Origin of the sequence: Streptomyces sp. NPDC016562, from assembly GCF_043076955.1 — a bacterium.
GTDB lineage: Bacteria > Actinomycetota > Actinomycetes > Streptomycetales > Streptomycetaceae > Streptomyces.
Genome location: NZ_JBIBRZ010000001.1, coordinates 1 through 114,154 on the forward strand (window position 1 = coordinate 1; position 114,154 = coordinate 114,154).

Annotated in this window: 104 protein-coding genes and 1 riboswitch (1 of these 105 cut by a window edge); of the genes, 33 read left to right on the forward strand and 71 right to left on the reverse strand. The window is 72.0% G+C overall.

What is annotated here, in order from left to right; translation table 11 throughout:
• Window positions 1-238, forward strand: a 238-nt coding sequence (locus ACF059_RS00005) for a hypothetical protein (protein ID WP_392049457.1), incomplete at its 5' end; no start/stop codon positions are given.
• A gap of 235 nt (window positions 239-473) precedes the next feature.
• Here ACF059_RS00005 and ACF059_RS00010 read toward each other — a convergent pair.
• The 3 genes from ACF059_RS00010 to thyX form a co-directional block, all read right to left on the reverse strand.
• Window positions 474-2,159 carry a ribonuclease J gene (locus tag ACF059_RS00010; RefSeq protein WP_392049460.1) on the reverse strand — a complete coding sequence of 562 codons (1,686 nt, stop codon included), beginning with the start codon at window positions 2,157-2,159 and terminating at the stop codon, window positions 474-476.
• A gap of 122 nt (window positions 2,160-2,281) precedes the next feature.
• Window positions 2,282-3,181 (reverse strand): 4-hydroxy-tetrahydrodipicolinate synthase, encoded by a 900-nt coding sequence (gene dapA / locus ACF059_RS00015; protein WP_360901820.1) that lies wholly within the window; start codon window positions 3,179-3,181, stop codon window positions 2,282-2,284.
• 201 nt (window positions 3,182-3,382) lie between these two features.
• Window positions 3,383-4,123, reverse strand: a complete 741-nt coding sequence (gene thyX / locus ACF059_RS00020; protein ID WP_361948650.1) for an FAD-dependent thymidylate synthase — start codon at window positions 4,121-4,123, stop codon at window positions 3,383-3,385.
• Between the two features lie 208 nt (window positions 4,124-4,331).
• Here thyX and ACF059_RS00025 point away from each other — a divergent pair, with 208 nt between their 5' ends.
• On the forward strand, window positions 4,332-4,571 hold the full coding sequence (locus tag ACF059_RS00025) for a hypothetical protein (protein WP_361948653.1): 240 nt from the start codon (window positions 4,332-4,334) through the stop codon (window positions 4,569-4,571).
• 48 nt (window positions 4,572-4,619) lie between these two features.
• The gene (locus ACF059_RS00030) at window positions 4,620-5,180 is read left to right on the forward strand and encodes a hypothetical protein (protein WP_392049463.1); all 561 of its coding nucleotides are present in this window, start codon (window positions 4,620-4,622) and stop codon (window positions 5,178-5,180) included.
• 38 nt (window positions 5,181-5,218) lie between these two features.
• Here ACF059_RS00030 and ACF059_RS00035 read toward each other — a convergent pair whose 3' ends face one another.
• The 6 genes from ACF059_RS00035 to eccD all read right to left on the reverse strand — a co-directional run bounded on the left by ACF059_RS00035 (window position 5,219) and on the right by eccD (window position 12,350).
• Complete coding sequence (locus ACF059_RS00035; RefSeq protein WP_366864821.1) at window positions 5,219-5,671, reverse strand: hypothetical protein; 453 nt, start codon at window positions 5,669-5,671, stop codon at window positions 5,219-5,221.
• 16 nt (window positions 5,672-5,687) lie between these two features.
• Window positions 5,688-6,440, reverse strand: a complete 753-nt coding sequence (dapB, locus tag ACF059_RS00040; protein WP_392049467.1) for a 4-hydroxy-tetrahydrodipicolinate reductase — start codon at window positions 6,438-6,440, stop codon at window positions 5,688-5,690.
• 26 nt (window positions 6,441-6,466) lie between these two features.
• Window positions 6,467-7,846: a M16 family metallopeptidase gene (locus tag ACF059_RS00045; protein WP_392049470.1), complete on the reverse strand. Its 1,380-nt coding sequence runs from the start codon at window positions 7,844-7,846 to the stop codon at window positions 6,467-6,469.
• Window positions 7,843-10,065 carry a polyribonucleotide nucleotidyltransferase gene (locus ACF059_RS00050; RefSeq protein WP_189973342.1) on the reverse strand — a complete coding sequence of 741 codons (2,223 nt, stop codon included), beginning with the start codon at window positions 10,063-10,065 and terminating at the stop codon, window positions 7,843-7,845. The genes ACF059_RS00045 and ACF059_RS00050 overlap by 4 nt, the downstream gene beginning before the upstream one ends.
• Window positions 10,066-10,372: 307 nt before the next feature.
• The gene (gene rpsO / locus ACF059_RS00055) at window positions 10,373-10,660 is read right to left on the reverse strand and encodes a 30S ribosomal protein S15 (RefSeq protein ID WP_030011220.1); all 288 of its coding nucleotides are present in this window, start codon (window positions 10,658-10,660) and stop codon (window positions 10,373-10,375) included.
• Between the two features lie 172 nt (window positions 10,661-10,832).
• A complete protein-coding gene (gene eccD / locus ACF059_RS00060) occupies window positions 10,833-12,350 on the reverse strand; it encodes a type VII secretion integral membrane protein EccD (protein WP_392049473.1) in 1,518 nt (505 codons plus the stop codon).
• Between the two features lie 195 nt (window positions 12,351-12,545).
• Between eccD and eccCa the strand changes: the two genes are divergently transcribed.
• Both eccCa and ACF059_RS00070 read left to right on the forward strand, forming a co-directional pair.
• A complete protein-coding gene (eccCa, locus tag ACF059_RS00065; RefSeq protein ID WP_392049476.1) occupies window positions 12,546-16,505 on the forward strand; it encodes a type VII secretion protein EccCa in 3,960 nt (1,319 codons plus the stop codon).
• Window positions 16,506-16,617: 112 nt separating this feature from the next.
• The gene (locus ACF059_RS00070; RefSeq protein WP_030708695.1) at window positions 16,618-16,863 is read left to right on the forward strand and encodes a DUF397 domain-containing protein; all 246 of its coding nucleotides are present in this window, start codon (window positions 16,618-16,620) and stop codon (window positions 16,861-16,863) included.
• A gap of 84 nt (window positions 16,864-16,947) precedes the next feature.
• Here the strand turns inward: ACF059_RS00070 and ACF059_RS00075 are convergent, their stop codons facing one another.
• The 4 genes from ACF059_RS00075 to eccB form a co-directional block, all read right to left on the reverse strand.
• Complete coding sequence (locus ACF059_RS00075; RefSeq protein WP_360901848.1) at window positions 16,948-17,256, reverse strand: WXG100 family type VII secretion target; 309 nt, start codon at window positions 17,254-17,256, stop codon at window positions 16,948-16,950.
• 45 nt (window positions 17,257-17,301) lie between these two features.
• Window positions 17,302-17,643, reverse strand: coding sequence for a WXG100 family type VII secretion target (locus ACF059_RS00080; protein WP_361948676.1), 342 nt, complete (start codon window positions 17,641-17,643; stop codon window positions 17,302-17,304).
• A 213-nt stretch (window positions 17,644-17,856) separates the two neighbouring features.
• Window positions 17,857-19,113: a type VII secretion-associated serine protease mycosin gene (mycP, locus tag ACF059_RS00085; protein WP_392049480.1), complete on the reverse strand. Its 1,257-nt coding sequence runs from the start codon at window positions 19,111-19,113 to the stop codon at window positions 17,857-17,859.
• Window positions 19,114-19,124: 11 nt separating this feature from the next.
• The gene (gene eccB, locus ACF059_RS00090) at window positions 19,125-20,702 is read right to left on the reverse strand and encodes a type VII secretion protein EccB (RefSeq protein WP_392049483.1); all 1,578 of its coding nucleotides are present in this window, start codon (window positions 20,700-20,702) and stop codon (window positions 19,125-19,127) included.
• A gap of 238 nt (window positions 20,703-20,940) precedes the next feature.
• Between eccB and eccE the strand changes: the two genes are divergently transcribed.
• The 3 genes from eccE to ACF059_RS00105 all read left to right on the forward strand — a co-directional run bounded on the left by eccE (window position 20,941) and on the right by ACF059_RS00105 (window position 25,414).
• On the forward strand, window positions 20,941-22,215 hold the full coding sequence (gene eccE / locus ACF059_RS00095; protein WP_392049486.1) for a type VII secretion protein EccE: 1,275 nt from the start codon (window positions 20,941-20,943) through the stop codon (window positions 22,213-22,215).
• A complete protein-coding gene (locus ACF059_RS00100; protein ID WP_392049489.1) occupies window positions 22,212-22,910 on the forward strand; it encodes a hypothetical protein in 699 nt (232 codons plus the stop codon). Before eccE ends, ACF059_RS00100 begins: the two co-directional genes overlap by 4 nt.
• Before the next feature lie 107 nt (window positions 22,911-23,017).
• On the forward strand, window positions 23,018-25,414 hold the full coding sequence (locus ACF059_RS00105) for an SCO5717 family growth-regulating ATPase (protein WP_392049492.1): 2,397 nt from the start codon (window positions 23,018-23,020) through the stop codon (window positions 25,412-25,414).
• A 69-nt stretch (window positions 25,415-25,483) separates the two neighbouring features.
• Here the strand turns inward: ACF059_RS00105 and ACF059_RS00110 are convergent, their stop codons facing one another.
• The 9 genes from ACF059_RS00110 to rimP all read right to left on the reverse strand — a co-directional run bounded on the left by ACF059_RS00110 (window position 25,484) and on the right by rimP (window position 37,386).
• Entirely contained in the window at window positions 25,484-26,440 is a 957-nt protein-coding gene (locus ACF059_RS00110) for a bifunctional riboflavin kinase/FAD synthetase (protein WP_392049495.1), read from the reverse strand.
• 127 nt (window positions 26,441-26,567) lie between these two features.
• A complete protein-coding gene (locus ACF059_RS00115) occupies window positions 26,568-30,020 on the reverse strand; it encodes a serine protease (protein WP_392049498.1) in 3,453 nt (1,150 codons plus the stop codon).
• 274 nt (window positions 30,021-30,294) lie between these two features.
• Complete coding sequence (truB, locus tag ACF059_RS00120) at window positions 30,295-31,203, reverse strand: tRNA pseudouridine(55) synthase TruB (protein WP_392049500.1); 909 nt, start codon at window positions 31,201-31,203, stop codon at window positions 30,295-30,297.
• Window positions 31,200-31,652 (reverse strand): 30S ribosome-binding factor RbfA, encoded by a 453-nt coding sequence (gene rbfA / locus ACF059_RS00125; RefSeq protein WP_030161465.1) that lies wholly within the window; start codon window positions 31,650-31,652, stop codon window positions 31,200-31,202. Before rbfA ends, truB begins: the two co-directional genes overlap by 4 nt.
• Before the next feature lie 28 nt (window positions 31,653-31,680).
• Window positions 31,681-31,974, reverse strand: coding sequence for a DUF503 domain-containing protein (locus tag ACF059_RS00130; RefSeq protein ID WP_030651158.1), 294 nt, complete (start codon window positions 31,972-31,974; stop codon window positions 31,681-31,683).
• A 184-nt stretch (window positions 31,975-32,158) separates the two neighbouring features.
• On the reverse strand, window positions 32,159-35,290 hold the full coding sequence (gene infB / locus ACF059_RS00135) for a translation initiation factor IF-2 (protein WP_361948704.1): 3,132 nt from the start codon (window positions 35,288-35,290) through the stop codon (window positions 32,159-32,161).
• Window positions 35,291-35,441: 151 nt separating this feature from the next.
• Complete coding sequence (locus ACF059_RS00140; RefSeq protein ID WP_366864832.1) at window positions 35,442-35,729, reverse strand: YlxR family protein; 288 nt, start codon at window positions 35,727-35,729, stop codon at window positions 35,442-35,444.
• Between the two features lie 146 nt (window positions 35,730-35,875).
• Complete coding sequence (gene nusA / locus ACF059_RS00145; protein WP_392049505.1) at window positions 35,876-36,886, reverse strand: transcription termination factor NusA; 1,011 nt, start codon at window positions 36,884-36,886, stop codon at window positions 35,876-35,878.
• A 2-nt stretch (window positions 36,887-36,888) separates the two neighbouring features.
• Window positions 36,889-37,386 (reverse strand): ribosome maturation factor RimP, encoded by a 498-nt coding sequence (gene rimP / locus ACF059_RS00150; RefSeq protein ID WP_361948713.1) that lies wholly within the window; start codon window positions 37,384-37,386, stop codon window positions 36,889-36,891.
• Between the two features lie 168 nt (window positions 37,387-37,554).
• Here rimP and ACF059_RS00155 point away from each other — a divergent pair, with 168 nt between their 5' ends.
• From ACF059_RS00155 to ACF059_RS00170, 4 genes are read left to right on the forward strand one after another with little or no spacing between them, the layout of a single operon-like run.
• Window positions 37,555-38,091, forward strand: coding sequence for a hypothetical protein (locus ACF059_RS00155; protein ID WP_392049508.1), 537 nt, complete (start codon window positions 37,555-37,557; stop codon window positions 38,089-38,091).
• Window positions 38,088-38,528: a ferritin-like domain-containing protein gene (locus tag ACF059_RS00160; RefSeq protein WP_392049511.1), complete on the forward strand. Its 441-nt coding sequence runs from the start codon at window positions 38,088-38,090 to the stop codon at window positions 38,526-38,528. The genes ACF059_RS00155 and ACF059_RS00160 overlap by 4 nt, the downstream gene beginning before the upstream one ends.
• A gap of 34 nt (window positions 38,529-38,562) precedes the next feature.
• The gene (locus ACF059_RS00165; RefSeq protein WP_392049514.1) at window positions 38,563-39,465 is read left to right on the forward strand and encodes an aminoglycoside phosphotransferase family protein; all 903 of its coding nucleotides are present in this window, start codon (window positions 38,563-38,565) and stop codon (window positions 39,463-39,465) included.
• Between the two features lie 42 nt (window positions 39,466-39,507).
• Window positions 39,508-40,578: a slipin family protein gene (locus tag ACF059_RS00170; protein ID WP_392049517.1), complete on the forward strand. Its 1,071-nt coding sequence runs from the start codon at window positions 39,508-39,510 to the stop codon at window positions 40,576-40,578.
• 224 nt (window positions 40,579-40,802) lie between these two features.
• On the opposite strand, the gene ACF059_RS00175 is transcribed toward ACF059_RS00170, so the two are convergent.
• The 11 genes from ACF059_RS00175 to ACF059_RS00225 all read right to left on the reverse strand — a co-directional run bounded on the left by ACF059_RS00175 (window position 40,803) and on the right by ACF059_RS00225 (window position 57,217).
• Window positions 40,803-42,500, reverse strand: a complete 1,698-nt coding sequence (locus ACF059_RS00175) for a proline--tRNA ligase (protein WP_392049520.1) — start codon at window positions 42,498-42,500, stop codon at window positions 40,803-40,805.
• Between the two features lie 66 nt (window positions 42,501-42,566).
• Window positions 42,567-43,109: a GNAT family N-acetyltransferase gene (locus ACF059_RS00180; RefSeq protein ID WP_366864840.1), complete on the reverse strand. Its 543-nt coding sequence runs from the start codon at window positions 43,107-43,109 to the stop codon at window positions 42,567-42,569.
• Between the two features lie 60 nt (window positions 43,110-43,169).
• Window positions 43,170-44,015, reverse strand: coding sequence for a GNAT family N-acetyltransferase (locus tag ACF059_RS00185; protein WP_366864841.1), 846 nt, complete (start codon window positions 44,013-44,015; stop codon window positions 43,170-43,172).
• 137 nt (window positions 44,016-44,152) lie between these two features.
• The gene (gene ispG / locus ACF059_RS00190; RefSeq protein WP_360902978.1) at window positions 44,153-45,310 is read right to left on the reverse strand and encodes a flavodoxin-dependent (E)-4-hydroxy-3-methylbut-2-enyl-diphosphate synthase; all 1,158 of its coding nucleotides are present in this window, start codon (window positions 45,308-45,310) and stop codon (window positions 44,153-44,155) included.
• 175 nt (window positions 45,311-45,485) lie between these two features.
• Window positions 45,486-46,787 (reverse strand): M50 family metallopeptidase, encoded by a 1,302-nt coding sequence (locus tag ACF059_RS00195; RefSeq protein WP_392049524.1) that lies wholly within the window; start codon window positions 46,785-46,787, stop codon window positions 45,486-45,488.
• Entirely contained in the window at window positions 46,784-48,037 is a 1,254-nt protein-coding gene (dxr, locus tag ACF059_RS00200) for a 1-deoxy-D-xylulose-5-phosphate reductoisomerase (RefSeq protein WP_392049527.1), read from the reverse strand. The genes ACF059_RS00195 and dxr overlap by 4 nt, the downstream gene beginning before the upstream one ends.
• A 20-nt stretch (window positions 48,038-48,057) precedes the next feature.
• Window positions 48,058-49,374, reverse strand: coding sequence for a hypothetical protein (locus tag ACF059_RS00205; protein ID WP_392049530.1), 1,317 nt, complete (start codon window positions 49,372-49,374; stop codon window positions 48,058-48,060).
• Window positions 49,375-49,479: 105 nt separating this feature from the next.
• On the reverse strand, window positions 49,480-51,423 hold the full coding sequence (locus ACF059_RS00210) for an acyl-CoA dehydrogenase family protein (RefSeq protein WP_392049533.1): 1,944 nt from the start codon (window positions 51,421-51,423) through the stop codon (window positions 49,480-49,482).
• A 151-nt stretch (window positions 51,424-51,574) separates the two neighbouring features.
• Window positions 51,575-53,020, reverse strand: a complete 1,446-nt coding sequence (locus ACF059_RS00215; protein WP_366864846.1) for an aldehyde dehydrogenase family protein — start codon at window positions 53,018-53,020, stop codon at window positions 51,575-51,577.
• Between the two features lie 148 nt (window positions 53,021-53,168).
• Entirely contained in the window at window positions 53,169-54,749 is a 1,581-nt protein-coding gene (locus ACF059_RS00220; protein WP_392049536.1) for a PucR family transcriptional regulator, read from the reverse strand.
• 107 nt (window positions 54,750-54,856) lie between these two features.
• On the reverse strand, window positions 54,857-57,217 hold the full coding sequence (locus ACF059_RS00225) for an ATP/GTP-binding protein (protein WP_392049538.1): 2,361 nt from the start codon (window positions 57,215-57,217) through the stop codon (window positions 54,857-54,859).
• Between the two features lie 238 nt (window positions 57,218-57,455).
• On the opposite strand from ACF059_RS00225, the gene gabT reads away from it, so the two are divergent.
• Both gabT and ACF059_RS00235 read left to right on the forward strand, forming a co-directional pair.
• On the forward strand, window positions 57,456-58,802 hold the full coding sequence (gabT, locus tag ACF059_RS00230; protein WP_392049541.1) for a 4-aminobutyrate--2-oxoglutarate transaminase: 1,347 nt from the start codon (window positions 57,456-57,458) through the stop codon (window positions 58,800-58,802).
• 489 nt (window positions 58,803-59,291) lie between these two features.
• Entirely contained in the window at window positions 59,292-59,774 is a 483-nt protein-coding gene (locus ACF059_RS00235) for a phosphatase PAP2 family protein (RefSeq protein ID WP_392049543.1), read from the forward strand.
• A gap of 62 nt (window positions 59,775-59,836) precedes the next feature.
• On the opposite strand, the gene ACF059_RS00240 is transcribed toward ACF059_RS00235, so the two are convergent.
• From ACF059_RS00240 to ACF059_RS00270, 7 genes are all read right to left on the reverse strand, one after another.
• The gene (locus ACF059_RS00240; RefSeq protein WP_392052941.1) at window positions 59,837-60,316 is read right to left on the reverse strand and encodes a hypothetical protein; all 480 of its coding nucleotides are present in this window, start codon (window positions 60,314-60,316) and stop codon (window positions 59,837-59,839) included.
• A gap of 113 nt (window positions 60,317-60,429) precedes the next feature.
• Window positions 60,430-61,848, reverse strand: coding sequence for an FAD-dependent oxidoreductase (locus ACF059_RS00245; protein ID WP_361942113.1), 1,419 nt, complete (start codon window positions 61,846-61,848; stop codon window positions 60,430-60,432).
• A gap of 40 nt (window positions 61,849-61,888) precedes the next feature.
• On the reverse strand, window positions 61,889-62,695 hold the full coding sequence (locus ACF059_RS00250; RefSeq protein ID WP_366864854.1) for an ABC transporter permease: 807 nt from the start codon (window positions 62,693-62,695) through the stop codon (window positions 61,889-61,891).
• Window positions 62,695-63,624, reverse strand: a complete 930-nt coding sequence (locus tag ACF059_RS00255) for an ABC transporter permease (protein WP_392049546.1) — start codon at window positions 63,622-63,624, stop codon at window positions 62,695-62,697. Before ACF059_RS00255 ends, ACF059_RS00250 begins: the two co-directional genes overlap by 1 nt.
• Window positions 63,621-64,769, reverse strand: coding sequence for an ABC transporter ATP-binding protein (locus ACF059_RS00260; protein ID WP_392049549.1), 1,149 nt, complete (start codon window positions 64,767-64,769; stop codon window positions 63,621-63,623). Before ACF059_RS00260 ends, ACF059_RS00255 begins: the two co-directional genes overlap by 4 nt.
• A gap of 95 nt (window positions 64,770-64,864) precedes the next feature.
• Complete coding sequence (locus ACF059_RS00265) at window positions 64,865-66,115, reverse strand: spermidine/putrescine ABC transporter substrate-binding protein (protein WP_392049551.1); 1,251 nt, start codon at window positions 66,113-66,115, stop codon at window positions 64,865-64,867.
• Between the two features lie 47 nt (window positions 66,116-66,162).
• A complete protein-coding gene (locus ACF059_RS00270; RefSeq protein ID WP_392052944.1) occupies window positions 66,163-67,677 on the reverse strand; it encodes a gamma-aminobutyraldehyde dehydrogenase in 1,515 nt (504 codons plus the stop codon).
• A gap of 194 nt (window positions 67,678-67,871) precedes the next feature.
• On the opposite strand from ACF059_RS00270, the gene ACF059_RS00275 reads away from it, so the two are divergent.
• Window positions 67,872-68,426 (forward strand): NADAR family protein, encoded by a 555-nt coding sequence (locus ACF059_RS00275; RefSeq protein ID WP_392049555.1) that lies wholly within the window; start codon window positions 67,872-67,874, stop codon window positions 68,424-68,426.
• A 23-nt stretch (window positions 68,427-68,449) separates the two neighbouring features.
• On the forward strand, window positions 68,450-68,860 hold the full coding sequence (locus ACF059_RS00280) for an NUDIX hydrolase (protein WP_392049558.1): 411 nt from the start codon (window positions 68,450-68,452) through the stop codon (window positions 68,858-68,860).
• Between the two features lie 45 nt (window positions 68,861-68,905).
• Here the strand turns inward: ACF059_RS00280 and ACF059_RS00285 are convergent, their stop codons facing one another.
• Window positions 68,906-69,613 (reverse strand): DUF4190 domain-containing protein, encoded by a 708-nt coding sequence (locus ACF059_RS00285; RefSeq protein WP_392049560.1) that lies wholly within the window; start codon window positions 69,611-69,613, stop codon window positions 68,906-68,908.
• A 111-nt stretch (window positions 69,614-69,724) separates the two neighbouring features.
• Here ACF059_RS00285 and ACF059_RS00290 point away from each other — a divergent pair, with 111 nt between their 5' ends.
• The 5 genes from ACF059_RS00290 to ACF059_RS00310 all read left to right on the forward strand — a co-directional run bounded on the left by ACF059_RS00290 (window position 69,725) and on the right by ACF059_RS00310 (window position 74,666).
• Window positions 69,725-70,750, forward strand: coding sequence for an adenosine deaminase (locus tag ACF059_RS00290; protein ID WP_366864861.1), 1,026 nt, complete (start codon window positions 69,725-69,727; stop codon window positions 70,748-70,750).
• A 36-nt stretch (window positions 70,751-70,786) separates the two neighbouring features.
• The gene (locus ACF059_RS00295; protein ID WP_392049563.1) at window positions 70,787-71,482 is read left to right on the forward strand and encodes a glycerophosphodiester phosphodiesterase; all 696 of its coding nucleotides are present in this window, start codon (window positions 70,787-70,789) and stop codon (window positions 71,480-71,482) included.
• 86 nt (window positions 71,483-71,568) lie between these two features.
• On the forward strand, window positions 71,569-72,645 hold the full coding sequence (locus ACF059_RS00300) for a sensor histidine kinase (protein ID WP_392052947.1): 1,077 nt from the start codon (window positions 71,569-71,571) through the stop codon (window positions 72,643-72,645).
• Window positions 72,642-73,316: a response regulator gene (locus tag ACF059_RS00305; protein ID WP_392049566.1), complete on the forward strand. Its 675-nt coding sequence runs from the start codon at window positions 72,642-72,644 to the stop codon at window positions 73,314-73,316. Before ACF059_RS00300 ends, ACF059_RS00305 begins: the two co-directional genes overlap by 4 nt.
• Before the next feature lie 147 nt (window positions 73,317-73,463).
• Entirely contained in the window at window positions 73,464-74,666 is a 1,203-nt protein-coding gene (locus ACF059_RS00310) for a serine hydrolase domain-containing protein (protein ID WP_392049569.1), read from the forward strand.
• Between the two features lie 9 nt (window positions 74,667-74,675).
• On the opposite strand, the gene ACF059_RS00315 is transcribed toward ACF059_RS00310, so the two are convergent.
• Window positions 74,676-75,185 carry a hypothetical protein gene (locus tag ACF059_RS00315; RefSeq protein WP_392049572.1) on the reverse strand — a complete coding sequence of 170 codons (510 nt, stop codon included), beginning with the start codon at window positions 75,183-75,185 and terminating at the stop codon, window positions 74,676-74,678.
• A gap of 152 nt (window positions 75,186-75,337) precedes the next feature.
• A complete protein-coding gene (locus ACF059_RS00320; protein WP_360894446.1) occupies window positions 75,338-76,777 on the reverse strand; it encodes a gamma-aminobutyraldehyde dehydrogenase in 1,440 nt (479 codons plus the stop codon).
• 169 nt (window positions 76,778-76,946) lie between these two features.
• Between ACF059_RS00320 and ACF059_RS00325 the strand changes: the two genes are divergently transcribed.
• The 10 genes from ACF059_RS00325 to ACF059_RS00370 all read left to right on the forward strand — a co-directional run bounded on the left by ACF059_RS00325 (window position 76,947) and on the right by ACF059_RS00370 (window position 86,644).
• The gene (locus tag ACF059_RS00325; protein ID WP_007266859.1) at window positions 76,947-77,450 is read left to right on the forward strand and encodes an Lrp/AsnC family transcriptional regulator; all 504 of its coding nucleotides are present in this window, start codon (window positions 76,947-76,949) and stop codon (window positions 77,448-77,450) included.
• Window positions 77,451-77,453: 3 nt separating this feature from the next.
• Entirely contained in the window at window positions 77,454-78,815 is a 1,362-nt protein-coding gene (locus ACF059_RS00330) for an aspartate aminotransferase family protein (RefSeq protein ID WP_360894449.1), read from the forward strand.
• 169 nt (window positions 78,816-78,984) lie between these two features.
• Complete coding sequence (locus tag ACF059_RS00335) at window positions 78,985-79,743, forward strand: ABC transporter ATP-binding protein (protein WP_392049576.1); 759 nt, start codon at window positions 78,985-78,987, stop codon at window positions 79,741-79,743.
• The gene (locus ACF059_RS00340) at window positions 79,725-80,798 is read left to right on the forward strand and encodes a hypothetical protein (RefSeq protein WP_392049579.1); all 1,074 of its coding nucleotides are present in this window, start codon (window positions 79,725-79,727) and stop codon (window positions 80,796-80,798) included. The genes ACF059_RS00335 and ACF059_RS00340 overlap by 19 nt, the downstream gene beginning before the upstream one ends.
• A 25-nt stretch (window positions 80,799-80,823) precedes the next feature.
• Window positions 80,824-81,912, forward strand: coding sequence for an LOG family protein (locus tag ACF059_RS00345; protein WP_392049582.1), 1,089 nt, complete (start codon window positions 80,824-80,826; stop codon window positions 81,910-81,912).
• Window positions 81,913-81,992: 80 nt separating this feature from the next.
• Window positions 81,993-82,898 (forward strand): hypothetical protein, encoded by a 906-nt coding sequence (locus tag ACF059_RS00350; RefSeq protein ID WP_392049585.1) that lies wholly within the window; start codon window positions 81,993-81,995, stop codon window positions 82,896-82,898.
• 93 nt (window positions 82,899-82,991) lie between these two features.
• Window positions 82,992-83,597 carry a hypothetical protein gene (locus ACF059_RS00355; protein WP_392049587.1) on the forward strand — a complete coding sequence of 202 codons (606 nt, stop codon included), beginning with the start codon at window positions 82,992-82,994 and terminating at the stop codon, window positions 83,595-83,597.
• Between the two features lie 162 nt (window positions 83,598-83,759).
• Window positions 83,760-83,999 (forward strand): ferredoxin, encoded by a 240-nt coding sequence (locus tag ACF059_RS00360; RefSeq protein ID WP_392049589.1) that lies wholly within the window; start codon window positions 83,760-83,762, stop codon window positions 83,997-83,999.
• Complete coding sequence (locus ACF059_RS00365) at window positions 83,989-85,383, forward strand: NAD(P)/FAD-dependent oxidoreductase (RefSeq protein WP_392049592.1); 1,395 nt, start codon at window positions 83,989-83,991, stop codon at window positions 85,381-85,383. Before ACF059_RS00360 ends, ACF059_RS00365 begins: the two co-directional genes overlap by 11 nt.
• 13 nt (window positions 85,384-85,396) lie before the next feature.
• Window positions 85,397-86,644 (forward strand): cytochrome P450, encoded by a 1,248-nt coding sequence (locus ACF059_RS00370; protein WP_392049594.1) that lies wholly within the window; start codon window positions 85,397-85,399, stop codon window positions 86,642-86,644.
• On the opposite strand, the gene ACF059_RS00375 is transcribed toward ACF059_RS00370, so the two are convergent.
• From ACF059_RS00375 to rpsB, 9 genes are all read right to left on the reverse strand, one after another.
• Entirely contained in the window at window positions 86,641-87,669 is a 1,029-nt protein-coding gene (locus tag ACF059_RS00375) for an ABC transporter ATP-binding protein (protein ID WP_392049597.1), read from the reverse strand. The two genes, ACF059_RS00370 and ACF059_RS00375, sit on opposite strands and share 4 nt — an antisense overlap.
• On the reverse strand, window positions 87,669-89,285 hold the full coding sequence (locus ACF059_RS00380; protein ID WP_392052950.1) for an ABC transporter permease: 1,617 nt from the start codon (window positions 89,283-89,285) through the stop codon (window positions 87,669-87,671). The genes ACF059_RS00375 and ACF059_RS00380 overlap by 1 nt, the downstream gene beginning before the upstream one ends.
• A 98-nt stretch (window positions 89,286-89,383) precedes the next feature.
• Window positions 89,384-90,511: a thiamine ABC transporter substrate binding subunit gene (locus tag ACF059_RS00385; protein WP_392049600.1), complete on the reverse strand. Its 1,128-nt coding sequence runs from the start codon at window positions 90,509-90,511 to the stop codon at window positions 89,384-89,386.
• A gap of 84 nt (window positions 90,512-90,595) precedes the next feature.
• Window positions 90,596-90,705, reverse strand: a riboswitch (TPP riboswitch).
• Between the two features lie 85 nt (window positions 90,706-90,790).
• Window positions 90,791-91,903 (reverse strand): 23S rRNA (adenine(2503)-C(2))-methyltransferase RlmN, encoded by a 1,113-nt coding sequence (rlmN, locus tag ACF059_RS00390; RefSeq protein WP_366864869.1) that lies wholly within the window; start codon window positions 91,901-91,903, stop codon window positions 90,791-90,793.
• Between the two features lie 85 nt (window positions 91,904-91,988).
• Window positions 91,989-93,065 (reverse strand): phosphatidate cytidylyltransferase, encoded by a 1,077-nt coding sequence (locus ACF059_RS00395; RefSeq protein ID WP_392049603.1) that lies wholly within the window; start codon window positions 93,063-93,065, stop codon window positions 91,989-91,991.
• Window positions 93,065-93,622 (reverse strand): ribosome recycling factor, encoded by a 558-nt coding sequence (gene frr, locus ACF059_RS00400; RefSeq protein ID WP_361942192.1) that lies wholly within the window; start codon window positions 93,620-93,622, stop codon window positions 93,065-93,067. Before frr ends, ACF059_RS00395 begins: the two co-directional genes overlap by 1 nt.
• An 85-nt stretch (window positions 93,623-93,707) precedes the next feature.
• Window positions 93,708-94,487, reverse strand: a complete 780-nt coding sequence (pyrH, locus tag ACF059_RS00405) for a UMP kinase (RefSeq protein WP_360894485.1) — start codon at window positions 94,485-94,487, stop codon at window positions 93,708-93,710.
• A 162-nt stretch (window positions 94,488-94,649) separates the two neighbouring features.
• Window positions 94,650-95,486: a translation elongation factor Ts gene (tsf, locus tag ACF059_RS00410; RefSeq protein ID WP_392049606.1), complete on the reverse strand. Its 837-nt coding sequence runs from the start codon at window positions 95,484-95,486 to the stop codon at window positions 94,650-94,652.
• Window positions 95,487-95,621: 135 nt separating this feature from the next.
• Window positions 95,622-96,506, reverse strand: coding sequence for a 30S ribosomal protein S2 (rpsB, locus tag ACF059_RS00415; protein ID WP_392049608.1), 885 nt, complete (start codon window positions 96,504-96,506; stop codon window positions 95,622-95,624).
• A gap of 249 nt (window positions 96,507-96,755) precedes the next feature.
• On the opposite strand from rpsB, the gene ACF059_RS00420 reads away from it, so the two are divergent.
• The gene (locus ACF059_RS00420; RefSeq protein WP_392049610.1) at window positions 96,756-97,298 is read left to right on the forward strand and encodes a M23 family metallopeptidase; all 543 of its coding nucleotides are present in this window, start codon (window positions 96,756-96,758) and stop codon (window positions 97,296-97,298) included.
• Here ACF059_RS00420 and ACF059_RS00425 read toward each other — a convergent pair.
• The 18 genes from ACF059_RS00425 to proS form a co-directional block, all read right to left on the reverse strand.
• The gene (locus ACF059_RS00425) at window positions 97,252-97,809 is read right to left on the reverse strand and encodes a helix-turn-helix domain-containing protein (protein WP_360894765.1); all 558 of its coding nucleotides are present in this window, start codon (window positions 97,807-97,809) and stop codon (window positions 97,252-97,254) included. The genes ACF059_RS00420 and ACF059_RS00425 overlap by 47 nt on opposite strands.
• Before the next feature lie 52 nt (window positions 97,810-97,861).
• Entirely contained in the window at window positions 97,862-98,698 is an 837-nt protein-coding gene (whiG, locus tag ACF059_RS00430; protein ID WP_361942021.1) for an RNA polymerase sigma factor WhiG, read from the reverse strand.
• Window positions 98,699-98,907: 209 nt separating this feature from the next.
• Window positions 98,908-100,083 carry a DNA-processing protein DprA gene (gene dprA, locus ACF059_RS00435; protein ID WP_392049613.1) on the reverse strand — a complete coding sequence of 392 codons (1,176 nt, stop codon included), beginning with the start codon at window positions 100,081-100,083 and terminating at the stop codon, window positions 98,908-98,910.
• Window positions 100,080-101,714, reverse strand: a complete 1,635-nt coding sequence (locus ACF059_RS00440) for a YifB family Mg chelatase-like AAA ATPase (RefSeq protein WP_392049616.1) — start codon at window positions 101,712-101,714, stop codon at window positions 100,080-100,082. The genes dprA and ACF059_RS00440 overlap by 4 nt, the downstream gene beginning before the upstream one ends.
• Window positions 101,714-102,085: a YraN family protein gene (locus tag ACF059_RS00445; RefSeq protein ID WP_392049619.1), complete on the reverse strand. Its 372-nt coding sequence runs from the start codon at window positions 102,083-102,085 to the stop codon at window positions 101,714-101,716. The genes ACF059_RS00440 and ACF059_RS00445 overlap by 1 nt, the downstream gene beginning before the upstream one ends.
• A 134-nt stretch (window positions 102,086-102,219) precedes the next feature.
• Entirely contained in the window at window positions 102,220-102,528 is a 309-nt protein-coding gene (locus ACF059_RS00450) for a DUF2469 domain-containing protein (RefSeq protein ID WP_005311352.1), read from the reverse strand.
• A gap of 55 nt (window positions 102,529-102,583) precedes the next feature.
• Complete coding sequence (locus tag ACF059_RS00455) at window positions 102,584-103,090, reverse strand: NUDIX hydrolase (RefSeq protein ID WP_392049621.1); 507 nt, start codon at window positions 103,088-103,090, stop codon at window positions 102,584-102,586.
• The gene (gene lepB, locus ACF059_RS00460; RefSeq protein WP_392049624.1) at window positions 103,080-103,862 is read right to left on the reverse strand and encodes a signal peptidase I; all 783 of its coding nucleotides are present in this window, start codon (window positions 103,860-103,862) and stop codon (window positions 103,080-103,082) included. The genes ACF059_RS00455 and lepB (ACF059_RS00460) overlap by 11 nt, the downstream gene beginning before the upstream one ends.
• 43 nt (window positions 103,863-103,905) lie before the next feature.
• Window positions 103,906-104,805 (reverse strand): signal peptidase I, encoded by a 900-nt coding sequence (gene lepB, locus ACF059_RS00465; RefSeq protein ID WP_366864880.1) that lies wholly within the window; start codon window positions 104,803-104,805, stop codon window positions 103,906-103,908.
• A 111-nt stretch (window positions 104,806-104,916) separates the two neighbouring features.
• On the reverse strand, window positions 104,917-105,780 hold the full coding sequence (gene lepB / locus ACF059_RS00470; protein WP_392049627.1) for a signal peptidase I: 864 nt from the start codon (window positions 105,778-105,780) through the stop codon (window positions 104,917-104,919).
• Window positions 105,773-106,531: a signal peptidase I gene (gene lepB / locus ACF059_RS00475; protein ID WP_392049630.1), complete on the reverse strand. Its 759-nt coding sequence runs from the start codon at window positions 106,529-106,531 to the stop codon at window positions 105,773-105,775. Before lepB (ACF059_RS00475) ends, lepB (ACF059_RS00470) begins: the two co-directional genes overlap by 8 nt.
• A gap of 44 nt (window positions 106,532-106,575) precedes the next feature.
• Window positions 106,576-106,926: a 50S ribosomal protein L19 gene (gene rplS / locus ACF059_RS00480; protein WP_030386403.1), complete on the reverse strand. Its 351-nt coding sequence runs from the start codon at window positions 106,924-106,926 to the stop codon at window positions 106,576-106,578.
• 133 nt (window positions 106,927-107,059) lie between these two features.
• Window positions 107,060-107,881: a tRNA (guanosine(37)-N1)-methyltransferase TrmD gene (gene trmD / locus ACF059_RS00485; protein ID WP_360894520.1), complete on the reverse strand. Its 822-nt coding sequence runs from the start codon at window positions 107,879-107,881 to the stop codon at window positions 107,060-107,062.
• Window positions 107,881-108,438: a ribosome maturation factor RimM gene (gene rimM, locus ACF059_RS00490; RefSeq protein WP_392049633.1), complete on the reverse strand. Its 558-nt coding sequence runs from the start codon at window positions 108,436-108,438 to the stop codon at window positions 107,881-107,883. The genes trmD and rimM overlap by 1 nt, the downstream gene beginning before the upstream one ends.
• 93 nt (window positions 108,439-108,531) lie before the next feature.
• The gene (locus ACF059_RS00495; RefSeq protein WP_007266827.1) at window positions 108,532-108,771 is read right to left on the reverse strand and encodes an RNA-binding protein; all 240 of its coding nucleotides are present in this window, start codon (window positions 108,769-108,771) and stop codon (window positions 108,532-108,534) included.
• Window positions 108,772-108,773: 2 nt separating this feature from the next.
• Entirely contained in the window at window positions 108,774-109,211 is a 438-nt protein-coding gene (gene rpsP / locus ACF059_RS00500; protein ID WP_008737511.1) for a 30S ribosomal protein S16, read from the reverse strand.
• Window positions 109,212-109,438: 227 nt separating this feature from the next.
• On the reverse strand, window positions 109,439-110,035 hold the full coding sequence (locus ACF059_RS00505; RefSeq protein WP_361941990.1) for a hypothetical protein: 597 nt from the start codon (window positions 110,033-110,035) through the stop codon (window positions 109,439-109,441).
• 200 nt (window positions 110,036-110,235) lie between these two features.
• Window positions 110,236-111,648, reverse strand: a complete 1,413-nt coding sequence (proS, locus tag ACF059_RS00510; protein WP_360894530.1) for a proline--tRNA ligase — start codon at window positions 111,646-111,648, stop codon at window positions 110,236-110,238.
• 131 nt (window positions 111,649-111,779) lie between these two features.
• On the opposite strand from proS, the gene ACF059_RS00515 reads away from it, so the two are divergent.
• Window positions 111,780-112,514, forward strand: a complete 735-nt coding sequence (locus tag ACF059_RS00515; RefSeq protein ID WP_392049638.1) for a methyltransferase type 11 — start codon at window positions 111,780-111,782, stop codon at window positions 112,512-112,514.
• A 10-nt stretch (window positions 112,515-112,524) separates the two neighbouring features.
• Here the strand turns inward: ACF059_RS00515 and ftsH are convergent, their stop codons facing one another.
• Window positions 112,525-114,154, reverse strand: the 3' portion of a protein-coding gene (gene ftsH, locus ACF059_RS00520) for an ATP-dependent zinc metalloprotease FtsH (RefSeq protein WP_392049641.1). It continues 311 nt past the right edge of the window; 1,630 of the gene's 1,941 nt are visible here — the last part of the coding sequence; its start codon lies beyond the right edge, outside the window; its stop codon occupies window positions 112,525-112,527.

Sequence of the window (114,154 nt, forward strand, 5' to 3'; positions counted from 1 at the left end):
TCATCCACCGAAGTGGACGGGGTATCAACTTCTGGCGTTGATTTTTGGCACGCTGTTGAGTTCTCAAGGAACGGACGCTTCCTTTGTACTCACCCTCTCGGGCTTTCCTCCGGGCTTTCGTTCTGTTCTTGCGTTTCCGACTCTATCAGACTCTTTCGTGTCCGATTTCCTCGGTGCTTTCCAGGTTCCCGCTTTCGCGTTTCCCTTTCCGGCGATTCCGACTCTATCAGATTCTTAATCCGTGTCTTGCGACCGGAGCGGAATTCCGATGGCCTTCGGGGGGCCTTTCCCTTTCGGGTGGATCAGACTTTATCAGGTCTCCCTGAGTGCTTGATTCCCACCCGCCCGCATGACGCGTACGGACACACGTGTGTGCCCGGATGCCCTGCGAGGTGGAGACGTAAACGTACTGGAGCGGGGCCCCCGGACGCAAATCCGGTTGCCCCGCTCCCGTGCGGTCGCTACGGCGAGCGTCAGACCTCGACGACGACCGGGAGGATCATCGGACGGCGGCGGTAGCTGTCCGAGACCCACTTGCCCATCGTGCGGCGGATGAGCTGCTGGATCTGGTGCGGCTCGGCCACGCCGTCGGAGGCGGCGCGGGCGATCGCCTCCTCGATCTTCGCGATGACCGGGCCGAAGGCCGAGTCCTCGATGCCGGAGCCGCGGGCCTGGATGTTCGGGCCGCTGACGACCTTGCCGGTGCTGCTGTCGACCACGACGTAGACCGAGATGATTCCCTCGTCACCGAGGATCTTGCGGTCCTTGAGGTGGACTTCCGTGACGTCGCCGACCGAGAGGCCGTCCACGTACACGTAGCCGGCCTGGACCTTGCCGGAGATCCGCGCCTTGCCGTCGATCAGGTCGACGACCACGCCGTCCTCGGCGATGACGATGCGGTCCTTCGGGACACCCGTCAGGGCTCCGAGCTCGGCGTTGGCGCGCAGGTGGCGCCATTCGCCGTGGACCGGCATCAGGTTCCGCGGCTTGCAGATGTTGTAGAAGTACAGCAGCTCGCCGGCGGAGGCGTGGCCCGAGACGTGCACCTTGGCGTTGCCCTTGTGCACGACGTTGGCGCCCCAGCGGGTCAGGCCGTTGATCACGCGGTAGACCGCGTTCTCGTTGCCCGGGATGAGGGACGACGCCAGGATCACGGTGTCGCCGGGGACGATCCGGATCTGGTGGTCGCGGTTGGCCATGCGGGAGAGGGCCGCCATCGGCTCGCCCTGCGAACCCGTGCAGACCAGGACGACCTCGTGGGCCGGCAGGTCGTCGAGGGTCTTGACGTCCACGACGAGGCCGGCCGGGACCTTCAGGTATCCCAGGTCGCGCGCGATGCCCATGTTGCGGACCATCGAGCGGCCGACGAAGGCGACCCGGCGGCCGTACTCGTGTGCGGCGTCGAGGATCTGCTGGATGCGGTGCACGTGGCTGGCGAAGCTGGCCACGATGATCCGGTTGTGGGCGTTCGCGAAGACCGTGCGCAGGACGTTGGAGATCTCGCGCTCGGGCGGGACGAAGCCCGGGACCTCGGCGTTCGTCGAGTCGGAGAGGAGGAGGTCGATGCCCTCCTCGCTCAGACGCGCGAAGGCGTGCAGGTCGGTGAGGCGCTTGTCCAGCGGGAGCTGGTCCATCTTGAAGTCGCCGGTGGCGACGACCAGACCCGCGGGGGTGCGGATCGCGACCGCCAGGGCGTCCGGGATGGAGTGGTTGACCGCGATGAACTCGCAGTCGAACGGGCCGAGGCTCTCGCGCTCGCCTTCCTTCACCTCAAGGGTGTAAGGGCGGATGCGGTGCTCCTGGAGCTTCGCCTCGATGAGGGCCAGCGTCAGCTTGGAGCCGATCAGCGGGATGTCCGGCTTCTCCCGCAGGAGGTAGGGGACGGCGCCGATGTGGTCCTCGTGGCCGTGGGTCAGGACGATGCCGTCGATGTCGTCGAGGCGGTCCCGGATGGACGTGAAGTCCGGGAGGATCAGGTCGATGCCGGGCTGCTCCTCTTCGGGGAAGAGGACGCCGCAGTCGACGATCAGCAGACGGCCGTCGAACTCGAAGACGGTCATGTTGCGGCCGATCTCGCCGAGGCCACCCAGGGGGGTGACCCTGAGGCCGCCCTTGGGCAGCTTCGGCGGCGGACCGAGTTCCGGATGCGGATGGCTCAAAAGTGTCTCCTCACCACGCACGCCACGTACCCCTGAGGCACGCGGCGCGCATGTCATTCGTGCACTTGCTCTGTCTGTTTCGTATTTTTTTGATCTTGCTTATTCGGTTGTGAAGTCTGTTGTCAGAGCTGTACCCCGCCGGCGGCAAGATCGATCTTGAGCTGGGCCGTCTCTTCGGCGGTCAGCTCGATCATCGGGAGCCGCAGCGGGCCCGCGGGCAGGCCCTGCAGGTTCAGCGCGCCCTTGGTGGTCATGACGCCCTGGGTGCGGAACATGCCGGTGAAGACCGGGAGCAGCTTCTGGTGGATCTCGGCGGCCTTCTGGACGTCCCCGCCCAGGTGGGCCTCCAGCATGGCGCGCAGCTCCGGGGTGACGACGTGGCCGACCACGGAGACGAAGCCGACCGCGCCGACCGACAGGAGCGGGAGGTTCAGCATGTCGTCGCCCGAGTACCAGGCCAGTCCGCTCTTCGCGATGGCCCAGCTGGCGCGCCCGAGGTCGCCCTTGGCGTCCTTGTTGGCCACGATACGGGGGTGCTCGGCCAGCCGGACGAGGGTTTCCGTCTCGATCGGGACACCGCTGCGGCCGGGGATGTCGTAGAGCATGACCGGCAGCCCGGTGGCGTCGGCGATCGCCGTGAAGTGCCGGTAGAGGCCCTCCTGCGGCGGCTTGCTGTAGTACGGGGTCACGGCCAGCAGGCCGTGGGCCCCGGTGCGCTCGGCCTGGCGGGCCAGCTCCAGGGTGTGGCGGGTGTCGTTGGTGCCGATGCCGGCGACCACGTGGGCGCGGTCTCCGACGGCTTCGAGGACGGCTCGTACGAGGTCGTTTTTCTCCGCGTCGGTGGTGGTCGGCGACTCACCGGTGGTGCCGTTGATGATCAGGCCGTCGTTGCCTGCGTCCACCAGGTGGACGGCGAGCTGCTGCGCGCCGTCGAGGTCAAGTGCGCCATCCGCCGTAAACGGCGTGATCATGGCGGTGAGGACCCGCCCGAAGGGGGTCTGCGGAGTCGAGATCGGAGCCATGGGTAACACGCTACTCGCTGCCATGCTCGCGTTGTCCCCTCGGGGGACGTCAACAGGGTGTTGGACGCCGGCACTGCCTGCTCGGGGGTTCAAGCAGTGCCGGGTCCGTTTGATCAGCCTAGATGAACTTTCCGAAACGCCGCAATACGGACACTTGGGACTTAAGGCCGTACATCAGTGCGGCGCGGGCGGACCGGCCCTTTACGGGGCGACGCGGCCGTTGGCGTTGAAGGCCGCGTACGTGAGCGGCATGAGCTGCGCCCAGTGCTGCTCCATCTTCTCGCCGACCATCTCGATCTCCCGCTGCGGGAAGGAGGGGACGGCCGCGAGCTCGTGCTGCGTGCGCAGACCCAGGAAGTGCATGAGCGAGCGCGCGTTGCAGGTGGCGTACATCGAGGAGAAAAGACCGACCGGCAGGACCGAACGGGCGACCTCCCGGGCCACGCCCGCGGCGAGCATCTCCCGGTAGGCCTCGTAGGCCCGCACGTAGGAGTCCTCCATGACGCGGGCGGTCAGCTCCTGCTGCTCCACGGTGCCCTCGACGAAGACGTACTTGCCCGGGCGGCCCTCCTGGACCAGCTTGCGCTCCGCGTCGGGGACGTAGAAGACCGGCTCCAGCTCCCTGTAGCGGCCCGATTCCTCGTTGTACGACCAGCCCACGCGGTGGCGCATGAACTCGCGGAAGACGAAGATCGGGGCGCTGATGAAGAAGGTCATCGAGTTGTGCTCGAAGGGGCTGCCGTGGCGGTCGCGCATCAGGTAGTTGATGAGGCCCTTGGAGCGCTCCGGGTCCTTCTGCAGCTCCTCCAGGGACTGCTCGCCGGCCGTGGAGACGCGGGCGGCCCACAGCACGTCGGAGTCGGCGGCGGAGTGCTTCACCAGCTCCACCGTCACATCACTGCGGAAGCTGGGTTTCAGATCTGAAGCGGCGGTCTCGCTCACCGGGGTCCTTCCAAACGTGCGTTCCTGGGGCGCGCCCACTCTACGACGCCCCCCGGGGGTCCCCGCGCACGCGGACCCTCGCCGCGAGGGCCCGTGGAGCTGACGCACCGCCATGACATGTGCCCCATGTGCCGCGATCGGGCACCGATCGACCGGTTCGTACGTCTGACATGGAGAACGCATCGTCGATCCCGAGGAGGCCGCTCTGATGTTCCGCCGGCGCGAACCCGTCCCGTTCGCCTTCGTCGCCGAGGCCGACCGTTTCCGCAGCAACGTCACTCCACCGCCGCGCGAGAGTCTGGGCAGGACGCAGATGGCCGCCCGTACTCTGGTCGCACTGACCGTGGTCGCGGGGCTCGCCGGCTCACTGCTCTTCGGCATACCCGCGCTGCAGCCGAACAAGGCGCCGGAGAAGTCGCAGCGGTCGGCGGCGTCCGAGGGGCGGTAGCCTCACGGGCACAGCCCAACCGAACGTGCATGTGAGTGAGGTCCAGCCGTGCCCCTGCCCTTCCTGACGGCCGACGGCGTATCCGACGCGGATGACGACAGCGACGAGGTACTGGCCCATCCCGACCACGACCGTTGGCGGCGGCCCTACCGGCCGGGTCCCTGGCGCGTGGCCATCGCCGCGCTGCTGCTCCTGCTGTCCGCCTTCATGCTGCTCGCCACGATGATCGTCGCCTTCGCGGGCGGCTGGCGCGGGGCCGCCGTCTGTCTGGTCGCCGCACTCGCCGTGGTCGGGTCGGCGGTGCAGACCCTGCGGATGGGCGTCTGGGTGAGCCGTACGGGGATGCGCCGCGTGGGCTTCCTGTCGGCCCGCACGGTCGCGTGGAGCGAGATCGCCGAATTCCGCACGGTGCAGCAGCCCGTGCGCTGGCTCGGACTGCCGAGGACCGTGCAGGGGCAGGCGCTGACGGTGTCGGGTCGCGGCGGCACGGAGCTTCCGGTGCTCCTGACCGACCACAACGCCGATTTCCTGCTGCGCGCCGAGGCCTTCGACCGGGCCGCCGACACGCTGGCGGCCTGGGCCGACGCCTACCGGCCCGTACCCGCCTGACCCCGCGCACGCACACGCGCACCGGAAGCCCGTACAGGTCAGACCTGTACGGGCTTTCCGTCGTGCAGGGCGATCGCGCGCTGCATGGCCTTGCGCGCCCGCGGGGTGTCACGGGCGTCGTGGTAGGCGACGGCGAGCCGGAACCAGCTGCGCCAGTCCCCCGGCGCGTCCTCGGTCTCGGCCTTGCGGCGCGCGAAGACCTCGTCGGCCGAATCGCGCAGGATCCGGCCGTACGCGTCCCGCTCCAGCTCGTCGACGGGCAGCCCGCCCTCGGCCTCCAGCTCGGCCGCGAGGTGGTTGGCCCGGTTGACGAACCGGGTGTTCTGCCAGAGGAACCAGACGCCGATGACCGGCAGGATCAGCACGGCCAGCCCGAAGGTGACGGTGAGCCAGGTGCCGTGCTGGATCAGCATCAGCCCCCGGCTGCCGACCAGGACGAAGTAAACGACCAGGACGGCGGCCGTGAGGAAGTACGTGATCTTCGCGCGCATCGTGAAATCAGCCCAGTCAGCCCAGGTCGAGGAAGTGTTCCAGGCCGAAGGTGAGGCCCGGGTTCTGCGTCACGCGGCGCGCGCCGAGCAGGATGCCCGGCATGAAGCTGCTGTGGTGCAGGGAGTCGTGACGGATCGTCAGGGTCTCGCCCTCACTGCCGAGGAGCACCTCCTGGTGGGCCAGCAGGCCCCGCAGGCGGACCGCGTGCACCGGGACGCCGTCGACGTCGGCGCCGCGCGCGCCGTCGAGGGCGGTGGCGGTGGCGTCGGGCTGCGCGCCGAGGCCGGCCTCGGCGCGGGCGGCCGCGATGAGCTGCGCCGTGCGGGTCGCCGTACCGGAGGGCGCGTCGACCTTGTTCGGGTGGTGCAGCTCGACGACCTCGACGGACTCGAAGTAACGGGCGGCCTGCGCGGCGAACTTCATGGTGAGGACGGCGCCGATGGAGAAGTTCGGCGCGATGAGCACACCGGTCGCCGGGGATCCGGCGAGCCAGGTCTCCAGCTGGGCCAGGCGCTCCTCGGTCCAGCCGGTGGTGCCGACCACCGCGTGGATACCGTGCTGGACGAGGAAGTCCAGGTTCTCCATCACCGAGGCCGGGGTCGTCAGCTCGACGGCGACCTGCGCTCCGGCCTCGGCCAGCGTCTCCAGCTTGTCGCCGCGGCCGAGGGCGGCCACCAGCTCCATGTCCTCGGCGGCCTCGACCGCCTTGACGGCCTCGGAGCCGATGCGGCCCTGGGCTCCGAGCACTGCCACGCGCAGCTTGCTCATATTGCTTCCCTTACGTCCGTACGGAACTAGGCGACCGCTTCGTCGAGGCGGGCCGCCTGCTTCTCCTTCAGCGGCCCGATCACGGCGAGCGAGGGCCGCTGGGCCAGTACATCCTGTGCGACCGCGCGGACGTCGTCCGGGGTCACGGCGGCGATCCGGCCCAGCATCTCGTCGACCGACATCTGGTCGCCCCAGCACAGCTCGCTCTTGCCGATGCGGTTCATGATCGCGCCGGTGTCCTCCAGGCCGAGGACGGTGGAGCCGGACAGCTGGCCGATGGCCCGCTTGATCTCCTCGTCGGGCAGTCCCTCGGAGGCGACCTTGTCGAGCTCGTCGCGGCAGATCCGCAGCACGTCGTGGACCTGGTTGGGCCGGCAGCCCGCGTACACGCCGAAGAGCCCGGTGTCGGCGAAGCCCGAGGTGTACGAGTACACGCTGTAGGCGAGGCCGCGCTTCTCCCGGACCTCCTGGAAGAGGCGGGAGGACATGCCACCGCCCAGCGCGGTGTTGAGCACGCCCAGCGCCCAGCGGCGCTCGTCGGTGCGGGCGAGGCCCGGCATGCCGAGGACCACGTGGGCCTGTTCGGTCTTGCGGCTGACGAGGTCGACGCGGCCGGAGGTGCGGATCTTCTTGCTGCCGGTGCGCGGGCCGATCGGCTCGGCGTCGGTGCGGGTCAGCGAGCCGGCCTTCTCGAAGGCGGCGCGGACCTGGCGCACGACCTTGTTGTGGTCGACGTTGCCCGCGGCGGCCACGACGAGGTGCGTCGGGTCGTAGTGCTTCTTGTAGAAGCGGCGGATCCGGTCGGCGCCCAGCGCGTTGATCGTGTCGACGGTGCCGAGGACGGGGCGGCCCAGCGGGGTGTCCCCGTACATGGTCTGCGCGAACAGGTCGTGGACCATGTCGCCCGGGTCGTCCTCGGTCATCGCGATCTCTTCGAGGATGACTCCGCGCTCGGCGTCGACGTCCTCCTCGCGGATCAGCGAGCCGGTGAGCATGTCGCAGACCACGTCGATGGCCAGCGGCAGGTCGGTGTCGAGCACCCGGGCGTAGTAGCAGGTGTACTCCTTCGCCGTGAAGGCGTTCATCTCGCCGCCGACCGCGTCGATCGCGGAGGAGATGTCGAGGGCGCTGCGCTGCTGCGTGCCCTTGAAGAGGAGGTGCTCCAGGTAGTGCGTGGCGCCGTTGAGCGTGGGCGTCTCGTCACGGGAGCCGACGTGGGCCCAGATGCCGAAGGTGGCGGAGCGGACGGAGGGCAGCGTCTCGGTGACGATGCGCAGTCCGCCGGGCAGGACGGTGCGCCGGACGGTGCCGATGCCGTTGCTGCCCTTGAGGAGGGTTTGGGTACGGGCGACGGCCCGCCCCTCCGAAGAGGGGCGGGCCGTCACACGGGAACTACGCGACATCACTTGTCGGAGTCGTCCTTGTCAGCGTCGTCGCCGGCGGCTTCGCCGTCGATCACGGGGATCAGGGAGAGCTTGCCGCGCTGGTCGATCTCGGCGATCTCCACCTGGACCTTGGTGCCGACCGCGAGCACGTCCTCGACGTTCTCCACGCGCTTGCCACCGGCGAGCTTGCGGATCTGCGAGATGTGCAGCAGGCCGTCCTTGCCGGGCATCAGGGAGACGAAGGCACCGAAGGTGGTGGTCTTGACGACCGTACCCAGGTAGCGCTCGCCGACCTCCGGCATGGTCGGGTTGGCGATGGCGTTGATCGTGGCGCGGGCGGCCTCGGCGGCCGGGCCGTCGGAGGCACCGATGTAGATGGTGCCGTCGTCCTCGATCGTGATCTCGGCGCCGGTGTCCTCCTGGATCTGGTTGATCATCTTGCCCTTGGGGCCGATGACCTCACCGATCTTGTCCACCGGGATCTTGACGGTGATGATCCGGGGGGCGAACGGGGACATGGCGTCCGGCGTGTCGATCGCTTCCATCATCACGTCGAGGATGTGGAGGCGGGCGTCGCGGGCCTGCTTGAGGGCGGCGGCCAGCACGGAGGCCGGGATGCCGTCCAGCTTGGTGTCCAGCTGGAGCGCGGTGACGAACTCCTTGGTGCCGGCGACCTTGAAGTCCATGTCGCCGAAGGCGTCCTCCGCACCGAGGATGTCGGTGAGGGCGACGTAGTGCGTCTTGCCGTCGATCTCCTGGGAGATCAGACCCATGGCGATACCGGCGACGGGGGCCTTGAGGGGCACACCGGCGTTCAGCAGCGACATGGTGGAGGCGCAGACCGAGCCCATGGACGTCGAACCGTTGGAGCCGAGGGCCTCGGACACCTGACGGATCGCGTACGGGAACTCCTCGCGGGTCGGGAGGACCGGCACGATCGCGCGCTCGGCGAGCGCGCCGTGGCCGATCTCGCGGCGCTTCGGCGAACCGACGCGGCCGGTCTCACCGACGGAGTACGGCGGGAAGTTGTAGTTGTGCATGTAGCGCTTGCGGGTCACCGGGGAGAGGGTGTCCAGCTGCTGCTCCATGCGGAGCATGTTGAGGGTGGTGACGCCCAGGATCTGGGTCTCGCCACGCTCGAACAGCGCCGAGCCGTGCACGCGCGGGATGGCCTCGACCTCGGCGGCGAGGGTACGGATGTCCGTGAGCCCGCGGCCGTCGATGCGGACCTTGTCCTTGATGACGCGCTCGCGCACCAGGGCCTTGGTCAGGCTGCGGTAGGCGGCGGAGATCTCCTTCTCGCGGCCCTCGAAGGCCGGGAGGAGCTTCTCGGCGGCGATCTCCTTGACGCGGTCCAGCTCGGCCTCGCGGTCCTGCTTGCCCGCGATGGTCAGCGCCTGGGAGAGGTCACCCTTGACGGCGGCCGCGAGGGCCTCGTACACGTCGTCCTGGTAGTCCAGGAAGACCGGGAACTCGCCCTCGGGCTTCGCGGCCTTGGCGGCCAGGTCGGCCTGGGCCTTGCAGAGGACCTTGATGAACGGCTTCGCGGCGTCGAGGCCGGAGGCCACGATCTCCTCGGTCGGCGCCTGGGCGCCGCCCTTGACGAGGGCGATGGTCTTCTCGGTGGCCTCGGCCTCGACCATCATGATCGCGACGTCGCCGTCCTCCAGGACGCGGCCCGCGACGACCATGTCGAAGACGGCGTCCTCGAGCTCGGTGTGCGTCGGGAAGGCGACCCACTGGCCACGGATCAGCGCGACGCGGACGCCGCCGATCGGGCCGGAGAAGGGCAGACCGGCGAGCTGGGTGGACGCGGACGCGGCGTTGATCGCGACGACGTCGTACAGGTGGTCCGGGTTGAGCGCCATGATCGTGGCGACGACCTGGATCTCGTTGCGCAGGCCCTTCTTGAAGGACGGGCGCAGCGGGCGGTCGATCAGGCGGCAGGTGAGGATCGCGTCCTCGGAGGGGCGGCCCTCACGACGGAAGAAGGAGCCGGGGATCTTGCCGGCCGCGTACTGCCGCTCCTCGACGTCCACCGTCAGGGGGAAGAAGTCGAGCTGGTCCTTGGGCTTCTTCGACGCGGTGGTGGCGGACAGCACCATCGTGTCGTCGTCCAGGTAGGCAACGGCGGAGCCGGCGGCCTGGCGGGCCAGACGGCCCGTCTCGAAGCGGATGGTGCGGGTGCCGAAGGAACCGTTGTCAATGACGGCCTCGGCGTAGTGGGTCTCGTTCTCCACTAGCGTTTTCTCCATATTCGTCGTCTCCGTCCGCCGCCCGTGTGGCGGTGGACGGTTGCGGAGAAGCGCTCCTGGCGTGCGGGCCGGTCTTCGATCGAAGCATCCGGTTCGTTGCCCCCGCTTGGGGCATTCCGGGTGCCACTACCGAGGACCGGCGGCGTGGGAGGGCGCTCCTCCTCTTCAGTCGTGCGCGTCTTCCTCAGACGCGCACCTGCGTCCGTTCCAGACTACAAAGGGTCCGGTCCGGTCCGCACGTACAGCAAAGGGAGCGGCCCCCGGATGTGGGAACCGCTCCCTCCACAGCGCTTTACTTGGCGCCGGCCGCACCGCGGCGGATGCCGAGGCGCTCGACCAGCGTACGGAAGCGCTGGATGTCCTTCTTGGCCAGGTACTGCAGCAGGCGGCGACGCTGGCCGACCAGGATCAGCAGACCACGACGGGAGTGGTGGTCGTGCTTGTGCGTCTTGAGGTGCTCGGTCAGGTCCGAGATGCGGCGGGAGAGCATCGCGACCTGGACCTCGGGGGAGCCGGTGTCGCCCTCCTTGGCACCGAACTCGGTGATGATCTGCTTCTTCGTAGCGGCGTCGAGCGGCACGCGTACTCCTCGTTTTAGGTCTTCGTTGCCACCGAGTGCCCCAGGTCTGAGTCTCTGGGGAGCTTCCGTTACTCGGGAGGCGGGGTCCGCTGAGCGCAGCCTCCAGAGATCTCCGGGGGCGCGTACACAAACGGCCGTCACACAGCGTACCAGGCTGCCGGGACGCGACGTCTCAGCTGGTGAGAGCGCGGGCCCGGGAGTAAACGTCCAGCACGGCCAGGGTCAGGGGGACCAGGCTGAGCAGGACCGCCGCCTCGGTGAGGTCGAGCAGCCTTCCCCAGAAGGGTGACAGACCCTTGCGCGGGATGACAAGCGCAATTCCCGCGAGGAGGGCCGCGCCGGCGGCGACGGCGGCGGTCAGCCAGATCGTCCGCAGGTCCAGCCCGCTGCGGTCGTGCTCCAGGACCAGGGCCTCCAGCAGGGCGGTCGGCGGGTGCAGGGCCATGCCCAGGATCAGCAGCGCGACGGCGACGAGGCCGGCGGTCAGGGCGCACACGACCTGGGAGGTGTACCGGAAGAGGCGGGCGCGCAGCAGCATGGCGAGGCCCGTGGCCAGGGCCAGCAGTCGGCCCCAGGTGTTGTCGGAGAAGCCGAGGACGGCGGCGGACCCGATGGCGACGGCGGCGCAGCCGGCGACGAGGCCGAGCAGCATCTCGTGACCGCGGCGGGCCTGCGCGGCGATGGCCTCGGCGTCGAGCGGGGTGCCCTGCTCGGGCTGGTCGGAGCCGGGCTGCTCGCCGTACGACTCGATCTCGTAGCGGTCCGGTGCCCCGGCGTAGTCGACGTACTCCTCCGTGGCGCTCTGCGGGGCGGCGTACCCGATGGGCAGCCGGGCGAAGCGGGCGGAGAGGCCGGGGAGGAAGGCGACGAGGCCGATGGCGACGGGGGCGCAGGCGGCGGCGGTGTAGGTCGCGGAGGCCTCGGTGGCGATGGCCGCGAAGGTGGCGAGGGTGCCGGTGGCGGCGACGAAGGTGGCCGCGACGAAGGGGGCGTCGCCACTGGGCGTGAGCGCGACCAGGGCGACGGAGGCGACGAGGACGCAGACGCAGCCGAGCAGGAACTGGAGCCGGCCCGGTCCCTCGCCGACGGCCGGCGCGATGATCCCGGAGCCGGCGATCAGCAGGTGCGGCAGGGCGCCGAGGCCCAGGGCCACGGCGGAGAGCCGGTCGCGGTAGACCCGGGCGCGCACTCCGGCGACGGCGGTGAGCAGGACGCCCACCGCGCCGGCGATGACGCCGGGCAGGCCGTGCATGTCGTGGCGGACCGGGTCGGCGTACCAGAGGACGAAGCCCAGCATGACGAGCAGCACCGCGGCGCCGGCCAGGCCCGCGCCGCGCAGCATGTCGTCGCTCCAGCGGTGCCGGTCGCGCACGACGGCGGAGGCGACGGCGTCGGAGACGTCGTCGAACACGGCCGGCGGCAGGGACTCGGCGAAGGGGCGCAGGCTGAGCACCTCGCCGTCGAGGACCTGCTGGGCGGCGAGGGTGCGCGCGCCGTCCAGGACGGTGCCGGAGCGGCGTACGAGGTGGAAGCCGGTCGGGGCGCCCACGGGCTGGGTCTGGCCGGTGAGGCGCAGCAGCTCGGGGTAGACGTCGGCGACGGCGATGTCCTCGGGGAGGGCGACGTCGATCCGGCTGTCAGGTGCCACGACGGTGACCCTGCAGAAACCCGTCGTGCCGGCCGTACTCACCTGTGTGACCCCCCTGGTTGGTGCCCGCACCGGCGGACGATTCGCGGATGCGCATGCTGCGGCGCCACCCTACCGGGCGTATGGCCGACTGTCGGCAAGTAGGATCACCGTCGCGTGGGGGAGACCCCCTTCGCGCCCGGGACTTGGGGGCGCCGGTTATGACGTCCCGTCCGTTTTCGAGGGATTGATGCTCCGGTGAGCCAGATCGTCGTCAAACGCCCGCCGCGGTCCCTGCCGCCCGAGGTTCCCTCGGACGAGCTGAGACTGGAGGCTCCGCCGGAACTCCCGCGCGGGCAGCAGGAGGGCATGCTGATGCAGCTCCTGCCGATGCTCGGCATGGGCTCGTCCGTCGTCTTCTTCTTCATGCCGGGTGCGGCGCCGTTCATGCGCATCATGGGCAGCCTGATGCTGGTGTCGACGGTGGGCATGGTCGTCGCCCAGTTGGTGCGCCACCGTCGCGGTACGCAGGGGCAAATGGCCGATGTGCGCCGCGACTACCTCAAATACCTCGCGCAGACCCGCCGTCAGGTGCGCCGCACCGCGCGGGCGCAGCGCGACGCGCAGCTCTATCTGCACCCGGCCCCCGAGCAGTTGTGGTCGGTGGTGGCGGAGGGCTCGCGGCTGTGGGAACGGCGGGTCGGCGACCCGGACTTCGGGCAGGCCCGGCTCGGGCTGGGTGCGCAGCGCCTGGCGACCGCGCTGGTGGCGCCGGAGACGGCGCCCGTCGACGAGCTGGAGCCGCTGACCGCGGGCGCGATGCAGCGCTTCCTGAAGGTGCACTCCTCGCTCGACGGACTGCCGGTGGCGGTGTCGATCCGCGCCTTCTACCACGTGACGGTGTCCGGGGAGCCGGACTCCGCGCGCAGCACCGCGCGGTCGCTGGTCGCCCAGCTGGCGACGCTGCACTCCCCCGAGGACCTGGTGGTGGCCGTGGTCGCGGCGCCGGGCGCGGTGCCCTCGTGGGACTGGACGAAGTGGCTGCCGCACACCCAGGTGCCCGGTCAGGTCGACGGGGCCGGTACGAAGCGGCTGTTCGGCGATCACCTCTCCGAGCTGGAGGCGCTGCTGGCGCCCCGGCTGGAGGGCCGGCCGCGGTTCAGCCGCGAGGTGTCCCCGGTCCTGGACCAGCCGCACCTGGTGGTCGTGCTCGACGGCGGGATGGTGCCGCCGGACTCGGTGTTCGCGGCGGCCGAGGGCCTGCAGGGCGTCACCATCGTCGAGGTGGTCGGCGGCGAGCTGGACGAGCCCCGCGGCGGGCTGTCGGTCGTGGTGCGGCCGGGCCGGCTGCGCCTGGAGTCGGGCGCGGGCGTCGCGTACGAGGGCGTCCCGGACACGCTGTCGCTGCCCGCGGCCGAGGCCCTGGCCCGGCAGCTGGCGCCGCTGCGCACGGGCGGCGGGGACGACGACGAGCCGCTGCTCGCCAACCTGGACTTCACGGACCTGCTGAACCTGGGCGACGCGGCCGCGGTGGACGTGGCGCGGACCTGGCGGCCCAGGTCGGCCGGTGAGCGGCTGCGCGTGCCGATCGGTGTCGGCGAGGACGGCGCCCCGGTCATGCTGGACCTCAAGGAGGCCGCGCAGGAGGGCATGGGCCCGCACGGCCTGTGCGTGGGCGCGACCGGTTCCGGCAAGTCGGAGCTGCTGCGCACGCTGGTGCTGGGTCTGGCGGTCACGCACACCTCGGAGACGCTGAACTTCGTCCTCGCCGACTTCAAGGGCGGTGCGACCTTCACCGGCATGGGGCAGATGCCGCACGTCGCGGCCGTCATCACCAACCTGGCGGACGACCTCACGCTCGTGGACCGCATGGGCGACTCGATCCGCGGCGAGCTCCAGCGCCGTCAGGAGCTGCTGCGTTCGGCGGGCAACTACGCGAACATCCACGACTACGAGAAGGCCCGCGCGGCCGGCGCCCCGCTGGAGCCGCTGGCCTCGCTGGTGCTGGTGATCGACGAGTTCAGCGAGCTGCTGACGGCGAAGCCGGACTTCATCGACATGTTCATCCAGATCGGCCGCATCGGCCGTTCGCTGGGCGTGCACCTGCTGCTGGCCTCACAGCGCCTGGAGGAGGGCAAGCTGCGTGGCCTGGACACGTACCTCTCGTACCGGATCGGTCTGCGGACCTTCTCGGCGGCGGAGTCGCGGACGGCGATCGGTGTGCCGGACGCCTACCACCTGCCGTCGGTGCCCGGCTCGGGCTATCTGAAGTTCGGTACGGACGAGATGACCCGCTTCAAGGCGGCGTACGTCTCGGGCACCTACCGCTCGGGCGGCCCGGACCTGTCGGTCGGCCTGTTCCCGGTGGAGCGGCGGCCCGCGCTGTTCACGGCGGCCCCGGTGCCGGTCGTGTACGCGGCTCCGGACCCCGCGTACCTGGCGGCGCAGCAGGCGCCGCGGGAGGACGACGCGCTCGCGGACACCGTGCTGGACGTGATCGTGAGCCGGCTGGAGGGGCAGGGCGTACCGGCGCACCAGGTGTGGCTGCCGCCGCTCGACCAGGCGCCGCCGCTGGACCAGCTGCTGCCGGCGCTGGCGCCGAGCGCGGAGCGCGGGCTGCACGCGGACGGGTACACGCGGCCCGGCGGGCTCGTCGTACCGCTCGGCCTCATCGACAAGCCCTTCGAGCAGCGGCGTGAGGTGCTGTACCGGGACTTCTCTGGTGCGGCGGGCCACATGATGGTGGTCGGCGGCCCGCAGTCCGGCAAGTCGACGCTGATGCGGACGCTGATCTCGGCCTTCGCGCTGACGCACACGCCGCGCGAAGTGCAGTTCTACGGGCTGGACTTCGGCGGTGGCAGCCTGTCGGCGATCTCCGAGCTGCCGCACGTGGGCGGGATCGCCTCGCGCCTGGACCCGGAGCGGGTGCGGCGTACGGTCGCAGAGGTGGGGGGCATCCTCAACCGCCGCGAGGAGTTCTTCCGCGCGAACAACATCGACTCGATCGGCACCTACCGGCGGCGCCGGGCGGCGGGCGACCTGCCCGGTGAGCCGTGGGGCGACGTGTTCCTGCTCATCGACGGCTGGGGCAACTTCCGGGGCGAGTACGAGGGCCTGGAGCAGATCGTCACGGACATCGCCTCCCGCGGTCTGGGCTACGGCATCCACGTGGTGATCACCGCGGCGCGGTACATGGAGGTCCGGGCCGCGCTCAAGGACCAGATGCTCAGCCGCCTGGAGCTGCGGCTCGGCGACACGATGGACTCCGAGTTCGACCGCAAGGTCGCGGCGAACGTCCCCCCGGGGATGCCGGGCCGTGGCCAGGTGCCGGAGAAGCTGCACTTCCTCGGCGCGCTCCCGCGCATCGACGGCTCGCACGACGCGGAGGACCTGTCGGAGGCCACGGCGGCCTTCGTGGAGGCCGTGAAGCAGAACTGGGCGGGGCCGGCGGCTCCGGGCGTACGGCTGCTGCCGCGGCTCCTCCACGCCGACCAGCTGCCCAAGGGCGGCGAGCACCCCGGCCGCGGGATCGCGATCGGCATCGACGAGACCGATCTGGAGCCGGTGTTCGTCGACTTCGAGTCGGATCCGTTCCTCCTCGTCTTCGGCGAGAGCGAGTCGGGCAAGACGAACCTGCTGCGGCTCATCGCCCAGCAGATCGCGCAGCGCTACACGCCCGACCAGGCGCGCCTGGTCGTCGGCGACTACCGCCGCAGCCTGCTGGGGGCGCTGCCGGAGGAGCACCTGCTGGAGTACGCGCCGATGGCGAGCTCCCTGCAGATGCACATGGAGGCGCTGGGCGGGGTGTTCTCGCGTCGGCAGCCGCCGACCGACGTCACCCCGCAGCAGCTGCGCGACCGCAGCTGGTGGACGGGCCCGGACGTCTTCATCATCATCGACGACTACGACCTGGTCTCCACCAGCCAGGGCAATCCGCTGGCGCCGCTGGTGGAGTTCCTGCCCTTCGCCCGGGACACGGGCGTCCGCTTCATCATCGCCCGCAACTCGGCGGGTGCCTCGCGCTCGCTGTACGAGCCGTTCATGCAGCGCTTCAAGGAGCTGGGCGCGCAGGGCATCGTCCTGTCGGGCGACCCGTCCGAGGGCGACCTGGTCGGCAACGTGCGGCCGCGTCCGATGCCGCCGGGCCGGGCGTACTTCGCCTCGCGCCGACGGGGTACCTCGCTCGTGCAGCTGGGCCGGATGCCGGGCGGCATGTGACCGGGCGGTACGCGCGCGGCCGTCGGCGGGATCGGGGCGAAACCCGTCCCCGCCGGCGGCCCGGCACCGATAATCGGCGGTGAAGACCGCTCCACCGAGGGAAAGGCCTCCCATGGGCACTCAGCAGGAGAAGGACGAGCTCTACGCGCTCGACATCAGCGGCGTGGAGTGGGAGGGCCCGCCCGGGACCAGCCCGGACGAGGAGCGGGTCGAGATCGCCCGGCTCCCCGAGGGGGCGGTGGCCATGCGGTCGTCGCTGGACCGGGACACGGTGCTGCGCTACACGGCCGCCGAGTGGGAGGCCTTCGTACTGGGCGCCAGGGACGGCGAGTTCGACCTGGACCGGCACCGCCCCTGACGGGATCCGCCGGCCGACGCCGAAGGGGCGCGCCCTGTGTGGGCGCGCCCCTTCGGCGTGTACGGACGTGCGTACCGACCGGGCTCAGAAGGCCTCGGTGAACAGGCTGGACGCCTTCTTGTCCGTGGAGCGGTAGTCGTCCTTGCCGCGCTCGATGAGCTGGGCGACCTGCTCCAGCGTGTTCTTCATGTGCTCGGCCTTGCCCTTGTACTTGGCCTGCAGCTGGACGTACGAGCCGTGCGCCTCGCCGTCCCAGGTGTCCGTGACGACCTTCAGCGCCTGGTCCATGGCGGACAGGTCGTCGACGATCTTCTTCGAGACCTGGCGGATGCGGTTGGCCATCTGCTGGACGCTCTCGTACTGGACCTTTGTGTGGCCGTCGTTGGCAGCCATGTGATTCTCCTTCGCGCTGAGCGGGGTACCGGGAAAAGGCGTGCGTCAGATGCCGTTGAGGCCGGAGCCGTTGCCACCGGCGCTCGCCTGGACGGCCTTGAACGCGGCGCGCACGTCGTCGTCCTGAGCGTTGCTCAGGTTCTTGGTCTGGGCGACCGCGTTGTGCAGGACGCCGAGCAGACGACGGATCTCGTCGTGGTCCTCGTTCACCACCGTCTGGGCGGAGACGAACCCCGAGGCACCCACACCGGTCCAGCCGGCGCTCACCGTGGCGAGGATGTCGGCCAGCTCGCGGGCCTGGGTGGTCACGGCATTGGCCGTTTCGGAGATCTTGTTCTTCGCCTGGACGATCGGATCGTCTGCAAGTCCGAAAGTGTTCGTGCTCATCCGAAGCTCCTCACTTCTCAATTCGCCGGCGGAACCGGCGGAATGCGTGGCGGAGCGGACATCGCCTGGCGCGGCTTTGAGCCACGCGCCCCTGGCGCCCCCTCCGCTTCACGCGATCCCCCGATCACACTCGTGAAGCCTGCTGCCACTCTAGCCAGTTCATCGCACAGGCCCAACACCGGTGGGCCGCTTCCGTTGATGAACTGTGACCGTTCACTGCAAACGGCGTCGGCGGCCCCGCGCCTCGCGCAGGACCGTCGCGGTTCCGGCGATGACGGCGATGAGGACGGCGCCGATGCCCAGAGCGTACGTGCCGTACCGCTCCTCGCGCTCCTGCGCCGTCTCGGTGAGCTGCAGCGGCGCCGCCTCGGGGGCCGCCGCCGCCGGCGGGCCCGGGTCCGGGACCGGGGCCTTGGGGGCCTCCTGGTCCTGGCTCAGTGCGCGCACCGGGTCGACGACGCCCCAGCCGACGTAGTCGTCACGGCCCTTGACCGAGCGTTCGGCGGTGTTCTGGATCTGCCAGACGATCTGCTGCACCGACCAGTCCCCGTGCTCGGCGCGCAGCAGGGCGGCGACCCCGGCCACGTACGGCGCGGAGAAGCTGGTGCCGTTGTCGATGCACTGGCCGAAGCCGGGGACGGTGGAGACCATGTCGACGCCGGGCGCCGCGACGCCGATGAAGTCGCCGGGCTGGGAGAACGCGGCGCGCTCGTTGTTGCGGTCCGAGGAACCCACCGCGAGCACTCCGGGGAAGGCCGCCGGGTAGGTCTTGCGCTTCTCGCCGCTCATGCCGTCGTTGCCCGCCGAGGCCACCACCACGACGTTGGCGGCGATGGCCTTCTGGACCGACTTCCCGAGCTCGGAGTCCGCGGACATCGGCACGTCGGTGTCCTGCGAGATGTTGATCACCTGGGCGCCCTTGGCCACGGCGTGGTCGACCGCCTGGCTCAGCGACAGGGCGTTGCCCTTGCCCTGCCCGTCGTTCTGCCGGATGGGGATGATCACCGCGTCCGGGGCCAGGCCGACGAAGCCGGTGCCCTCCTGGGGGCGGGCCGCGATCAGTCCGGCGACCTTGGTGCCGTGGCCGATGGTGTCGGTCGTGCCGTCGCCGCCCTTGGGGTCGACGAGGTCCTTGCCGGCGCCGGTGTCGATGGCCCCGCTGAGCTGCGGGTTCGCCCGGTCCACGCCGGTGTCGATGACCGCGACCCGGACGGGGTGGCCGTTCTTGTCCTTGCCCTTGGTCTGGGCCCAGAGCTCGTCGAGGAGAAGCCGCTGCAGAGCCCAGGGGCGGTCCGCGATCTGCTTCTTCATCGGGAAGGTGCACTCCCCCGCCCCGTCCAGGCCGAAGGCGTACGGGGGCTGCGGCGCGGGCCCGGAGGCCGCGCCGGCCGCGCCCGTGGCGGCGCAGAGCAGGGGCAGGGCGAGGGCGGCCGTGAGGAGGGCGCGGCGGGGCCCGAGGTACTGGGGCATCGGTCGCATCCTCACGAACCCTGGGGCTGGCGAGCGGAGTTGGTGTCCAGGCGCGGGCCCTTGGAGAGGAACTCCGACCAGGCGATCGGCACCAGGGCCGGGGTGACGGTGCCGTAGCCGAGCCGGACCTGCGCCTGGCTGGGCTCGGGGCGGCCGTCGGAGCCCCCCTTCTGCTGGTCCGGCGCGCCGATCTTGGACTGCTCGGCGTCGCTGTCGCCGTTGGCCTGGACGGCGTAGCGCAGGCCGGTGTCGGTGACCAGGAACAGGGAGCCGCCGGCCGTGGTCTGCTTGCCCTGGACCTGGGTGTAGAGCAGACCCGAGCCCGGGGTGACGTACGCGCTGGTGCCGCTGGCGGTGATGTCGATGGGGAAGCCGGTGCCCGCCCACGTGCTCAGCGTCTGACCGCCCTGGCCGTCGACCGAGCGCAGGACGTTGCAGACGGTGTCGCGGTGGTGGGCGCCGGTCGCCTGCCCGCCGGCGGCGGGCGCCGTCTGGTTGACCCGGTCGGTCTTCTTCTGCGGCCACTTGACCTCGCCGGCGAACGGGGTGGCCTCCGGGTTGATCGACTGGAGGTCGATCTCGCGGGCCTTGCCGTGCATGTTCAGGCCGTCGGTCGCCGGCGCCGAGATCAGCAGCCAGGCGACGAAGTCGGAGACGGGGGCGACCTTCCCGGGCAGGACCACGTAGTGCTGCGCCCCGGATCCGGTCTGGGCCTTGAGCACCATGCCGACCTTGTTGTCGGCGGTGATCAGGCCCTTGACGTTGGCGGGTTCGGCGGCCTTGCCGGGCAGCTGCGGGAAGGCGAGGTCCTCGCCGGAGTTGAGGGTGCCCAGCCATTCCGGGGTGACCTGCTGCGGGGTGGCGCCGGTGCCGACCAGCGCGTTGGTCATCGTCGCCGCGGCCGGTGTGCCCTCCGGGAACTTGTACTTCGTCCCCGCCGCGTCGATCAGGTAGCGCTCCTTGCCCGCGCCGGTGCTCTGCACGTACAGCGACTGGGTGTCGGTGAGCCTGCGGGCGTCGTCCGTCAGGGACGCCTCGCGGTCGGCGAGGACGAAGGTGGCGCTCTGCACGCCGCTGCCGTTGCCGCCCGGCTGCTGGCACACGGCCCAGCGCTTGGCCTTGCCGGCCTCGTCCTTGGAGGGGAGCCGGTCGGGGGCGTACGGGATGCCGATGATGGGTCCGCGCGGCGGCTTGCCCGCGTCGAGGACCTTGTCGTCGACCTGGATCACCTTGAACTTCGCGGGGTCCAGCAGGAGTCGGGCCGAGGCCAGGTTCAGCACCGGGTGCAGGCGGGTCTGGTCCTTGCCGTTGACCTTGGTGGTGAGGACCACGTACCGGGTCGTCGAGTCCTTGCCGACGATCACCTTGGTCCCCGGCTCCGCCCAGCCCTTGGGCGCCGTCGGCTTGAACATCCCCCAGGCGCCGAATCCGGCGAGCACGAGCGCACCGACGATCATCCCCGGAAGGACGGCGCGCAGCGGGCGGGGCGCACCCTCCTCGGTCCCGGTGGCGGATGGCTGGAGGAACGCGGCCACCGTGCGCCGCTTCGCAAAGGTGTACGCGTTGAGCTCATCACGTCGTGATGCCATGACCGCCTGCTTCTCCCCGCACGGCCCGGCCGGTGAACACGGTCCCAGGGCCTCGTTTGTCGGACCGGGCACCTACTATGCCTCTTGACGGACGGTATGCAGGGGCCGGGTAGGGTGAGCTCGCCGCTCAGCGCCTTCCGGACCGGGGTAATCAGGGCTTGTTGGGGTGGATTGGGGAGGTTCCGGAGTCCGCCGGAACTCATGGGGTCTGGCCCCGGGAAGGGGAAGTGCGGGAGTGATGGCCACCGCGACGGAGCCGCAGACTGGCGCGCCCGCACCCGCACGCGGCGGGGTGACGCCGCATCCGAAGTCGAGCCCCGGCCGCTTCGGTCCATTCCGACTGCAACAGCTCGTACTGCTGCAAGTGGCCGCGGCCGCCCTGCTGGTGGCGTGGGTGGTCGAGCCGCTGCTGCTGGCTCCCGCCGGCGTACTGGCCCTCGTCCTGGTGGTGCTCGCGGTCGTACGCCGCCACCAGCGCTCCCTGCCGGAGTGGATCGGCAGCGCGCTCGCCCTGCGTGCGCGCCGGCGCCGGGCCGCGTCCCTCGCCGTGCCCGCGGGCACCGAGCCGGGGCTGGCGCCGCTGGTCGAGGCCGATCCGGCGCTGCGCACGCTCACCTTCAGCGACCGCGAGCGGCGGCCCGTCGGAATGATCGGTGACGGGACGTTCCTGACCGCGGTCGTGCAGGTCGACACGGACGCCACCGCGCTGCGGCCCGACCGGGCGGCGCGGCCGCTGCCGCTGGGCCTCGTACGGGACATCCTCGAAGTGGACGGCATCCGGCTGGAGTCGGCGCAGCTGGTGCAGCACACCCAGCCGGCGCCGGCGCCGCACCTCCCGGCCCAGTCGATGGCCGCCCGCAACTACGCGCCGCTGCAGGCCCGGACCGGTTCCCCGGCGGTGCGGCTGACCTGGATCGCGCTCAAGCTCGACCCCGAGCTGTGCCCCGAGGCCGTCACCGCGCGCGGTGGCGGGCTGGCCGGCGCGCAGCGGTGCGTGGTGCGCGCCGCGGACCAGTTGGCGAGCCGGCTGGCCGGCGCCGGGTTCAAGGCGACCGTGCTGACCGAGCAGGAGCTGACGGCGGCCCTGGCCACCTCCTCGTGCGCGAACCCGATGGCGATCACCCAGGCGGGACGGTCGGCCAGTACGGGACGGCGTACCGAGGAGACCTCGCGGACCTGGCGGTGCGACGACCGGCGGCACACGACCTACTGGATCGGCCGCTGGCCGCAGCTGGGCGGCTCGGGGGCCGCGGCCCTGCCGCAGTTCGTGGCCCTGCTGACCTCGCTGCCCGCGCTCGCGACCAACTTCAGCCTGACGATGGCCCCGGCGGAGCGACAGGGCGTCACCCTGACCGGACACGTACGGGTGACGGGGCGCAGCGACGAGGAACTGGTCGCGGCGCGCCGCGAGTTGGAGAGGACGGCCCGGGGCGTGAAGACCGGACTGGTCCGCCTCGACCGTGAACAGGTACCGGGGCTGCTGGCTTCGCTGCCGCTGGGAGGGACGCGATGAGGGGCGGTTTCGGGCTGATCGGCCCGCAGCGCGAGCGGCACGTGGTGCCCGCGGTGGACCTGGACGCGCTGGGGCTGCCCGTGGGTGACGACGGGGTCGTCATCGGCGTGGACGCCGAGGGGCGGCCGGCGGTGCTCGGCATCAACCGGCCCACGCCGTACGAGGTGACGCTGATCGGCGGCCTGTGGACCGCGCAGGTGCTCGCGCTGCGCGCGGCGGCCACGGGCGCCCGGGTGGCCGTGGAGACCGGGCGCGGACAGGTGTGGGCCGGACTGGCCCAGGCCGCGGGCGGCGGGCAGCAGTGCGTGACCCTGCACGAGGTGGGCCGGATCCCGCCGCAGGGCGCGTCGGCGGGCAGCCCGGTGCTGGTGATCCGCGACTGCGGCATGCGTCCGCCGCGCGGGCGCGTGGTGGCCGGGCCGTGGCAGTCGGTGCTGACCCTGCTGCCGTATCTGAGCCCGACGGCCCCGCGGCTGCTCCAGCAGTCCTCGCTGGTGGGCGTGCAGCGGGTGTCCCCGGACGAGGCGGGGCACATCGGGCAGCTGATGCGGCTGCCGCGCCAGGCCGTGGAGGCCCTGCCGACGCTGGGCGACGGGGTGACGCTGTGGTGCACGCCGCGGGACCGGCAGTTCGTGATGACCCAGGGGACGGAAGCGGAATCGGGCTTGCTGGGTCCGGCGCGCCGCATCGACTGACCGCCGCCCCCCGAGGGGGGCGGACAGTGGTGTCGGGGCGCGATTAGGGTGGGTCCGGGCGCGGCGAGGTGGGCGCCGGACCAGTGTGCGACAGACCAGGAGGACCAGTGAGCGGCGATCGGAACGAGAGGCGCGGCGGGACGTGGGACGTCCCGACGGACGATCAGTCCGACGCGGAGCCCGAGCTGACGGGCGAGTTCACCATCGACTACACCCCGCCCGCCTGGTACACGCAGGGCGCGGCCCCGGCCGCGCAGGTCCCCGGGCTCCCCGAGGGCAGCGGCTTCGAGCCGCACCGGCCCACGGACTTGGACTCGCCGTCGACGATGCGGATCGCGCCGTCGGCGCCGCGGACCCCGTCCGAGGGCGAGGGCGCGCCGTCCGCGTTCCCGGCTGCGGGGCCGTCCGCGTTCCCGGCTTCGGCTTCGGCTTCGGCCGAGGCCGAGGCGGGCGCACCGGACCGGACACCGACGCCGCTTCCGTACTCCGCTCCGGCTCCGACTCCGGCCCCCGCGCCGTTCCCCGCTCCGGCTCCGGCCGAGGCGGGCGCATCCGACCAGGCACTCACGCCGCCTCCGTACTCCACTCCCGCTCCGGCTCCGGCCGAGGCGGGCGCACCCGACCAGGCACCGACGCCGGCTCCGTACTCCGCTCCGGCTCCGTTCCCTGCTCCGCCGGCCGAGCCGGTGGTGGCTCCGGTCGAGCCTGTGGCTCCCGCTCCGAGGTTCGAGACCGCCTCTGAACCTGCCCCTGCTCCGGTCGAGGACGCCCCGCCGGTGCCCGCGCTCGACGCACCGGCGCCGGTCGCCGCGGCTCCCGCCCCGGTCGAGGACGCGCCCGTGGCCGACGCCCCGCCGGCCCCTCCCGCCCCGCCGTTCGCGGACCCGGCGCCCTCCCCCACCGCCGAACCCGTCGCCGAGGCTGCCGCTCCCGCGCCGGAGGGCTCGCCCGAGCGCTGGGCCGGTCCTGCGGACACGCCCGCCGACGGCACCCCGCTGCTGCCCCCCGCCGAGCAGGCACCGGCGCCGGTCAGCCCCTCGGACGTACCGCAGCCCCGCGCGGAGAACGCCTTCGGCGGGCCCGTCGGCGAACTGCCGCCGCTGCCGCCCGCGTTCGCGGCTCAGGACGCCTACCCGTTCCCCCCGCCGGCTCCGGCTCCGGCCCCGCCGCAGCACCAGCAGCCCCAGCCGCCGCCGCAACAGCAGCCGTACCCCCAGCCTCAGCAGCAGCCGCCGTACGGCCAGCCCCAGGGCCAGCCGCCGTACCAGCAGCCCCAGCCGCCGCAGCCGCACGACCCGCGTTACTCGGCCGGCCAGACCACCGGCGGCGCGCCGCTCGGCTACACCGCCGCCGTCGAGCTGTCCTCCGACCGCCTGCTGCGCAACAAGCAGAAGCCCAAGAACAACAACGGCGGCGGCGGCCTCTTCCGCTTCGGCGGCAAGGCGGCCGAAGCGGAACGCCAGCGCAAGCTGGAACTCATCCGCACGCCGGTCATGTCCTGCTACCGCATCGCCGTCATCTCCCTCAAGGGCGGTGTCGGCAAGACCACGACCACCACCGCCCTCGGCGCCACCCTCGCCACCGAGCGCCAGGACAAGATCCTGGCCATCGACGCGAACCCCGACGCCGGCACCCTCGGCCGCCGTGTCCGCCGCGAGACCGGCGCCACGATCCGGGACCTGGTCCAGGCGATCCCGTACCTGCACTCGTACATGGACATCCGCCGGTTCACGTCCCAGGCGCCCTCCGGTCTGGAGATCATCGCCAACGACGTGGACCCGGCCGTCTCGACGACCTTCAACGACGAGGACTACCGCCGCGTCATCGAGACGCTGGGCCGCCAGTACCCGATCATCCTCACCGACTCGGGCACCGGCCTCCTCTACTCCGCCATGCGCGGCGTCCTGGACCTGGCCGATCAGCTGATCATCATCTCGACCCCGTCCGTGGACGGCGCCAGCAGCGCCAGCACCACCCTCGACTGGCTCTCCGCGCACGGGTACGCCGACCTCGTCTCCCGCTCCCTCACGGTCATCTCGGGAGTCCGCGAGACCAGCAAGATGATCAAGATCGAGGACATCGTGCAGCACTTCGAGACCCGCTGCCGCGGTGTGGTCGTCGTGCCGTTCGACGAACACCTCGCCGCGGGCGCGGAGGTCGACCTCGACATGATGCGGCCCAAGACGCGCGAGGCGTACTTCAACCTGTCCGCGCTCGTCGCCGAGGACTTCGTACGGGCCCAGCAGCAGGCCCCGCAGGGGCACTGGGGTGCTCAGCAGCCCCAGCAGCCGCATCAGCCCCAGCCGTATCCCCAGCAGCCGTACGGCCAGCCCCAGGGCCAGCCGCCGTACCAGCAGCCGCCGCAGGCCCCGCAGCCGCAGCAGCCCTACGGCCAGCCGTACCCGCAGCCCGGCCAGCCCTGGCAGCAGCCCCCGGCCCCCCAGCAACCGCAGAACCCGCAGAACCCGCAGCAGCAGCCCCCGCGCGACCCGCGCCTCGGCTGAACGAGGGAGGGCCCGTACCACCGGTACGGGCCCTCCCTCGTTCTCGCGCGCGTCGCGTCGCCCCGCGCGTCAGCGGTGCGCGTCGTACGCGTCCGTCAGCACCCGCGCCCGCTTCACGTCGTCGGCGATGGCCTCCAGCAGCCCGTCCAGCGACTCGAACTTCGCCATCCCCCGCACGTAGGCGAGGAAGTCGACGGCCACGTGCTTCCCGTACAGGTCCAGCCCGATCCGGTCGATCGCGTACGCCTCCACGGTTCGCTCGGTGGCGTCGAACTGCACGTTCGTCCCCACCGAGATCGCGGCGGGCATCCGCTCGCCGTCGGCCGTCAGCCAGCCCGCGTACACCCCGTCCGCCGGGATCGCGGTGTGCGGCGGCGTCTCGACGTTCGCCGTCGGGTAGCCGAGCTCGCGCCCGCGCTGCGCGCCGCGCACCACCACGCCCTCGACCCGGTGCGGACGCCCCAGGACCTCGGCCGCGCCCTCCATGTCGCCCTCGGAGACCAGCTTGCGCGCGAGCGTCGAGGAGAACGGCACGCCGCCGCCCGCCTCTCCCCGCTCGACCAGGTCCACCACGTCGACCTCGTAGTCGTACGTGCCGCCCAGCTCGCGCAGGAAGTCGACGTTCCCCGCCGCCCGGTGGCCGAAGCGGAAGTTCGGGCCCTCGATGACGGCCCGCGCGTGCAGCTTGTCGACGAGCACCTTGACGATGAAGTCGGCCGGGGACAGCTTCGAGAACTCCGCGGTGAACGGCAGGATCAGCAGCGCGTCCACACCGAGCCCGGCCATCAGCTCGGCGCGCCGGTCGTACGGCGCCAGGATCGGCGGGTGGCTGCCGGGGCGGACGACCTCGCTGGGGTGGGGGCTGAAGGTGACGACGACGGACGGGAGGCCGAGCGCGTGGGCCTTGGCCACGGCCCGTCCGATGATCAGCTGATGACCGCGGTGCACGCCGTCGTAGGAGCCGATGGTGACGACGCTGCGTCCCCAGTCCTGGGGGATGTCCTCCAAGCCACGCCAGCGCTGCACTGTGACCGCTCCTCGCCCGAACCCGTTTAGTCCTTGAACTGATTGCCGATTGCAGGTCTAAGACTGCCATGCCGGTGCCCGGTGCCCCGCATCGGCGTCCGGGATCATCAGGTCAGGTCCGGGATCGTCAGGTCACGTCCGGGGCCGCCCCGCCGAGGGCCTCCACCGTCCGGCGGGCGCCGGGTCCCAGCAGGGCGGCGGCCTCCGTACCCGCCTGCGCCAGCCAGCCGGCCACCAGCGCGCCGAAGGCCGGCTGCGCCCGGGCCAGCTCCACCGTCCGCCGTTCGAACACCGCCGCCCCGCCCGGGGCCCGGCCCAGCTGTCGCCCGGTCGCCCGCAGCAGCTCCCGCGTGCGCTCCCGCGGGCGCCCGGCGGTCCCCGCGGCGAGGGCGCCGAGGAAGGCGTCCAGCACCTGCGGATCGGCCTCCTCGCGCAGCAGTACGCCGGCCAGCTCGCCGCGCAGGGCGTACGAGGACTCCGTGCCGGGGGCGGCCAGTACGGCGGCCAGCGCGGCCCTGACCCCGGCCGGGGCGGTCCGCAGCAGGTCCAAGACCAGCGGGCGCAGCACGGGGGCCGCGGCCGGGCCCTGTGCGAGCCGCAGCTCGACGAAGGCGGCGGCGTGCGGGGCGTCGGCCGGACACCGCGCCAGGTGCTCCCGTACGAGGTCGGCCGCGCGCCGGGCCAGCCCCGGCGTGGTCAGCGCCGCCAGGGCGCGCACCACCTCCCCGTCGGCCCGGGCCCGCAGGGCGGCGAACACCGCGTCCGGGTCCGGCAGTACGGGCAGCGCCGCGACCAGGGCCGCCGCGGGCAGCCGGGCGCCGTGCTCGGGGGCGCGGAAGCAGGCCAGGGCGGCGGGCAGGTAGCGGCCGCGCGCCTGCGGGTCGCGCAGCAGGATCGCCAGGGCGCTGCCGTGCAGGGTCGCGTCGGCGGGGCGCGCCAGCAGCGCCCGGGCGGCGGCGCGCAGCAGGTCGCGGTCGGCGGGGGTGCGCGCGTGCGGGGCGGTGGCGATTCCGTGGGCCGCGGCCGCGGCCCGCCGCCCGGGGCGTTCGTCGTGCGCCCAGCGGTGCACGGCCCGGCACATCGCGGAGGGCTCGTCCTCGGCGAGGGCGGCGAGCAGCTCGTCGGCGCACGGGTGCGCGGCGTCGGCGAGCGCCTCGGTGAGGTCGTCGAGGGCGGGGCGGCGGTGGGTGTGCAGCAGGGCCTGGGCCGCGGTGGCGACGGTGGCCCCGGGGCGGCCGCGCAGCCGGCGCCCGTCGGTGAACCAGGCGCAGAGCAGGGGCTGCACGCGCTGCGGATCCCGGGTGAGGCGGCGGGCCGCGGCGTCGAGGTAGCGCTCGCCCGGGGCCGCGTCGGCGGGATCGGCGGGCAGCAGGCGGCGCAGCAGGTCGAGCCGGTCGGGCTCGGGCAGGCGCAGCCGGTTCCAGAACCGGCCTGCGAAGTCGCCGGGGCCGGCCCGGGCGACGTGCTCGGCGAGGGCGTGCAGGACGGGGAGGTGGCGGCGGGCGTCGGGGACCCGCAGCAGGGTCTCGCGCAGCAGCCGGGCGGCCCACCACGTGCGGTCGGGGTCGGCCGGTTCCTCGGCGAAGCGGTTCAGGGCGTGGACCAGCGCGGTCAGTTCGGCGGCCAGGCGGTCCGGGGAGAGCCGGCACAGGGCCTCCAGGACGGGCCCGATCCGGTGCCGGGGCACGGGCAGGCCCGGGCCGGCGAGGCCGTGGACGAGGGAGGCGAGGGCCGTCGGGACGTCCAGGTGGCCGGCCTGGATCCAGTCGGACAGTTCCTCGTGGGCGAAGCGGTAGCCGGGGCCCGCGGGCACCAGCAGCCCCTCGGTGAGCACGGCCGGGGCCCAGCCCGTCCGCCAGGGGAACAGCTCCTCGAAGGAAGCCCGGTCCAACTGCCCCTGCCCGGCGCCCAGACAGCGCCGCGCGGCCTCGTGCACGCTGCCTGCCACGCGCGCGGCGAGCCGCCTCACTCCCGGGCCGTGCACCGCGCCGGTCGCGGCGGCGATGCGGACGGCGACCCGCAGGGCGGTCAGGTCCAGGTGGGCGGCGAAGACCTCGTCGCGGCCGGGGCGTCCGGCGGTGACCCCGGCGGCCCGGATCCCGGCGAGCAGGCGCAGGGTGAGCGGATGCCGGGCGTCGGCCTCGCGGACGGCGCCTTCGGGGATCCCGAGCCGGGCCCGGGCGGTCGCGGCCTCGGCCGGGGTCAGGTCGCCGACCGCGAGCGCGGGCGGCAGCCCCCGGGCGGCTCGGGCCGGGCGGTGCAGCACCTCGGGCGGATAGAGGGCGCCGGCCCGCTCCCAGTACTCGGGCCGGGCGGCGACGACCAGCCGCACGCCGGTCCGTGCCAGCCACCCCGCGGTGGCCGAGCTCCAGGGCGCGAGCCGCTGCGCGAGCTCGGCCGGCATCTCCTCCGCCGCGTCGAGCACCACGAGAAGCGCCCGCCCCGCTCCCGCGACCAGCCCCGCGACCCGCTCCCCGATCCCGACGGGCACGGTGGCCCCCGAGCCTGCTTCGGCAGCGGCGTGCGCCGCGTCCGGCGGCCGGGCCTCGCGTTCGTGCCCGGGCGGGGGCGGGTCTGTGGGAGTGCCCGCGGGAGGTACGGGGTCGGGGGACGAGGCGGTGCGGCCTGCCGTCGTCAGCGCCCGCGTCACCGCGTCGGCCAGGGAGGTGTCCGCCCCGTGCAGGTCCGCGCCCCGCAGCCAGAGGGTCGGCGCCGGGCGGGGGCCCCGCGCGCGGCGGGCGGCCAGGGCGACGAGGGCCGTGGTGCGGCCGGTACCCGGGCGTCCGGCCAGGCCGAGGACCGGGCGGTCCCCCGCCGTGAAGGCGTCCAGTGCGGCGTCGAGGTCGGGGCGCTCCACCGGAGCCGGATCGGACCCGGGAGCGTGCGGCGGGCAGGCCGCCGCGACGGTGAGCGCGGCCAGTTCCAGCGCCCCGGCGAGGTTCAGGTCGGCCCCGTGGCCCGGTACGGTCGCGGCGTTGCGTTCCAGCAGCGCGGCCAGCGGCCCGCGCGGATCGGCTCCGGCGGCCGCGCACAGCGCCACCGCGAAGCCTCCGGAGCGGTGCTCCGCCCGCAGGGCGGTGTTCACGACCGCGAGCACCGCTCCGGTCCCCGCGTCGAGGACCGGGCCCCCGCAGGCCTCCCCGCCCAGCAGCAGCGCGTCCCGCCCGTCCGTCCCGATCGCCAGCTCCACGGCCGCGCCCCGGGGCACCGCGTGGCACCGGTCCGTGGCGGCATACGCGACCTCGACGCCCCCGCCGGCCAGCACCCGCGCTTGGCGCCATCCCCGCGCGGGCAGCCGTACGTACGTCCCGGGATCGATCACCGGGCGCGCGGACACGGGCAGCGGCCGCACCCCGAGCCCGTCGGTCCGTACGAGCGCCAGCGCCAGCCCCGGCAGCGCGGTCACGTCGGCCGCCTCGGCCAGCCAGGTCCGCCCGGCCGGTCCCGGCCCGTGCAGCACGACCCGGCTCAGCCCGTCGACGGCCTCATGGCTGGTGACGACCGTCCCGCGGTCGTCGGCGACGAATCCGCTGCCGCGCGCTCGCCCGGCCTGATCGCAGATCCTGACGAGCTCCGCCATGGCCGCACCACCACTCCCCGCAGCACTCCCCCGCAACACCCGTGTTCACGACGGTAGGGAGACGGTAGGCCGGTGAAGATCAGCGCGAAAAGCACGCGTGGCGAAAGCGCCCCCTTACGCTCCCTCCATTCACTCCGAGCGCCTGCTCGGACGGGTGAATACGGGGCTCCGGGTGGATAGAGACCTACCCGAGGGGGGTCGTGGAGCGGTGAACGGCAGACCATGGGCGCTCACCGCTCCACGTCGACGAAGCCGACGGAGACGTCCGTCGGGTTCAGACGAAGACCGCGAGGGACTTCGCCTTGCCGCCCTTGCTCTCGACGAGCCCGAGCAGCTGGCCCTGCGGCCCGAAGACCGCGACCGTGCGGCCGGCCTCGTACTCCTGCGGCATGTCGATCCGCACGCCGTTGGCGAGCAGCGAGGCCCGCCGGGCGTCCAGGTCCCAGCGCGGGAAGGCGGCCGCGGCCGCCTCGCCGATCGGCATGACGGTCAGCTCCTCCTGGAGCTGGTCCAGCGTCCGCGCCCGGTCGAGCTTGTAGGGGCCCACCCGGGTGCGCCGCAGCGCGGTGAGGTGGCCGCCGACGCCGAGGTCGGCGCCCAGGTCACGGGCGAGGGCGCGGATGTACGTACCGCTGGAGCAGACGACGGAGACGACGAGGTCGACGACCTTGGTGCCGTCCAGGGCCTGCGCCTCCCGCATGTCGTACACCTGGAAGGAGGAGACGGTCACCGGCCGGGCCGGGATCTCGAAGTCCTCGCCGTCCCGCGCGCGCTTGTAGGAGCGCACGCCCTTGATCTTGATGGCGCTGACCTTGGACGGGACCTGCATGATCTCGCCGGTCAGCTTGGCGACGCCCGCGTCCACGGCCTCCCGGGTGACCCCGCCTGCGTCGATGGAGGAGGTGATCTCGCCCTCGGCGTCGTCCGTCAGGGTGTTCTGGCCCAGGCGGATCGTGCCGAGGTACTCCTTCTCCGTGAGCGCGAGGTGGCCGAGGAGCTTGGTGGCCTTCTCGACGCCCAGGACCAGCACGCCCGTCGCCATCGGGTCGAGCGTGCCCGCGTGGCCGACGCGGCGGGTCTTGGCGATCCCGCGCATCTTGGCGACCACGTCGTGCGAAGTGAAACCGGACGGCTTGTCGACGATGACCAGGCCGTCCGGAGTCTTCCCTGCGTTGGTGCTCATTCCGCGGCTGCGTCCTCGTCGTCCTCGTCGCCCGGCTTCTTGTACGGGTCGGCGTCGCCGGCGTACTGGGCTCCGGAGGAGACCTCGCGCACCTGGGCGTCCGAGGTGCGCGCCTTCTCCAGGAGGTCCTCGATGGTCTTGGCGTTCTCCGGGAGGGCGTCCGCGACGAAGGTCAGGGTGGGCGTGAACTTGGTCCCCGCCGCCCGGCCCACCGCGGAACGCAGTACGCCCTTGGCGCTCTCCAGGCCCGCAGCCGCGCTGGCCCGGTCCTCGTCGTCCCCGTAGACCGTGTAGAAGACCGTGGCCTCCCGCAGGTCGCCGGTGACCCGGGTGTCCGTGATGGTCACGTGCGTACCGAGGCGGGGGTCCTTGACACCACGCTGCAGCTTCTCGGCCACCACCTCCCGGATGAGGTCCGCCAGCTTCTTCGCCCGCGCATTGTCGGCCACTGGTCCGTCTCCTTCTTATGTCTTGCTATCAGTCTTCATCACCGTGGAGGCGCCGTCGTACGGACAGCAGCTCCACTTCCGGACGGGCCGCGACCAGCCGCTCGCAGCGGTCGAGTACGTCCGAGAGGAACCCCGCGTCCCCACTCACCAGGGCGACCCCTATACGGGCCCTGCGGTGCAGGTCCTGGTCGCCCACTTCAGCCGCGCTCACGGAGAACTTGCGTTGGAGCTCGGCGACGATGGGCCGGACGACGGAGCGTTTCTCCTTCAGCGAGTGGACGTCGCCGAGGAGCAGGTCGAAGGACAGAGTCCCCACGTACATGCAGTTCCGGATATCCCGCCGGTGCGGGTTCGGTGGCCTGCCGGACCGTCGCCCGGCAGGATCACCCGGGCGCTCGTGCGGCCGGGTCACCAGAACCGTACACGCAACGGCCGGGGCCGATCGACGGATATTCCGCCGACCGGCCCCGGTTACGAGTTACGACACGGTGCGAACCGCCTCGCGCTTACGCGCGGGGCTTCTCGCGCATCTCGTACGTCGCGATGACGTCGTCGATCTTGATGTCGTTGAAGGAACCGAGGTTGATACCACCCTCGAAGCCCTCGCGGATCTCGGTGACGTCGTCCTTGAAGCGGCGCAGACCGGAGATGGTGAGGTTCTCGGCGATGACCTTGCCATCGCGGATGAGACGCGCCTTGGTGTTGCGCTTGACCTCGCCGGACCGGATGAGGACACCGGCGATGTTGCCCAGCTTGGACGAGCGGAAGATCTCGCGGACCTCCGCCGTACCGAGCTCGACCTCTTCGTACTCCGGCTTGAGGAGACCCTTCAGGGCCGCCTCGATCTCCTCGATGGCCTGGTAGATCACCGAGTAGTAGCGGACGTCGACGCCCTCGCGGTCCGCCATCTGCGCGGCACGGCCGGCCGCACGGACGTTGTAACCGATGACGATGGCGTCGGAGCCCATCGCCAGCGAGATGTCGGACTCGGTGACCGCACCCACACCGCGGTGCAGGACGCGGATGTCGACCTCTTCACCGACGTCGAGCTGGAGCAGCGAGGACTCGAGAGCCTCGACCGCACCGGACGCGTCGCCCTTGATGATGAGGTTGAGTTCCTGGACGAGACCGGCCTTGAGGACCGAGTCGAGGTCTTCCAGGGACACCCGGCGGACACGCTTGGCGAAGTTGGCGTTGCGCTCACGCGCAGCACGCTTCTCGGCGATCTGACGGGCCGTACGGTCCTCGTCGACGACGAGGAAGTTGTCGCCGGCGCCGGGGACGTTGGTGAGACCCAGGACCAGGACGGGGGTCGACGGACCCGCTTCCTCGACGTTGTTGCCCTTGTCGTCGAGCATGGCGCGCACTCGGCCGTAGGCGTCGCCCACGACCATCGTGTCGCCGACGCGGAGGGTACCGCGCTGGACGAGGACGGTGGCGACGGCGCCGCGGCCGCGGTCGAGGTGGGACTCGATCGCAATACCCTGAGCGTCCTGCTCCGGGTTGGCGCGCAGGTCGAGCGAGGCGTCGGCGGTGAGGACGACGGCCTCCAGCAGGGAGTCGATGTGCAGACCCTGCTTGGCGGAGATGTCGACGAACATCGTGTCGCCGCCGTACTCCTCGGCGACCAGACCGAACTCGGTGAGCTGACCGCGCACCTTGACCGGGTCGGCACCCTCGACGTCGATCTTGTTGACCGCGACGACGATCGGGACGCCGGCGGCCTTGGCGTGGTTGAGCGCCTCGATCGTCTGCGGCATGACGCCGTCGTTGGCCGCGACCACGAGGATCGCGATGTCGGTCGACTTGGCACCACGGGCACGCATGGCGGTGAACGCCTCGTGACCGGGGGTGTCGATGAAGGTGATGCGACGCTCTTCGTCGTTGACCTCGGTGGAGACCTGGTACGCACCGATGTGCTGCGTGATGCCACCGGCCTCGCCCGCGACGACGTTCGTCTTGCGGATGGCGTCGAGCAGTCGGGTCTTACCGTGGTCGACGTGACCCATGACGGTCACGACCGGCGGACGCGGCATGAGGTATTCCTCGCCGCCCTCGTCCTCGCCGAACTCGATGTCGAAGCCCTCGAGGAGCTCGCGGTCCTCTTCCTCCGGGCTGACGATCTGGACGACGTAGTTCATCTCGCCGGCCAGCATTTCGAGCGTCTCGTCGGAGACGGACTGCGTGGCGGTGACCATCTCGCCGAGGTTCATCATCACGGCGACGAGCGACGCCGGGTTGGCGTTGATCTTCTCCGCGAAGTCGGTGAGGGAGGCACCGCGCGACAGGCGCACGGTCTCGCCGCCACCGCGCGGCAGCATCACGCCGCCGACGGACGGGGCCTGCATGGCCTCGTACTCCTGGCGCCTCTGACGCTTGGACTTGCGACCACGACGGGCCGGACCACCGGGACGGCCGAAGGCGCCCTGCGTGCCACCACGGGCACCGGGACCACCGGGACGCCCGCCGAAGCCGGGACGACCGCCGCCGCCGGCACCGGCCGGACCGCCGCCGAAGCCGCCGCCACCGGGACGCGGGCCGCCGAAGCCGCCACCGCCGCCGGGACGCGAGCCCGGACCGGCCGGACGGCCTGCGAAGCCGCCGCCCGCGGGACGACCGGCGCCGCCGCCGGGACGGGCACCGCCCGCACCGGGACCACGGCCACCGGGGCCGCCACCGGGACGGGGACCGGGACCACCGGCAGCGGGACGCTGCGGCATCATGCCCGGGTTCGGACGGTTACCACCGGGAGCACCACCTGGACGCGGGGCGCCGCCCTGCGGACGGGGCATGCCGCCGGGGGTCGGACGACCTGCGCCGGCACCCTGCGGACGCGGAGCGCCGCCGGGGCCGCCCTGCGGGCGGGGAGCACCCTGGCCGCCACCGGCGCCGGGGGCACCGGGACGGGGAGCGCCGGCCGGACGGGGCGCCTGCGGGCGCGCCATGCCGGTGGAGCCACCAGAGGTGAAGGGGTTGTTGCCCGGGCGGGGACCCGCCGGACGGGCACCCTGGGGACGCGGAGCCTGAGCGCCGGGGGCGCCGGCGGGGCGCTGCCCCTGGGGAGCGGCACCGGCCGGGCGCGGGGCGCCGGGACGGGCGCCGGCCTGGCCACCCTGGCCCTGCGCCGGACGCTGCTGCGCCGGACGGGGGCCGGGAGCCGCGGCGGCGGGACGCTCGGTGCGCGCCGGGGCGGCGGGAGCCGCCGGCGGCGCGGAGAACTCGGTCGCCACGGGAGCCGCCGGAGCGGGCTTCGGGGCGGCCGGAGCCTTCGGGCCGGGACGCGGGCCGGAGGCGGCCGGAGTCACCGGGGCGGGCGCTGCGGCGGCCGGGGCCTCCGCGACGACCGGCTTGGGGGCCGGTGCGCCGGGCTTCGGCGCAGCGGGACGTGCAGTCGCACCCGGGGTGGGCGCCCCGGGCTTGGCGGGGGCGGCCTTGCGGGGCGCACCCGGCTTCGCAGCGGACTTGCCGGCGTTGCCGCCGGGACCCTGCAGTGCGTCGGTCAACTTGCGCACAACCGGCGCCTCGATCGTCGAGGACGCCGAACGGACGAACTCACCGAGTTCCTGGAGCTTGGCCATGACGACCTTGCTCTCAACTCCGAACTCCTTGGCGAGTTCATATACCCGGACCTTAGCCACTTCGCTCCTTTTAGGTCCGGGTTACGCCGGACCGTTGCTACTTCATGGGCGTACTCATCGCGTACTCATCGAGTGCTCATCGCAATCTCGACCTACTTCCAACTCGCGAGGTACCTGACCGCACGGGGCATCCGTGCCGTTCTCTTCTGTCTTACGGTGTCGCCCCGGCCGCAACGGCCAGGGCTGTGCGCAGCGCCGCCGTATCGAGCGCTCCGGCGGACCGGAGGGCCCGGGGAAACGCGCGCCGTCGGACCGCCTGGTCGAGGCAGACCACGGCGGGGTGCACGTAGGCACCCCGGCCGGGCAGCGTACCGCGTGGATCGGGGACGCATTCGTCCCCGATCGCCACGATGCGCAGCAAATCGCTCTTGGCCGCTCGCTCCCGACACCCCACACAGGTGCGTTCGGGGCATGCGCGGGCTTGCGTCCGGCCAGACACGCCTAAGTCTACCTCCCCGCACCGACCTCTCTCCCGACAAACGGCGGGAGAGAAATCGAACGGCTGTTGTGTTGTCCTGATCCACCACCGCCGGAGCGGTGGCCGTGCACCTGTCTACCGTCCGGGTAGCCCCGGCCGGTACCGGTTTATTCCCCGCCCCGGTCCCGGTCCGCGTCCGGGGACGCCTCGGTGTCGGGACGGATGTCGATGCGCCAGCCGGTGAGCCGCGCGGCGAGGCGGGCGTTCTGGCCCTCCTTGCCGATGGCCAGCGACAGCTGGTAGTCGGGGACGGTCACCCGGGCGGAACGCGTGTCCCAGTCGACGACCTCGACCTTGCTCACCCGGGCGGGTGACAGCGCGTTCGCGACCATCTCCGCCGGGTCGTCCGACCAGTCGACGATGTCGATCTTCTCACCGTGCAGTTCGGCCATCACGTTGCGCACACGGCTGCCCATCGGGCCGATGCAGGCGCCCTTCGGGTTGAGGCCCGAGCGGGTGGACCGTACGGCGATCTTGGTGCGGTGACCGGCCTCACGGGCGATCGCCGAGATCTCGACGCTGCCGTCGGCGATCTCCGGGACCTCCAGCGCGAAGAGCTTCTTCACCAGGTTGGGGTGCGTGCGCGACAGGGTCACGGACGGGCCGCGGACACCCTTCGCCACGCGCACGACGTACGCCTTCAGGCGCAGGCCGTGCGTGTACTCCTCACCGGGGACCTGCTCCTGCACGGGCAGGATGGCCTCCAGCTTGCCGATGTCGACGAGGACGTTCTTCGGGTCCTTGCCCTGCTGGACGACGCCGGTGATGACGTCACCCTCCCGGCCGGCGAACTCGCCGAAGGTCAGGTCGTCCTCGGCGTCGCGCAGACGCTGCAGGATCACCTGCTTGGCGGTCGTCGCGGCGATCCGGCCGAAGTCCGACGGGGTGTCGTCGAACTCCTTGGGCTCCTGCCCCTCTTCGAGGTCCCTCGGGTCTTCCGTCGCCCACACGACCACGTGACCGTTGGTGCGGTCCAGCACGACGCGAGCGCGGCGGAAGCTCCCCTCGGTCCGGTGGTACGCGATGAGGAGGGCCGACTCGATCGCTTCGACGAGCAGGTCGAAGGAGATCTCCTTCTCCCGGACCAGACCCCGCAGGGCACTCATGTCGATGTCCACGGCTACGCCTCCTCTTCCTTCTTGTCCTTGCGGTTGAACTCGATCTCGACACGCGCCTTGGCGATGTCGGTGAAAGCAATGCGGCGGGCGGTGGCCTTGCGGCCCTTCACGCCCGGAACTTCGAGGTCCAGTCCCTCGTCGTCGACGTCGAGGATGCGGGCGATGACTTCCCCGCCCTCCGCCAGCTGGAACTTCACGAGACGGCCGATGGCCCGTACGTAGTGACGGTGCTCGGTCAGCGGGCGGTCGGCGCCCGGCGAGCTCACTTCGAGGACGTACTCGTCCTCGCCCATCACGTCGGTTTCGTCGAGCTTGTCGGAGACCTCGCGACTCAGCTCCGCACACGCGTCCAGTTCCACGCCCTCGTCGGAGTCCACGATGATCCGCAGCATCCGGCGCTTGCCCGCCCGTGACATCTCGATCTCTTCGAGGTCCAGGCCCTTGGCGGCGACGAGAGGCTCCAGCAGTCCGCGCAGCCTGTCGCTCTGGGTCGTGCTCATCCGGGTGACTCCTCGGCCGCGTGTGCTGTTGTGGTTTCCGTCGTGTGTCAGGTCAAAGGGTATCCGGTGTCGGAGGGTGTTGCCGTCCGCGCTGTGGACGGGGCCCCCGGGTACCGTGATCACACCCTGCCCCGCCACCAGCCCGGTCATCACCCGAAGGACGCCGCCGTGCCCTGGACTCCGCCTTTGAGACCCTCGCGCAGGAGCCTGCTCACCGGCGCCGCCGGTGCGGTGGGCGCCGCACTGCTCGCCGGGTGCTCCGACGACCGCCCGCCCGGTGGCGACACCGGAATTCCGCTCGAACGGCGGATGCGGGAGGCGGCCGTTCGTGACAGTACGCGACTGCTGGAACGTTACGACGCCACCGCCGCCGCCCATCCGGCCCTGGCCGGGCGGCTCGCGCCGCTGCGCGCCGCCGTCGCGGCGCACACCGCCGCCCTGTCCCCGACCTCCACGGGCTCGCCGTCCGCCGCCGCGTCCGTCGCCGCGGGTGCGGCCGCGCCCGCGTCGAGCGGCGAGCCGGTGCCCCCGGTGGCCGCCGAGGCGCTGACCGCGCTCGCGGACGCCGAACGGAGCCTGTCCGAGGCCCGGACCATCGACCTGGCCGGAGCTCCCGGGGAGCTGGCGCGGATGCTGGCCTCGGTGGCCGCCTGCGGCGCCGTCCACGCCCACCTGCTGACCTCGACTCCGGGAGCCGCTTCGTGAAGCCCGAACCCGCCGCCCCCGGCCCGGTCCTGGAGGCCGCGCAGGCCGCGCTCGCCGCCGAGCACGCGGCCTCCTACGGCTACGGGGTGATCGGCGCCCGCACCACCGGCGCCCGCGCGACCGAGGCCCGCGAGGCGTACGGCGCCCACCTCGCGCGGCGTGACGCGCTGACCCGGACCGTACGGGAGCTGGGGGGCGCGCCCCGGCCCTCGGCGGCGGCCTACGCCCTGCCGTTCGAGGTGCGCACCGCGGCCGACGCCGAGCGGCTGGCCGCCGACATCGAGGACCGGGTGGCGGGCGCGTACGCGGACCTGGTGCGGTCGGCGGAGGGCCCGCTGCGCCGCGAGGCGGCCGACGCGCTGAGCGCCGCGGCCGTGCGGTCGGCGCGCTGGCGCGGCGCAGGCGTAGCCTTCCCTGGGCTCCCGGAACGCGCGTAAGGAGCTCTCACCAGCTGAAAGGGACCACGCACGCATGGCTTTCGAACCGCCGCAGCGGCTCGTACGGGCGCTCGGCGAGATGCCGGGGACAGCGCAGGACGCGGACTGGCTGGGGCAGTTGCCCCGGCTCACCGAGGCCGCGCTCTCCCGGCGCGGGCTAAGGGCCCATCGGGTCCAGGCCCCGGGCGGGCGCAGCAGCGTGGTCGTCCTCGTGACGTACGCCGACGGGACCCCGGCCGCCCTGAAGCTGGCGCCGCCGCACGCCCGGCCCGACCGGGAGCTGGCCGCGCTGGCGCACTGGGGCGGCTTCGGGGCCGTACGGGTCCTCGACACCCGCCACCACGAGGAGGACGGGGCGCTGCTGCTGGAGCGGCTGCACCCGGAGGTGTCGCTGCGGTCGCTGCCGGAGACGAAGGCGCTGCTGGAGGCCAGCGGGACGCTGCGCAGGCTGTGGGTGGCCCCGCCGGCCGGGCACGGCTGGGAGACGGTGGCGGAGCGCACCGCGCGCCAGTCGCAGGCGCTTCGGGCGGCCCCGGCGGAGGTCCGGGCGCTGGCCGACACGGCCCTGGCGATGCGCGAGGAGCTGCTGGCGGCTCCGCCGGAGGAACTGCTGCTGCACGGGAACTTCCGGCAGGGCAAGGTGCTGGCGGGCGAGCGGGCGCCGTGGCTGACGGTGGGCCCGGAACCGCTGGTCGGCGAGCGGGCGTACGACGTGGCGCGGCTGGTCCGGGACCGGCTGGAGGACCAGGTGGCCTCCTCGGCGGGGGCGGGCGGGGCCCGGCGCCGGGTGAACAAGTTGGCCGACGCGCTGGAGGTGGACCGGGAGCGGCTGCGGGGCTGGACGCTGTTCCGGGCGGTGGAGTCGGGGAACCGGGCGCTGGCCGCGGGGCGGCGCCGGGATGCGGAGCTGCTGCTGGAGTTCGCCGCCTGGTTGTAGGGCATACCGTAGGAAAAGAGGTATGTCGGGCAGGGGGCCGTCATGGTCGAAGAACTGCTGACAGCGGGAATCGCCGCGGCCGTGGGCGTCGCCGCGTACCTGGGCGCCGCGGCCCGGGTGGTGAAGCAGTACGAGCGGGGTCTGGTCTTCCGCTTCGGTCGGCTGCGGGACGAGATCCGGCCGCCGGGCTTCACGGTGATCGTGCCCGGGGTGGACCGGCTGCGGAAGGTCAACATGCAGATCGTGACGCTGCCGGTGCCGGCCCAGGAGGGCATCACCCGGGACAACGTCACGGTGCGGGTGGACGCGGTCGTGTACTTCAAGGTCGTGGACCCGGCGAGTGCGGTGGTGGCGGTGGAGGACTACCGCTTCGCCGTCTCGCAGATGGCGCAGACCTCGCTCAGGTCGATCATCGGTAAGTCGGACCTGGACGACCTGCTGTCCAACCGGGAGATGCTCAACCAGGGCCTGGAGCTGATGATCGACAGCCCGGCGGTGGGCTGGGGCGTGCAGATCGACCGGGTCGAGATCAAGGACGTCTCGCTGCCGGAGACGATGAAGCGGTCGATGGCCCGGCAGGCGGAGGCGGACCGCGAGCGGCGGGCCCGGGTGATCAACGCCGATGCGGAGCTGCAGGCCTCGCACAAGCTGGCCGATGCGGCCGCGGTGATGTCGGACCAGCCGGCGGCGCTGCAGCTGCGCCTGCTCCAGACGGTGGTGGCGGTGGCCGCGGAGAAGAACTCCACCCTGGTCCTGCCGTTCCCGGTGGAACTCCTGCGCTTCCTGGAGCGCGCGGCCCCGTCGCCTGCGGCGCCGCTCCCCGAACAGGAGGCTGCCCCGGGCCCGGGTCCCGGCGGGGTCTCTTCCTGGCTCCCCGAACGGGAGGCGACGGGCACGGCCCCCGAAACGGTCCCGCCTGCGGCGAGGCTCCCGGAGCGGGAGGCGGCCACCGGCACGAGCCCCGGCGGGGCCGTCTCTCCCGAAGACCCGGCTGCGGCCGGCCCGGCTTCCGAAGGCCCCGGGCCGGCCGCGGTCGACGACGCGACGGGGGTCGGCTGGTCCCTGGACGGCTCGCCGCCGCCCGCGGCGGAGCCGGACCCGCCGCGCGGGTAGGGCGGCCGGCCGCTGCGCGGAGCCGTACCCCACCCCGCCCTTCCACCTCCCCCAGACTCCGTCCGGGGGGACCCCCACCCGGGCTCCGCCCGGACCCGCGCCTCAATCGCCGGCGAGGCTGAAATGGCCCGGGCAGCCCTTCCAGCCTCGCCGCACATCCAGCCCCGCCGGCGTTTGAGGCGCGGGGTCCGGGGCGGAGCCCCGATCCCTCAGCCTCGCCGGCGTCAGGGCGTCAGGCGGGACAGGGCTTCGGGCAAGGGGAGTTCTTCGCGGGTGCCGGTCGCGCGGTTCTGCAGTTCGACCACCGACTCCGCGGAGCGACGGCCCGCCACCAGGATCCACGGCACGCCGATCAGCTCCGCGTCCGTGAGCTTCACCCCGGGCGACAGGCCCGGGCGGTCGTCCAGCAGGACCCGACGCCCCGCCGCGGCCAGCGCGGCGGCGGCCTCCTCCGCCAGCGCGAGCGGCACGGCCTTGCCCGCCGCCACCACGTGGACGTCGGCCGGGGCCACCTCCGCCGGCCAGCACAGCCCGCGCCCGTCCGCCGTCTGCTCGGCCAGGGCCGCCACCGCGCGGGAGACGCCGATGCCGTACGAGCCCATCGTGACCCGTACCGGCTTGCCCTCCTTGCCCAGCACGTCCAGCCCGAACGCGTCCGCGTACTTGCGGCCCAGCTGGAAGATGTGGCCGATCTCGATCGCCCGGTCGAGCTTCAGGCCGGCGCCGCAGGACGGGCAGGGGTCGCCCGGTTCCACGACCACCACGTCCAGGTACCGGTCCACCTCGAAGTCGCGTCCGCAGACCACGTTCCGGGCGTGCGTGTCCGCCTTGTTGGCCCCGGTCACCCATGAAGTGCCGGGCGCCACACGGGGGTCGGCCAGGTACCGGACCTTGTCCAGGCCCTGCGGGCCCACGTAGCCGCGTACCAGATCGGGCCGGTCCACGAAGTCCTCGGCCGTCACCAGCTCCACCACCGCCGGGGCCAGGTGCTCGCCCAGTTTGCCGAGGTCCACCTCCCGGTCGCCCGGTACGCCCACGGCCACGATCTCGCCGTCCACCTTCACCAGCAGGTTCTTCAGCGTCGCCGAGGCCGGCACCCCCAGGTGCGCCGCCAGGGTCTCGATCGTCGGGGTGTCCGGGGTGTCCACCTCCTCCAGCGCGGGGTGCTCCCCCGCCGCCGGGACCAGGGCGAAGGTCACGGCCTCGGTGTTCGCCGCGTAGTCGCAGGAGGGGCAGTCCACGAAGGTGTCCTCGCCCGCCTCGGCGGGGGCCAGGAACTCCTCCGACGCCGAGCCGCCCATCGCCCCCGACACCGCCGACACGATCCGGTGGTCCAGCCCGAGCCGGGTGAAGATGCGGACGTACGCCTCGCGGTGGAGCCGGTAGGACTCCGCCAGGCCCTCGTCGGACACGTCGAAGGAGTACGAGTCCTTCATCTGGAACTCGCGCCCGCGCAGCACGCCCGAGCGGGGCCGCGCCTCGTCCCGGTACTTGGTCTGGATCTGGTACAGCATGACCGGCAGGTCCTTGTACGAGGTGCACTGGTCCTTCACCACCAGCGTGAAGATCTCCTCGTGGGTCGGACCGAGCAGGTAGTCCGCGCCCTTGCGGTCCTTGAGGCGGAAGAGCAGGTCCCCGTACTCCGACCACCGACCGCTGACCTCGTACGGCTCCCTGGGCAGCAGGGCGGGGAGCAGCACCTCCTGGGCCCCGATCGCGTCCATCTCCTCGCGGACGATGCGCGAGACGTTGTCCAGGACCCGCTTGCCGAGCGGCAGCCACGTCCACACCCCGGCCGAGGTGCGCCGGACGTAGCCGGCGCGGACCAGGAGCCGGTGGCTGAGGGTCTCGGCGTCGGCCGGGTCCTCGCGGAGGGTCTTGGCCATGAGGCGGGACATGCGCTGCACGTGAGAAGTGGACATGACGGGAGGCTACCGGGGCCCCTCGCGGCCCCGGAAATCAATTCAACGGCCGGCCGCGGCGCCGCCTCAGCGCCTCTTCAGCGGCAGCGGGGCCCCCATCACCGCGTACGGGAGGCTCGCGCTCGGGAAGTGGACCTGCAGGGCGAGGTCGGCGTAGCCGAGGGCCCGGTAGAGCCCGCGGGCGGGGCTCTCGGTGTCGATGGCCGAGAGGATCGAGCGGGGCTCGTCGGCGCCGTCGGTGAGACGGGTGATCAGCTCGCGGCCGACGCCGTGGCCCTGGAAGCCGGGGTGGACGTGCAGCTCGGTGATCACGAAGGAGTCGTCGAGCCAGTCCTCGTGCCCGCCGGCCCGCAGGTACGGCGCGACGATCGTGGACCACCAGTGCGTCCGGTCGTTCGGCATGCCGTAGACGAAGCCGGTGAGCGCGCCGTCGTCGGTGAACGCCCCCAGGGCCCGGGCTCCGCGGCAGGTCATGTGGCGCTGGACGATGTAGCGCCGGATGCCGACCTCCTCCTCGCTGAGGCCGAAGGCGACGGCCTGCACGCGCAGGGCCTCGTCCACGCGGGCGGCGAGGTCGAGAGGGCCGATGCGGAGTCCGGTAGGGAGCATGCCGCGACCTTACTTCCGGTACGTCCGCGCCGGAATGCCGTCAGCCGGATCTTGTCCGGTTCAGAAGAGGACGCTCATGAACGCGCCGACCTCCTGGAAGCCGACGCGGCGGTACGAGGCCCGCGCGGCGGCGTTGAAGTCGTTCACGTAGAGGCTGACCACGGGGGCCACGTCGCGCAGCGCGTAGGCGACGACGGCGGCCATCCCGGCCTCGGAGTGGCCCCGGCCGCGGAACTCGGGGGCCACCCACACGCCCTGGATCTGGCAGGCGCGGGCGGTGGCGGCGCCGATCTCCGCCTTGAAGACGACCGTGCCGTCCTCGACGCGGGCGAAGGAGCGGCCGCCGGCGACCAGCTCGGCGACGCGGGCCTGGTAGAGCAGGCCCCCGTCCCCGGCCATCGGGGAGACGCCGACCTCCTCGGTGAACATGGCCACGCAGGCGGGCATGATCAGGTCCATCTCGTCCTTGCGGACCCGGCGGACCAGGGGGTCGGGCTCGATCGTGGTGGACGGGCTCTCGATGGTCATGAGCGGCTGGTGCGGGCGGACCTCGCGGGCCGGTCCCCAGGTGGGCTCCAGGAGCTGCCACAGCAGCCGGGTGGGCCCGGCCGGACCGACGATGGAGGAGCACCGGCGGCCGGTGCGGCGGGCGCGGTCGGCGAAGGCCCGTACGGCGTCCGGCTCGGCGCAGACGGGGACCAGGTTGGCGCCCGCGTAGCAGAGCGAGCGCAACTCGCCGTGGGCGTACCAGCCCCACATCTCGCCGCCCAGGCGCCAGGGGTCGAGCCCGGCGACCTGGACCCGGGAGGCGACGAAGGCGTTCTCGACCGGCTCGCGTCCGAGGATCTCGAGCGCGGCGTCGAGATCACTGGGCTCGAGGACCCGGGTGGTGGTCTGCGTCAACACTGGGGCCTCACCATGCAAGTCGCTGATCTCCGCACTGTACCCGGCGATGCCAGACGATGCCGCGTCCGCGGTCACGGAAAAGCCCCGGCCCCGCCCGCGAGCTGCGGGAACGGGGCCGGGGCGGCACCTCGCGGTGCCTAGACTCCGATGGCGACGGTCGGCTCGCCGCTCATCACGCCGTCCTTCTCCATCTGCTCGGCGATCTTCATCGCCTCTTCGATGAGGGTCTCCACGATCTTCGACTCGGGGACGGTCTTGATGACCTCGCCCTTGACGAAGATCTGGCCCTTGCCGTTGCCGGAGGCGACGCCGAGGTCGGCCTCGCGGGCCTCGCCCGGGCCGTTGACGACGCAGCCCATGACCGCGACGCGCAGCGGGACCTCCATGCCCTCCAGGCCCGCCGTGACCTCCTCGGCCAGCTTGTAGACGTCGACCTGGGCCCGCCCGCAGGACGGGCAGGAGACGATCTCCAGGCGGCGCGGCTTGAGGTTCAGGGACTCCAGGATCTGGATGCCGACCTTGACCTCCTCGACCGGCGGGGCCGAGAGGGAGACGCGGATGGTGTCGCCGATGCCCTCGGAGAGCAGCGCGCCGAAGGCGACGGCGGACTTGATGGTGCCCTGGAAGGCGGGGCCGGCCTCCGTGACGCCGAGGTGCAGCGGGTAGTCACAGGCGGCGGCGAGCTGGCGGTAGGCGTTGACCATCACGACCGGGTCGTTGTGCTTGACCGAGATCTTGATGTCGCTGAAGCCGTGCTCCTCGAAGAGGGAGGCCTCCCACAGCGCGGACTCGACCAGCGCCTCCGGGGTGGCCTTGCCGTACTTCTTCAGCAGCCGGGCGTCGAGCGAGCCCGCGTTGACGCCGATGCGGATCGGGGTGCCCGCGTCCTTGGCGGCCCGCGCGATCTCCTTGACCTTGTCGTCGAACTGCTTGATGTTGCCCGGGTTCACGCGGACCGCGGCGCAGCCGGCGTCGATCGCGGCGAACACGTACTTCGGCTGGAAGTGGATGTCGGCGATGACCGGGATCTGCGACTTCTTCGCGATCACGGCGAGTGCGTCGGCGTCGTCCTGGGTCGGGCAGGCCACGCGGACGATGTTGCAGCCGGAGGCGGTGAGCTCGGCGATCTGCTGGAGCGTGGCGCCGATGTCGGAGGTACGGGTGGTGGTCATCGACTGCACCGATACGGGTGCGTCGCCACCGACGGCCACGGAACCGACCTGGATCTTGCGGCTGACCCTGCGGTCGGCAAGCTTCGTCGGCACGGCCGGCATTCCGAGAGAGATGGCAGTCATCTGCTGTGCAACCCCAAGGTGTGGATCAAGGTCCCGAATTCGGCGGGCTCCAGCCTTCGAGATTACGCCAAGCCCGGCGGCCCCCGTGCATCCGAGGGGGTGTGCCACCCGAATGTGGGGAGCCGGGCACGATGTGTGCCCGGCTCCGGTGGATCTGCGGCAGACGGCCCGAGGGCTAGGTGATCTTGATCGGGTTCACCACGTCCGCGACCATCACCAGCACGGTGAAGCAGATGAACACGCCGGCGACGACGTACGCGACGGGCATCAGCTTCGCCACGTCGAACGGGCCGGGGTCGGGGCGCCGGAAGATCCGCGCCACGGTGCGCCGGACCGACTCCCACAGGGCGCCGGCGATGTGCCCGCCGTCGAGCGGGAGCAGGGGCAGCATGTTGAACAGGAACAGCGAGAGGTTGAAGGCGGCCAGCAGGTTCAGGAAGAACACCAGCATGTGGCTGGCCGGGATGTCGAGGGCGAAGATCTCACCGCTGACCCGCGCCGCGCCGACGACGCCCATCGGGCTGTCCTGCTTGCGCTCGGCCCCGTTGAAGGCCGCGTTCCACAGGTCGGGGACCTTGGCGGGCAGGTCGACCAGCGACTGCACGCCGGCCTCCATCATCTCGCCCATGCGGTCGACGGACTGGCCGAAGGACTGCGGGACGTAGCCCTGGGCGGGGGCGAAGCCCAGGAAGCCCGCGGTGACGTACTGGTCCTTGACGTATTTGCCGCTGCCGTCGGTCTTGGCGACCTTGTTCTCGATCAGGTTGGCCGTGAGGTCCATGCGCCGGCCGGCCCGCTCCACGGTGATCGTGGCGGGGCCGACGGTGGCGCGGATGTCCTTCTGCAGGGCCGACCAGTCGCCGACGGCGCGGCCGTTGAAGGCGACGATCTTGTCGCCGGCCTGCAGGCCCGCCGCCTTGGCGGGGGCGGCCGGGTCCCCCGGGGCGCACTTGTCGCGCTTCTCGCTCTGCTGGATGACGCAGTCCGAGACCGTGGCGACCGAGGTGGTCTGGGTGTTCAGCCCGAAGGTCATCAGCGTGGTGAGGAAGATCGCCACGGCCAGGACCAGGTTCATGAAGGGGCCGGCGAACATCACGATCACGCGCTTCCACGGCTTGCGCGTGTAGAAGAGCCGGCTCTCGTCGCCGGGCTGGAGCTCCTCGTACGCGGCCGAGCGCGCGTCCTCGATCATCGACCGGAACGGCGAGGTGGAGCGGGCGGTGACCCGGCCGTCCTCGCCCGGGGGGAACATCCCGATCATGCGGATGTAGCCGCCCATGGGGATGGCCTTGATCCCGTACTCGGTCTCGCCCTTGTGCCGGGACCAGATGGTCGGGCCGAAGCCCACCATGTACTGCGGCACGCGAATGCCGAAGAGCTTGGCCGTGGACAGGTGCCCCAGCTCGTGCCAGGCGATGGAGACCAGCAGCCCGACGAAGAAGACCACGATCCCGAGCACCGTCATCAGTAGTGTCATGCGCGCGCCTCCGCGGCGGCCCGAGCCGCCATTTCCCGCGCCCGGGCCCTGGCCCAGGCCTCCGCTTCAAGGACGTCCTGGACGGTCAGGGAAGTTCCCGACTCCGGCGTCCCGTGCTCATCGACCACGGCAGAGACCGTATCCATGATTGCTGTGAACGGCAGCCGACCGGCCAGGAAAGCCTCCACGCACTCCTCGTTGGCCGCGTTGAACACGGCCGGGGCGGTGCCGCCGAGGGTGCCGACGTGCCGGGCCAGGTCCACCGCGGGGAAGGCCTCCGTGTCCAGCGGGAAGAACTCCCAGGTGGAGGCCTTGGTCCAGTCGAAGGCGGGGGCCGCGTCCGGGATCCGCTGCGGCCAGCCGAGGCCGATGGCGATGGGGCCGCGCATGTCCGGCGGGGTGGCCTGGGCGAGCGTGGAGCCGTCGGTGAACTCCACCATCGAGTGCACGTACGACTGCGGGTGGACGACGACCTCGATGCGGTCGAAGGGGATGTCGTAGAGCAGGTGCGCCTCGATGACCTCCAGCCCCTTGTTGACCAGGGTCGCGCTGTTCACGGTGATGACGGGGCCCATCGCCCAGGTCGGGTGCGCGAGCGCGTCCTCGACCGTCACGGCCGCCAGCTCGGCGCGGGTGCGGCCGCGGAAGGGCCCGCCGGAGGCGGTGACCACGAGCTTGCGGACGTCGGCGCGGGTGCCGGCGGCGAGCGCCTGGAAGAGCGCCGCGTGCTCGGAGTCCACCGGGATGATCTGGCCGGGCCGCGCGAGCTCCTTCACCAGCGGGCCGCCGACGATCAGCGACTCCTTGTTGGCGAGGGCCAGGGTGCGGCCCGCCCGCAGCGCGGCGAGGGTCGGCGCGAGACCGATGGAGCCGGTGATGCCGTTGAGCACGGTGTGGCACGGGGAGGCGGCGAGTTCGGTCGCCGCGTCGGGGCCGGCAAGGATCTCGGGCATCGGCTCGGAGGGACCGTACTGGGCGCTCAGCGCCTCTTTCAGGGCCGGTACGACGTCCTCGCGGGCGACGGCCACCTTCTCGACCCGCAGCCGCCGGGCCTGTTCGGCCAGCAGCCCGACGCGTCCGCCGGCGGCGGACAGCGCGGTGACCCGGAACCGGTCGGGGTTGCGCAGGGCGAGATCGATGGCCTGGGTGCCGATGGATCCGGTGGACCCCAGGATGACGATGTCCCGGCGGCCGGCCGCGGGGTCGAAGAGGAGGTGCGGATCGGCGAGGGGGGCTGGACGGTCGCTCATGCCCCCATTGTTGCCGCAAGTCAGATCGGCTCGGACACGGAGCCCCCGTCCGTGACCCGCAGGAGCAGGTGCGGGAGCGTTCCGGCGAAGTCCGGGAGCGTGAGGGCCACGCGCCACCAGGCGTCCGGATCGGCGCCGAGGGCCAGCGCGAACAGCCGGTCGGCCTCGGCGTGCGCGTCGAGCACCGGCGCGGTCCAGTCGTGCCGGTCGGGGTGGTCCACGTCGCCCAGCCAGTGGTCCTCGTCCAGGGCCCAGCAGGCGGGCGCCTTGTGCCGGATGACGTCCTGTCCGGTGAGCAGCCCGCGGGCCAGGCAGTCGCGCACCCACCGGATGTCCTCCTGGACGGACTCCATGGGCACCGCGAGGCTCGCCAGGGCCAGTTCGCGGTCGACTCCGCCCGCGGGGGGCTCGGCGGCCCTCGGGGCCAGGGAGCGCACCGCCGCGGCGAGCCCGCGGACCTCGGGTTCGCCGGCCGCCCCGGCCGCCTGCGGCAGGGTCCCCCGCACGATCCGGGCCACGAGCACCGGCAGGGTGCCGGGGAAGGCGGGGGCGCGGCGCAGCAGCTCGGCCCAGAGCCGGGGGTCGTCGCGCAGGGGGCGCAGCGCCCGTACGACGGCCGTCCGCATCCCGGCCCGCTCCGGGAGGGTCCAGCGCAGTCCCCTGGCCCCGGAGAGGTCCGCGAGCAGCAGGGTGCGGTGCGCGGGGGCGACGTGGGCGACGAGCTCGTCGAAGGTGAGCAGCCCCATCCGGACGGCCCGGACGGCGGGCCGGTACCACCGGTGGCCGGCCGCCTCCTGCGCGCCGGCGTCGAGCAGCGACCGGCAGACGCCGGGGGGCAGGCCGCCGACGAGCAGCAGGGCCTCGACCGCCGTGGGCGGCAGCGGGTCGCGGGCGTGTTCGCGCAGCAGCGTCGCGGTGTCCAGGTCGGGGTGCGGCATCCGCAGCAGGGTGAGGGGGATCCGGGGGCTGCGGCCGTGCCGGCGCAGCAGCGCGATCAGCTCGTCGGTGGTGAACGGTCCGGGGCCGACCGCGCCCAGCAGTTCGGGCGAGGGCCCGGGGTGGGCGGCGTAGCGCGCGGGGCCCGGCAGGCCGGGCAGCGGCCGTCCGACGACGCGCGGGTTGCGGGCGATGAAGTGCCGGTCGGCCTCGCCGCCGTGGCGCAGGAGCAGGGTGACGGTCGAGGCGGAGAGCCACTCGTCCCGGCACAGGTACTTGCGGGTGGGCCGGTCGAGCCGGCCGATCAGGTCGGTGACGACGTGGTCCGGTGCGTGGCGCAGCAGGTGCGCCACGCACCAGGCCAGCCGTCGGCTGGTGCGGTCTTCCTCGGCCGTCGGCATCGTTCTCGTCCGCCTCGTGCTGTGCTCGTACGGGCTGTGCCGGTCCACGACCGGCGCCCGTACTCATCCTCGTACGCCCGTCCGGCGTCCGGTGATGATCGCAGGTCAGCGGAAGGGGCGGTGCACGTTTTTCCCGGTGGAGGGTCCGGGGGCGGCGTCCGCGATCCAGGGGCCGTCGCCGGAGGGGTCCAGGACCCCGTCCTCCAGCCAGGTGTAGGTGCCGGACAGGACGCCCGCGACGACCTTGCGGTCGAGGTCGTCGGTGTTGGACCAGAGCCGGCCGAAGAGCTCCTCCACGCGCAGCCGGGACTGCTCGCAGAAGGCGTCGGCCAGCTGGTACGCCTCGCGGCCGTGCTCGCCGGCGGCGCGCAGGTGCTCGGCGCGGACGCAGGCCGCGCTCATCGCGAACAGTTCGGCGCCGATGTCGACGATCCGGCCGAGGAAGCCCTGCTTGGTCTCCATGCGGCCCTGCCAGCGGGACATGGCGTAAAAGGTGGAGCGGGCGAGTTTGCGGGCGCTGCGCTCGACATAGCGCAGGTGGGTGGCGAGGTCGGGGTGGCCGCTGGGGTGGAAGGCGCGGTAGGTGCCGGGGACCTGGCCGGGACCGGTGGCCAGCTTGGGCAGCCAGCGGGCGTAGAACCCGGCGGCGCGGGCGCCGGCCCTGGCCTTGTCGCCGAGCGCCTTGTCGGGGTCGATGAGGTCGCCGGCCACCGAGAGGTGGGCGTCGACGGCCTCGCGGGCGATCAGCAGGTGCATGATCTCCGTCGAGCCCTCGAAGATCCGGTTGATGCGCAGGTCGCGGAGCATCTGCTCGGCGGGGACGGCGCGCTCGCCGCGGGCGGCGAGCGACTCGGCGGTCTCGAAGCCGCGGCCGCCGCGGATCTGGACCAGCTCGTCGGCCATCAGGCAGGCCATCTCGGATCCGTAGAGCTTGGCGAGGGCGGCCTCGATGCGGATGTCGTTGCGGTCCTCGTCGGCCATCTGGGAGGCGAGGTCGACGACCGCTTCGAGCGCGAAGGTGGTGGCGGCGATGAAGGAGATCTTGGCGCCGACCGCCTCGTGCCGGGCGACCGGGCGCCCCCACTGCTCGCGGACGCCGGACCACTCGCGGGCGATCTTCAGGCACCACTTCCCGGCGCCGACGCACATGGCAGGAAGCGACAGCCGGCCGGTGTTGAGGGTGGTCAGGGCGATCTTGAGCCCGGCGCCCTCGGCGCCGATGCGCTGGTCGGCGGGGACCCGGACCTGGTGGAAGCGGGTGACGCCGTTCTCCAGGCCGCGCAGGCCCATGAAGGCGTTGCGGTGTTCGACGGTGATCCCCGGCGAGTCGGCCTCGACGACGAAGGCGGTGATCCCGCCGCGGTGGTTCTCGGACTTGGGGACCCGGGCCATCACGACGAGCAGGTCCGCGACGACCCCGTTGGTGGTCCACAGCTTCACGCCGTCGAGGACGTAGGCGTCCTCGCCGTCGGGCACGGCGGTGGTGGCCAGGCGGGCCGGGTCGGACCCCACGTCGGGTTCGGTGAGCAGGAAGGCGCTGATGGCGGTGGTGGCGCAGCGCGGGAGGTAGGCGTCCTTCTGCTCCTGCGTGCCGAACATCTTCAGCGGCTGGGGGACGCCGATCGACTGGTGGGCCGAGAGCAGGGCGCCGATGGCCGGGCTCACCGAGCCGACCAGGGCGAGCGCCTTGTTGTAGTAGACCTGCGTGAGGCCCAGGCCCCCGTACTTGGGGTCGATCTTCATGCCGAGGGCGCCGAGCTCCTTGAGCCCGCGCACGGTCTCGTCGGGGATCTTCGCCTCGCGCTCGATGCGCGCGCCGTCGATCGAGCTCTCGCAGAACTCCCGCAGCCGGGCCAGGAAGGCCTCGCCGCGCCGCACGTCCTCGTCCGCGGGGAGCGGATGGGGGTGGATCAGGTCGAGCCTGAACCGCCCGAGGAAGAGCTCCTTGGCGAAGCTGGGTTTGCGCCAGTCCTGTTCCCTGGCCGCTTCCGCGACCTGCCGTGCCTCGCGTTCGGTCACCTTGGGCTGTACGGGCTGTGTTGCGGACATGAGGGGGCTCACCTCGCCGCCGAGTCGGGTACACCGGATTACCAGCCGGTGCTACCTGTGAGTCGTACCCCGTTCACGCCCCCGGGAAAAGGGGGACGGCCTGGACCCCCGCACAGTAGGTCCAGGCCGTCGGCTCTTTGGCCGTACGAGATCAGATGTCGAGGCCGGTCAGGACCAGGACTCGCTCGTACGTGTAGTCGTCCATCGCGTAGCGGACGCCCTCGCGGCCGACGCCGGACTGCTTGACGCCGCCGTAGGGCATCTGGTCGGCGCGGTAGGACGGCGCGTCGCCGACGACGACACCGCCGACCTCCAGCTCGCGGTGGGCGCGGAACGCGGTCTGGATGTTCCGCGTGAAGACGCCGGTCTGCAGGCCGAACTTCGAGTCGTTGACGGCGGCGAAGGCCTCGTCGGTGTTCTCGACCTTCTGCAGCGTCAGGACCGGCCCGAAGACCTCCTCGGTGGCGAGCTTGACGCCGTCCGGGACGTGCGCGATCACGGTCGGCTCGTACGAGGCACCCGTGCGCTTGCCGCCGGTGAGCAGCTTGGCTCCGGCGGACACGGCCTCCTCGACCCAGGACTCGACGCGCTGGGCGGCGGCCTCGGAGACGAGGGGGCCCACGTCGGTGGCCGAGTCGGACGGGTCGCCGGTGACCTGCGCCTGGACCTTCGCGACGACCTTCTCGACGAGGCGGTCGTAGACGGAGGCGTCGGCGATCACGCGCTGCACGGAGATGCAGGACTGGCCGGCCTGGTAGTTCGAGAAGGTCGCGATGCGGGTCGCGGCCCAGTCGAGGTCGGCCTCGGAGGACCAGTCGTCCAGGACGACGGCCGCGGCGTTGCCGCCGAGCTCCAGGGTGCAGTGCTTGTGCGGCACCGACTGCTGGATGGCGTAGCCGACGGTGTCGGAACCGGTGAAGGAGATCACGGGCAGGCGCTCGTCCTTGACCAGGGCGGGCATCTTGTCGTTCGCGACCGGCAGGACCGACCAGGAGCCGGCCGGGAGGTCGGTCTCGGCGAGCAGCTCACCCAGGATCAGCCCGGACAGGGGCGTGGCCGGGGCCGGCTTCAGGATGATCGGCGCGCCGACGGCGATGGCCGGGGCCACCTTGTGGGCGCACAGGTTCAGCGGGAAGTTGAACGGCGCGATGCCGAGGACCGGACCCTTGACGAAGCGGCGGGTCAGCGCGAGGCGGCCGACGCCACCGGCGTCGGTGTCGAGGCGCTGGGCCTCTCCGCCGTTGAAGCGGCGGGCCTCTTCGGCGGCGAAGCGGAACACGGACACCGCACGGCCGACCTCGCCGCGCGCCCACTTGATGGGCTTGCCGTTCTCGGCGGAGATCAGCTGGGCGATCTCCTCGGTGCGCTCCGCGAGCCGCTTGGACACGTGGTCCAGGGCGGCGGCCCGTACGTGGGCGGGGGTCGCGGAGAACTCCGCCGTCACGGCGTGCGCCGCGGCCACGGCCTCTTCGACCTGCTCGTCGGTGGGCACGCTGACGACGCCGACGAGGCGTCCGTCCCACGGGGAGTGGACGTCGAAGCTGTCCTCGCCGGTGGCCTGGCGGCCGGCGAGCCAGAAGGCGTGGGTGGAAGTCATGCGAATCCCGGCCCTTCGGAGTGTGCGGTCGTCTTGTCCCCTCCACGGTAGGACGCCGTCGGCGTTTGGGCGTTTGTCCCTGATGGAGCGGCGGGTCGCCGGGCTTCGCCGGTTTGTCACTGTCGCCCCGGCGGGTCGAGCCGCCCGGCTACGAGGGGGCCGAGGACGCCTTGAGGGCGAGCCACAGCTCCATGCGGACGTCGGGGTCCTCCAGGGAGCGGCCGAGGATCTCCTCGACCCGCTTCATCCGGTAGCGCAGGGTGTGCCGGTGAACGCCGAGGTCGGCGGCCGCCGCGTCCCACTGGCCGTGGCGGGAGAGCCAAGCCTGGAGCGAGGCCACGAGGTCGCCGCGTCCGGTCGCGTCGTGGTCCCGCAGCGCGCGCAGGGTGCCGTCCGCGAAGGCCCGTACGGCGTCGTCGGCCAGCAGCGGCAGGACCGAGCCGGCCGCCATGTCCTCGTGCTCCACGATCGGCCGGCCGCGGCGGCGGGCCACGGCGAGCGCCTGGTCGGCCTGTTTGAGGGCCGCGGCCACGGTGTCCGCGGTGGCGGGTGCGGACAGGCCGACGACGAGTTCGTCCGGCTCGGGCCCGGCCGCGTCCCGGCCGCGCCGTGCCTCCAGCGCCTCCGCGTGGTCCGCGCACGCCTGTACGGCGGAGCCCGCGTCGGCGGCCAGCACCACGAGCCGCCCCGCCTCCGGGACCACCAGCAGCGACTCGCCCGTGCGGGCCGCCGCCGACTCCACCGCGTCGGCCAGCAGCGCCAGGCCCTGCGGCTGCGCCGTCCCGGCCAGCGCCGGCTCGGCGGCGATCAGCCGGAAGGGTGCCTCCAGCAGCCCTCCGTACAGGTCCCCGGCGACGGACCGCGCGTGCTCGGCCTCGCCCGCCAGCAGCATCCGCAGGACCGCCGCCCCCAGCCGGGACTCGGCGTCGTGCAGCGAGCGGGAGCGCTCGGTGGTGAGGGTCAGCAGCGCGACCGCGGAGTGGACGGCGTACCGCTCGGCCGTGCCCAGCGGGGCTCCGGTGCCGACGGCCAGCGCGCCCCGGGCCCGGCGGCCCGTACCGAGGGACTGGAGCTCGACGCGGTCCTCGGAGCCGCCGACCACGGCGCTGGCGGGCGCGGGCCGCTCCCGCAGCCGCTCCACGTCGGGGGTCAGCCGGGCGGCGCGGCGGGCGGCCCAGTCCGGGGCCGCGGCGACCACGGCGCCCGAGGTGTCGTACAGCGCGGCCCAGCCGTGCACGTGGGCGGCCAGCTTCGCCAGCAGCTCGGCGGGCCCGTCGGCGGAGAGCGCGGCGCGGGTCAGCTCGCGCTGCGCCTCGAAACCGGCGGTCACGGCCCGGTACTGGTCGGCGGCGAGGGCGGCGGAGACGGCCTTGCTGATCGCGAGGAACGGGGTCCGGCGCGGTACCTCCAGCAGCGGCATGTCCTCGGCGCGCGCCGCCTCGACCAGCGCGTCGGGGACCGCCTCGTAGTTGACGCCGATCGCGAAGCCGATGCCGACGACCCCGGCCGCGGCGAGGCGGCGTACGTAGCGCCGCATCTCCTCGGGGTCCTCCGCGTCCAGCTTCATCGCGGTGATCAGGAGCAGCTCCCCGCCCTCCATGTAGGGGACGGGGTCGGCGAGCTCGCTGACGTGGGCCCAGCGGACCGGGGTGTCGAGGCGGTTCTCCCCCGCCCGCACGCTGAGCTTGAGCGCCGAGTGCTGGACGAGCGAGGCGAGGGTGAGCGGCATCGGTTACCAGGGGCCTTAGCGGGAGGGGGCGGCGGAGGAGCGCTTTTCGCCGTGTCGTATGAACGGCTCCCCTCGATTCTGCCACCTCGTACGGGTCCAGGTGCGGGTCAGGCCGTTCCGGCCAGCCGGACCAGGAGCGGAGCCGCCCGTTCCCCGCGGACGGAGGTCAGCGACAGCACCGCGTGTCCCGGGGGCACGGCATGGGCCAGGTCCGAGGCGGACCACCGCTCCCGCTCGACCTGGCGCACGGTGACGGCGTCGGTGGTGACGGCCTTGCCGGTGACGAGCTTGCGGAAGGCGTGCATCGCCCGGGTCAGCGGCTGGTCGGCGAAGACCGTGCGGTGGGTCACGTCACGCGTCTCCACCCACTCGGTGCCCCAGGCCTCCGCGAAGCGCTTGCCGTCCCAGGTGGTGACCCCGGAGAAGGCCATCCGGCAGCCGACCGCCCCGAGCAGCGGGGTCCGCAGCGCCTCCGGTACGTCGTCCAGCGTGCGCAGGGTGAGCAGGACCCCGGCGTTCGCCGAACGCAGCCGCTGTACGCCGCGCACGGTCTGCGGGGTCAGGGTGTGCGAGGCGTCGTCGAGGGCGAGGAAGGCGAAGAGGGAGCGGTCGGTGCGGGCGGCCGCGGCGGCGCTGAACTGGGCCAGCAGCAGCCGGGCCAGCATGCGGGAGGCGTCGGCGTGCGCGCGCTCGGGGAGGTCCACGCGGACCCGGATCGGGTGCTCCAGGGCCCGCAGCGAGAAGGGCCTGCCCTGCCCGGTGGTGTCGAAGCCCCCGACACTGAAAAACGAGGCGAAGGCGGGCCGGTCCAGCAGCGCCACCCGGTCGGCGAGGGCGGGGCCGGGGTCGCCGTGGGCGCCGTACTGCCGTTGGCGCGCGTCGAGCTCGCGCAGCATCGCCTGCTGCCCGCCGTCCTCCAGTGCCCGCCGCAGCCCGTCGACGGCCGCCGGCACCTGGTCGAGCAGCTCGCGCAGCTCGGGCACGGCGGGGAAGCGGCCGTGCGCCGCCCGGAACGGCCCGAGGAGCTGCGCGAGGGCGGTCGCGGCCCGGCGCACCTCGATCCCCGGGACGTCCCCGACGAAGGCCTCGGCGAGCAGGCCGGCGGCCTCGTCGGGGTCCGTGGCGCCGCCGTAGAGGTCGAGGTCGTAGACGGACGCGGGGTCGCCGACGCGGACCACGACGTCGTAAGCGGCGTCCGGTCCGAGCTGCGCCCCGGCGGCGCCGACGGCGACGACGGCGGCCTGGCCGGCGAGCGCCTGGAGCGCGAGCGACTCGACGACGGGCCGCACCAGGCGGCCGGTCTTGCCGGATCCGGACGGCCCGACGGCGAGCAGCGAGGTCCCGAGGACCTCGGGGTCGAGCGCGAGCGAGGTGCCGCGGCGGGCGTACGGGTTGCGCGCGCCGTCGTCGACGGTGCCGAGCAGCACCTGGCGGGCCAGCAGGTCGTGCCGGGCGGCGCGCACGGGCAGGTCCCGCGCCCCGGACGGGTGCGCGCAGGCCCCGGCGCCCTTGTCCCGCACGGCGTCGGCGAAGGCCCGCAGCCGCGAGGGGTCGGCCCGCACGGAGTCCCAGGCCCGCCGGATCCGTGCGTAGTCCACGTCGTTCATCCGCCCCCCGCCGGCCTCCCCCTCCAGCCGATCGGCCACCTCCCCCAACCCGGCCCCCCGCAACTGCGGCCACCGCGCGGGGTCCTCGGCCGGTTCCTCGGCCACGGCCGTGGCCGCGCGCTCCGAGGCGGCCTCGGCCGGCCGCAGGCGCCGCAGGAGCCGGCCCGCGCCACCGAGCCAGGCGAAGGAAAGGACGACGGCCACGTCGATCGCAGTCTTCGCCGCGTTGTCGAGTTCGAGGTTGGCGGCCGGGTCGGAGGTGTACGGCAGGAACGCGAAGACGAGCTGGCGGATCGGCAGCTGGTGGTTGTCCACGAGCAGGAGGGTGATGTAGGCGAGGGGTAGGACCGCGAGGGCCTGGATCCAGGGGCCGCGCGCGACGACCAGGCGCGTCCAGGCGGTGCGCCAGCTCCCGAGCCGGCCGAATCCGTAGAGGAGCGCCGAGACGAAGAGCAGCTCGTAGATCGGCTTGGCCTTCATCCCTCCCGTCCCCATGACGGGCTCCCCGTTCGCGGAGTACCAGCTGTCGGGTGTGAAGAGGTTCAGCGGGGCGTCCCAGAAGGGGATGTAGGTGTTGCGCATGAGGGACCAGACGAGGACGCAGGCCAGGAACGAGATGAACGCGCCGCTGGCCAGCGTCCGGTCGGGGGTCTGTGCGTCTTCCACCGCTCCGCGCGGGGTGTACCCGTACCTCCAGACGCCCGGCTCGGCGGCCGGGCGGGGGATGCGCAGCCAATCGGCGAGGGTCGGCCCCTGGCCGGGCGAATGGCGGGGCTTCGGAGGCGGCGTGGCTGGGCCGGCAGGTCTCGGCACGTGACTCGCACGGGTCACCTGTCCGTCGTGCGTGCCGTCGGTGTCCATGAAACCCCTGCCCCCTGCCCCGTTCCTGCGCTCCGGCGCTCAATCTAGTGCCCGTCACCGGTCTTGGAGCGGTACCCGGTCATGATCCACGAGATGCGCGTCATGTCCTTCCTATGGCCGTCGCGGACAAGGACACGCGGAGATCACTACCGAACGGAGCATGCAGGACTCCCTCCGCCGGGCCTAGCCTGCGGACAAAGACACAAGTGCGTCCGAAAACACCCCCCAGGAGCCCTCCATGACCGCTGTCCCGCAGGAGCGCAAGATCGTCACCGCGATCCCCGGCCCCAAGTCGCAGGAGCTGCAGGCCCGCCGCCTCGGCGTGGTGGCCGGTGGCGTGGGCTCCGTGCTCCCCGTCTTCACGGCCCGCGCGGGCGGCGGCATCATCGAGGACGTCGACGGCAACCGTCTGATCGACTTCGGTTCCGGCATCGCCGTGACCTCCGTCGGCGCCTCCGCCGAGGCCGTCGTCCGCCGCGCCTCCGCGCAGCTCGCCGACTTCACGCACACCTGTTTCATGGTCACCCCGTACGAGGGCTACGTCGAGGTCTGCGAGGCCCTCGCCGAGCTGACCCCGGGCGACCACGCCAAGAAGTCGGCCCTGTTCAACTCCGGCGCCGAGGCCGTCGAGAACGCCGTCAAGATCGCCCGTTCGTACACCAAGCGCCAGGCCGTCGTCGTCTTCGACCACGGCTACCACGGCCGTACGAACCTCACGATGGCGCTCACCTCGAAGAACATGCCGTACAAGAACGGCTTCGGCCCGTTCGCCCCCGAGGTCTACCGCGTCCCGGTCGCCTACGGCTACCGCTGGCCCACCGGCGCCGAGAACTGCGGCCCCGAGGCCGCCGCCCAGGCGATCGACCAGATCACGAAGCAGATCGGCGCCGACAACGTCGCCGCGATCATCATCGAGCCGGTCCTCGGCGAGGGCGGCTTCATCGAGCCGGCCAAGGGCTTCCTGCCGGCGATCGTGAAGTTCGCCAACGAGAACGGCATCGTCTTCGTCGCCGACGAGATCCAGTCCGGCTTCTGCCGCACCGGCCAGTGGTTCGCGTGCGAGGACGAGGGCATCGTCCCGGACCTGATCACCACCGCCAAGGGCATCGCGGGCGGTCTGCCGCTCGCCGCCGTCACCGGCCGCGCCGAGATCATGGACGCCGCGCACGCGGGCGGCCTGGGCGGCACCTACGGCGGTAACCCCGTCGCGTGCGCCGGTGCGCTCGGCTCCATCGAGACCATGAAGAAGCTCGACCTCAACGCCAAGGCGAAGAAGATCGAGTCCCTCATGAAGGCCCGCCTGACGGCCATGCAGGAGAAGTACGAGATCATCGGCGACATCCGCGGCCGCGGCGCCATGATCGCGATCGAGCTGGTCAAGGACCCGGTGTCCAAGACCCCCTTCCCGGAGGCGGCCGGCGCGCTCGCCAAGGCCTGCCACGCCGAGGGCCTGCTCGTCCTCACCTGCGGCACGTACGGCAACGTGCTGCGCTTCCTCCCGCCGATCGTCATCGGCGAGGACCTGCTCAACGAGGGCCTGGACCTCATCGAGGCCGCGTTCGCGGCCATCGGCACCGAGATCTGAGCGGACGCGCGATCGGGCCGGCGCGGACCGGCGAGCGGACAAGTGAGCGGACGGCTAGAACGTCCGCACGCAGCGCCCGGTCACTAACCACCGGTAACGGTCGGGCGCTGTGAAGAAGGTGTGGGGGGCCGATGGCGGGAGCGCGTTCCTGCTGTCGGTCCCCCTTCCGCTGCCGTACGGTTTCTGCAGATGAGTGAGACAGCCCGCTCACGGGAAACCGGGGGCGATACCAGTACCGGGCTTCCCCAGCGCCGTACTGGGCATGCGTTCGCGCACACTCCTCACCGATCGGACGGCCGTTCGCCCCAAACCCCCCGGGGCGCACGGCAACCCGATCCGGGCGGCCGTCCCGGAACCATCCCCCCTGTTCCGGGACGGCCGGCCATTCTCCTCGCCGCGCTCTGTCTGACGGCCTTCGCCCTGATCACCTGGCAGGTCCTCGTCGCGGGGCCGCTGCTGACGCCGGATCACGAGCTGAGCCGCGCCCTGGTGCGCGCCGTTCCCGACCGGATCACCGAGCGCCTGTCCGACCTCGGCAACGTCCCGGTCGCCCTGCCCGTCCTGCTCCTCGCCGCGGCCTACGCCGCCCGGCGCGGCAACCGCCGCGGCGCGCTGGCCGCGGCCGTCGCCATGGCCCTCGTCCCGGCCCTGATCGTGCCGCTGAAGGAGTGGACCGCGCGCCCGGGCCCCCTCGAACCGTGGGCGGCCGGCTACTACCCCTCGGGCCACACCGCGACGGCCTTCGTGGCGTACACGGGCGCGGCCCTGCTGCTGCGGCCGTACACCGGCCGCGCGCGGTGGGGGTGGTGGCCGGTGGCCGTCGCCCTCGTCCTCACGGGCGCCACGGCCACCGGGCTGGTCCTGCGGGGCTATCACTGGCCGCTCGACGTGCTGGCGAGCCTGCTGATGTGCACGCCCCTGCTGCTGGCGGTCGGCCGGTCCTGCGGTCGTACGCGCCGAAGTCCAGGCTGATCCGGCCGGCCGCCGGCGGCCGGGGCGTGTGGAGCGGGCCCGTGGGCGGAAGTCGGGAGGGGTCAGGGCTCACGGCCCTCCCGCGCCCCGGACGCGGCCGACGCCGAGGCGACCCCCGCCGCCGCCTCGTGCATCGCGAGCTCCAGCACGGCCGGGTCGGTCAGGGTCCCCCGCCCGTCCGGGAGCACCAGCCAGCGCACCCCGCCCGTGTGCCGGCCGGGGTACGGGGTCACGATCCAGGTGCCGCGCCCGGCCCCCCGTACGCCCGTGCCGATCCAGCGGGACGCGGTGCCGACGGGCACGAAGAAGCCCAGCCGCGAGCCGCCGAAGTCGGCGAGCACGGGGCCGGGCCGGTCGAGGATCAGGCGCAGCACGTCGAGGGTGGACCGCCCCAGCTCCCCGGGCAGGATCAGCACGTCCCAGCGCCGGCCGGCGGGCAGGAGGGCGACCCCGAGGGGGTTGCGCTCCCACTCCCACCGGCAGGCGTCGGGATCCGGCGCCACCGATGCCAGCCATTCCACTGCCGTCTTGGCCCCCGGGATCGCCATCGCCCGGCCTCCGTTCCGCTAGGTGAGGGGTTCTCACCTGGAGAGAGCGGGGCCGGGCGCGGTTATGACGCGGGTTTCGTTACTCCGAGGCAGTGAATCAGTGCCGGTCAGCTGTCGAAGCCGAGGCCGAGCCTGTCCAGCGTCCTGAGCCACAGGTTGCGGTGGCCGCCGCGGGCGTCCGCGCGGGCCAGCGACCACTTGGTGAGGGTGATGCCGGTCCAGGCGAAGGGCTCGGGCGGGAACGGCATCGGCTTGGACCGCACCATCTGCAGCCGGGTGCGCTCGGTGTCGGCCCCGTCGAGGAGGTCCAGCATCACGTCGGCGCCGAAGCGGGTGGCGCCCACGCCGAGCCCGGTGTAGCCGGCCGCGTAGGCCACCTTCCCCGAGTGCGCGGTGCCGAAGAAGGCGGAGAAGCGCGAGCAGGTGTCGATCGCGCCGCCCCAGGCATGGCTGAACTTCACGCCCTCCAGCTGCGGGAAGGCGGTGAAGAAGTGCTCGGCGAGCTTCAGGTAGGTCTCGGGGCGGTGGTCGTACTCGGAGTCGAGCTTCCCCCGGTAGGGGTAGATCGCGTCGTAGCCGCCCCACAGGATCCGGTGGTCCGGAGTGATCCGGAAGTAGTGGAACTGGTTGGCGCTGTCGCCCAGCCCCTGCCGCCGCTTCCAGCCGATCGCGGCGAGCTGCTCCCCGCTCAGCGGCTCGGTCATGAGCGCGTAGTCGTAGACCGGGACGGTGAAGGGGCGGATCCGCTTGACCAGCGACGGGAAGATGTTGGTGCCCAGCGCGACCCGGCGGGCCAGAATCGTGCCGTAGGGGGTCTGCACGGTCATGCCGGTCCCGGCCGAGGCCATCTTCAGGCCGCGGGTGTTCTCGTAGATCCGTACGCCCAGGTCGAGACAGGCCCGCTTGAGGCCCCAGGCCAGCTTCGCGGGGTTGAGCATCGCGACGCCGTCGCGGTCCCACAGGCCCGCGAGGAAGGTCGGGGAGTCGACCTCGGCGCGCACCGCGTCGCCGTCCAGCCAGGTGCTGGAGCCGGCCAGGCCGAGGCGCTGCGCCTCTTCGTACAGTTCGCGCAGCTCCTCGACCTGGTGCGGTTCGGTGGCGACGTCGATCTCGCCGGTGCGCTCGAAGTCGCAGTCGATGCCGTAGCGGGCGACGGCCTCCTCGATGGCGTCGAGGTTGCGGGCGCCGAGCTCCTCCAGCTTCGCCAGCTCGCCGGGCCAGCGGGCCAGCCCGTTGCCGAGCCCGTGCGTGAGGGAGGCGGCGCAGAAGCCGCCGTTGCGGCCCGAGGCGGCCCAGCCCGCCTCCTTGCTCTCGATCACCACGACGTCCCGCTGCGGGTCCCGTTCCTTGGCGAGCAGCGCGGTCCACAGCCCGCTGTATCCGGCGCCGACGACCAGCAGGTCGCAGCGCTCGTCGGTGGTCAGCGCGGGCTGTGGGGCCGGCTTGCCGGGGTCGTCCAGCCAGTACGAGACCGGCTTCGCTTCGGAAAGGGATTTCGCAACACTACGCATGGCGACTGGGGCCATGGCTTCCAACTCCCTACGGAACTGATGACGTGCCTTGGAACTACTTCGGCTGTGCTTTCCTGCGGCGGTTGCCGACCATCTGGCCGACGAGGACCACCAGCACCGCGATGACGAACATCGCCGTGCCGATGACGTTGATCTGCACGGGCGTACCGCGCTGGGCCGAGCCCCACACGAACATGGGGAAGGTGACGGTGTTGCCCGAGTTGAAGTTGGTGATGATGAAGTCGTCGAAGGAGAGCGCGAAGGAGAGCAGCGCTCCCGCCGCGATACCGGGTGCCGCGATCGGCAGGGTGACCCGTACGAAGGTCTGCACCGGGCCCGCGTAGAGGTCGCGGGCCGCCTCCTCCAGCCGCGGGTCCATGGACAGGACGCGCGCCTTGACGGCGGCGACGACGAAGCTGAGGCAGAACATGACGTGGGCGATCAGGATCGTCCAGAAGCCCAGCTGGATGCCCATGTTGAGGAAGAGGGCGAGCAGCGAGGCCGCCATCACGATCTCGGGCATGGCCATGGGCAGGAAGATCAGCGAGTTGACGGCGCCGCGCGCCCTGAAGCGGTAGCGGACCAGCGCGAAGGCGATGGCGGTGCCCAGCGCGGTCGCGCCCAGCGTGGCCCAGAGGGCGATCTGGAGGGAGAGCGAGAGGGAGCCGCACAGGTCGGCGACGCCGCAGGGGTCCTTCCAGGCGTCGAGCGAGAACTCCTGCCAGGCGTAGTTGAAGCGCCCGGTGGGGTTGTTGAAGGAGAAGACGGTGACCACGACGTTCGGCAGGATCATGTACGCGAGCGTGCCGAGGCCCGCGATCACGACCAGGTTGCGCCGCAGCCAGGTGAGGGGGGTGCGCATCAGACCAGGTCCTCCGTCCCCGCTCGGCGGATGTAGATGGTGACCATGATCAGCACGATGGCCATGAGGATGAAGGACAGCGCGGCCGCCGTCGGGTAGTCGAGGATCCGCAGGTACTGCGACTGGATGACGTTGCCGATCATCCGGGTGTCCGTGGAGCCGAGCAGTTCGGCGTTCACGTAGTCGCCGCTCGCCGGGATGAAGGTGAGCAGGGTCCCGGAGACGACGCCCGGCATGGAGAGCGGGAACGTCACCTTCCGGAAGACCGTGGCGGGCGTGGCGTAGAGGTCCCCGGCCGCCTCGTGGAGGCGGGTGTCGATGCGCTCCAGCGAGGAGTACAGCGGCAGGATCATGAAGGGGAGGAAGTTGTACGTCAGGCCGCAGACGACCGCGAGCGGGGTGGCCAGCACCCGGTCGCCCTGGGTCATGCCGAGCCAGCTGGTGACGTCGAGGAAGCCGATGTCGTTCAGGACGGCGACCACCGGTCCGCCGTCGGCCAGGATCGTCTTCCAGGCCAGCGTGCGGATCAGGAAGCTCGTGAAGAACGGGGCGATGACCAGCACGAGCAGCAGGTTGCGCCAGCGGCCCGCCTTGAAGGCGATCAGGTAGGCCAGCGGGTACCCGAGCAGCAGGCACAGCGCGGTCGCGGTGCCCGCGTAGAGCAGGGAGCGCAGGAACTGCGGCATGTACTCGGTGAGGGCGTCCCAGTACGTCTGGAAGTGCCAGGTGACCTCGAAGCCCTCTTCGAGGGAGCCGGTCTGCACCGAGGTGGAGGCCTGGTAGACCATCGGCAGCACGAAGAAGACCAGCAGCCACAGGATGCCGGGGAGCAACAGCCAGTAGGGGACGAGCCGCTTGCGGGCCGACGGCTTGTGCACCGGGGGTTCGGCGGGGGCGGGCGCCTGGGGCGGCGCCGCGGTGGTGGTCATGCGCTCTCCTCCACCGTCTCGACGCCCGCGTCGATGTCCTGGGCCGCGTCGAGGCCGAAGGTGTGATCCGGGTTCCAGTGCAGGATCACCTCGGCGCCCGGGACCAGGCGCGCGTCCCGCTCGATGTTCTGGACGTACACCTCCAGCTCGGGGCAGACCGGGCTGTCGATCACGTACTGGGTGGAGACGCCGATGAAGGACGTGGCGGCGATCCGTCCGGAGACGGTGTTCCGGCCCGCCCCGATGGTGTGCTCCTCGTCCGTGTGGACCAGGGAGATCTTCTCCGGCCGTACGCCGACCAGCAGCTTGCCGCCGGCGGCGGGCGTGGTCGCGCAGCGGGCCGCGGGCAGCCGCAGCTTCGTGCCGGAGGCCGATACGACGACCTCGGAGCCCGCGGACTCGACGGACGCCTCGATGAGGTTGGAGGTGCCGAGGAAGTTGGCGACGAAGGTGGTGCCCGGGTTCTCGTACAGCTCGGCGGGCGCGCCCAGTTGCTCGACGCGGCCGCCGTTCATCACGGCGACCGTGTCGGCCATGGTCATGGCCTCCTCCTGGTCGTGCGTGACGTGGACGAAGGTGATGCCGACCTCGGTCTGGATCCGCTTGAGCTCCAGCTGCATCTGGCGGCGCAGCTTGAGGTCGAGGGCGCCGAGGGGCTCGTCGAGGAGCAGGACCTGCGGGTGGTTGATGAGGGCGCGGGCGACGGCGACGCGCTGCTGCTGGCCACCGGAGAGCTGGTGCGGCTTGCGCCGGGCGAACTGGCCGAGCTGGACCAGTTCCAGCATGTCGTCGACCTGCTTCTGCACCGACTTGATGCCGCGGCGGCGCAGGCCGAAGGCGATGTTCTCGTAGATGTCCAGGTGCGGGAAGAGCGCGTAGCTCTGGAAGACCGTGTTGACCGGGCGCTTGTGGGGCGGCAGGTGGGTGACCGCGCGCTCGCCGAGGTGGACGGTGCCGGTGGAGGGCTCCTCCAGGCCGGCGATCATGCGCAGGGTGGTGGTCTTCCCGCAGCCGGAGGCGCCGAGCAGGGCGAAGAAGGAGCCCTGGGGGATGGTGAGATCGAGCGGGTGCACGGCGGTGAAGGTGCCGTAGTGCTTGCTGATCCCGGAGAGGCGGACGTCGCCGCCCTCGGTCTTGTCAGTCATGGAGGGGTCCCGGGGTTGGGTGGGCGAGGAGGACGAGGGAGGGGTTCGATTGCCGAAGCTGCGGCCACGACTAGGGCCAGTGGCTGCGGCCGCGGCTACGCGCCGATGAGCTTGGCGAACTTCTCCTCGTAGGCGGTCTCTTCCTCGCCGCTGAGGGAGCGGAAGGCGTGGGACTTGGCGGTCATCGCCTTGTCCGGGACGATCAGCGTGTTCTCGGCGAGTTCGGCGTCGATCTTCGCGAGCTCGTCCTTGACTCCCTCGACGGGGCAGACGTAGCTGATGTACGCGGCCAGCTGGGCGGCGACGGGTAGCTCGTAGTAGTAGTCGATGAGCTTCTCGGCGTTGGCCTTGTGCCGGGCCTTGGCCGGGACCAGCAGGTTGTCGCTGGAGGTGATGTAGCCGGCGGCCGGGATCGCGAACTTGATGTCCGGGTTGCCGGCCTGGAGCTGGATGACGTCGCCCGCCCAGGCCAGACAGGCGGCGAGGTCGCCCTTGTCCAGGTCGGCGGTGTAGTCGTTGCCCGTGAAGCGGCGGATCTGGTTCTTGTCCACGCCCTTCTGGAGCCGGCCGACCGCCTCGTCGAAGTCGGCGGTGGTGAAGCTCGCCGGGTCCTTGCCCTGGTCGAGGAGGGTCATGCCGACGCTGTCGCGCATCTCGGTGAGGAAGCCGACCCGGCCCTTGAGGGTGGGGTCGTCGAGCAGCTGGGTGACGGAGTCGACCTTCTTGCCGCCGGTGGCCTTCTCGTTGTAGGCGATGACGGTGGAGATGCCGGTCCAGGGGTAGCTGTACGCGCGGCCCGGGTCCCAGTCGGGGCTGCGGAACTGCGGGGACAGGTTGGCGTAGGCGTGCGGCAGGTGCGAGGGGTCCAGCTTCTGGGCCCAGCCGAGGCGGATGATGCGGGCGGCCAGCCAGTCGGTGACGACGATCAGGTCGCGGCCGGTGTCCTGGCCGGCCGCGAGCTGCGGCTTGATCTTGCCGAAGAACTCGACGTTGTCGTTGATGTCCTCGGTGTACTTGACCTCGATCCCGGTCCGCTTGGAGAACTCCTCCAGGGTCGGACGGGACTTCTCGTCCTCGCTGGTGTCCATGTACTCGGTCCAGTTGGAGAAGTTGATCTCCTTCTCCTGGGCCGAGTGGTCGTCGGACGCCGCGGCCGAGTCGCCCTCGCGCTTCGCGGGCGGGATCCCGCACGCGGCGAGGGTGGACAGGCCGCCGACGGTGAGCGCTCCGACGCCGGAGGCGCGCAGCAGCGAACGGCGTGTGAGGGCTCCGCGCCCGCTGGTGAGGCTGCGCCGCATCGCGGCGAGTTGCGCCGCCGAGAGGCGGTCGGGCTCGAACTGCTCCATGCGCTGTGCCCTTTCGGGAGGTGTACCGCTGGTCGGGCGGTGGTCTTTTATCGGTCCCCGAAGATCGTGCGGTGCCAGTCCTTCGCGGCGACCGCCGTGTTGTCGTACATCACGTGCTTGACCTGCGTGTACTCCTCGAAGGAGTAGGCCGACATGTCCTTTCCGAAGCCGCTCGCCTTGTAGCCCCCGTGGGGCATCTCGCTGATGATCGGGATGTGGTCGTTGATCCAGACGCAGCCCGCCTTGATCTCGCGGGTGGCGCGGTTGGCCCGGTAGAGGTCGCGGCTCCAGGCGGAGGCCGCGAGTCCGTACGGGGTGTCGTTGGCCAGCGCGAGGCCCTCGTCGTCGGTGTCGAAGGGCAGGACGACGAGGACCGGGCCGAAGATCTCGGACTGGACCACCTCGCTGTCCTGGGCGGCGCCGGCGATGAGGGTGGGCCGGTAGTACGCGCCGTCGGCGAGCTCGCCCGCCGGGATCTCGCCGCCGGTGACGACGGTGGCGTAGGAACGGGCCCGCTCGACGAAGCCGGCGACCCGGTCGCGCTGGGCGTGGGAGACCAGCGGGCCGAGGTCGGTGGTGGGCGCGAAGGGGTCGCCGACGCGGACGCTCTCCATCAGCTCGGCCACCCGGGCGACGAAGGCGTCGTGGAGCGGGCGCTGGACGTAGGCGCGGGTGGCGGCCGTGCAGTCCTGACCGGTGTTGATGAGGGAGGCGGCGACGGCTCCGTGCGCGGCGGCCTCCAGGTCGGCGTCGTCGAAGACGAGGAAGGGGGCCTTGCCGCCGAGTTCCAGGTGGAGCCGCTTGACGGTGGCGGTGGCGATCTCCGCGACCCGCTTGCCGACGGCGGTGGAGCCGGTGAAGGAGGTCATCACCACGTCCGGGTGGCCGACGAGGTGTTCCCCGGCGTCCCGGCCCGCGCCGGTGACGATGTTGATCACGCCGTCGGGCAGGCCCGCCTCCTTGGCCGCCTGGGCGAACATCAGGGAGGTCAGGGGGGTGAGCTCGGCGGGCTTGAGGACGATGGTGTTGCCCGCGGCGATGGCCGGGAGGATCTTCCAGGCGGCCATCTGGAGCGGATAGTTCCAGGGCGCGATGGAGCCGACGACCCCGATGGGCTCGCGGCGTACGTACGAGGTGTGGTCGCCGGAGTACTCGGCGGCGGCCTGCCCCTGGAGGTGGCGCGCGGCCCCGGCGAAGAAGGCGGTGTTGTCGATCGTCCCCGGTACGTCGAACTCCGTGGACAGCTTGATCGGCTTGCCGCACTGGAGGGACTCGGCGTAGGCGAAGTCCTCCGCCTGCTCGGCCAGTACGGCGGCCAGCCGGTGCAGGGCGTCCGACCGCTCGCCGGGAGTGGCCCCGGCCCAGGCGGGGAAGGCCCGCAGGGCGGCGGCGACGGCCTCGTCGACGTCCGCGGTGCTCGCGAGCTCGTAGGTGAGGACGTCCTCGCCGGTCGCCGGATCGACCACCGTGTGTGAACGACCGGAGGTGCCGGCCCTCAGCCGCCCGTCGATGTACTGCGCGCCGTCCGCGAAGCGGTCCTTGACCTGGAAGCGGTTGCCCATCACGCTCTCACGCTCTCCGTAGCTACAGTTCGAGCTACAGCTCGAATTGAGTGCCGATCCTGGCAGAGGAGGTGCCCTCGGCCAAGTGATTCCGTTGTTTCCTTTTGATTACGCGACGGAATCGGTCGACCATGTGTCGAGGCACGCCGAAAATCCCGTACGAAGTGTCAGTGGCGGGTGCCAGACTCGCGTGCATGGACAAGATCGACGAGCTGATCAGGCAGGTCAACCAGGGTAAGCGGGTCAAGTTCCTGCCCTTCTGGGGGCACCGGCCGCGGCCGGACGGGAAGCTCGGACCGAGCTGCCTGAGCCAGTGGTGGCCGTCCCCCTTCACTGTCGGTGACGTCCGTTATGCCACGGCCGAGCACTGGATGATGGCCGGAAAGGCCCGGCTGTTCGGGGACCCCGAAGCCGAGCGCGCGGCGCTGGAGGCGAAGAGCCCCGCCGCCGCGAAGAAGGCCGGGCGGCTGGTGCGCGGCTTCGACGACGCGATATGGGCGCGGGAGCGCTTCGCCCTGGTGGTGGAGGGCAGCGTCCACAAGTTCGGCTCCGACCCAGCGCTGCGCGCGTACCTGCTGACGACCGGGGACCGGGTGCTGGTGGAGGCGAGCCCGGTGGACCGGATCTGGGGCGTCGGGCTGGCGCCCGACGACGAACGCGCCCTGGACCCGGCGCGCTGGCGCGGGCTGAACCTGCTGGGCTTCGCGCTGATGGAGGCCCGGACCCGGCTGCGCGAGGCCGGCGCGTGACGGAGCGGCGCCGGGTGGCCGCGGTGATCATCCGAGACGGCTGCGTGCTGATGGTGCGCGAGCGTGGGCAGGGCCCCTCCGGGCTGCACGACGGGCCGGAGTACTGGACCCTGCCCGGCGGCGGGGTGGAGGCGGGCGAGGAGCCGGAGCAGGCGGTCCGGCGGGAGGTCGCCGAGGAGGTCGGCCTGCGCGCCCTGGACGTGCGATATGCCTACGAGGCGCCCTACCCCTCGGGCTGGACCTCCTGCTTCCGCGTGGAGGTGGCGGCCGGGGAACCGCAACTGGGCGTGGACCCCGACCTGGTGTGCGCGTGCCCGAGGATGGTCGGGCTCATCTGGGTCCCGTTGTCGCGCGGCACCGACGGCGCGTCGGTCATGGTGCCCACCCTGCTGAGCACCTGCCCGGTGGATCCGGGCCCCGGCCCCGACGCCTAGCCTGTCCTCGTCCGGGTGCGCAGGCGGGAAGACGACTCCGGGTCGTCAGACCCTTTCCCGTACCTGTGAGTTGTCGTACGGGCTGTCGTACCGGGAGTCGTCGAAGTCCCCCTCCATGAAGTTGGCGAAGACGGCCACGAGCATCAGCGCGCCCAGCAGGATGCCGATCGCGCCGAGGATGATGCCCGCCAGCGCCATCCCGCCGTTGTCGGCCTCGCCGCGGTTCGCCTTGCCCCTGCCGAGGGCGCCGAAGACGACCGCGCCGATCCCGAGCGCTATCGCTATGAAGCTCGTGATGCAGCCGATCACCGACAGGATGCCGAGGACCAGGGCGGTGATCCCGAAGCCGTTGCTCCGCTGGGTCCCATACGGCGCGTACCCGCCGTGCCCCGGGTAGCCGGGATACCCCTGGGCTCCGGGGGGCCCGGGATATCCGGGGTATCCGGCGTCACCGGGGTATCCGTAGCCGGGTTGGGCGGCCGGGTATCCGTACGCCGCCGCGGGCCCGGGCATCGGTGCCTGCGCCGGGATTCCCATCGGCGCCGTGACGGCCTGCGGAGCGGTGTGCGGGCCGGGATGCGGAGCCGGGCCCGCCGGGGGCAGTTGGTCGCCCGGCATCCCGGCGAGCGTCGGCTGGTCGTGCACGGACGGCGGGCCCGACGCGCCCGGTGTGCCCTGTGACTTGCCCAGGTCCACCGCCGGCCGCTCCGGTGGCGCCCAAGGGTCTCGCGGCTCGGGGCTGTTCTCGGTCATGCGGCGCCCCCCTCTCGTACAGCCATGCTAAGCGCTGCGACCGACAGTCACCGGGGCTGCCTACGATGAATCCAGACCCGCCCGCACCAGCGTCCTCCCGGAGGCACCCCCATGACCGACCTGCACCCCTTCATCGCGGGGCTGCCCAAGGCCGAACTGCACGTCCACCACGTCGGATCCGCCTCCCCGCGCATCGTGGCCGAACTGGCCGCCCGGCACCCGGACTCGAAGGTCCCCACCGACCCCGAGGCGCTCGCCGACTACTTCACCTTCACCGACTTCGCGCACTTCATCGAGGTCTACCTGTCGGTCGTCGACCTGGTCCGCACCCCCGAGGACGTCCGGCTGCTGACCTTCGAGGTCGCCCGCGACATGGCCCGGCAGAACATCCGCTACGCCGAGCTGACCATCACCCCGTTCTCCTCCACCAAGCGCGGCATCGAGGAGAAGGCCTTCATGGAGGCCATCGAGGACGCCCGCAAGGCCGCCGAGACCGAACTCGGCGTCATCCTGCGCTGGTGCTTCGACATCCCCGGCGAGGCGGGGCTCGAAGCCGCCGCCGAAACGGCCCGGCTCGCCGTCGAGCTGCGCCCCGAGGGCCTGGTCTCCTTCGGCCTCGGCGGACCCGAGATCGGCGTCCCGCGCCCGCAGTTCAAGCCGTACTTCGACGCGGCCCGCGCCGCCGGCCTGCACAGCGTGCCGCACGCCGGCGAGACCACCGGCCCCGAGACGATCTGGGACGCCATCCGCGAACTGGGCGCCGTCCGCATCGGCCACGGCACGAGCGCCACCCAGGACCCGGAGCTCCTCGCCTACCTCGCCGAGCACCGCATCGCGCTGGAGGTCTGCCCGACGTCCAACATCGCGACGCGCGCGGTCACCGACCTCGACCGGCACCCGGTCCGGGAGATGGTCGCGGCGGGCGTGCTCGTCACCATCAACAGCGACGACCCGCCGATGTTCGGATCCGACCTCAACAACGAGTACGCGGTGGCGGCCCGCCTCCTGGGTCTCGACGAGCGCGGGCTCGCACAGATCGCCAAGAACGCCGTCGAGGCCTCCTTCCTGGACCCGGCCGGCAAGGCGAAGCTGAGCGCGGAGATCGACGCGTACACCGAGGCGTGGCTCGCGCGCTGAGCCCCGCCGGCGCGGCCCGCCCCTGAGAATGGGGCCATGAGCACCCTGACGGCCGTCGGCCACCGCGGCGATCCCTACCGCGTCCGTGAGAACACCCTGTCCTCGATCCGCTCCGCCTTCGCCCGCGGGGCGGACGCGGTCGAGATCGACGTACGGCTGACCCGCGACGGGGTGGCCGTCCTCCTCCACGACGACACGCTCCAGCGGCTGTGGGGCCACGACGTACGCCTCGCCGACGTCACGGCCCCGCAGTTGAAGGAGCTGACCGGGGGCGGAGTGCCGACCCTGCGCGAGGCCCTGACGGCGGCCGGGGCGGGCGCGGGCCGGCTGATGCTCGACCTGCCGGGCGCGACCTACGAGTCGGTGCGCACCGTCGTGGGCGAGGTCCACGCGTGCGGGGCGCGCGAGCGGACGTACTACTGCGCGGGCCCGAGGACGATGCTGGCGGTCCGCGCCGCCGATCCGGGCGCGGAGATCGCCCTGACGTGGACGACGCTGTCGCCGCCGAGGCGGGTGCTGATCGACGCCGTGGCGCCGCGCTGGCTCAACTACCGCTTCGGGCTGGTGAGCCGGGAGCTGACGGACGCGCTGCACCGGGACGGCCTCCTGGTGTCCGCCTGGACCGCCGACACCAGGCGGGCGATGAAGAAGCTCCTCGCCGCCGGGGTCGACTCGATCACCACGAACCGGGTGGACGTGCTGACGGCCGTACGCGCCGGCCTCGGCCGGTGATACACGGCTTGGGCGTGCGGATCCGGGCCGCCGACCCCCGGTGGCGCGACCTGGGCCTGACCCTGCTGGTGCAGCTGGCCGTCACGATGCCGTTCGTCGTACCGCGCTCCCCCGACCTGCCCCCGGCGACGTGGACCTCGTACGGCATGACCACGCTCACCGTGCTGCCCCTGGTCTGGCGGCGCCGGGCGCCGGTGACCGTACTGGCGGCGATCACGCTCATCGGCGGGATCTACAAGATCACTGTGGACGGGCCGGGCCAGCCGCTGCCGTACGCGGGCCTGATCGCCTTCTACACGGTCGCGCTGCAGTGCACCGCCCGGGTCCGCGCGGCCGTGGGCCTGGCCAGCGTGGGGGTGGTGGCCGTGTCGGTGGGCCGGGAGACGGGGACGGCCCGGGAGCTGCTGTTCACCCTGTTCGTCTCGGCGGCGGCCTACGTCCTGGGACGGCTCCAGCACACGCGCCTGGCCTACACGGCCGCGGTCGAGGCCCGCGCCGCCGAGCTGGAGCGGGCCAACCGGATCGAGGCGGAGCAGGCGGCCGCGGCCGAACGGGCCCGGATCGCACGGGAGATGCACGACATCCTCTCGCACGCGGTCAGCATCATGATCGTGCAGGCGGAGGCCGGACCGGTGGCGGTGCGCAGGGCCCCCGAGCGGGCCGAGGCCGCCTTCGAGGCCATCGCGGAGACGGGGCGCGACGCGATGGCGCAGCTGCGGGCGATGCTGGGCGTGCTGCGCACCGACGCGGCCTCGCCCAGGAGCCCGCAGCCGGGGATCGCCGAACTGCCGGAGCTGGTGGACCGGGTACGGGCCAGCGGCCTGCGCGTCTCGTACGAGCGGACGGGCGCGGTGCGCGAGCTGCCGGCGGCCCTGGAGGCCACGGTGCACCGGGTGGTGCAGGAGGCCCTGACGAACGTGGTCAAGCACGCCGGGGCTTCGCTGGTGGACGTGAGACTCGCGTACGGCCCGGACGCCCTCACGGTGACGGTCACGGACGACGGCCGGGGGCCGGGCGGCGCCTCGGGCGGGCACGGTCTGATCGGCATCCGCGAGCGGGCGGCGGCGCACGGCGGGACGGCGTGGACCGGACCGGGGCCGGACGGCGCCGGGTACGCGGTGCGGGTGGTCCTTGTAACCTCGCCGCTGGAGGTGGGGAAGTGACGATCCGTGTGGTGGTGGCCGACGACCAGGAGCTGGTGCGCAGCGGTTTCGCGATGATCCTGGACGTCCAGGAGGACATCGAGGTCGTGGCCGAGGCGGGGGACGGCGCGGCGGCGGTGGAGGCGGTGCGGCGGCTGTCGCCCGACGTGGCGCTGCTGGACATCCGGATGCCGGTGATGGACGGGATCGAGGCCTGCCGGGCGATCTCCGCGGGGAGCGCCTGCCGCACGGTGATGCTGACGACCTTCGACGCGGACGAGTACGTGTACGAGGCCCTGCACGCGGGGGCGAGCGGGTTCCTGCTGAAGGACGTGCGGCGCGACGATCTGGTGCACGCGGTACGGGTGGTGGCGGCGGGCGAGTCCCTGCTGGCGCCTTCGGTGGCGCGGCGGCTGATCGAGGAGTACACGGCGGTGACGGGGGCGGCGCGGCCGGGGCTGCCGACGGCGCGGCTGGACGTGCTGACGGCCCGGGAGCGGGAGACGCTGCTGCATCTGGGGCGCGGCCTGTCGAACGCGGAGATCGCGGCGGCGCTGGTGGTGAGCGAGCACACGGTGAAGTCGCATGTGGGGAACGTGCTGGCGAAGCTGGGGCTGCGGGACCGGATCCAGGCGGTGATCTGCGCGTACGAGACGGGCCTGATCGCGGCGGGTACTCCCTCCGGGGAGTGAGGGCGCGGCGTGTCGCCTCCCTCTGGCCGGTGAGTTGTCGTACCGGTGAAGACCCCTCTGCGGGGTGATCCGCAACTACCCCTCTGACCTGCAGCATTGAGTCATCGAGGCCACAGCGGCCCGGTGAAGTCGGAGGGGGATTCCATCATGAAGGCTCGCACGCGCACGTTGATCGCCGCCGCCCTGGTCCTGGGCATCGCGTCCGGACCCGTCGTCGCACATGCCGCCGCGGCGGCTCCCGTCCCGGCGGGGGCCACCTCGGCGGATACGGTGCCCGTCGTCTCGACCCCGCCGAACGCGGCGGCGCTGGCCGGGGCGATCGCGGGCCTCGGCCCGGAGCACAAGGACGCGACGGCCGCCCTGGTCCGGGTGGGAGGGACGAGCGGGGGCTGGCGGGGCGCTTCCGGTGTCGCGGACGTCGTCACGGGGCGGGGGGCCGTGGAGCAGGGGCGGTTCCGGGCCGGGTCGGTGACCAAGACCTTCACCGCGGCGGTGGTGCTCCAGCTGGCGGCCGAGGGCCGGGTGGATCTGGACTGGCCGGTGCGGGAGTACCTTCCCGGGACCGTTCCCGAGGCCTACGCCACGGTCACCGTAAGGCAGTTGCTCAACTACACCAGCGGCATACCGGCGGCGGACGGCCCGGGCGACTCGTTCGAGGCGCAGTGGGAGCACCGCTTCGACGTCACCGACCCGCACGACCAGCTGGCCAACGCCTTCGCGAAGAAGCCGGAATTCGTCCCGGGCACGGCCCAGCACTACCTGAACATCGACTACACGGTGCTGGGCGTGCTCATCGAGAAGGTGACGGGCACCTCGTACGAGGATGCGGTCGCCCGGCGGATCCTGAAGCCGCTGGGTCTGCGTCAGACCTCGTTTCCCGCGCGGACGCAGACGAGGATCCACGGTCCGCACAACCGGGGTTACCAGGCGATAGCGCGGGCGGACGGCTCCAGGGAGCTGCGGGACGTGACGGAGTGGAACTCCTCGGACCGCTGGGCGGCGGGGGACATCATCTCGACCACGGCTGATCTGGAGCGCTTCACCACGGCCCTCTTCAGCGGGCGGATCGTGCCGAAGACCCAACTGGAGGAGATGTTCACGGTGCCCGCCGTGAAGAACTTCGCCAACGGCAAGGACGCCACCCTGACGGCGGGACTGTCCAGGATCGTGCTGCCGGACGGCACGGTGGCGTGGGGCAAGACGGGGGGCCGGCACGGCTACAACACCGCAATAGGCGCGACCCGCGACCTGTCCCGCACGCTGGTCTACTCGGTCAACTCCACCAACGCGAAGGGCGAGGAGACGAACCCGGTGACCTTTGGCATCGTGATGGCGGCCTTTTCCCGGTAGTCCGGCGGTCTAGACGGGCACGGCGGGGGTGGCGGGCGTGGCGGGTGTGAGGGGCGTGGCGGCCATGGCCTCAAGGCGCTTGATCATCCGACGGAGCACCAGCAGGGGGATCACTCCGAAGACACCGAAGGACATGTCGATGACGCTCCACCCGAAGGGGATGCCGCGGATGGGGCCGCAGATCAGGGCCAGGGGTATGACCCCCGCGCAGGCGATCATGCCGGCGTCGACGATCCAGATGTTGCGGACCGGGTCGCGGTGGACGCCGTAGAAGAAGACGGCGATGACGAGGTGGGCGAAGGCGAGCCAGTCGGTGCCGTAGAGGAGGAAGGGATAGTCGGCGTCGGCCTGTTCCAGGCCGTCACCCACCCGGCGCAGCCATGCGTTGTCCACCAGGGCGTTGGCCCAGTGCAGTTCGCTGACCAGGGGGAAGGCCGTGAGGCCGCTGAGCACCAGGCAGACGAGGAACAGGACCAGCCAGGCACGGATTCGACGCTCCAGGGCGCTTCTTTCGCTCATGGAGGGAAGCCTACGCCTGTTTCTGAACACGTTCAGCCAAATCGCTGAACATGTTCAGTTCTCTTCCCATGGCCCTCCCCCGCCGGCGCAAGCGAAAGGGCGGGCGGTGGACCTGGTGTCCACCGCCCGCCCCTTCAAGGCCCAGCTGTGAGTCAGCCGTCGAGCGAGGTCATGACGTGCTTGATGCGCGTGTAGTCCTCGAAGCCGTAGGCGGAGAGGTCCTTGCCGTAGCCGGACTTCTTGAAGCCGCCGTGCGGCATCTCGGCGACGAGCGGGATGTGGGTGTTGATCCACACGCAGCCGAAGTCGAGGTTCTTGGACATCCGCATCGCGCGGCCGTGGTCCTTGGTCCACACCGAGGAGGCGAGGGCGAACTCGACGCCGTTCGCGTACTCCAGGGCCTGGGCCTCGTCCGCGAAGGACTGGACGGTGATGACGGGGCCGAAGACCTCGTTCTGGATGATCTCGTCGTCCTGCTTGAGGCCGGAGACGACGGTCGGGGCGTAGAAGTAGCCCTTCTCGCCGACCTGGTGGCCGCCCGCCTCCACCTTGGCGTGGGCGGGGAGGCGCTCGATGAAGCCCGCGACCTGCTTGAGCTGGTTCGGGTTGTTCAGCGGACCGTAGAGCACGTCCTCGTCGTCCGGCTGACCGGTCTTGGTGTCCGCGGCGGCCTTGGCGAGCGCGGACACGAACTCGTCGTGGATCGACTCGTGCACGAGCACGCGGGTGGCGGCGGTGCAGTCCTGACCGGCGTTGAAGTAGCCGGCGACCGCGATGTCCTCGACGGCCTTGGCGATGTCGGCGTCCTCGAAGACCACGACCGGGGCCTTGCCGCCGAGCTCCAGGTGGACGCGCTTGACGTCCTTGGAGGCGCTCTCGGCGACCTGCATGCCCGCGCGCACCGAGCCGGTGATGGAGGCCATCGCCGGCGTGGAGTGCTCGACCATGGCCTTGCCGGTCTCGCGGTCACCGCAGATGACGTTGAAGACGCCCTTGGGCAGCACCGAGTCGATGATCTCCGCCATCAGCACGGTGGAGGCCGGGGTGGTGTCCGAGGGCTTGAGCACGACGGTGTTGCCCGCGGCGATGGCCGGGGCGAACTTCCACACGGCCATCATCATCGGGTAGTTCCACGGCGCGACCTGGGCGCAGACGCCGACCGGCTCACGGCGGATGATCGAGGTCATCCCCTCCATGTACTCGCCGGCCGAGCGGCCCTCCAGCAGACGGGCGGCGCCCGCGAAGAAGCGGATCTGGTCCACCATCGGCGGCAGCTCCTCGCTGGCCGTGAGGCCGAGCGGCTTGCCGGTGTTCTCCGACTCGGCGGCGACGAGCTCGTCCGCGCGCGCCTCGAAGGCGTCCGCGATCTTCAGCAGCGCCTTCTGGCGGTCGGAGGGCGTGGTGTCGCGCCAGCCCGGGAAGGCGGCCGCGGCGGCGGCCATGGCGGCGTCGACGTCGGCCTGGCCCGAGAGCGGCGCGGTGGCGTACACCTCGCCGGTGGCCGGGTTGACCACCTCGGTGGTCCGCCCGTCGGCGGCGTCCTTGAACTCCCCGCCGATGTAGTTGCGCAGACGACGCAGTTCGGTGGTCACTACAGCCACACTCCTGATCACATGTCCAACGATTGAGACGATTGCCAATCGTAGCCGCTTCGCAGAGGCTTTCGACAGACCCGACGGCCACCAACTACGAAATCAGTGAGATCGCAGTCGCCAAACAACGGATTTCATCGATTCCATCTTGCGGAACAGACGACTCCTCGTGCACAGTGAGGTCGTGGTCAGTCGAAGCGCAGATTCCAGGAACAGACAACCGTCCCCTTCGGTCGATGCTGTGTCCCTGGCGATCATCGAGCAACTGCAGGAGGACGGTCGCCGTCCCTACGCATCGATCGGCAAGGCCGTGGGCCTGTCCGAGGCGGCCGTGCGCCAGCGCGTGCAGAAGCTGCTCGACCAGGGCGTCATGCAGATCGTCGCCGTCACCGACCCGCTCACCGTGGGCCTGCGACGCCAGGCCATGGTCGGCATCAACGTCGAGGGCGACCTCGACCCGGTGGCCGATGCACTGACCGCCATGGCCGAGTGCGAATACGTGGTCATGACCGCCGGGTCGTTCGACCTGATGGTGGAGATCGTCTGCGAGGACGACGACCACCTGCTGGAAACGATCAACAAGAAGATCCGCACGCTCCCCGGCGTGCGATCAACCGAAAGCTTCGTTTACCTGAAGCTGAAGAAGCAGACCTACATGTGGGGAACTCGATAGCCCGTGAGCCAGGACCTCTCCAAGACCGCCTACGACCATCTGTGGATGCACTTCACCCGCATGTCGTCGTACGAGAACGCACCCGTCCCCACCATCGTGCGTGGTGAGGGCACCTACATCTTCGACGACAAGGGCAAGCGCTACCTCGACGGTCTCGCCGGACTGTTCGTGGTCAACGCAGGTCACGGCCGCAAGGAACTGGCCGAGGTCGCCTACAAGCAGGCCCAGGAACTCGCCTTCTTCCCCGTCTGGTCGTACGCCCACCCCAAGGCCGTGGAGCTCGCCGAGCGCCTCGCGAACTACGCTCCGGGCGACCTGAACAAGGTCTTCTTCACCACCGGTGGCGGCGAGGCCGTCGAGACCGCCTGGAAGCTCGCCAAGCAGTTCTTCAAGCTGCAGGGCAAGCACACCAAGTACAAGGTCATCTCGCGTGCGGTCGCCTACCACGGCACCCCGCAGGGCGCCCTGTCCATCACGGGCCTGCCGGCCCTCAAGGCTCCCTTCGAGCCGCTGGTGCCCGGCGCCCACAAGGTGCCGAACACCAACATCTACCGTGCCCCGATCTACGGCGACGACCCCGAGGCCTTCGGCCGCTGGTGCGCCGACCAGATCGAGCAGGAGATCCTCTTCGAGGGCGCCGACACCGTCGCCGCCGTCTTCCTGGAGCCGGTGCAGAACGCCGGCGGCTGCTTCCCGCCGCCGCCCGGGTACTTCCAGCGGGTCCGCGAGATCTGCGACCAGTACGACGTGCTGCTCGTCTCCGACGAGACGATCTGCGCCTTCGGCCGCCTCGGCACGATGTTCGCCTGTGACAAGTTCGGCTACGTGCCGGACATGATCACCTGCGCCAAGGGCATGACCTCGGGCTACTCCCCGATCGGTGCCTGCATCGTCTCGGACCGCATCGCCGAGCCGTTCTACAAGGGCGAGAACACCTTCCTGCACGGCTACACCTTCGGCGGACACCCGGTGTCCTCCGCCGTGGCCATCGCCAACCTGGACATCTTCGACAAGGAAGGCCTCAATCAGCACGTGCTGAACAACGAGGACGCCTTCCGCTCGACGCTGGAGAAGCTGCACGACCTGCCGATCGTCGGCGACGTCCGCGGCAACGGCTACTTCTACGGCATCGAGCTCGTCAAGGACAAGGTCACCAAGGAGTCCTTCACGGACGAGGAGACCGAGCGCGTGCTCTACGGCTTCCTCTCCAAGGCGCTCTTCGAGAACGGCCTGTACTGCCGGGCCGACGACCGCGGCGACCCGGTGATCCAGCTCGCGCCGCCGCTGATCGCGGACCAGGGCACCTTCGACGAGATCGAGGGCATCCTGCGCTCGGTGCTCACCGAGGCGTGGACGAAGCTGTAACCAGGCCTTAAATCGTCCGACCACACGGCCCGGATCCTCCGTTCGAGTGAGAACGCGGGGGTCCGGGCCGTGTGCTGTCGCCATCCCGGACGTTCATCTCTTTACATCTCCATGCGGCCCAGTGACTTCAGCGGGCTCCGCTTCGTTCCCTCGGACGGAGGTGTACGCCATGGTGGCTCCACCGGAAAATGCCCCGCCTGACAATGACGTCCTCTGGGCACGGTCCCTGCACTACTCCCACAGCAGTTCCCCGACACTCGCCGGGATCAGTCTGGGCGTGCGGCAGGGCGAGATCCTGGCCCTGACCGGTCCCCGCGGCAGCGGGAAGACCACCCTGCTCCGCTGCCTGTCCGGGCAGCTTTCGCCCGAGCAGGGCGAGGTCTGGTTCAACAGCCTCCCCGTGCACACCATGGGCACGCTGAGCCGCGAACGGCTGCGCCGCGACCGCTTCGGCTGGATCGGCCCCGAGCCCCAGCTGCTGCCCGAGCTCAAGGTCTGGGAGAACGCGGCCCTGCCGCTGCTGCTCGCCGGAGCCTCCCACCGCAGCGCCAAGCACGCCGCCTGTGAATGGCTGGAGCGCCTGGACATCGGCGGATTCGCCCGCAAGCGCCCCCGCGCGCTGAGCCGCGGCGAGGCCCAGCGGGTCGCCCTGGCCCGGGCCCTGGTCAACGTGCCCGCGGTGATCTTCGCCGACGAGCCCACGGCCCCGCTGCACCGCACCGAGCGCGCCCTGCTGCTGCGGACCCTGACCACCGCGGCCCGCTCCCACGAGATCACCGTGCTGCTGGCCACCCACGACGAGGCGACCGCGGCCGTCGCGGACCGGAGCGTGGCCCTGCTCGACGGCCGCCTGGCCGGGGCCGCGGCGGGCTCCGCGCCCGGCGCCGACACCCCGGAGGGTCAGGCCGCGTGCTCGCTCTCCGCCTAGCCCGCGGTGCCCGGCCGCTGGTCCAGCTGCGGCGGCTCCTGGTCGCCGCCGCTTCGGCCGGTACCGGATTCCTGCTGCTCTACGTGCTCGCGGGAGCCGTGGCCCGGCCCGCCGGATCGTTCCCTCGCCTGCTGTGGGCGCTGATCCCGCTGGCCGCCACCGTCCACTTCGCCGTCGCCGTGGCCCGCGCCGACCCCGCGACCCGACCCCGCGAGGGGCTGGACGCCGCCGGGCTGGGACCCGTACGGCTCATGCTCGTCGCCGTGATCTCCACCGCCGTGGCCTGCGTCCTGGGCAGCGCCCTGGCCCTGGCGGCCTTCCTCCACCTGCGCGGGGACCTGGCCGGGCTGCCCTTCGACGGGGCCGGGGCCGGACTGCTCCACGCCGGGCAGCCGTTGCCCGTGGCGGCCTGTCTCACCCTGCTGGCCCTGGTCCCGCTGGCCGCCTCGGCCGCCACCGCCCTCGCGCTGCGCCCGCACACCCCGCCGGCTCCGCAGACCGGGCTGCCGTGGGGGATCGCGCTGACCGCGTGCGGACTGGCCGCCCTGGCCTACACGGGCCGGGGCGGGGCCGCGATGCTCGTCGGCTGGTCGCTGACCGCGGTCGGGCTCGCCCTCGCCGGCCCCGGCCTCGCCTACGCGTGCGGGAGCCTGGTCCAGGCCGTACGCCCGGGCGGGCTCCGGCTGCTGGCCGGGCGGGCCCTCCAGGAGGAGGCCCCCCGGATCGGTCCGCCGCTGGGGGTTTTGTGCTCCGTCGGCGCGGGGGCCCTCACGGCCCTGGCCCTGCACGACCGGGGCGGGCTGGACGTCCCCCTGGGCCCGCTGACCGGACCGGCCGCGGCCCTGGTCGCCCTGTGCGCCACCGCGACCCTTCTCACATCCACGGTGGAGGCCCGACAGAGGCGGGCCGCCGAACGCGAGGCGCTGCGGGACCTGGGCGCCTCCGCCAAGGTCCTGCGGACGGCGGCGAGTTTGCGCGCCACCGCGCTCCTGGCCGTGTGCCTGCCGCTCAGCTGGGGTGTGGCGCAGCTGACGTCGATGGCCCTGACCCGCTGACGGAGCACCCCTTAGTGTGGGCCGAATGGTCAACGCCATCGAGATCGAGACGCTCGCCGAATTCGACCAGGTCGTGGCCCGCGGCTCGCTCAGCGGCTACCGGATCCAGTCGGTCAACCTGCTGGAGCGGACCTTCGCGCTGCTGTCCGTCGACACCTCGGCGGCCGTGTTCCTGGGCTGCGCGATGGAGCCCGACGCAGCGGCGAAGGTCCGCGGCGACGGCGCGCTGGTCTTCCCGCCCGTACCGGACCTGCCGTTCAACCCGTACCGGGGGCTGCTCTACAGCCCCGAGGAGCTGTTCGCCGGTCTGGGCGAGGGGTACGAGGCCACGCAGGACGCCCAGGCCTACGCCTGGTTCCAGGAGACCAAGGCCGACGCCGACGTCTTCTCCTCGATGCTGCGGTCCGTACACGACGACGCGATCTCCGACGCGCTCGACGAGCACCTCGCCGGTGCCCGGGTGGCGGGTGTGATGGGCGGCCACGCCATGGCCCGCGGCAGTGCGGAGTACCGGGGCGCGGCCGAGCTGGGCCGGGCCCTGACCCGGTCCGGTCTGACGGTCGCCACCGGCGGCGGTCCCGGCGCGATGGAGGCCGCCAACCTCGGCGCCTACCTGGCGCCGGCCCCCGACGCGGCCCTCGGGGAGGCGCTGGAGCTGCTGGCCAAGGTCCCCTCCTTCACCCCGTCGGTGTCGGACTGGGCGCGGGCGGCCTTCGCCGTACGCGACCGCTGGCCCGGCGGCGGCGACTCGGTGGGCATCCCGACCTGGTTCTACGGGCACGAGCCGCCGAACCCCTTCGCGGGCCACATCGCGAAGTACTTCGCGAACGCCACCCGGGAGGACGGTCTGCTGGCACGCTCCGGCGCGGGCGTGGTCTTCCTGCCCGGCGCGGCGGGCACGGTCCAGGAGATCTTCGACAGCGCCACGCCGAACTACTACGCGTCCCGGGGCGAGCCTGCCCCGATGATCCTGGTCGGACGCGCGCACTGGACCGAGCACCTCCCGGCGTGGCCGCTGCTCCGGGTCCTGGCGCGCGGCCGCGCGATGGAATCCCGGATCGCGCTCGTCGACTCGGTGGACGAGGTTCCGGACGTCCTCGCGTCAATGAGCTGAGGCTCGCAGGCAACGTCCCGGCCGATTTCCACGTCTGGCAGAGGTACCGCAAAACCTGCCAGACGTGAACGGAGCCCTTGGTGCTCATAGGCCTGCTGACCGCTGTCGCGGCGTCCATCTGCTACGGCACGGGATCCGTGCTGCAAGCCGTCGGATCGCGCCGCGCCGCGCGCATGTCCCCGACCGCCGCCGGAGTGACCGCCCACGGCGGCCCCAACCTGTCGTCCACCGCGAAGGCGGCGATGACCTGGGAATTCATCGTCGGCACGATCCTGGACTTCGTGGGCTTCGGGCTGGGCGCCCTGGCCGCCCGCCTCCTGCCCCTGTTCCTGTCCCAGACGGTGATCAGCGCCAACCTGGTGATCACGGCCGTGCTGAGCGTGAAGATGCTGGGCATCCGGCTGACGCGCAAGGAGTGGACCTCGATCGGGGTCGTCTGCACCGCGCTGGTGCTGCTGGCCACGGCGGCGGGCCACGAGGGCGGCCACCACGCCCCGACGTCCACGCACTGGTGGCTGCTCGCGATCACCGTGTTCCTGATGGTGGGCGGCACCGTCGCCGTACGCCTCCTCGGCGGCGGCGCCGCGATCCTCGCGGGCCTGCTGTCGGGCCTGGGCTTCGGCGCGCTGGGCGTCGGCGTGCGGATCCTCGACGGCGTCGACCCGTTCGACCTCGGCACCTTCCTGTCCGACCCGGCCCTCTACGCCATCCTGGTGGCGGGCGTCGGCGGCATGTACCTGCACACGGTCGCCCTGCAGATCGGCTCGGTGAACGGCGCCACGGCCGCGCTGGTCGTCGGCGAGACGGTCCTGCCGGGCGCGATCGGCGTCCTGTGGCTCGGCGACGCGTCCCGCCCGGGCCTGGCGTGGCTGGCCGTACTCGGCTTCGTCCTGGCCGTCGCCGGAGCGGTGGCCGTGGCCTGGTACGGCAAGCACGAGGGCTCCGATCCACAGGCCGAGGCCCCGGTCCCGGCGGCGGTCGGATAGCCGCCGGGGCCGACCCGTCACCCGCCCGGCCGCTCCCGGTGGCGGATTGCCGGCGTCCGGCGCTTGCTGGACGGGGGAGAGAGCGAGGGTGGCGTGGACACCACGACCGCACGGTTGCAGACGCCCCGGGCCGCAGGAGCCGCGGGCATCGCCTTCGCCGTACTGCTCGCGGCGGCGATCGTCCTGATGCGGATCGCCCTGCCCTCGGGCGACGGCGCCGAGGTGCCCGTCGACCCCGCCGACCGCTGGGCGGTGCGGCTGGCCCTGGAGATCGTGCCGTTCGCCGCCATCGCCTTCCTGTGGTTCATGGGTGCGCTGCGCGCCCACGCCGGCGAGGCCGAGGACAAATTCGTCTCCACCGTGTTCCTCGGCAGCGGCTTCGTCTGCGTCGCCACCCTGTGCGTCGCCGCCGGGGCGGCGGGAACCGTCCTGGCGCAGGACCCGCCCTCCGATTTCGGCCGCACCTACGCGTACACGGTCCTCGCCACCTACTCCATGCGGATGGCGGCCGTGTTCATCCTCGCGACCTCGACGATGGGGCGGCGGCTCGGGATCTTCCCCAGGCCGCTGGCGCTGCTGGGCACCGTCGTCGGCCTGGTCCTGATCGTGGTGGGGTCCGGCGTGCCCTGGTCCGAGCTGCTGTTTCCGGCCTGGGCCCTCGTCGTCAGCGTCCACATCCTCCGGAGCCGGCTGCGATAGCCCGCTTGCGGGCCCCGAAGAACGCCTTGACCTGCGGGTGCAGTGCCCCGCATGACGTGCCCGGCTCCCGCGTGCATGCTGGGAGGGGAAGGGGACGGGGGGACGAGCGGCGGGGCTCGGGGACGGCGGGGAAGATCGGGCCACCCGAAAGGCTGATGCCTCATGAGGCTTGTCGTCGACCTCAACCGCTGCCAGGGATACGCCCAGTGCGCGTTCCTCGCACCGGACGTGTTCGCCATGCACGGCGACGAATCGCTCCTCTACGCCCCCGAGACGGACGAGCAACAGCGCGAGCACGTCGAGCGCGCCGTCGCCGCTTGCCCCGTCGGGGCCATCCTCGTCGAGTACGACCCGGCCGAGGAACCCCTACGCACCACTCCGGAGGCGCACGGTGAGCGGTGACGGAACCCTGGAACGGCTGAAGCGTGAGGGCCGCATCGTCGTGGTCGGTGCCTCCCTGGCGGGCCTGCGGGCCGCGGAGACCATGCGGGAGAAGGGCTTCGCCGGGTCGCTGACGATGATCGGCGACGAACCGTACGAGCCCTATGACCGGCCCCCGCTGTCCAAGCAGGTCCTGTTGGGCAAGGCGTCCGCGGACCGCACCGCGCTACCCCGCCGCCGGGCGCTCGACGCCCACTGGCGGCTCGGGGTCCCCGCCACCGGCCTGGACATGGCCCGCCGCCGGGTCCTGCTCGGTGACGGCGAGGAAGTGGAATACGACCGGCTGCTGATCGCCACCGGCGTACGGGCTCGGCCGTGGCCGAACGAGGACGAGGGCGCGCTCGAAGGGGTCTTCGTCCTGCGCACCCGCGACGACGGCGCCGCACTGGAGCGCAGCCTCGCGGCCGGTCCGCGCCGGGTCCTCGTCATCGGAGCCGGCTTCACCGGCTCAGAGATCGCGTCCGCCTGCCGTGAGCGCGGCCTGCCCGTCACCGTTGCCGAACGCGGCGCCGCACCGCTGGTCGGGGCGCTCGGCGGGGTCATCGGGGAGGTCGCCGCCGAGATGCACCGCGAGCACGGGGTGGACCTGCGGACCGGGGTGATGGTGACCGGACTGGAGGGTGCCCCCTCCGGACGGGTCCGGGCCGCCCACCTCTCCGACGGGACCACCGTCGAGGCCGACGTGGTGGTCGTCTCGCTCGGCGCGCAGCGCAACACCGAATGGCTCGCCGGATCCGGACTGGGCGCCGGCCCCCGGGGCATCGCCTGCGACGCGGGGTGCCGGGCCTTCGACATCCGGGGCATCGTGACCGACGACATCTATGTCGCGGGCGACGTGGCACGCTCCCCGCACGCGCTCTTCGGCTATCAGTTCCTGTCCCTGGAGCACTGGGGCAATGCCGTCGCCCAGGCCGAGACGGCCGCGCACAACATGCTCAGCGAGAGCGCGGACCGCCGTCCCCACATGTGGGTCCCGGCGTTCTGGTCCTCCCAGTTCGGGGTGAACATCAAATCGGTCGGGGTGCCCTCCATGGGCACGGAGATCATGATCTTGCAGGGCTCGCGGGACGAGCGCCGCTTCACCGGTGTGTACGGCTACCAGGGGCGGGTCATCGGCGCCGTCACCTTCGACCAGTCCCGGTGGCTGCAGTTCTACCAGCAGCTGATCGAGACGACCGCGCCGTTCCCGCCGCCCTTCGCGACGGTGGACCGCAGGCCGGAGGGGCACAAGCCGATGGCGGCCGACTTCCCCGACCCGTCGGTGCCCACCCATGGTCCGACCATCACCCTCAGCGGCTACGCGCCGGACGACCGGCGGCTGACGTTCACCCCCGCGCACCACTGACCGAGGACCTGCCATGACCCAAGCCATCCTGCGGCGGATCATCGACTACGACAGCCGCGCCGATCCGTATCCCCTGTACGAGGAGCTCCGCAAGACGCCGGTGTCCCACGACGAGGACGGCCCGTACGTCGTCAGTACGTACTGGGAGATCCAGAGCCTGCTACACGACCCGCGGATCAGTTCGGACTCCCGCAATCTGGAGTCGGCGGCGGATGACCCGCTGGTGCAGGAGGAAACGCAGGACACCGTCCTGCCCCCGGCCTTCCTGAAGCTCGACCCGCCCGAGCACGACCGGCTGCGCCGGATGACGAACCGGCCCTTCGGCCCGCCGCACACCCCCCACCGGGTGTACGACATGCGCGGCGAGCTCGGCGGCATCGTCTCCGGGCTGATCGACGACATCGCCGACACGGGAGCGGCGGACCGGATCGACCTGGTCGATCGGTTCTCGTACCCCTTCCCGGTCACGGTCATCTGCCGGCTGCTCGGCGTGCCGCACGAGGACGAGCCGCGCTTCCACGTGTGGGCCGACACGCTGGCGGCCAGCCTGGATCCCGACCCGGACGCCGATCCGGCGCAGGGCAGGAAGGGCGCGCAGGACGCCCGCATGGAACTGGGTATGTACCTGGCCGGGCTGATCGAGGAGCGGCGCAAGAGCCCCGGCGACGACATGCTGTCCCACCTCGCGATGGACGGCGGCCCCGATGGCACGATGACGACGATGGAGGTCCTCAGCACCGCCGGGCTCCTGCTGATCGCGGGCCACGAGACCACGGTCAACCTGATCACCAACGGCATGCTGACCCTGCTGCGCCACCCGGAGGTGCTGCAGCGGCTGCGTGAGGACCCGGGCCTGTCGGTGCCGATCGTCGAGGAGCTGCTGCGGTACGAGCCTCCGGTGCAGCTGCTGCCCCAGCGCAGCACCCTCGCCGAGATCGAGGTCAGCGGGGTCACCATCCCCAAGGGCGCCTCGCTCTGGCTGATCCTGGCGTCCGGGAACCGCGACCCGCGGCGGTTCGCGAACGCCGACCGCTTCGACCCGGACCGCGCCGACATCCAGCACCTGGGCCTCGGCAGCGGGATCCACAGTTGCTTCGGGGCGCCGCTGGCCCGGCTTGAGGCCCAGCTGGCGCTGAGCGAACTGGCCCGCCGGCTGGAGAACCCCCGCCTGCTGGAGGACCCGCCCCCGTACCGCCAGAACGCGGTCCTGCGCGGCCCGCGCCACCTGCCGATCGCCTGCGACGGGATCCGCGCCGCCTAGGCGGCGGCGTCCGGAAGGACGACGACCTCGGCCGGGGTGAAGGTGACCGCGACGCGGTCGCCGACCGCCGGGGCGCCGGCCAGCCCGCATTCCGCTTCCAGTACGGGCCCGGCCTGCGGCCTCAGCAGCAGCGCGACGTGCGTACCGCGGAAGGTGCGGGAGAGCACCTCGCACGGCAGGCCCGCCTCGCAGAGCACGACCCCGGCGGGGCGGATCAGCAGGCGCTGCTCCCCCTCCGGGGACCCGGCCGGGACCGGGACCTTGCCCCAGGGCGTCCCGGCCGCGCCGCCCGAGACCGTCGCCGGGACCACGTTCTCGAAGCCGAGGAAGCGCGCCACGAACTCCGACGCGGGCCGCTGCCACACCTCCAGCGGGGTCCCGGCCTGCGCGATCCGGCCGTCCCGCATCACCACCACCCGGTCCGCCAGCGCGAAGGCCTCCCCCTGGTCGTGCGTGACGGCCAGCACCGTCGTCCCCAGCCGGGTGAACAGGGTCTGAAGCTCCACCACGAGCCGCTCCCGCAGGCCCCGGTCCAGCTGCCCCAGTGGTTCGTCGAGCATCAGGAGCCGCGGTGACGGCGCCAGCGCCCGGGCCAGGGCCACGCGCTGCTGTTCGCCGCCCGACAGGGAGGCCACCGCGCGGCCCTGGGCCCCCGGCAGGCCCACGAGCTCCAGGAGTTCCGCGACCTGGGAGGTGCAGGCGGCCCGTCCGGCGCCCCGCATCCGCAGGCCGAAGGCGACGTTCCCTCCGACGTCCCGGTGCGGGAAGAGCTGGTGGTCCTGGAACATCAGGCCCACGCCCCGCCGGTGCACCGGCACCCCGGCCTGGTCGGCGCCGCCCAGCAGGACGCGGCCCTCGGAGGGCCGCTGGAGCCCGGCGACGACCCGCAGCAGCGTGGACTTGCCGCTTCCGCTCGGTCCGAGCACGCACACGGTCTCGTGCTCGGCGACCTCCAGGTCCACGCGGTCCACCACGGCGCGCTCGCCGAAGCGGACCGACACCCCTTCCAGTTGAAGCAGTGTCATCAGAACTCTCCGGCGGTCTTGTCAGGTCGCAGTCGCTCCAGCAGCAGCAGGGAGACCGCGCACACCAGCATCAGGATCGTGCTCAGGGCCATCGCCTGCCCGTAGTTCAGCTCTCCGGCCCGGCCCAGCAGCCGCGCCACGGCGACCGGCAGGGTCGGCTGGTCCGGCCGCGCGATGAAGACGGTCGCGCCGAACTCGCCCAGCGACACCGCGAAGGCGAACCCGGCCGCGATCAGCAACGCCCGCCGCACCAGCGGCAGGTCCACCTCCCGCCAGGCCCGCCAGGGGGACGCGCCGAGCACCGCGGCCGCCTCCCGCAGCCGCCCGTCCACCGCGCGCAGCACCGGCAGCATGCTCCGCACGACGAAGGGCACCCCCACCAGCGCCTGGGCCAACGGCACCAGGATCCACGAGGTCCGCAGGTCCAGCGGCGGCCCGTCCAGGGTGATGAGGAAGCCGAAGCCCACGGTGACGGCGGACACGCCGAGCGGGAGCATCAGCAGCGCGTCGAAGCCGCGTACGAAGCGGCCGCCGCGCCGGGTCAGGGCCGCGGCGGCGAGACCCCCGATGACCAGGGCGATCGCGGTGGCGGCGAGCGCGTACCGCAGGGAGTTGCCGATGGCGTCCAGCGGCGGCACCAGGAAGGTCCCGCCACCGGCGCCCGCGTCCTGGAGGGCCTCGTAGAAGCCGGGGCCGTAGCCGCCGGGGGTGTCGAAGGACCGTTCCACCAGCACGCCGAGCGGCAGCACGATCAGCAGCGCCACCGTCAGCAACACCCCGCCCAGCAGGGCGCGTTGCGCCAGGCCGCGGGGGCGGTGCGTGGTCCGGCCGGGGTCGACCAGCCGGAGCGCGGTCTCGCGCTTGCGCACGGTCCAGGCGTGCACGCCGAGGACGGCGCCGACCGCGGCGAACTGCACCATCGTCAGCACGGCGGCCGTGGGCAGGTCCAGGAGCTGTGCGGTCTGCCGGTAGACCTCCACCTCAAGCGTGGAGTACGAGGGCCCGCCCAGGATGAGTACGACGCCGAAGGAGCTGAAGGTGAACAGGAACACCATCAGCGAGGCGGCGGCCACGGAGGGGGCCAGGGCGGGCAGCGTCACCCGCCGCCAGGCGGCGAACCGGCCCGCGCCCAGCACCCGGGCGGCCTCCTCCTGGCGGGGATCCAGCTGGGCCCACAGCCCGCCGACCGTGCGGACGACGACGGCGTAGTTGAAGAAGACGTGCGCGAGGAGGATGGCCCAGACCGTGGTGTCGAGCCGTACGCCCGCCACCTCGTCCAGCAGCCCGCCCCGGCCGACGAGGGCCAGGAAGGCGGTGCCGACGACCACGGTCGGCAGCACGAACGGCACGGTCACCACGGCGCGCAGCACCTGCTTGCCGGGGAACTCGAAGCGCGCGAAGACGTACGCGCCGGGGAGTGCGATCAGCAGCGTGAGCGCGGTGGAGGCGAGCGCCTGCCATGTGGTGAACCACAGCACTCCGGCGATGTCGGGCCGGGTGATCACCTCGCCGATCCGGCCGAACTGCCACCCGTCGGCGGTCTTGAGGCCGCGCCCGACGATCGCGGCGACGGGGTAGGCGAAGAACAGCCCGAAGAAGGCGAGGGGAACGGCCATCAGGGCGAGCCGCACGGCGGTCGCCCTGACGGCCGTCCCGGCGGGGCCGGGGACCGCCGCGGCGCCCCCCGGCGCCGCGCGCGGAACCTTCGTACCGCTTACTTCACGACGAGCGCGGTCCATGCCTTGACCCACTGCTCACGGTTCTCGGCGATGGTCTGCGGAGCGACGTTCTCGGGCTTCTCGACGACCGCGCCGTGCTTGGTGAACAGCTCCGGCAGGGCGGCGTTCGCCGTCACCGGGTTCACGAACATCTGGAGCGGCATGTCCTCCTGGAACTTCTTGCTGATCAGGAAGTCGACGAGCGCCTTGCCGCCCTCCTCGTTCTTCGCCCCCTTCAGCAGACCCGCGAACTCGATCTGGCGGAAGCAGGTGCCGGTGGCGACGCCCGTCGGGGCCTCGGCCGGCTGCGGCTCGCCGTACAGCACCTCGACCGGGGGGCTGGAGGCGTAGGAGACGACCAGCGGGCGGTCGCCCTTGGCCTTCTTGCCGCCCGCCGAGCCGGAGAAGCGCTCGTTGTAGGCCTGCTCCCAGCCGTCGACGACCTCGACGCCGTTGGCCTTCAGCTTGCTCCAGTAGTCCTTCCACCCTCCCCCAGAGGCTTCGCCCTGGGAGGTGCCCCCATCGCCGTACTTGCCGACGGAGGCGAGGAGGAAGCCGAGGCCGGGCGAGGAGGTCGCGGCGTTCTCGGTGACCAGCAGGTTCTTGTACTCCGGCTTGATCAGGTCGTCCAGCGTCTGCGGCGGGGCGATCTTCTTGTCCGCGAAGTACGCCTTGTCGTAGTTGACGCAGATGTCGCCGGAGTCGACCGGGGTGACGCGGTGCTCCTTGTCGAGCACGTACTCGGGCTTCACCTCGGCCAGGCCCTTGGCCTCGTACGGCGTGAAGAGACCGTTGTCGAGGGCGCGCGAGAGCAGGGTGTTGTCCACCCCGAAGAAGACGTCGCCGCGCGGCGAGCCCTTGGTGAGGATCTCCTGGTTCAGTGCCGCGCCGGCGTCCCCGGACTTCAGCACCTTGACGGTGTAGCCGCTCTGCTGCTCGAACTCCTTCAGGACCGTGTCGGTCACGTTGAAGGAGTCGTGCGAGACGAGGGTGACGGTCTTGGACTTCGGGCTCTCGCCGGCGCCGGCGGTCTTGTCCTCGGCGTCGCCGCCGCAGGCGCTGAGCGTGCTGACGCCCAGCGCGGCCGCGAGCGCGGCGCCCGCGATCTTCTTGGTGGTGCTCACTGGTGATTCCTCCTGGGATGACCAGGAGAAGACGCGGCCCCGCCCGGCGCTCAGTGCGAGCGGACGCCGGGCAGGGCGCAACAGCTTGAGTGGTGACCGAACTTCCTACCCCGAATGACCGGGGCGAGGTTCAGAGGGTCTGCGGATGACGGTTGCCGCACTCTCAGCGCTGTGGCGCTCCCCTGTCGGAATATGAAATTGGTTCGGCCACAGGGTACCCCGTGGCCGAATCATGCAGAACGGAAGCGGAATCCAGTGCTCCAAGCGCTCCTAGGGCTCCTAGCGCTCCGAAGCGGCCAGCTGGCCGCACGCGCCGTCGATCTCCTGGCCGCGGGTGTCGCGTACGGTCACGGGCACGCCGTGACGGGCGATGGCCTCCACGAAGGCCCTCTCGTCCTCGGGGCGCGAGGCGGTCCACTTGGAGCCCGGCGTCGGGTTCAGCGGGATCAGGTTGACGTGGACGCGCTTGCCCTTGAGCAGCTTGCCCAGCAGGTCACCGCGCCAGGCCTGGTCGTTGATGTCGCGGATCAGGGCGTACTCGATCGAGATCCGGCGGCCGGACTTCTCCGCGTACTCCCAGGCCGCGCCGAGGACCTCGCGGACGTTCCAGCGGGTGTTCACGGGGACCAGGGTGTCGCGCAGCTCGTCGTCGGGCGCGTGCAGCGAGACGGCGAGACGGCACTTGAAGCCCTCGTCGGCGAACCGCAGCATGGCCGGGACCAGGCCGACGGTGGAGACGGTGATCCCGCGCTGGGACAGGCCCAGGCCGTCGGGCTCCGGGTCGGTGAGCCGGCGGATGGCGCCGACCACCCGGTTGTAGTTGGCGAGCGGCTCGCCCATGCCCATGAAAACGATGTTCGACAGCCGGGCGGGGCCGCCGGGGACCTCGCCGTCGCGCAGGGCGCGCATGCCGTCGACGATCTGGTGCACGATCTCGGCGGTCGACAGGTTGCGGTCCAGACCGGCCTGGCCGGTGGCGCAGAACGGACAGTTCATGCCGCAGCCGGCCTGCGAGGAGATGCACATCGTGACCCGGTCGGGGTAGCGCATCAGCACGGACTCGACGAGGGTGCCGTCGTGCAGCTTCCACAGGGTCTTGCGCGTGGTGTCGTTGTCGCAGGAGATGTGACGGACCACGTTCATCAGGTCCGGGAGGAGCTCCTGCTGGAGCTTCTCGCGGGAGGCCGCGGGGATGTCCGTCCACTCGGCCGGGTCGTGCGCGTAGCGCGCGAAGTAGTGCTGGGAGAGCTGCTTGGCCCGGAAGGGCTTCTCACCGATCGCGGCGACCGCCTCGCGGCGCTCCTCCGGCGTGAGGTCGGCGAGGTGCCGGGGCGGCTTCTTGGCTCCGCGCGGGGCGACGAAGGTGAGCTCTCCCGGAACAGGGCGGGCCATGGCAGGTACTCCTCGTAAGACGAAAGGCGCGCCGCAGAAGCAGCACGCCTTTCAAGAGTAACCGCCCGGGCCCGGTCGGCCCCGCTCAGCCGGTTCCGACGAAGAGGGCCAGCAGCAGCCACACCACCGGGGCGGTGGGGAGCAGCGAGTCCAGGCGGTCCATGATGCCGCCGTGTCCGGGAAGCAGGGTCCCCATGTCCTTGATGCCCAGGTCCCGCTTGATCATCGACTCGCCCAGGTCGCCCAGGGTGGCGCTGACCGCGACGGCGAGGCCGAGCAGCAGGCCCTGCCACCAGGAACCGCCGTCGATCAGGAACTCCATGCACAGCGCGCCGGCCGCCATGGCGAAGGCCACCGCGCCGAACAGGCCCTCGCGGGTCTTGCCGGGGCTGATGCGCGGCGCGAGCTTGGTCTTCCCGAAGCGCCAGCCGACCGCGTAGGCCCCGGTGTCGCTGACCACGGTCAGGAGCAGGAAGGTGATCACGCGCTGCGGACCGTCGTCTGCGGTCAGCAGCATCGCGACGAAGGTGGCCAGGAAGGGCACGTAGAACGCCGCGAAGGCGCCCGCCGTGACGTCCTTGAGGTAGCCCTCGGGCGGCTCCGTCATCCGCCACACCAGGACCGCCAGCACGGTCAGCGCCATGGCGACCCAGGCGCCCTCGGCCCCCCGGACGTATCCGGCGATGACCATGGCCGCGCCGCCGACCGCGAGCGGGACCAGCGGGGCCTTGATGCCCTTCTGCTCCTGCAGCCGGGAGGTGAGCTCCCACAGGCCGACCACGACGGCGACGACGACGACACCGACGAAGACGGCCTTGACGATCAGCAACGAGGCGAAGATCACCGCACCGAGACCGACACCGACCCCTATGGCGGCGCGCAGGTCCCGCCCCGCGCGCTTCTTCGGCGGCGGGGTCGGGGCGCCCTGCGGGTGCGGGGCGTGCGGAGGCGGGGGGCTGGGCATGGGCTCCTGCGGCGGCGTCTCGGCGCGGAAGAAGGGGCCGCCGTCCTCGGCGGCCCCCCGATCGCGTGCTTCCCGGTCGTCGAAGTCACGGCCGGCGGCATCGGGCACGATGGGCATGGGCCGAGTGTGCGGGCCCACCTGCGCATCGTATGCGGGACCCGCCGGAACCGGCTCCGGCTGCCAGGAAGAGTCGTTCATCAGACTTCGAGGAGCTCGGCTTCCTTGTGCTTGAGGAGCTCGTCCACCTGCGCGACGTACTTCGCGGTGGTGTCGTCGAGCTCCTTCTCGGCCCGGCGCACCTCGTCCTCGCCGGCCTCCTTGTCCTTGACGAGCTTGTCGAGGGCGTCCTTCGCCTTGCGGCGGACGGCGCGGATGGAGACCTTGGAGTCCTCGGCCTTGTTCTTGGCGACCTTGATGTACTCCTTGCGGCGGTCCTGCGTCAGCTCGGGGAAGGTCACCCGGATGATGCTGCCGTCGTTGCTCGGGTTGACACCGAGGTCGGAGTCGCGGATCGCCTGCTCGATGTTGCGCAGGGCGCTCTTGTCGAACGGCGTCACGATCGCCATGCGCGGCTCGGGCACCGAGAAGGAGGCGAGCTGGTTGATGGGCGTGATGGCGCCGTAGTACTCCGCCACGATCTTGTTGAACATCGCCGGGTGCGCACGGCCGGTGCGAATCGCGGCGAAGTCTTCCTTGGCGACGACGACGGCCTTTTCCATCTTCTCCTCGGCCTCGAGGAGGATCTCTTCGGTCACCACGTGCTCCTGCATGTCTTGAATGGATGGTTCAGGCGGGCGGGGCGGACGGGTCCGGTCCGGGCTCGGTCCGGCGTCGGACCGCTCAGACCCGGGTTCCCTGGTCGCTGACGAGCGTGCCGATCTTCTCACCCTTGACGGCGCGGGCGATATTGCCTTCGGCGAGCAGCTCGAAGACGAGGATCGGCAGCTTGTTGTCGCGGCAGAGCGTGATGGCGGTGGCGTCGGCGACCTTGAGATCGCGCGAGAGCACCTCGCCGTACTCCAGCGCGTCGAACTTCACCGCGTCCGGGTTCTTCTTCGGGTCGGAGTCGTAGACCCCGTCGACCCCGTTCTTGCCCATGAGCAGGGCCTCGGCGTCGATCTCCAGGGCGCGCTGGGCGGCCGTGGTGTCGGTGGAGAAGTACGGCATGCCCATGCCGGCGCCGAAGATGACGACGCGGCCCTTCTCCAGGTGCCGCACGGCACGCAGCGGGATGTACGGCTCGGCGACCTGGCCCATCGTGATGGCCGTCTGCACGCGGGAGTCGATGCCTTCCTTCTCCAGGAAGTCCTGGAGGGCGAGGCAGTTCATGACCGTGCCGAGCATGCCCATGTAGTCGGACCGGGCACGGTCCATGCCGCGCTGCTGGAGTTCGGCGCCGCGGAAGAAGTTGCCGCCGCCGATCACGATGGCGATCTCCGCGCCGTCGCGGACGACCGCGGCGATCTCACGCGCGATGGCGTGGACGACGTCGGGGTCGACGCCCAGTCCTCCGCCACCGGAGAAGGCCTCGCCCGACAGCTTCAGCATGAAGCGGCGGCCCTTCTTCTTCTGGTCGCTCTTGTCGTCGGATGCGGTGTGGGGGTCCACGCCCTGATTCATGGAGATCTCCTCGTGCACATACGAAGAAGGCCATTGCCGGTGGGTCCTCGCGGTTCCCTTTGCGGCAATGGCCTCCTCGTCAGATCTGCGGTCGTCTCGCGCAAGCGCGGACGACTGCCTCAGACCCTACCGGGGTCCGGTGTCCGTCGCGTACGGACGGACTCAGATGCCGACCTTGATGCGGCTGAACCGCTTCAGGGTGACACCGGCCTCGTCCAGAACCTTCTGGACGGACTTCTTGTTGTCCAGCGCGTACGGCTGGCCGAGCAGCGTGGCGTCCTTGAAGAAGCCGTTGATGCGACCCTCGACGATCTTCGGGAGGGCGGCCTCGGGCTTGCCCTCCGCGCGGGTGACCTCTTCGGCGATGCGACGCTCGGACTCGACCTTCTCGGCCGGAACGTCTTCCTTGGAGAGCCACTGCGGGGCGAACGCGGCGATGTGCTGCGCGATGCCGCGGGCCACCTCGGCGTTCTCCTTGTCGAGCTCGACGAGGACACCGATCTGGTACGGCAGGTCGGGCATCGTGCGGTGCATGTACGACGCCACGTAACCGCCGGTGAACTGCGCGAAGCGGTCCAGGACGATCTTCTCGCCGAGGTTGGCGTTGGCCTCGTCCACGAACGCCTGGACGGTCTTGCCGGGCTCGATCTCGGACGCGAGCAGCGCCTCGATGTCCGCCGGGGAGGTGGCGGCGACGTGCGCGGCCAGCTGGTTGGCGACGGCCAGGAACTTCTCGCCCTTGGCGACGAAGTCCGTCTCGCACTTCAGCTCGACGAGGACACCGGAGGTGTGGTCGGCGGCGATGAGGTCGACGACGGCACCGTTCTCGGCAGAACGGCCCTCGCGCTTGGCGACGCCCTTCTGGCCCTTGATACGGAGCGCTTCCATGGCCTTGTCGACGTCGCCGTCGGAGTCGACCAGCGCGTTCTTGCAGTCCATCATGCCGGCGCCGGTGAGCTCGCGGAGCTTCTTGACGTCAGCGGCGGTGTAGTTCGCCATGAGTCTGTGATTCTCTCTCGAAGTCGTAGATCTACGGGTGAACGGCGGAGGCGCCGCGCCTTGGGCGCGGCTCCCCCGCCGTCATCGTCCGTGCTGTGAGTGCCCGGCGCGTGAACGCCGGGTCCTCTCAGTGGGTCAGGCCTGCTCGGCGTCGGCGGCCGGGGCGGCCTCGGCGGCCGGGGCCTCGACGGTCTCGGCGGCGGCCTCGGCCGGAGCGGCCTCAGCGGCGTCGTCGGCCTTCTTGTCGCCCTCGAGCAGGTCGCGCTCCCACTCGGCGAGCGGCTCGGCAGCGGCCTTCTCGCCCGGCTTCGAGTCGCCGGTCGCAGCGCCGGAGCGGGCGATGAGGCCCTCGGCGACGGCGTCGGCGATCACGCGGGTGAGCAGGGTGACGGAGCGGATCGCGTCGTCGTTGCCCGGGATCTTGTAGTCGACCTCGTCGGGGTCACAGTTGGTGTCGAGGATCGCGACGACCGGGATGTGGAGCTTGCGCGCCTCACCGACGGCGATGTGCTCCTTCTTGGTGTCGACGATCCAGACGGCGCTGGGGACCTTCGACATCTCGCGGATACCACCGAGGGTCTTCTCCAGCTTGGTCTTCTCGCGGGAGAGGACCAGGAGCTCCTTCTTGGTGAGACCCGAGGCGGCGACGTCCTCGAAGTCGATCGCCTCAAGCTCCTTCAGACGCTGAAGGCGCTTGTAGACGGTGGAGAAGTTGGTGAGCATGCCACCCAGCCACCGCTGGTTGACGTACGGCATACCCACGCGGGTCGCCTGCTCGGCGATGGCCTCCTGGGCCTGCTTCTTGGTACCGACGAACATGATGGAGCCACCGTGCGCGACGGTCTCCTTCACGAACTCGTAGGCGCGGTCGATGTACGACAGCGACTGCAGCAGGTCGATGATGTAGATGCCGTTGCGCTCCGTGAAGATGAAGCGCTTCATCTTCGGGTTCCAACGGCGGGTCTGGTGACCGAAGTGGACGCCGCTTTCCAGCAGCTCCCGCATCGTGACGACGGCCATGGCCATCTCCTTGGTTTCTCGGTTTGGTTCCTGACGCCCCGCCGCGCCCTGCCCCGATGAGGGACCGAGAGACGCTGTCACCTGGCCGTTTAGGGCCGGTGCTGGGGCGTGCGAAGTCGACCCGGTGACCCGGATCGCCACAAGAAGTGTACGGGACCCGGTGGTATGCCGGGTGACGCCGTTGTCCACAGTGTCCGGCCTGTCCACAGGCCCGGCCGCGGGCCCGCCGGACGCGCGACGCTGTGCGCCATGACGACACTGCTGCTCAGCCTTCTCCTGACCCTGGCCCAGGCCGCCGTCCCGGGGGTCCGCCCGCTGCCCGCGCCCCTGTCCGTGGCCCGCTGGTGGGACCCGCCGCCGACGCCGTACGCGGCCGGGCACCGCGGGGTGGACCTGTCCGCCCCGGTGGGCGCGGAGCTACGGGCGGTCGGGGCGGGCCGGGTGCACTACGCCGGGCAGGTCGCGGGCCGCGGTGTCCTCTCGCTCACGCTGCCCGGCGGCCTGCGCACGACCTACGAGCCGGTCCGGCCGCTGGTCACGGAGGGCGAGGAGGTCACTGCGGGCCAGGTGGTGGCGGTCCTGACGGAGGGCTCCCACTGCCCGGAGCCGTGCCTGCACTGGGGCCTTCTGGCCGGCGAGGCGTACCTCAACCCCTTCACCCTGCTCCCCCGGCCCACTCCCCGCCTGCTGCCGGGCGCCGGCCCGGACGGGGGCGGCGGCTCCGGGGACCTCGGCCCCGGGGGCCTCAGCCCCGGACGCCCCGCAGGGCCATCGCCACGGCCGCCTCGGTGACGACCTCGGGGTCCTCGGCGGCGCCGAGCTCGATCCGCCGTACCGCCGCGTCCACGACCCCCTGGAGCAGCATCGCCGCCAGGCGGGGCTCCGCATGTCCCAGGGAGCTCAACGCCTCGACGATCATCGCGACCAGCCCCCCGTGCGCCGCACGGATCTTCTCCCGCGCCCCGGCGTCGAGCTCGCTCGCCGAGATGGCGACCACCGCCCGGTGCCGGCGGTCCCCCACCAGCCCCAACTGGCTGCGTACGTAGGCCTCGACCTTCGCCTCGGGCGACGGCGCGTGTTCCATCGCCGCCTCGATCTCGGCGGCCCACACGGGGAAGTCCACCGCGCACAGCTCTTCGACCACGGCGGCGCGGGAGCGGAAGTACTCGTAGACGGAGGACCGGGCCAGCCCGGTCCGCTCCGCGAGGGCGGGGAAGGTCAGCGCCTCCGTCCCGCCTTCGGACAGCAGGGAACGCGCGGCGTCCAAGAGGGCGCCGCGCTGCATCGACCGGTGCTCGGCCACGGAGGCCGCTCGAATCCTGGGCACGCGTCCACTTTACGGAGGTGCCGCAAGCTCACCGGCCCACATCCGCCAACTTCGCACGCAGTTGCAGCACGGACTTGGTGTGGATCTGGCTGACCCGGCTCTCGGTGACACCCAGCACGTTGCCGATCTCGGCGAGCGTGAGGCCCTCGTAGTAGTAGAGGGTCACCACCGTCTTCTCCCGCTCGGGCAGGGTGTTGATGGCGCGCGCCAGCAGGCGGCGCAGCTCGCGGTCCTCCGCCACCTCCACCGGGTTGTCGGCGGCCGTGTCCTCCAGGGTGTCCATCAGGGAGAGGCGGTCGCCGCCCTCCCCGCCGGCGTGCAGCAGCTCCTCCAGGGCGACCACGTTCGCCAGCGACAACTGGCTGAAGACGGCGTGGAGATCCTCCACGGCGATCCCCATCTCGCCGGCGACCTCGCCCTCCGTCGGGGTGCGCCGCAGCTGGGCCTCCAGCGTGGCGTAGGCCCGCTCGACGGCCCGCGCCTTCTGCCGCACCGAGCGGGGGATCCAGTCCAGCGCGCGCAGTTCGTCGATCATCGCGCCGCGGATGCGGGTGATCGCGTACGTCTCGAACTTGATCGACCGGTCGATGTCGAACTTCTCGATGGCGTCGATCAGTCCGAAGACCCCGGAGGAGACGAAGTCCGCCTGTTCCACATTGGGCGGCAGGCCGACGCTGACGCGTCCGGCGACGTACTTCACCAGGGGTGAGTAGTGCAGGATCAGCTGCTCCCGCAGCCGCTCGTCACCCGACTCCTTGTACGAACGCCACAGCACCTCCAGGGACGAGGGCGCGGTGGACCGCTCACTGCCACGGGCCGCGGGGGGCACCGCAGCGCGGTCAGACCCTGAGGTGTGCTGGGGCATGCTTCGCCTTTGCCGGAGCCGGATTCCTTGGGAGCGTAGCGTGACGAGAGTGTCGCGGTGCGCGAAGAGTACGGGATGACGCGGGGGCGCAAAGGCCTCCCGGCTCGCGCGGGCGACCCGGGACCGGCGCCTGGCGCACGGTCCCGGCGACTGCCACCGGGAGGACCGCGTCTCTCATCGCTTTCACTCTTTCACCGGAACACCCCAGGTCAACGACCGCCTCGCCGGGTGGCACCGGTTTGTGTACCCGCTCCTGCCGTTTGTCTGCTCAACTGCCAGCCGTCGCCCTGCCGTTCGACGAACCCCAGAGAGTGAAGTTCGTACAGTCTGCCGATGACTTCATCGGCGCCGATGCCGCAGGCACGTGCCACCTCCGCCGGGTCCGCCGGGCGTCCGGCCGGGAGTGCGTCGAGCACACGAACGGTCTCCGGCGCCAGCAGGTCCCGGGCGAGGACCGGTCCGCGCCGTTCGGGAGCCAGCTCGCCGATGGCGCCGACCAGTTCGGCCACCTCCGCCGCGTCGGTGACGAGCACGGCCTCGCCCCGCAGCAGCTCGTGCACCCCGGTGGAGAGTCCGCTGGTGGCGGGACCCGGGACGCCCATCGTGAAACGCCCGAGCTTCTGCGCCTGCCGGGCGGTGACGAGGGAACCGCTGCGCACGGCGGCCTCCACGACGACCGTGCCCCGGGTGAGGGCGGCGATGACCCGGTTGCGCAGGACGAACCGGCTGGGGGTCGGATGGCTGCCGGGTGGCAGTTCCCCGATGACCAGCCCCTGTGCGGCGATGCGGCCCAGCAGGCCGGCGTGTCCGCGGGGGTAGGCGACGTCCACCCCGCAGGCCAGCACCGCGGCGGTCGCCCCTCCGGCGGCGAGCGCCCCGCGGTGGGCCGCGCCGTCGATCCCGAACGCGGCCCCGGAGACCACGACCCAGCCCCGCTCGGCGAGCCCCCCGGCCAGCGCCTGGGCCATGTGGGCGCCGTACGGGGTGCAGGCGCGGGCCCCCACCACGGCGACGGAGCGCAGCGCCCAGCTCCGCAGGTTCGGCCGGCCCCGCAGCCACAGCCCGACGGGCCGGGCGTCGCCGAGGTCGTCGAGCTGCGTCGGCCACTCCGCCGAGCCGGGGCACACGAATCGGGCTCCCGCCTCCGCGGCCAGCGCGAGGTCCTGGCGCGGGTCGGCCAGCGCCGCCCGCCCGCGGTACCCCGCGAGCCGCTCGGGCCCCACCCCCGGCAGCGCGGGCGGCCGCGGTCCGGGGCCGGTCAGCAGCCGTATCAGCCCCACGGCGCCGTACGCGCGCAGCCACCGCCCGCCGTGTCCCTCCCCGGGCTCCAGGACCCGTGTCAGCGCCGCCCGCGCGAGCAGTTCGTCCTCCCCGGGCCCGGTCACGGCGTCGCCCCCGGCGCCGCCATCGCCCCGCGGGCGATCCCGGTCCGCAGCTCCAGTGCCACCGCCACGTCCAGCGCCTCGGGCCGGTCCCGCGCCCGCAGGTCGGCCACGGTCCAGGCGACCCGCAGGACCCGGTCCAGCCCGCGCGCGGTGAGCAGCCCCCGCTCCAGGTCCCGCTCGGCCTGGGCCAGTGCGCCGGGGCCCGCCTGCCAGCGGGTCCGCAGTTCCTGCCCGGGCACTTCGGAGTTGAGCCGCCAGGGGGTGTCGGCCAGCCGGGCCGCGGCGCGCTCCCTGGCCTCGCGGACCCGGTCGGCGACCACCGCGGTGGACTCCCCGCGGCCGCCCTGCCCGAGCAGGTCGGAGCGGGTCACGGGCTCGACCTCCACCCGCAGGTCGACCCGGTCGAGCAGCGGCCCGGACAGCCGCGCCTGATAGCGCCGGATCACCGAGGGCGGGCATTCGCACCCGGCTCCCAGCAGCGTGTGGCGCCCGCACGGGCAGGGGTTCGCGGCGAGCACCATCAGGAACCGGGCCGGGAGCCGCACCACCCCGGCGGCCCGGGCGATGACCACGTTCCCCGATTCCAGGGGCTGGCGCAGCGCGTCCAGCGCCCGGCTGTGGAATTCGGCGGCCTCGTCCAGGAACAGCACCCCCCGGTGTGCCAGGGAGACCGCCCCCGGCCTGGGGATACCGGTCCCGCCGCCGACCAGGGACTGCATGGTCGCCGAGTGGTGCGGGGCGCAGTAGGGCGGCCGGGAGACCAGCGGTTCGCCGGGCGGGAGGATTCCCGCGACCGAGTGGACGGCCGTGACCTCCACGGAGTCCTGGCGGCTGAGCGGCGGCAGGATCCAGGGCAGCCGCTCGGCCAGCATGGTCTTGCCCGCACCCGGCGGTCCGCTGAGGAAGAGGTGGTGCCCGCCCGCGGCCGCGACCTCCAGGGCGCGGCGGGCGGTGTGCTGGCCGGCGACGTCCGCGAGGTCGGGGAAGTCCGGGCAGTCCCCCTGGCCGGCGCGGCCCGGCGCGAGGCCGGTGCCCAGGCTCGCCCCCGGGACGAGCAGCCCGGCCAGTATCGGGTCGGGGCGGCCGGGCGGGCCGGGCGGATCCTCCTCCGGGACCACCCCGTCGGTCAGGACCGCGATCAGCTGGCGCAGGCTGCGCACGCCGAGCACGGACACGTCCGGCACGAGCGCGGCCTCGGCGGCGCACTGCTGCGGCACCACCACCTGCCGGTATCCCGCCTCGGCCGCGGCGAGGACCGCCGGCAGGATGCCCCGGACCGGACGCACCCGGCCGTCCAGCCCCAGCTCCCCGATGAGGACGAGGTCGGCGATCGCCGCCGGGTCGATCACCTCGGCGGCCCCGAGCACGGCGGCCGCGACGGCCAGGTCGAAGCCGGCGCCGGATTTCGGTACGGAGGCCGGGCTGAGCCCGACCGTGAGCTTCTTCTGCGGCCAGGCCGCGCCCGAGTTGACCACGGCCGCGCGCACCCGGTCCCGGCTCTCGACCAGCGTCTTGTCGGGAAGCCCGACCAGCGTGAAGGCGGCCACCCCGGGCTCCAGGTCGGCCTGGACCTCGACGACCACGCCGTCGACCCCGACCAGGGCCACCGAGCAGGCCCGCGCGAAACCCATCAGGCCACCCCCCTGACGTGTTCCACCAGGGGCGCGCCGCGCCGCGGCAGCAGGACTCCGACGAGGTCGATGCGCACCCCGCCCGGGGGTGGTCCCCCGTGGTCGGCGAGCCAGCGCCCGGCGAGCGTGCGTAAGCGCTCGGCCTTGGCGGGCCGCACGGCGGCCATGGGGTGTTCGAAATCGCCTTCCCGGCGGGTCTTGACCTCGCACATGACGAGGGCGTCCCCGTCCTGCGCGACGATGTCGATCTCCCCGCCGCGGCACCGCCAGTTCCGTGCGATCACGGTCATGCCGGCCTCGGTCAGCCGCCGCGCCGCGAGCTCCTCGCCGTACCGCCCCAATGCCTGCTGTGCCACGCCCTTCGCGTTCATCCGGCACCACCTCCGGTACCGACGATCGCGCGCCCCCGCCCACCCCGTGGATCTTGGTGGACGACCCGGCCGTTGTGGATAACCCCGTCACCCTCCCGGGTGAAGGCCCCCCGGATGGCTCTCCCGGGTGAAGCTCAGCTGCCGGGCAGTTCGAGGTCGCTCTTGTTGAGCTCCTCGATGTTCACGTCCTTGAAGGTCAGCACCCGCACCTGCTTCACGAAGCGGGCCGGCCGGTACATGTCCCAGACCCAGGCATCGGCCATCGAGACCTCGAAGAACACCTCGCCCTGGACCGAGTGCACCTGCATCTCGTAGTCGTTGGTGAGGTAGAAACGGCGTTCGGTCTCGATCACATACTTGAACAGCCCGACGACGTCGCGGTACTCCCGATAGAGCTTCAGCTCCATCTCGGTCTCGTACTTTTCGAGGTCCTCGGCACTCATGGCATGTTCCCCTTCAGCCGTGCGTCCCCCTATTGTGCGCCAGGGTCATGCGCCCCTAAACGATTTCCGGGGCCAGGACCACCGGCGCGCGCGGAGGACCCTCGTCGAGCAGTGCACGGAGCAGCTCGGCGAGCCTGGTCGGGTACACCGTCTCACGGGCCGCCAGAAGTTCCTCGGAGGTCCACCATCTGGCTCCGGTCACGCTGCGCCGCTCCAGCTCGGTGAGGCCGCCCATCTCGGTCGCCGTCTGGGTGGTACGTGCCAGGAAGTACCACTCGTCCTGGTCCCAGCGCCGCCCGTCGAAGGGAAAGGAGCAGTAGCGGTGCCACAGCACCGGCCCCAGCTCCACCTCTGTGATCCCCGTCTCCTCCGCCAGCTCGCGCAGCGCGGCCTGCTCGCGGCTCTCCGCGCCCTCCAGCCCGCCGCCGGGGGTGAACCACCAGTCGACCGCGGGGTCCGCCGGCTCGAAGCCGTGCAGCAGCAGGATCCGGTCCTCGGGGTCCAGCAGGATCACCCGCGACACCTGCCGGTGGGCGTGACCTGCGGCCGGGTCAGCTGACACCGGACCGCTCCCGGCGCCGGCCGCGGCCCATGACCCGTGCGAGGGGCCCGTACGCGGCCCCCAGCAGCACCAGGGCGGCTCCGGCCGCCACCGCCGCCACCTGGAGGCGCAGCGGCCCGGGCCGGGAGGTCCCGCCCGGCAGGGCGGCGTACGTCCCCGGTCGCTCCAGCATCCTCACGGAAGGCCAGGCCAGGGCGTCGACGCGGGCGCTGACCGCCGACCGGGGCACGGTCCCCTGTCCGGCCTCCTGCAGGTGCGCCCGGGAGTCCAGCGAGGAGCTGCGCCGGTCGCCCAGCAGGAAGAGGTTCCCCTCGGGGACCGTCACCTCGAAGGGGGTCCCGGCGGGCGCGGCCTGGCCGGGCGGCATGGTGAGCCCCGTGTCGGGCTTGGTGTCGTCGGCGTACGGCTCGTCCAGCGGGGTGCCGTTCACCGTGAGCTCGCCGGCCGCTCCGCAGCACTTCACGGTGTCGCCGCCGATGCCGACGACCCGCTTGACCATGGGCGCGTCGCTCCACATGGAATCAGTAAAGACGACCACGTCCCCGCGGCGCACCTCACCGCCGTCGATGCGCTGGGCGAGCACCCGGTCCCCGGGCCGCACCGTCGGCATCATCGAGTCGGTCGGCACGGTGTAGGGCTGGTAGACGAGCGCCCCCCACACGAAGCCGCCGAGGAAGAGCGCGAAGCCGACGGCCACGGCGATGCCCGACAACACGTTGCCGAGCCCGCCGCGGCCGTCCTTGCCCCTGCGTATCGCTTCTGTTCCGCCCATTCCTGCGCCCCCACACTCCGGGATCGTCGACCTGGGCGGCACCCTACCCGGCGGTACGTCCGCTGGTCAGCCTCCGACGGCGCCACATGACGAGCGGCACAGCGCCCGTGAGCCCCAGCGCGGCCGGTCCGAGCCCGACCGGCGCCAGGCCCGAGGCCCCGAGGCCGAGCGCGGCCGCCGCGGCCTGGTTGCCGATGCCCGGCTGGTCGAAGGTGTCCGGGATCGGCAGGGTGGACCAGCGGGTCACCGGCCACGCGACCACCACGGCGCGTCCGACGACCTTGTCGACCGGCACGAAGCCCTGGGTGGAGTCCTGCATGTGGTAGCGGGAGTCCTGGGAGTTCTGCCGGTGGTCGCCCATCACCCAGATCTTGCCCTTGGGCACGGTGATCGGGCCGAACGGGGCGTCGTCGCACGGGGTGTTGCCGGGGAAGATGTACGGCTCGTCGAGCTGCTTGCCGTTGACGACGACCGGTCCGCCCTTCTTGCACTCGACCGTGTCCCCGCCGACGGCGATGGTCCGCTTGATCAGGTCCTTCTCGGCGGCGTCCGGCATCAGGCCGATCTTGCTGAGGACCTGCTGGGCGATGTTCGGCTCCGGGGTGGGCTCCCCGGACAGCCAGTTCGCGGGGTCGTGGAAGACCACGACCTCACCGCGCTCCGGCTCGGAACCGAACCACGGCGTCAGCTTGTCCACGAGCACCCGGTCCCCGCGCTGCAGGGTGTCCTGCATCGAGTCGGACGGGATCGAGAACGCCTGGACCAGGAAGGTCTTGATCAGCAGGGCCAGCAGCAGCGCGATGCCGATGAGGAGCGGCAGCTCCTTCCAGAACGAGCGGTGCGGACGGGCCGCGGCACCACCGTCCTCGGCGTCGCCCTTCAGGGCGTCGTCATCCGGCCGCTCCTCACCCTCGTCGCGTCCGGACCGTGCGCCTACCGCCACATCCCCCACATCCACTCCTCAATCGAGATCGCCGCCCGCGCCGACCGGCCACGGGCCCTCCCCTCCCTTAACGAGCGGGAGTTCCCTAAGGCGCGGGAGACCCAGGACACACTATGCGAACGGCGCGCCCCGTCGGCGCCGACGACGCCCACGTCCCTCACGCCTCGCCTGATCGGGCACCATGCGGAAGGTCGCGGGGGTCTCGAACCGCTTCCAGTGCCCGAAGGGCCAGGCGATCACCACGGCCTCGCCCACGACCCCGTTCTCGTCGATGGTGCCCTGAAAGGCCTCGTCGAGGTGGTAGCGGGAGTCCGCCGAATTCGACCGGTGATCGCCCATCACGAACAGCCGGCCCGCCGGCACCTCCACCTCGAAGCTGATCTCCGAGGGCGCGTTGCCCGCGTTCACGTACGGCTCATCGAGGGGTGCGCCGTTGACGGTGACCCGCCCCCGGTTGTCACAGCACTTGACGGTGTCCCCGCCGACGCCGATGACCCGCTTGATCAGATCCTGCTCGTCGGCCGACGGCAGCAGGCCGATGAAGGTCAGGGTCTGCTTGATCTGCTTGACCCCGACCGGGTCCGGGGCCGGCCGGGCCGCCTCGCCGCGCAGCCAGCCGCCGGGGTCCTTGAACACGACGACGTCGCCGCGCTCGATCTCGGAACCGAACCACGGGGTCAGCTTGTCCACGAGGACCCGGTCGCCGATCCGGATGGTCTGCTCCATCGAGCCCGACGGGATGAAGAAGGCCTGGACGAGGAAGGTCTTCAGGAGCAGGGCGATGCACAGCGCCACGACCACCAGCAGGGGCAGCTCGCCCGCCCGGCGGGTGCGGCGGCGACGCCGCACCTTGCGGGCCAGCCTGCGTCTTTGCGCCCGGCCGCCCGCCACCTCCGCGAGGGGCTCCGGCTCCGGCTCGGGCTCGGGCTGCGGCTCCGGCTGCCGTCGGCCGCGCGGCCGCCCCCGGCTACCCACGGCCGCCCCCGACGGCGCCCCAGCGCGAGACCGGCCAGCCGATCCAGTCGGCCCGCCCGATCACCTTGTCCACCGGCACCATCCCCCCGCCCGGCTCTCCCAGGTGGTCCCGCGAGTCCCGGGACTGGGAACGGTGATCACCCATCACCCACAGGGTCCCAAGGGGGACGACGATCCGGAAGGGCACCTTCGAGGGGACGTCACCCGGATACAGGTACGGCTCGTCCAGCGCCACGCCGTTGACCCGGATCCGCCCGTGGGCGTCGCAGCACACCACGTCGTCCCCGCCGACCCCCACGACCCGCTTCACGAAGTCGGTGTCGGACGGCTCCGCGAGCCCGAGCGCCGAGGCGCCCCCGTGCAGCAGCCCGCCCAGGGCCCCGCCGTCCGCGCGCTCCCGTACGAAGGAGCCGGTGCCGTCGAAGACGACCAGGTCGCCGCGGCGCGGCTGGCCGCCGGAACGGTACGCCAGCTTGTTGACCAGCAGCCGGTCGCCGACCTGGAGCGTCGGCTCCATGGAACGGCTCGGGATCAGGAACGGCTGGACCACGAAATGGCTGAACAGCAGCAGGAAGACGGTGCAGATCACACCGAGCGCTCCGGCCCGCCGCCACGTCAGCCGCAGCGGGCGCCCGCCCGTACGCCGCTCCCGCCCGGGCCGCCGGGTCGCGGAGAACGCAAAACGCGGCCGCCCCTCCCCCTCGTCGGGGGAAGAGTGGCCGCGCTGCGTGTGAGGTGCTTCGGTGTCCATCGGGAGCGAGCCTATCCGGCCACCCCCGGGCCCCGGAGGGGACCTCAGCGGTCGCGCTTCTCCTTGATCTTCGCGGCCTTGCCGCGGAGCTCACGGAGGTAGTACAGCTTGGCGCGACGCACGTCACCGCGGGTGACGAGCTCGATCTTCTCGAAGATCGGGGAGTGGACCGGGAAGGTACGCTCCACGCCGACGCTGAAGGAGACCTTGCGGACGGTGAAGGTCTCGGAGACACCGGCGCCCTGGCGGCGGATGACTACGCCCTTGAACTGCTGGATACGGGAGCGGTTGCCCTCGATCACGCGGACGTGCACGTTGATCGTGTCACCCGGGCGGAAGGCCGGGACGTCCGAGCGGAGCGCGGCGGCGTTGACGCCATCGAGCAGGTGAGACATGTTGTTCGTCTGCTTTCTTCGCATGACGCCACAGGTCGCCAATGCGGGTTTCCGTAGAGAATTCGGGAGCTGCGAGACCCGGCGGACGACGGTCCCCCTGTGGCAGGGGCGTCCGCGAGCACACAACAGCCGCCTATTCTTCCACGGCCTCGGGCCTGCGCCAAAATCGGCCGTCCGGCGACGGGGTCCAGCCCAGGATGGAGAGGATCTCCCGGTCCTTCTTGTCGAAGGCGGTGGCCTCGCAGCGCTCGATCAGGTCGGGGCGGTTGCGGGCGGTCCGGCGGAACGCCTCGTCCCGGCGCCAGCGGGCGATCTTGCCGTGGTGGCCGCTCAGCAGCACCTCGGGAATGTCGCGGCCGCGCCATACGGGGGGCTTGGTGTAGACGGGCCCCTCCAGGAGGTTGGCCATCTCGCCGGGCGCGAAGGAGTCGTCGCGGTGCGACTCCGCGTTGCCGAGCACCCCGGGCAGCAGCCGGGCCACGGCCTCGGTGACCACCAGGACGGCGGCCTCGCCGCCCGCCAGGACGTAGTCGCCGATGGAGACCTCGTACACCGGCATGCGCGTGGCGTACTCGTCCATGACCCGGCGGTCGATGCCCTCGTACCGGGCCGGCGTGAAGATCAGCCAGGGCCGCTCGGAGAGCTCGACGGCCAGTTCCTGGGTGAAGGGGCGGCCGCTGGGGGTGGGGACGACCATGACCGGCCCGTGCGCACCCGCCTCGTAGCCGTCGGCCAGGGCCGCGTCCAGCGCCTCGCCCCACGGCTCGGTCTTCATGACCATGCCGGGGCCGCCGCCGTACGGGGTGTCGTCGACCGTGTTGTGCCGGTCGTACGTCCAGTCCCGCAGGTCGTGCACGTGGACGTCGAGCTGCCCGCGGGCGCGGGCCTTGCCGACGAGGGAGACGTTCAGGGGCTCCAGGTACTCGGGGAAGATCGTGACGACGTCGAGACGCATCAGGCGTCTTCCCCGTCGGCGTCACGCGTCGAGTCGATGATCGCTTCGCTCTCGTCGATCAGTCCCGGCGGCGGGGTGATGACGCAGCGCTGCTCCTCCAGGTCGATCTCGGCGACGATCTCCTCGACGAAGGGGATCATCACCTCGGAGCCGTCCGGCCGCTCGACGATGAAGAGGTCCTGCGAGGGCAGGTGGGAGATCTCGGTGATCCGGCCGATCTCGGTGCCGTCGGCGAGGACCACGTCCAGGTCCATCAGCTGGTGGTCGTAGTACTCGTCGGGCTCCTCGGGGAGCTCGGTCGGGTCCACGTCCGCGATCAGCAGGATGTTGCGCAGGGCCTCGGCGCCGGTGCGGTCCTTGACGCCGGCGAAGCGCAGCAGCAGCCGCCCGCTGTGCACCCGGCCCGTCTCGATGGTCAGCGGGCCCGCCGACGCGGGATCCGTCCTGAGCACGGCGCCGGGGCTGAGCCGCAGTTCCGGCTCGTCCGTGCGCACCTCGACGGTGACCTCACCCTTGATGCCGTGGGCGCGGCCGATCCGCGCGACTACCAACTCCACTGTGCTCTCCTGTTCAGACGACGACGGGCCGGGGCGGGCACGAATGCCCTCCCCGGCCCGTGCCGGTGATTCACGCTTCTAGCAAGCCGGGTCTCAGCGGACCTGGTCCACGTCGACGAGGTCGACGCGGATCCCCCGGCCGCCGATGGCGCCCACGACGGTACGCAGAGCACGTGCGGTGCGGCCGTTGCGACCGATCACCTTGCCGAGGTCGTCCGGGTGAACCCGGACCTCGAGCACCTGTCCGCGGCGCAGGTTGCGCGAGGCGACCTGCACGTCGTCGGGATTGTCCACAATGCCCTTTACGAGGTGCTCAAGAGCCTCCTCGAGCATGATCAGGCCTCGGTCGACTCGGCGGTGGCCTCAGCCTCGTCCGCCTTCTTGTCGGCCTTCTTCTTCTGCGTGATGGCCTCGCCCTTGCCCTCGCCGATGCCCTCGAGGGCCTTGGCGAACTCGTCGAAGGAGCGACGCTTGCTCTCCTTCGTCTCCGGCTGCAGGAGCGGCGCGGGGGCGGGGAGACCCTTGTGGGCCTGCCAGTCACCGGTCAGCTTCAGGATGGCGAGCACAGCCTCGGTGGGCTGGGCGCCGACGGACAGCCAGTACTGCGCACGCTCGGCGTTGACCTCGATGCGCGACGGGTTGTAGGTCGGGTGGTAGATACCGATCTCTTCGATCGCGCGACCGTCCCGACGGGTACGGGCGTCGGCGACGACGATGCGGTAGTGCGGCTGGCGAATCTTGCCGAGGCGCTTGAGCTTGATCTTGACTGCCACTGGAGTGGTGTCTCCTGAACTTGACGTGGTTGGGCACATGAGATGCCACGTGGGGTTGCGGTACTCGGGTGCCCGATGGACGCGTCAGCCGGAGGAGAGAGGGGTCCTATGCGACTGTCGAGTACAGCTAGCCATTGTGCCATACGCCTGCGGCGGCTCCGAGCGGGGTGAACCTCCCCGTGGGCAGGGCTGCGCCGGCGCGCGGCAGCCTCCTGACCCCCCACGGGTCAGGAGGCTGCCGCGATGGCCACCTCGGGGATGCGGAACGGCTTCATGCAGCCGCCGCACACGATCGGGGCCTGGGCCAGGACCGAGGGGACCACCCGGACGTTGCGACCGCAGTCGCAGACCGCCTTGACCCGTACGCCGCCACCGGAGGAACCGTGCCGTGCGGCCGGTCCCCGGAAGCTGCGCTTGGTGTCGGCGGCCGTCGCGGCCGTGTGCGCCTTCAGCGCGCGCTGCAGCCGCTCCATCGTCGGGCGGTAGCGCCGCTTCGCCTCGGGATTGAGCGTGACCAGGGAGAAGCCGCTGCTGGCGTGTGGCTCCTCGGGGTGGTCCAGCCCCATTTCCTCGGCGATCGCGAGGAATCTGCGGTTGTGGTAGCGGCCGGCGCGCGAGGTGTCGCGGACACCGCGGGCGGCGGCGATGCCGTGGACTGCCTCGTGCAGCAGTCGCTCGAAGGAGAGCTCGGCGCCACAGGCGGACGAGGACTCTCCGATCAGGGACTCGGGCGCGGCAAGGTCAGGCAGCTCGGGGTGGTACCGCTGAATGTCGGCCCACGCCTGCGCCAGCTCTGCGGCGAGAACAGGTGGTGTCGTGCTCACGTCGTGACAACGAGCCGGGGGGCCCGGGTGTTCCGATTCCGGGCCATTCCAAATTTTTTGCACGTACCAGTCAGTTCAGTCTCATGCGTCCTGACGAGGACGGGTGCGTCGATGTCAGGATGAGTCGGTACGTAACGAGGACCAAGGACACAGCAGCCCCGGCGCGCGGCACGGGCCGCACGCCGGGGCGTACAGGTGGCTCAGTAGGAGCGCGCGACGATCGCGAGGGTACCGGGGGCGTCGTCCGACTGCGGGACCGACCCGTCCGCGGCGATCAGGCAGCGCACGGAGACGGCCTGCTCGGCCAGCTTCGCCTCGCCCTCCGGACCGAGGTCCGCCCATGGGATCCGCGCCCAGCCGCCGGCGATGGCGGCCTCGGCGGCCTCCTCGATGGTGGAGACGTCGGAGGTCCGGGCCTCGCGGCGCTCGCGGGACTCGCGCAGCAGCTGCGCCTGGTCCTCGTCGAGCACCTTGGGCAGCAGGTCGAGCAGCTCGGTGATCTGGACCGGCTCCTTGCCGCCCGGGATCCGGCGGGCCAGCATCGCGGTGCCGGCCTCCAGGTCGCGGGGGCCGATCTCGATGCGGACCGGTACGCCCTTGAGCTCCCAGTCCACGGCGCGGCGGCCGAAGGGGGTGTCCACGCGGTCGTCGACGTGCACGCGCAGGCCGGCGGCCTTGAGCTGGGCACCCAGCTCGCGGACCTTGGTGACGGCCTCGTCGCCCTTGATCGCCATGACGACGACCTGGACGTGCGCCAGGCGCGGCGGGACCCGCAGGCCGTTGTCGTCGCCGTGGGACATGATCAGGCCGCCGACCATGCGGGTCGAGACGCCCCACGAGGTCTGCCAGACCAGCTCCTGCTTGCCTTCCTTCGACAGGTACTGCGTGTTGAAGGCCTTGGCGAAGTTGGTGCCGAGCTCGTGGCTCGTACCCAGCTGGAGGGCCTTGCCGTCGCCCATCATGCCCTCGAGGGTGAGGGTGTTGATGGCGCCGGCGAAGCGCTCCTTGGCGGTCTTGCGGCCGAGCACGACGTCGATGCCGAGCACGTTCGTCATGAAGTCGCCGTAGACGTCCGTGTGGATCCGGGCGGCGTAGTCGCGGGCGTCCTCGTAGGTGGCGTGGGCCGTGTGGCCCTCCTGCCAGAGGAACTCACTCGTCCGCAGGAACACGCGCGGACGCATCTCCCAGCGGACCACGTTGGCCCACTGGTTGATCAGCAGGGGCAGGTCCCGGTAGCTCTGGACCCACTTCGAGAAGTAGTCGTTGATGATCGTCTCGGAGGTCGGCCGGACGACGACCGGCTCTTCGAGCTCCTTGCCGCCGCCGTGCGTGACGACCGCGAGCTCGGGGGCGAAGCCCTCGACGTGCTCCGCTTCCCGCGTCAGGTAGGACTGCGGGATGAACAGCGGGAAGTACGCGTTCTGGGCGCCCGCGTCCTTGATCCGCGCGTCCATCTCCTGCTGCATCCGCTCCCACAGGCCGTAGCCGTACGGTCGGATGACCATGGTGCCGCGGACCGGACCGTTGTCGGCCAGCTCGGCCTTGTTGATCAGATCCTGGTACCAGCGGGGGAAATCCTCCGCCTGCGGGGTGAGAACGGGTGCCTTTGCCATGGCGCGAATGGTACGGCGCCCGGCGGTCGATGCGTGAATCGGGTGGCGCACTCCTCTGGACGCGGGGGCCGATGGGGAGTTCCCTGTCAACGGGGGCAAGGGGGCGACATGGAATCAGGAGCGCTCTTTCGATGACACCGACGCCGACGCCGACGCTCGCCGCCCGGGACTGGGCGGAGATCCAGGAACGGATGCTGGTACCGCTGTACGAGGCGGTCTACGACCGGCTGGAGGTCGGGCCGGGAGACCGGCTGCTGGCCCTCGACTGCGGGGCGGGCCTGGCCCTGCTGCTGGCGGCCGGGCGAGGCGCCGTGGCCACGGGCGTGGAGGCGGATCCGGCCCGGCGGGCCCTGGCCCGCGAGCGGCTGCTGGACGTGCTGGCGGCCCCGCCGCGGCCGCCCCGGCCGTACGACGCCCTGCTGGCCTTCTCGCCGAGCCCGGCGGCCCTGGCCGCGGCCCTGCCCGCGGTCCGGCGCGGCGGCGCGGTGGTGCTGGCCGACTGGGGGCCGGCGGAACGCTGCACCGTGCCGCGCGTCCTGGGCGGCGGGCCCGCGCCGCGGGACCTGGACGCGCTGGTGGAGCGGGCGGGGCTGCAGCCGGACGGCTCGGGGCGGGTGTTCTGCCCGTTCGGGTACGCGGACGTGGACAGCGCGGTGCGCGGGCTGCTGTCGACCGGGCTCTACCCCGTCGCGAGCACCGGCTCCGCGGGAGCGGCCTGCGCCGCGCCCTTCAGGGCGGACCGGGCGCCGGCGGATCCGGCGCTGGCGGAGAAGGAGCTGGCCGAGGCCCTTCACCCGTTCGAGCGGCCCGACGGCGCCGTGTGGCTGCCGAACATCCTCCGGTACGTGATCGCCCGGGTGGCGTAGCGGTCGCGCCCTACGGCTCGGGGTGGGCCTTCGTCAGCCGCGGGATGCCCGCGGCTGCGTAGGCGGCCGGTTCGTCCAGGGTCTCGTTGGCCAGGAGCGCCTCCGCCAGGGCGTCCAGCTTGGGGCGGTGCTCGCGCAGCAGGCGGCAGGCCTCCACGTAGCACTCGTCCACGATCCGCCGCATCTCGTGTTCCACCGCGTCGAGGGTGGCGGGGGCGGCCAGCAGACCGTAGGGGCTCTGCGCGTCGGAGGGGATCGCGGTGAGGCGGCCGATCCGCTCGCTCATGCCCCAGCGGCCGACCATGCCGCGGACGATGTTGGTGACCTGTTCGAGGTCGTTCTCCGCGCCCGTGGTGATGACGTCGTAGACGATGTGCTCGGCTGCCATCCCGCCCAGCGCGCCGATGATGCGCCCGCGCAGGTACTCCTCGGTGTACGCGTAGCGGTCCGCGTCCGGGCTGGAGAGGGTCACGCCCAGCGCGCGCCCGCGCGGGACGATCGTGATCTTGCGGACCGGGTCGGCGCCGGGCTGGAGCATGCCGAGGAGCGCGTGACCGCTCTCGTGGTACGCCGTGCGCCGGCGCTCCTCCAGCGGCATGACCAAGGAGCGCTCCGCGCCCAGCTGGACCTTCTCCAGGGCGTCGGAGAGGTCGGACTGGGTGACCTCGCCCTGCTGGCGCTTGACGGCGAGCAGGGCGGCCTCGTTGGCGAGGTTGGCGAGCTCGGCGCCGGTCATTCCGGGGGTCGTACGGGCCACCTGGGCCAGGTCGACGTCCGCGGCGAGGGGGATGTCGCGGGTGTGGATGCGCAGGATGGCCTCGCGGCCCGAGCGGTCGGGCGGGGAGACGACCACCGTGCGGTCGAAGCGGCCGGGCCTGGTCAGGGCGGGGTCCAGGACGTCGGCCCGGTTGGTGGCGGCGAGCACGACGACTCCCTCGGAGCCGGAGAAGCCGTCCATCTCGGTGAGGATCTGGTTGAGCGTCTGTTCGCGCTCGTCGTGGCCGCCCAGGCCCGCGCCGCCGCCCCGCACCCGTCCGATGGTGTCGATCTCGTCGATGAAGATGATGGCGGGGGCCACCTTGCGCGCCTCGGTGAACAGTTCGCGCACCCGGGAGGCGCCGACTCCGACGATCATCTCGATGAACTCGGAGGCGGAGGCGGAGAAGAACGGCACCCCGGCCTCGCCCGCGACCGCCCGCGCGAGGAGGGTCTTGCCGGTGCCGGGCGGGCCGGACAGCAGCACGCCGCCGGGCATGCGGGCGCCCATCTTCCGGTACTGCTGGGGGTTCTTGAGGAAGTCGACGACGTCGTTGAGCTCGCCCTCGACCTCGTCGATGCCGGCGACGTCCTCGAAGGTGGTGCGTTTGGCGCCCGCTTCCAGCTCCACCGGTTTGGGCGGCGCCTTGCGGCCCAGCGCTCCCATGCCACCGCCCATGCCCGCGCCCATCCGGCGGGCGATGACCACCCACAGCACGACCAGCAGCAGCATGGGGGCGAGGGAGATCAGCAGGTTGGCGAGGAAGCTGCGCTGGACGACGACCGGGGAGGCCGTCACCGTCACGTTCTGCTTGGTGAGGCCGGCCCACAGGTCGTCGTCGGCGAAGGCCGGGCGCTGGGTGACGAATTTGGTGTAGTCGCCC

Excerpts from the sequence above, each read along its gene's own strand:
- ACF059_RS00260 (WP_392049549.1), bottom strand. The coding sequence starts at position 64,769 with ATGACTGACAAGACCGAGGGCGGCGACGTCCGCCTCTCCGGGATCAGC.
- ACF059_RS00205 (WP_392049530.1), bottom strand. The coding sequence starts at position 49,374 with ATGCCGACGGCCGAGGAAGACCGCACCAGCCGACGGCTGGCCTGGTGC.
- mycP (WP_392049480.1), bottom strand. The coding sequence starts at position 19,113 with ATGCCCCAGTACCTCGGGCCCCGCCGCGCCCTCCTCACGGCCGCCCTC.
- ACF059_RS00275 (WP_392049555.1), top strand. The coding sequence starts at position 67,872 with ATGGACAAGATCGACGAGCTGATCAGGCAGGTCAACCAGGGTAAGCGG.
- whiG (WP_361942021.1), bottom strand. The coding sequence starts at position 98,698 with ATGCCCCAGCACACCTCAGGGTCTGACCGCGCTGCGGTGCCCCCCGCG.
- rpsB (WP_392049608.1), bottom strand. The coding sequence starts at position 96,506 with ATGGCCGTCGTCACGATGCGGGAGCTGCTGGAAAGCGGCGTCCACTTC.
- ACF059_RS00180 (WP_366864840.1), bottom strand. The coding sequence starts at position 43,109 with ATGCTCCCTACCGGACTCCGCATCGGCCCTCTCGACCTCGCCGCCCGC.
- ACF059_RS00375 (WP_392049597.1), bottom strand. The coding sequence starts at position 87,669 with ATGACACTGCTTCAACTGGAAGGGGTGTCGGTCCGCTTCGGCGAGCGC.
- rimP (WP_361948713.1), bottom strand. The coding sequence starts at position 37,386 with ATGAGCACGACCCAGAGCGACAGGCTGCGCGGACTGCTGGAGCCTCTC.
- rlmN (WP_366864869.1), bottom strand. The coding sequence starts at position 91,903 with ATGGCCCGCCCTGTTCCGGGAGAGCTCACCTTCGTCGCCCCGCGCGGA.
- lepB (WP_392049630.1), bottom strand. The coding sequence starts at position 106,531 with ATGGACACCGAAGCACCTCACACGCAGCGCGGCCACTCTTCCCCCGAC.
- ACF059_RS00440 (WP_392049616.1), bottom strand. The coding sequence starts at position 101,714 with ATGGGTTTCGCGCGGGCCTGCTCGGTGGCCCTGGTCGGGGTCGACGGC.
- dapB (WP_392049467.1), bottom strand. The coding sequence starts at position 6,440 with ATGAGCAAGCTGCGCGTGGCAGTGCTCGGAGCCCAGGGCCGCATCGGC.
- ACF059_RS00380 (WP_392052950.1), bottom strand. The coding sequence starts at position 89,285 with ATGGCCGTTCCCCTCGCCTTCTTCGGGCTGTTCTTCGCCTACCCCGTC.
- pyrH (WP_360894485.1), bottom strand. The coding sequence starts at position 94,487 with ATGAATCAGGGCGTGGACCCCCACACCGCATCCGACGACAAGAGCGAC.
- ACF059_RS00175 (WP_392049520.1), bottom strand. The coding sequence starts at position 42,500 with ATGTCCACTTCTCACGTGCAGCGCATGTCCCGCCTCATGGCCAAGACC.
- ACF059_RS00080 (WP_361948676.1), bottom strand. The coding sequence starts at position 17,643 with ATGAGCACGAACACTTTCGGACTTGCAGACGATCCGATCGTCCAGGCG.
- ACF059_RS00245 (WP_361942113.1), bottom strand. The coding sequence starts at position 61,848 with ATGGCCCCAGTCGCCATGCGTAGTGTTGCGAAATCCCTTTCCGAAGCG.
- ACF059_RS00495 (WP_007266827.1), bottom strand. The coding sequence starts at position 108,771 with ATGCTCGAGGAGGCTCTTGAGCACCTCGTAAAGGGCATTGTGGACAAT.
- eccE (WP_392049486.1), top strand. The coding sequence starts at position 20,941 with ATGGCCACCGCGACGGAGCCGCAGACTGGCGCGCCCGCACCCGCACGC.
- ACF059_RS00115 (WP_392049498.1), bottom strand. The coding sequence starts at position 30,020 with ATGGCGGAGCTCGTCAGGATCTGCGATCAGGCCGGGCGAGCGCGCGGC.
- ACF059_RS00420 (WP_392049610.1), top strand. The coding sequence starts at position 96,756 with ATGACGACACTGCTGCTCAGCCTTCTCCTGACCCTGGCCCAGGCCGCC.
- trmD (WP_360894520.1), bottom strand. The coding sequence starts at position 107,881 with ATGCGTCTCGACGTCGTCACGATCTTCCCCGAGTACCTGGAGCCCCTG.
- ACF059_RS00310 (WP_392049569.1), top strand. The coding sequence starts at position 73,464 with ATGAAGGCTCGCACGCGCACGTTGATCGCCGCCGCCCTGGTCCTGGGC.
- ACF059_RS00265 (WP_392049551.1), bottom strand. The coding sequence starts at position 66,115 with ATGGAGCAGTTCGAGCCCGACCGCCTCTCGGCGGCGCAACTCGCCGCG.
- ACF059_RS00255 (WP_392049546.1), bottom strand. The coding sequence starts at position 63,624 with ATGACCACCACCGCGGCGCCGCCCCAGGCGCCCGCCCCCGCCGAACCC.
- ACF059_RS00070 (WP_030708695.1), top strand. The coding sequence starts at position 16,618 with ATGGGCACTCAGCAGGAGAAGGACGAGCTCTACGCGCTCGACATCAGC.
- ACF059_RS00250 (WP_366864854.1), bottom strand. The coding sequence starts at position 62,695 with ATGCGCACCCCCCTCACCTGGCTGCGGCGCAACCTGGTCGTGATCGCG.
- ACF059_RS00285 (WP_392049560.1), bottom strand. The coding sequence starts at position 69,613 with ATGACCGAGAACAGCCCCGAGCCGCGAGACCCTTGGGCGCCACCGGAG.
- ACF059_RS00360 (WP_392049589.1), top strand. The coding sequence starts at position 83,760 with ATGAGGCTTGTCGTCGACCTCAACCGCTGCCAGGGATACGCCCAGTGC.
- dxr (WP_392049527.1), bottom strand. The coding sequence starts at position 48,037 with ATGAGCGACCGTCCAGCCCCCCTCGCCGATCCGCACCTCCTCTTCGAC.
- ACF059_RS00225 (WP_392049538.1), bottom strand. The coding sequence starts at position 57,217 with ATGGACACCGACGGCACGCACGACGGACAGGTGACCCGTGCGAGTCAC.
- truB (WP_392049500.1), bottom strand. The coding sequence starts at position 31,203 with ATGAGCACCAACGCAGGGAAGACTCCGGACGGCCTGGTCATCGTCGAC.
- ACF059_RS00450 (WP_005311352.1), bottom strand. The coding sequence starts at position 102,528 with ATGAGTGCCGAGGACCTCGAAAAGTACGAGACCGAGATGGAGCTGAAG.
- ACF059_RS00370 (WP_392049594.1), top strand. The coding sequence starts at position 85,397 with ATGACCCAAGCCATCCTGCGGCGGATCATCGACTACGACAGCCGCGCC.
- ACF059_RS00170 (WP_392049517.1), top strand. The coding sequence starts at position 39,508 with ATGGTCGAAGAACTGCTGACAGCGGGAATCGCCGCGGCCGTGGGCGTC.
- rplS (WP_030386403.1), bottom strand. The coding sequence starts at position 106,926 with ATGTCTCACCTGCTCGATGGCGTCAACGCCGCCGCGCTCCGCTCGGAC.
- ACF059_RS00130 (WP_030651158.1), bottom strand. The coding sequence starts at position 31,974 with ATGTACGTGGGGACTCTGTCCTTCGACCTGCTCCTCGGCGACGTCCAC.
- lepB (WP_392049624.1), bottom strand. The coding sequence starts at position 103,862 with ATGGGCGGAACAGAAGCGATACGCAGGGGCAAGGACGGCCGCGGCGGG.
- ACF059_RS00210 (WP_392049533.1), bottom strand. The coding sequence starts at position 51,423 with ATGTCCGCAACACAGCCCGTACAGCCCAAGGTGACCGAACGCGAGGCA.
- ACF059_RS00220 (WP_392049536.1), bottom strand. The coding sequence starts at position 54,749 with ATGCCGCTCACCCTCGCCTCGCTCGTCCAGCACTCGGCGCTCAAGCTC.
- ACF059_RS00215 (WP_366864846.1), bottom strand. The coding sequence starts at position 53,020 with ATGACTTCCACCCACGCCTTCTGGCTCGCCGGCCGCCAGGCCACCGGC.
- dapA (WP_360901820.1), bottom strand. The coding sequence starts at position 3,181 with ATGGCTCCGATCTCGACTCCGCAGACCCCCTTCGGGCGGGTCCTCACC.
- ACF059_RS00300 (WP_392052947.1), top strand. The coding sequence starts at position 71,569 with ATGCCGTTCGTCGTACCGCGCTCCCCCGACCTGCCCCCGGCGACGTGG.
- ACF059_RS00335 (WP_392049576.1), top strand. The coding sequence starts at position 78,985 with ATGGTGGCTCCACCGGAAAATGCCCCGCCTGACAATGACGTCCTCTGG.
- ACF059_RS00290 (WP_366864861.1), top strand. The coding sequence starts at position 69,725 with ATGACCGACCTGCACCCCTTCATCGCGGGGCTGCCCAAGGCCGAACTG.
- gabT (WP_392049541.1), top strand. The coding sequence starts at position 57,456 with ATGACCGCTGTCCCGCAGGAGCGCAAGATCGTCACCGCGATCCCCGGC.
- ACF059_RS00195 (WP_392049524.1), bottom strand. The coding sequence starts at position 46,787 with ATGACACTACTGATGACGGTGCTCGGGATCGTGGTCTTCTTCGTCGGG.
- ACF059_RS00270 (WP_392052944.1), bottom strand. The coding sequence starts at position 67,677 with ATGGGCAACCGCTTCCAGGTCAAGGACCGCTTCGCGGACGGCGCGCAG.
- ACF059_RS00165 (WP_392049514.1), top strand. The coding sequence starts at position 38,563 with ATGGCTTTCGAACCGCCGCAGCGGCTCGTACGGGCGCTCGGCGAGATG.
- proS (WP_360894530.1), bottom strand. The coding sequence starts at position 111,648 with ATGGCAAAGGCACCCGTTCTCACCCCGCAGGCGGAGGATTTCCCCCGC.
- eccB (WP_392049483.1), bottom strand. The coding sequence starts at position 20,702 with ATGGCATCACGACGTGATGAGCTCAACGCGTACACCTTTGCGAAGCGG.
- ACF059_RS00315 (WP_392049572.1), bottom strand. The coding sequence starts at position 75,185 with ATGAGCGAAAGAAGCGCCCTGGAGCGTCGAATCCGTGCCTGGCTGGTC.
- tsf (WP_392049606.1), bottom strand. The coding sequence starts at position 95,486 with ATGGCGAACTACACCGCCGCTGACGTCAAGAAGCTCCGCGAGCTCACC.
- ACF059_RS00445 (WP_392049619.1), bottom strand. The coding sequence starts at position 102,085 with ATGAACGCGAAGGGCGTGGCACAGCAGGCATTGGGGCGGTACGGCGAG.
- ACF059_RS00100 (WP_392049489.1), top strand. The coding sequence starts at position 22,212 with ATGAGGGGCGGTTTCGGGCTGATCGGCCCGCAGCGCGAGCGGCACGTG.
- ACF059_RS00395 (WP_392049603.1), bottom strand. The coding sequence starts at position 93,065 with ATGAACGACTCTTCCTGGCAGCCGGAGCCGGTTCCGGCGGGTCCCGCA.
- ACF059_RS00035 (WP_366864821.1), bottom strand. The coding sequence starts at position 5,671 with ATGCGCGCGAAGATCACGTACTTCCTCACGGCCGCCGTCCTGGTCGTT.
- ACF059_RS00025 (WP_361948653.1), top strand. The coding sequence starts at position 4,332 with ATGTTCCGCCGGCGCGAACCCGTCCCGTTCGCCTTCGTCGCCGAGGCC.
- ACF059_RS00295 (WP_392049563.1), top strand. The coding sequence starts at position 70,787 with ATGAGCACCCTGACGGCCGTCGGCCACCGCGGCGATCCCTACCGCGTC.
- ACF059_RS00345 (WP_392049582.1), top strand. The coding sequence starts at position 80,824 with ATGGTCAACGCCATCGAGATCGAGACGCTCGCCGAATTCGACCAGGTC.
- ACF059_RS00515 (WP_392049638.1), top strand. The coding sequence starts at position 111,780 with ATGACACCGACGCCGACGCCGACGCTCGCCGCCCGGGACTGGGCGGAG.
- ispG (WP_360902978.1), bottom strand. The coding sequence starts at position 45,310 with ATGACTGCCATCTCTCTCGGAATGCCGGCCGTGCCGACGAAGCTTGCC.
- ACF059_RS00075 (WP_360901848.1), bottom strand. The coding sequence starts at position 17,256 with ATGGCTGCCAACGACGGCCACACAAAGGTCCAGTACGAGAGCGTCCAG.